Here is a 112,509-nt window from a genome sequence, read left to right as displayed (position 1 = left end):
CATCCACTCAGACGAACCTACGTACTGGCGATGATATTCGCGTTGCAAAGCAGCAATGGATCGCCGCTTTTGCTGAGTCAGGCATCACCTCCCGTGAGCAGCTTTCAGCCGGAATGCAGAAAGCCCGATCCAGTCAGTCACCGTTCTGGCCGTCGCCGGGTCAGTTTATTTCGTGGTGCCGTGAGGGGAGTGGCGCGCTGGGGGTCAGTGTGGACGACATCATGAGCGAATACTGGCGCTGGCGAAAGCTGGTTTTTCGCTACCCGACCAGTGAGCAATACCCGTGGAGCCAGCCCGTGCTCTATCACATTTGCCTTGAACTGCGCAGACGCGGTACTGACGGCCAGCTCAGCGAGAAAGAGCTTGTTCGCGTTGCTGGCGATTTACTCCACGACTGGGAAATGCGTGTTCTCGATGGGAAACCAGTTCCACCAGTACGTCGGGCACTTACCGCACCAGATCAGGATCGAGGCCCGACTCCGGCGCAGATGCTGATGGCGAAATACAAACAGCGAAAAGACGCTGGACTGATTTGAGAGGAAATCACATGGAAACCGTAATTCAGGTACTGGAAAAAATGGGGCGGGCGACATACCGCGAAGTTGCTGACCGTCTTGAAATCGACCCGGTTGATGCGCTCACCATGTTACGTGAGCAGCGTGATCAGGGGTTATGCGATTTTGGAGACGGCGGCTGGTTCCTCGGTACCGTGAAAGGTCAGTCTCAGCAGTCAACGCCTAATGCACCTGTTCATCCGGCGCCGCGCCTGAAAGGTGAGGAGCCGGAACCCGTAGATCCTGATGTCGTCCGACAGCAGCTGCGTGAGCAGGGGGCAATGACGACCGTTTCGCTGGCCGCGGCCGTCAATCGCAATGCCCGCGGAATGGTCTCTGTTCTTCGCGCGCTGGAGCGCCAGGGCGTTGTGGTGAAGAACGGGAAGGGCAAAGGCGTTACCTGGTCCCTTGCTGTTGTGACAGAACCCGTTAAGCAAGAACCGGTACCGGAGGCACCTGCCGCGCCGGAAGAAGCAAAACCGGTCGAACAGATCGTGAGTGAAATCCCCTCGTTCACTGAAGGGCGCGCCGCAGTCGAAGCGGTACCAGCGGTGCGGGACATTTCTCGCGAAATCCGCCGCACCAGAAACAAGCTGGAGCAACTGACCAAACTGCGTGACGCGGTTCGTGTTATTGGTCGCCACAGAAATCTCGTTCAGCAGCTGACAGGGAGGGAATAACCGATGGCCAGAAAGAAAACCGACAAAGAACGCACCCTGATCATCAACCGGATTATCGAACTTGTGAAGGAGCAGGGACGCATCACCACGAATGACGTCGTTGCGATGTTCGGCCTGCACCGGACCACAGCGGAGAAATATCTCCGCGTAGCGGTAGAGCAGGGTGGCCTGGTTCGTCACGGGCGCTGCGGAATCTTCCGTGACCTGCGGGCAACTATCGACTTTGACCTGAAACGTTTTTCACACAACAAGGCGGCTGCATGATCACCGAGAAAGACAACGTTTTTTATTGTGACTGCGGATTCTCCTTTGAGAGGGGGCGCAGCGGCGCGCATACCTGTGAAACTGGTTTGCGTAAGAAACTTGCCGAATCGGAAGCCAAGCTCGCGGCGCTGGCTGCCGAGAATGCGGGGCTTAAGGCTGCCAAAAAGATCATTCGCCACCTGAACGCGAACCGTGAAGAGGCGAATTTTTGCGGTATTGATGATTGTCATATCGATGACGCGGTGGCAGCTATGATCACCCCGGCAACCGACGCGTACCTGGCAGAAGTTCGGGCTCAGGGTGTGGAGATGTTTGCTGACAGTTTGAAAGTCCTTGATTGTCATGAACATCCATATTCAACGGTGGCTAAAGAGTTTACCGCCCAACTACGTCATGGAGTGAAGCTATGAGCAACGCAGCAATGATTATTGCACCGACCGACATCAGCGAAAAAATTCGCGAAATTGGATTGGCCTATAATCGCTACCTCACTGAATTCCGCATCCCTGATGATCACAAAATCGTCGTCAATTATTCAGCAGGAAAGGACAGCACGGCCACTCTGGCAGTTGCCCATGCATTGTTTGGCGGTAGAGTTCAGGCTGTTATGGCTGATACAGATAATGAACACGAGCTTACCGTACAGTTCGCAAAAACTATCCATGAACAGATTGGATGCGCGCCAGTTCAGGTTGTTAAGCGGATATATACCGAGGTTGATTTTGAACGCCGCCGAGGATACATCCAGAAGAACTGGGTTAAGCGTCAGGCCATTCGTATGGGGGCATATAGGGGTGTTGTTATGCCTTCACTCGGCCGCTCCGATACAGCGTTTGGGCAGGCCTGGCTGCGTACTGCTGAGCGTTGGGGAATTGAATTCGAAACTGCGCTGGATGCTGCTCTGTCTGTTATGCATCCAAGCGGAAATAGCTTTCTAGACTGCGCACTGTTGCATGGTAAATTTCCGATGCTTCGCGACCGATTCTGTACCGATGAGCTCAAAATTCAGATCGCCTTTGATAAAGCTCTGCAACCAATGCTGGATGATGGCGACGTGGTCGTCCAGTGGTCTGGTGTACGGGCAGATGAGTCATCAAAGAGAGCCAGCTATGAGCGCTTCTCCACTGACAAGCGTGACCCGGATTTTTTGTATAACTTCCTTCCCATTCACCAGTGGACGGCCACAGATGTATTCGCGCTCCACAAATACTTCGGGATATCGCCAAACCCGCTTTACACGCAGGGAGCCTCACGTGTCGGTTGTATGAATTGCGTGCTGTGTAACAAAGAAGAAATTGCTGAGACATTTTCGCGCTGGCCGGAGCATATTGAGAAGCACAAAGAGTGGGAGCTGAAGGTTCGTCTAACGTCTCGCTGGGTTCACTGGATGAGTGTTGGCGAGATAAACCAGCGCTGGATGAAGTCGTTTGACCTGCCCCTTGGTAGAAATGTGCAGCTCTATGGGTTAGAACCTGAGGTGCAGCATATTGATTGGTCTGGGTTCTATGGACCTCGCGCAAACCTGAACTCGCCAAGTGTTGATGAAGTTGTGGAGTGGGCCAAAACAGGTCGCGGGGGGAAAGTCTACGACTTGGTCAAATCAAGCCTGAATACCGAGGTCTGTTCATCACGTTATGGGCTTTGTGAGTAATGGCATCTATGAAGTGGTTTTTTTAGATAAAACCACTTTTTGCCAAGTAACGGATGGTCTATTAAAACTATCCGTATTGACAGGGCTAATATATTCAACCGTTAGCCCTAATTTTTTTGAAAGAGCAATTAAATCTTCTGTGTAAATCACACTGATTTGTCTATCGGGTTCGGCTGGCCCTAATCGCAATGTAATGATCATAACTCCATTGGCGGATAGAAGATTGAATAGAGTAAATAACGACCTCTCCTGCTGGTTTTCATTTAGGTGCATCCAGACTGCACTAACAATTATAAGGTCAAAGGTCTTTAGTGATTGAGTGATCTTTCTTAGTTCAGGCAATGAATCATTGACCCAAGTAATATCACAGTGCTTATGATTTTCGGCCGCAAGATTTCGCATGTTATCGCTTGGCTCTACAGCTGTTACATTGTAGCCCATTTTAAATAAAGCAGCAGAATCCCTTCCAGAACCAGCACCTACGTCCAGAGCATCTCCGCGGGAAGCAAGGAAGTAGGATTCAACGTCAGAAAATATATCTTTAAAATTTAGGGATTGATAGTCATTAAATAAACGTAAGGCATTGTCATCATAAAATTTCCATGTGGTCATTTTATTTCTCCATTTGTGGGTGCTGTCTTAGAAACACAGATGAGGTGAGTTGTGTTTTGTTCGGACTTATTGTTTTCGCTAGGTTTTGAAAATATCGACGGATTAAATGAGCCATGAAAATTAATAATAGCGCAGAGCAATAAGCATATGGTCCAGCATCCAACTACAATGAACTTGCTCTCTTTTTTAGGAGCTGGGGTAGGTGAGATTATTATGCCGGATTTATTACTAAGGTCTTGAAGTATGCTATTTTTCGATAGTTCTTCAATATCATTTTGTTTGGTTATTTTTTTTCCTATCAGAACCCTAAGTCGAAAAAGCGTGCAAATAGTGAGCAGGTCGAAAACTGTTAAAAAAGCAAAAATCATCCAAAGTGAGGCTTCATTAACTAGTGTAGCAGCATACCAGAGCCCACCATTAATGGCGATTACCAGACTTGGAATCTGCCACATCAGTTGGTTCAAAGCACGCATGTGTTGACCAGCTTCGATGTAGGTGATTTCCTGGAGTTTTTGATGCCAGCGGATGACCTCGATCTTGATTTCTTGATCTGGCGTTGGCTGTGAGTTAGCGTTCATTTTACTTCTCGGTTACGTTAAAATGTCGACAAACTTCTTGTTAAAAGGTTATTCTAACATACTAGGTTTGGCTTTAAAGTCTATCTTTAAATTTATATCCAGTAAGATTAGATATTCTGATTTCAGGAGCTTTTAGGCTAATTATTTTAGGGGTAAGAAAAGTGAATGAACCTGTCATTGCTGTAATTATAGCATTTTTAGCCGCAATTGGCGCGATGATTAGTCTTGTTATTACTAAGGAACTAAAAACATCTGAGTTCCGTCAGGCATGGATCTCTGAATTAAGGCAAGCTCTTTCAAACCTGCTTGGATTTTATGATGTATTGAGAAGAGACTCGGAAGTTTCAGATGAAGAACGAAAATCTGCATACAAAGGGATCACAGTAGTTCAATCAGAAATTTATCTCAGGCTCAATCATAGTAAACCTTCAAGAGAAGAAACTGTTCTAAGAGATGCCATTAAATTACTTAATGTTAAAGTATCTTCTGGAACACCTTCTTCAGATTTAAAAGAAGATATCGATGATTTCACCATGGCAAGCCATAATGTATTAAAAAAAGAGTGGAAGCGAGTGAAAAGAGGTGAGTTATTATACCTTTCAATGAAGTGGTTATGCATTATTATCTTTGTAATATGTCTCATCTCTTTGGTTGTATTCATTTTTAGTCATTGGCCCGCAATTGTAAGTGTGTTATTGGGGCGTGATATTATTATCTTGAGCATATAGTTACTGTAATGAACCTTTGTAATTAAATTGGTTTTAAGTTTTTAGATTAAGGCGGTGAATTTTGTTTGCAACTTAATAAAGTTTACTACGGGTTTCGTTTCTAGACAAAACAAACACCTAGGGTTGTATTGGGACGTATACTGAACGATTGCGAGGTAGCCAATGAGTGATTTTAACAGTGCGGCAAAGTCACAGAATGAGCGAGGCAAGGTTAACACTGGCCTTGCCGTCCAAGTATCACGTAAAACGGTTGCAAGAGCATGTTTGTCATCACTAAGAAGCAAGAGCATTTTCGAAATTACCCAGTGGAGGGTAAAGATTTCCTCCGAGCAACCGATAACCTTACTTCAAGGTAGCGATTCGGTATACTTAAAACAGGAGGAGGAGAAGTGAGCACTCATTTTTTAGCTTGCGATAAAGTCCGTAAATATAAGATTGCAACACTTGAGAACTATAACGGAGAGTCCATAATTCAGTTGCCAACTGAGCCTCTTGCTTCAGACCAGACACAAACGCCGATTATGAAAGATTATTTTGTTGTTAGACATTTTTTTGGTGGGGCAACATACTTAATCGCAACTCGAGATGGTGTTTTCCCTGAAAATCCTCAAGACGCGATCGCAAGGTACCAAATTCCTCCATATCAGTGTTGATCGATTTTTAATAATCAACCAGCAATAATTAAATCGCAGTCGGACTGAACACCCGATTGCGGCTTCTGCGCATTTAAGGGGACTTAAATGCGAGCACAATATGAACTCCTCACCTGCCACAGATGCAAATGCTCTTAATGATTAAACCCGCTTCGGCGGGTTTTTTTACGCCTGAAATTTGTGTCTATGGGTTAACAATTCGTGCTCTTAAAACGTTGATCATTTCGTTTTATAGGTATACTGTATAAAAATACAGTATACGCAATGGAGGCCACTATGAAAGTTGAGTTAACTATTGATCGAACAAAGAAACTTCCTGATGGCGCAGTGCCAGCATTAGAAGCCGAACTGTTACGCAGGCTCAGCCAGAACTATGAAGGGGTCAAACTTACAATTCGCCGCGCCGGGGCTGATGGCCTGAGTATTCTGGGGGGTGAAAAAGGGGACAAGCAGCGCATTGAGGAGATTCTTCAGGAGACCTGGGAAAGCGCCGACGACTGGTTTTACTAACATTGCGCTTGGGGCTGGCGCGCATTTTTTCAGAATACCGCAATTTGCGTATCCCTTTGATGCTGCTGCCGACAATTTTTAACCGCGTCTGTATGTCGCTCGAAGGGAGAACAGAATGTGAGTAATTCAGCTTTGCAAACGTCAGAAGATAACTGGTATGACATTGTAAGACGGTCTGACGGCTGCGTGGTGTTTAGCTTTCCTTCGTCGGGCAGGCATCTTATCTATCGCGTCAATGGCATGGTTTCTATGCGGCCTTTGCTGGATGATGAAGAAGTCTTTACTCCCAATGGCTTTATGCAATTTATTCGCCGTCTCGGCTACCGGGTAACGCCACCTTCTGATAATATGAAATCAACGGTCTGAACAGCCGTTAACCTGCTGCGCCACGGAGTGAACAACCATGGCGCAATTACAACTCATTAAGCAGTCAACAGGAATCCTGATCCCCGCGACGCCGGAGACCAGTGATTTTCTGCAATCAAAATGCAAGCTCGGCTCCGTTCTGGTTGCCGACTTTAAACTTGTACGCAATCCTGCGTTTCATCGCCGTTTCTTTGCGCTCCTGAATCTCGGGTTCGAATACTGGGAACCAACCGGCGGCGCTATTTCTTCGAATGAACGCAAACTCGTTAACGGTTATGCCAGATTCCTTGCCTCATACGGCGGCAATGAAAGCGCTCTGCTGGACGCTGCCGAGCAGTATCTGGAGCAGATCGCCAGTCGCCGTATCACGAACGGCATAAGCCTGTGCAAATCCTTTGACGCTTACCGCGCCTGGGTAACTGTCGAGGCCGGTCACTTTGACGCCATACAGTTACCAGATGGCACGCTCCGCAAACACCCTCGCAGCATCGCGTTCGCCAGTATGGACGAAACCGAATTCCAGCACCTGTATAAGGCCGCACTCGATGTCCTGTGGCGCTGGATCTTGTCCCGTACCTTCAACAGCAGGGAAGAGGCCGAGAACGCCGCCGCCCAGCTTATGAGCTTTGCGGGGTGATGGCGATGAAGTATTCATATTTTCACCACACGGAATGCACCACCGAGCAGGCAGAGCGCCTGATTGCCGATTATCAGTCTCGCGGCGTCAGAGCCAAAAAGAGCCTCAATCCTGATTTCCTGACCTGGACAGTCAGCGCGAAATTACAAGAGTGCGAACGTCCGGCGCGGACGCCGAGAACCTTCCGACAAAAAGGCTGGGGGTGAGCATGGCTATTTATCGAAATAGGAAATGGCTCGCTGCCGTTGGTCAGATTGAGCGCTGTGTCCTGTGTGGGGAGTGGGGGACGCAAGTTGCTCACCGAAACGAAGGCAAGGGCATGGGGTTGAAAGCAGATGACTGTGCAACTGCTGCAATTTGTGTGCACTGCCATACAGAAATAGACAACGGAAAAAACCTCTCTCGCGATGAGCGTCGGCAGTTAATGGACCGCGCTATCGTGCTTACTGTCATTGAGATAGTCCGCCGTGGGCTGGTGGTGCCTGTATGAAAATTTACGACATCACGCCGATCGGCAAGCCCAGAATGACCCGGGCCGACAAATGGAAAACTCGACCAGCGGTCATGCGTTACCGGGCATTCTGCGATGAAGCACGCCTGCGCAAAATTCATCTGCCGGAGTCCGGCGCCCACGTCACGTTCGTTATGCCGATGCCAGCGAGTTGGAGCAAAAAGAAGCGAGAGCAGTTCAACGGCAAGCCGCACCAGTCAAAACCAGACTGCGACAACATGCTTAAAGCACTGATGGATGCCCTGTTTGATGATGATTCCAGCGTCTGGGATTGTCGCATCACGAAGCTATGGGGCGAGAAAGGTCAGATCATCATCGAGGAGGGCGTATGACAACCGAAACGGAAAAAGAACTGAGCAATGTCGTTGCGTTCCCCGAGAGGAAAGAGGATCTGCGCGACGAACTGGCGATGCGACGGGAAGAAGGCGGCAAAATTTATTGTCATCACGATTCCGTCTGGGTGGATGAAAAGGAGCGAACATTGCGCTGTCGTCGCTGCGATGCGCTGGTGGACCCTTTCAACTACATCCTGCACCTATGTGATACCGAAAACAGATATGTCGAGAATGTGAAATATCTGCGTCGGGAAGAAAAGCAGCGCCGACAGAACATCGAAAAGCTGATCCAGATTGAGCGTAATGCTAAATCAAGGATCAGGCGAGCAGGACATAAAGGGATGTTGCCGCTATGGCAAAACGAGAGGGTGGACAAGTGAAGCCTGAAGTTATTGAGTCTCTTCGCTGGCGCTGGCTGCGTCTCCGTATTTATCGCTACCGGGGATCTTTTCCTGTGGCATACCGCATCCTTCGCAATTACATCCGTATTCAGCAGAAAGCAGGGGAAAATCAGTGAAAAATTTATCCTATATTCGTCAGCAACTGATTGCGGCCACGGTAGATCTGAGCGGAGCGACAAAGGGACAGTTAATGGCCTGGCTGGAGAACGCGCAGTTCGATACGAATACTTATCCCCGCAAGAGGTTGCGTGTACGCGATGAAGTTACGGGAAAACTGATAACGCTGAACAACCCTCCGATCCCCGGAAAACAATCACACGCCAAAGGATCGCATATCCCGCTGGTGCAGCCGGTCGAATACTCCACTGCTTCATGGCGTCGGGCGCTAATGTCACTCGACGAGCATCAAAAAGCCTGGTTGCTCTGGAATTACAGCGAAAGCACATGCTGGGATCACCAGGTAATCATTACTCGCTGGGCGTGGGAGCAGTTCAGTAAGCAAATGGGGGGGAAGCGCGTGGCGAAAAAGACAATAGAGCGTCTGCGGCAGCTTATCTGGCTGGCGGCGCAGGATATGAAATCAGCGCTGGCAGGGCGTGAGCAGTATCAATATGCCGATCTCGCGGCGCTGGTGGGGGTAGAGGATAAAAACTGGTCCAAGACCTTTACAGCGCACTGGTTGGGTATGCTCCGACTGTTTGCTGAACTGGACAGGGAATCATTACTATCATTAACCAAAACACGTTCGCAGCAAAAAGCGACAAATTGTGAGCAAAGTATTGCAAAAGTAGATTAAAACGGCTATATTTCATGTAAATCTGATATTGTCGCCATAGCTTTGATTGTCGACGAACTTAAAGCCTCGCCATCGTGCGGGGCTTTGTCGTTTCTGGAGCCAGTATGTCGCAACCAATTACCGAACAGCTTCATTTCAGACCCGCAAGTGAAAAACCAACCAAAGAATTTAATGGGCGTTGGGTTATCCTTCTTAACCCCTGTGATGGTTGGCATATTGCTCAGGTGCTGGCACTCGAAGAAGACGGCGAGGTTTACCATGTTGGTGCATACGAATTTGCTGGTGGAGAGTTTGAGCCACATGATTTCTATGTCGCCTGGGCATTGCTGCCAGATTCGATAAATTTGGCAAACCATTTTGAAGATCAGCGACTGAGCCCTGAGATTAGAGAGGCCCGCTGGCGAGAATGGGTAGCAAAAAACTGAATCCCTCTACCTTGGGACAATTATCCCGCGCATTGTGGGCGATTAAAGCCGTGCGCTTATCTTCTATTCCCGCTTCTGGCGGGTTTTTTATTTGTGCCGTTCGGAACGATTCCTCTGTGTTTTGTCGTTAATCCACCGGGCGGCCTTTCCCTTACACACAGCCTCCGAAAAACGCGAGGTAAGAGACCATGAGAATGAACGATCACTCAGGGAACATTTTCACGCAGTTTTTCGCGTGGGTTGGAACCCTCGCGGCAGCATTAGGTTTTACCACACAGGACATGGTCTACATGTTCTTTGGTGCTGTCGGCCTGCTTATTTCTCTGATCTCTTACGTAAATGGCCGAATTGATGCCCGTCGTAAACGTAAAGAAGACGAGAAGCGCACAGCCATGATCCGCGATTACCTGGATGGAATCAGTGATAAACCCATTGCTGAGCGTCCGGCGGCTGTAAGTGTTGTTGCCGACGCGCTTACTAAGGCTGGTGAATGATGGGGTGGAGAGCAAAACTTAGTGCCGCCGTTCTGGCACTGGTTCTCGCCGGTGCGCCAGCGTCGGTTATTCTCGATCAGTTCCTGAATGAGAAAGAGGGTAACAGTCTGACAGCGTACAAAGATGGTGGCGGGATCTGGACGATTTGCCGTGGCGCCACAATGGTTGATGGTAAACCGGTGGTGCAGGGCATGAAGCTGACGCAGGCGAAATGTGACCAGGTAAACGCCATTGAGCGCGATAAAGCGCTGGCCTGGGTAGAGCGAAATATCAAAGTACCACTGACAGAACCACAGAAAGCGGGGATCGCGTCGTTCTGCCCGTACAACATCGGCTCTGGTAAATGCCTGCCATCTGGATTTTTTCGTAAGCTGAACGCAGGAGACCGCAAAGGGGCCTGTGCTGAAATCAGGCGTTGGATATTCGACGGCGGAAAAGATTGCCGCATTCGCTCCAATAACTGCTTTGGGCAGGTTTCCCGTCGCGACCAGGAAAGCGCGCTTACGTGCTGGGGGATAGACCAGTGAACCCGGCGCTGTTAATTGCTGGCATAAAAGCCTGGTGGAAACCCGTTGTCGTTTTACTTCTGGTGGCTGGCGCGTTTATCACCGGAAATGTCTGGAGCGACAGGGACTGGCAAAAAAAATGGGCAGAGCGCGACAGTGCGGAGTCGTCACAGACAGTGAACGCACAGGCCGCCGCCCGCTGGATTGAACAAGGGCGCATAATTGCCCGTGATGAGGCTGTAAAAGATGCACAAGCACAAGCCGCTAAATCTGCTGCCACTGCTGCTGGCCTGTCTGCCACTGTTAACCAGCTGCGCACCGAAGCAAAAAAACTCGCTACCCGCCTGGACGCCGCAAAGCACACCGCAAATCTTGCCGCTTCCGTCAGAAGCAAAACAGCCGGAGTCGACGCCGGAATGCTCGCCGACATGCTCGGACGCCTTGCAGAAGAGGCTCGATATTATGCTGAGCGATCTGACGAAAGCTACCGAGCTGGAATGACATGCGAGAAGATTTATGAGTCAGTTAGAAGCTCAAACAACAGGAGTTCCGCAAATAGTGCAGATTAAGTCTTCTGGCGAGAGAAGCATCAAGTCGAATGTAGTATGTCTGATCTTAGTTAATAAAATTTTTTTTAGACTTGCCGATACTATTTCTTCGCTTCAATGGAGAAATAGTGAATGTCAAAAAAAGCCACAATTTCATATTATGTAATGGTTACCTTCGATATTACGGTCGGTGATAAGTCGAACATCTATAGTGAGGTTTCCGAGCTACTTGAAAAAAATGGACTTAAGAAGGATTTCGATGGTAACGAGCTTCCCGAAAATGTTTACTTAGGGAAAAGAAAAGCTGAAATTACTTACGAAGGTGAGGGGCTTACTCAAGGAGATATTAAAAACAGAGGGGCAGAGATAACTAAACGTTACTATAAGCTCTTAAAAGATTTCTTTAATGCAGAAAAAATTAAATATAAAATATTCATCACAGCCAGCCGTATGACGACTACGGCCATACGATATACAGTTACTAAAAAATAAAATAGCCGCCTCCGGGCGGTTTTTTGTTGGCATCACCAAATCACTTTCCAAGGTGCTTTGCTGATGCTTACCCGACAAGAAGCATAGATTGGCATCAACCAATGAGGTGATCCATATCTTGGCAGCCGGAACAGACGGAAGTGGCATAGCAACATCGTGAGATGGTGGCGACCGCTGCGACAAGAATGCCCATAGCGCCGATTCGTCGCAGTCTCCACGCCCGAACTAAGACCGCAGCCTCCTTGAGGAGGATTCTCCCTGCGCGAGTGAGCGTGGTTATTCAAAAACGGGTCACGCCGGGTTTTCCTCGCGATGGTAACGCGAGCTTTTACCTTCATAGCGGCCAGCCGGAGCCGTGGCGGGCGAATCTGGTTACTTACCTTTTCTTCAAACAGGATTAACTCATGGCTAACGATGACGAGCGCAGGCCACTCCCGCCGGTTAACTTTATCAATGCTGAAAACTGGCAGCCATACACCAGGCTGATCCCCGCCAATGAAGTGCATGAGTGGATAAACAGGCAAATCCTGAGCGATACAGGAAGCATCCATAACCCTGACCACGCGCACCTGATTGATGCCGATCTCTGCTTCATGTGGGCGTCCGATTCGTTCGCGAAGAAAGGGCGCTACGTTCTCGGCCAGGCCGAACAGGTAATACTCCGCGCCGGCGGCTGGCAGAAGGCCAGAATGGAACAGCAGATGTATGAATGGTTCGGGCGCATTCCGAAGTTCATCATCACGCTGGCAGCCGATTACTGCTCACAATGCAGTGACCTTGAGTTCTGCGCACTGGTAGAGCATGAGCTTTACCATATTGCCCAGTCTACCGACGACTATGGCGCGCCGAAGTTCAATAAAGAGACCGGTCAGCCGGTACTGACATTGCGCGGACATGATGTCGAAGAATTTGTCGGTGTCGTACGCCGATACGGTGCCAGTAATGAAGTGCAGGAAATGGTTGATGCGGCGAATAAGCCTGCGGAGGTTGCACATCTTAACATTGCCAGAGCGTGCGGGACGTGCATGCTGAAACTGGCTTGATTTTATGACTGATTATGACGGGCAGGTAAGCTATGGCGGCATTAAAAGGTGAGGTCAAAGCCTTCATCGTTCAATCGCTTGCGTGCTTCGACACCCCTTCTCAGGTTGTGGAGGCTGTCAAAAAAGAATTCGGCATCACGATCCCCCGTCAGCAGGTTGAATCCCACGACCCGACAAAAGCTAACGGCAAAGGCCTGGCGAAAAAATGGGTGGAGATGTTCAACGAAACCCGCGAGCGCTTCCAGACGGAAATTGCAGAAATCCCGATTGCTAATAAGGCTTATCGGCTTCGCGTACTGCAACGAATGTCTGTGACCGCCGAGAACATGAAAAACCTCGGCATGACGGCCCAGCTTCTCGAACAGGCTGCGAAAGAGGTCGGTGACGTTTATACCAACAAGCAAAAGGTTGAACAGAACGTTATATCGACTCACAACGTTATGCCCGTCCCATCCTGTGACAACGTTGACGACTGGGAAGCTGCTGCGCAGAAACAACAAAATGAGGTTCTTGGTGGATGAATTACAAGGCTGTATGGAAGCCTCTGCCCGGATCACAGTCTCTTTCGCTGAGTTGCCCATGTAATGAGATCCTCTACGAGGGAACGCGCGGACCAGGCAAAACCGCTGCGCAGTTGGCGCGTTTTCGCCGTAATGTCGGTGTCGGTTATGGTTCATTCTGGCGCGGTGTCATTTTTGACACTGAGTATAAGAACCTGGCAGACATCATCACGCAGTCTAAGCGTATGTATAACCTGTTCGGCGACGGGGCAAATTTTCTTCGGTCCGCGAGTGAATTGCGATGGGTGTGGCCTACTGGTGAAGAACTGCTGTTCCGGTTCGGAAGCGAAGCTGATGATTACTGGAACTTCCACGGGCAGGAATTTCCGTTTATCGGCTTTAACGAGCTGACCAAACAACCTAACTCAGATTTCTACGAAGCAATGTTTTCGTGTCGCCGCTCATCGTTCCGGCCTGAAGACTATCCGCGAAAAGATGGATCGTTGCTAAAACCGATCCCACTCGAAGTATTCAGCACGACAAACCCATTTGGCATCGGTCACACCTGGGTAAAAAAACGATTTATCGAACCGGCACCGCGCGGAACTGTACAGCGTCACAAACAATTAGTGTTCAACCCTCAAACCGAGCGGGAAGAAGAGATCACGTTAACCCGCGTCGCGATACACGGTTCTTTCAAAGAGAACCCGTATCTGGATCCGCAGTACATAGCAACGCTGATGTCCATCAAAGACCCGAACCGCCGCAAGGCATGGGTAGAGGGTTCGTGGGATGTTACCAGTGGCGGACGCTTTGACCATCTATGGAGTGAGGCGCTTCACGTCATTAAGCCGTTCCGCATACCGGATAGCTGGACCGTTGACCGTTCCCATGACTGGGGTGAGTCGAAGCCGTTCTCTAATCTCTGGTGGGCTCGCACGGATGGCACTGTCGCGACGCTGCCGGATGGGCGTCAATTCTGCCCGCCCGCCGGGTCTCTGATTCTGATTGGCGAGTGGTACGGTTGCCCGCCTGACGAACTGAATAAAGGGCTGAACATGTCATCTACCAACGTCGCAAAAGGCGTTGCGTGGATTGATAAGCGGCTAACAGGCCAGGAAGTTGACGAACCTGATGAGATAAAACTCGATGGCGTCACTCAGGGACAACTCAACATTATGCCGGGTATCTGCAAAAAGGTTGTTCCCGGCCCGGCCGACAGCGCGATCTACAACACTGGCGATGATGAACTTTCAATCGCTCAGAAAATGGAAGTGCAGGGCGTTAAATGGGTTGAGGCCAACAAAAAGCCCGGCTCTCGCGTTAATGGCGCCGCATTGTTTGCCGACATGCTGGAGGCGGTTGTCGAAGGTAAAAAACTGGAATCCGGGATACCAGAAAAACCTGCGTTTTATGTTTTTGATTACTGCCGTGGCTGGATAAGCCGTATTCCTGTACTCGTCCGCGACAGCAAAAACCCTGATGACGTTGACACGCAACAGGAAGATCACGACTGGGACGGAACTCGTTATGAAGTTCTGCATTCACCGCCGAAGAAAGTCGGCAAAGTCACCAAACTTCGGATGTAAACCATGCCAGATATTTCGACACCCAACCTCGACTATAACGACATGGTTGAGGCGTGGGACATTAACGATGCACTGATGGGCGGCACGCTGGAAATGCGCCGGCAGGGCGAAGCCTACCTACCTCGCTGGCCGCGCGAGGACAAAGAGGACTATAAGAAACGCCTGTCTGTTGCGACGCTGCTCCCGGCCTACGAAGAAAGCATTAAGCAAAATACCGGGCGCGTATTTGCTGAGCCAACAGTGTTAAGCGAAAAAACGCCGGAAAAAATCAAAGATTATGCCGAAAACATCGATATGGAAGGCAGTCGCCTTGATGTCTGGGCGCAGCAATTCTTTAGCCTGGCGTTTCAGTATGGTCTCGCACATGCACTGGTGGATTACCCGCGCACAAACGCCGAAGAAATCCGCACAAAAGCTGACGAGCAGGCTGCTGGTGGTCGACCGTATGTAACGATGCTTAATCCTCGGCAGGTGATCGGCTGGAAATCAAAGGTTGTCAGCGGAAAAGTTGTGCTCACTGAGTTACGCGTAAAAGAAGTCATTGTCGTGGATGGTGACGACTTCGGGCAAACCAAAGTTGAGCAGATCCGCCACATCATGCCGCGTAAAGTGGAAATCTGGCGCCGTAACAAAGGTGATGGTGGGGAATCCACCTGGACTCTTTATGAAGAGTGGGAAACCAGTCGCGACGATATTACCCTTGTAACGCTCTACACCAAGAAAACCGGGTTTATGCGCGGTTCTCCGCCGCTGTTGAATCTGGCATTGCTGAATATCAAGCACTGGCAAAGCCAGAGTGAGCAGGACAACATTCTTCATGTTGTGCGTGTGCCGCTTCTGTCAGTTTTTGGTCTGGAAGACGATCAGGAACTGGTCATTGGCTCATCCAGCGCTACTAAATTCAGCGACCGCGCAAAGCAGGGTATGGAATACACCGAGCACACCGGCGCTGCCATTGAATCCGGCAAAACATCGCTGGATGATCTGGAAAATCAGATGCGCCAGGCGGGTGCGAAACTGCTGCGCGCAGAAAACACATCAACAAAATCTGACGACCAGACGCATGAAGAGCATATGCAGGAAAACTCGCCACTGTACACCATGGCGAGTTCTCTGGAGGATGCACTTGATAACATTCTGCAAATCATGGCTCAGTGGATTGGTGAAAGTGATGGCGGCAATGTTGATGTGCGCACCGAACTGGATGTTACTGCTCAGACGTTCGATTCATCTGCTGCTATGGCCGTTCAGTCCCTGCGACAGGGGGGCGACATCCGCCAGGTTGATGCCGTTCGCGTGCTTCAGGCGCTAAAATTCATCGACCCTGACGCGAAACCGGAAGAGGTTATCGACGAGCTGAAAAACCAGCAGGTAACGTTGATGGGCGGTAACAATGGCGACGGTTAACGAACAACTGCGTGATGAGTCCATAGCGCACGCTATCTGGATTAGTCGTTACAGTACCGGCGTTGCCAACAGGATGGTGAAGCTGCTCAACGAAAGTGATGCTGAGTTGACAGCGCGCCTGCTGGTGGCGATGGATGGCATAGAGCCGAACAGCTTTACGGTCACGCGTCTTGAAGCGCTGCTGGCGAGCGTGCGGGAAATTAACCGCACTGCGATAAACGGCATGTTTTCCAGCCTGTCTACTGAACTGAATGACCTGGCGCAACATGAGGCGGGGTATCAGTTGAGTCTCTTTGACGCGCTGTTGCCGGAGTTCGTGACCGACGTTCATCCGCTGGTGGGTATCTCTCCAGACGCTGTTTATGCTGCGGCAATGGCGCAGCCATTTCAGGGGCGACTGCTCAGTGAGTGGGCCTCAAATCTCGAAGCGGATCGCCTCAACCGCATCAGTAACGCAGTTCGACAGGGTTTTTTGCTGGGAGATACGAACGAGCAGATAGCGCGCAAGGTTCGCGGTCACGCTAATCGCGGCTATCAGGATGGCGCGTTACAGATGAGTCGCGCCAATGCCGCCAGCACCGCGAAAACGGCAGTGGGGCACCTTGCGGCGACGGCGCGTAACAGCTTTGCTGACGCCAATAACGACCTGATGAAGGGTAAGCAGTGGCTTTCCACCCTGGACAACCGAACGACGCAGATGTGCAGGATTCGCGACCGCCTTAAGTACACGCTGGAAAATAAGCCAATCGGTCATAAGATTCCTTATTTGCAGGGGCCAGGGAAAATTCATTTCTGCTGCCGTTCCACTGAAACCTTCATCCTCAAATCAGCGAAAGAGTTGGGTATCGATGTTCGCGATATCCCGCCAGCGGAACGCGCCAGTATGGATGGTGTTGTGCCTGGCGATACCAACTATCAGGAATGGTTCTCGCGTCAGTCGTTCGATCGCCAGAAGCAAATCGTTGGCGAGAAGCGCGCCCGGTTGATTCGTGATGGTGGTATGTCTCCTGATGAGTTCTACACCGATAAAGGCGAATGGCTGACGCTGGCGCAGTTGCGGGAACGTGACGCACAGGCGTTTAAAGAGGCGGGGTTGTGATATCTTATTTAGACCAACAGGAGGTGATAATGATTATCCAGTTAATCACAATAGCCTTAGGTCTGGTTGCAATAGTTATATCCAGTCGTTCAATTTATGAAATGTGGAAATTCGAACGGGAATACAAAAAGAAAGGTCGCTAAGGCGGCCTTTTTTATTATCTGAAATTCACAACAGGCTGCCTCCGGGCGGCCTTTTTTATGGCCGCAATCCGGATGGTGAGCGGTGCAACGGTCGGATGACCAAATCAAAGGTAACAACATGAAACTGAAGACAGTTGAAGTAAATGGTAAGCACTACGCAGAAGTCGATGCTAATGGTCTGCCGGTTTACGTGCATGACGACGGGAAAGAAATTGGCTTCGATGCCGCTCAGGCTGTCAGCAAAATCTCGGCGCTGAATGGCGAGGCTAAATCCCATCGCGAAGCCAAAGAAGCCGTTGAAACAAAACTTGCTGCTTTCTCAGGGATTGAAGACCCTAAAAAGGCGCTCGAAGCAATCGAAATGATGACCAAAATCGACCAGAAAAAACTGATCGATGCTGGCGCAGTTGACCAGGTGAAAGCCGAAATCACCAAATCATTCCAGGCGCAACTGGATGAGGCCAACAACAAAAGTAAAACGCTGGAAGGTCAACTGTACGATTCGATGATCGGCGGTAGTTTTACCGGCTCCAAATTTATCACCGATAAAATCGCCATCCCTGCCGATCTGCTTCAGGCCCGCTTCGGGCAGTCGTTTAAAGTCGAAGAGGGTAAAGTTGTCGCCTATGACGGCACCGGCAACAAAATTTATTCCCGCTCTAAACCGGGCGAACTGGCCTCATTCGATGAAGCGCTGGAGTTCCTGGTAGAGCAGTACCCGCAAAAAGACCACATCCTGAAAGCCAGTGGCAATAACGGCGGTGGTTCACGAACGACTCAACACGATGCCGGGCAGAAAACAATGAAACGCTCAGCATTCGATTCTCTGGATCAGACCGGGAAACAGACAGCCCTCAAAGACGGTATCACCATCGTCGACTAACTGCATTTGCCAGCTTCCGGATGGTGGCTGGCGCCAGAGCTGGATAGCTCAACCAACCCAAATCTATCTCTAAGGAAAAATGAATCATGTCGAATACACTGACCGGGTTGATCCCGACTATCTATACCGCTCTGGATATCGTTTCTCGTGAGCAGGTGGGGTTTATTCCTGCCGTCGCGCGCAATACCAAAGCAGACGCAGCGGCGAAGGGGCAGACAGTAACTGCGCCGGTCGCACCGGAAGCAGTTACCGAGGATATCGTACCGGGGCCGTCTGCGCCGAATACTGGTGATCAGAACATTGGCACTGTCGATGTAAAAATTACCAAATCCAAAATGGCACCGGTCAAATGGAACGGTGAAGAACAACTGGCTCTCGGCCCGGCAGGTACTTACAACACTATCCTAGCCGACCAGTTCACCCAGGCATTCCGCGCGTTGTCTAACGAAGTTGACTCCGATCTGGGGGCACTTTATTACGGTACATCACGCGCTGTTGGTACTGCTGGCACTACCCCGTTTGGCATCAAAGATGATCTTTCCGACGCGGCAAACACCCGAAAAGTTCTGGAACAAAATGGCTCTCCGACGACTAACCTGCAGATGGTTCTTGATTCTGACGCCATTGCCAACATGCGTGGTAAGCAATCGGTTCTGTTCAAAGTCAATGAAGCCGGGACTGAACAATTGCTGCGTGAGGGTGTTCTGGGGCGTCTGCAGGGCTTCAATATCCACAGTTCTGCTGGAGTTAAGCGCGCTGCTGCCGCTACAGCTGCTGGTTACCTGGTGAATGGCGCCAAGTCCGAAGGCGATATCCTTATTGCCATTGATACCGGCACGGGTGCTATTGCTGCGGGCCAGCTTGTGACTTTCGCTGGTGACGATAACCAGTATGTCGTTGCTGCTGCGACCGCTACCACTATCACCCTGGCAGCACCGGGGCTGCGTCAGGACCTGGCAGACGGCGTTGCTATCACTGTAGTCGGTGGTTTCACTGCAAATATGGCGTTTGACCGCAACGCATTTCTGCTGGCTTCTCGTACCCCGGCGATGCCGGAAGGTGGTGACACCGCTGATGACGTGATGAATGTCACCGACCCAGTTTCCGGTATCACCTTCCAGATCGCGCTGTATCGTCAGTACCGTCAGGTGCGTTATGAAGTTGGCCTGGCGTGGGGCGTGGCTTCCATCAAACCAGCCCACGCAGTAATGCTTCTGGGCTAACACCATCACACACAAGGGGCTTCGGCCCCTTTTCCTTTGGAGGGCTTATGGCTGGATTGACGAAAGAGCAGCGCGCTCAGCGAGCGGCGGAAAAACTTGCTGCTGAACTGGCGGCGAAAAACAATTCTCAGGAGCAGGAGCAGGAGCAGGAGCAGGAGCAGGAGCAGGAGCAGGAGCAGGAGCAGGAGCAGGAGCAGGAGCAGGAGCAGGAGCAGGATGGTGCTCAGTTGGTTGCTATGTTCACTGACTTCCCGGCATTCCCCGGCGCGCCCACCACCGCAGACGTGCATCCTGACGAAGTGGACAACTGGAAGGCGGCAGGCTGGCGCATAGAGGAGTGATTCATGATCACCTACATCACGGTGGCGGACGTTGATCAGATACTCGGTGCTGACTGGACTGATGCCAGTAAAAAATCAAAATCGGTACTGATGGCTAACGCCTGGATGAATGGTCTTGGCCTGAAATTACCATGTGACAAAAATACCCACGAAATCATTATCCCTGATGACGTGAAGCAGGCTGGCGCATATGCGGCGCAGGCGGCAGCAAATGGCGGGCTGTATCAGCAGAAAACAAACTCTGGTTCTTTGCTGAGCAATTCCGTTGATGCTGACGGCGTGAGCGTATCAAAGACATTCGCTGAACTTGCGGTTAATAGCACTGCGCTTCTTGATTCCGATCTGCAACTGGCGATGGCGATGCTCAAGCCATATGGCGTCAATCAGTCACAAATCAGGCTGGTGAGGGGGTAACGTGATAAGCATCATCGAACCAATCAATCCACACATTCATTACGTCGGCGATGGCCGTGGGCGTCGCGATGTATTCGTGAACGGGCACCAAATAAACCATGTCGTTTATGCGAATGAGAGAAAGGGGATTGTCGAATTCGCTCCGCATCCACTCCGGGCAAAACGAAATGGCGACGTGTATACGCGAAAATTACGTGGTGTAGTCACTGTTGAGTTCCGGCAATGCAATGGTGTCCATCATGGGCATTCGTGACGAGCTTCAGACCGAAATCGCCGCAGCGTTCGATGACGATCTTGCCGACGCTGTTAACGACTTTACCGGCTCTTACGTCATCCAAACCGGATGGGACCCGGTAACGGAAACAGGCGGTGAAACCACAGTGACCTACACCGGGCGTGGCGTTCTGTCGAAATACAGCCTCAACCGCATTGATGGCGTCAATATCCTGCACGGCGACCTGAAATTAACAGCGCTGACGAATGAAGTTACCGACGAACCGAAAGTCGATCACATCATCACTGCACCAGACCTGATTACCGGCGAACAGCAACGCTACAAAGTCATTACGGCAGGAACCGATCCGGCGAAAGCAACATATTCCATTCAGTTGCGGAGGGTGTAATGCAATTTCTTCTGCTTTATCTAATCTGCGGACTGCCTCTCGGTCTTTTCGAGTTTGTATCCGTATTGCTCGTCAGGGATGGTGGCTCGGTATGGCTTAAGGCTACTTATGGTGTAATCGCCGTGCTTTTATGGCCGCTAATTTTTGCTGTACTGTTCGTGCCTGAACGGATTCTTTGCAAGTGGCGGAGAGTATGGGATGACTAAGGCCTGGAGTCTTGACCCTGCATTGTTCGCTGACAAAGTGGAAGAGGATGTCGGAAAACTGCAACGCGTTATAGCCATTCAGTTGCTCAATGAGATCGTTATTCGGTCACCGGTCGGTAACCCTGAAATATGGGCTGTAAACCAGACAGCAGTTCAATACAACAAAGCGGTAAGCGAGTGGAATGAGTCGCAGCTCTCTAACCCCGAAAATCTGACAAAAACAGGACGGCTTAAAAGGAAAGCCCGCGTCAATGACAGCATGGATATAAAACGTCCCGCAGAATATCGAGCAGGAACTTTTCGGGCATCGCATTTTGTTAGCATTGGCTCTCCAAGCAATTACGTGCCAAGCGAGCCAGACCCGAACGGTGCAAACACCATAAATAACGGGACGTCGACAATTCTTGCGGCGCCAAGTTATTCGGTCATCTACATCCAGTCAAACCTTCCTTATTCCGTACCGCTTGAAAACGGGCACTCAAAGCAGGCACCGGCAGGCGTTTATGCGGTTTCATTTAATGGTGTAACACAGGCCTACAAATGACCCTCACAGAAATTCGTAACGCTGTCATTGCTCGCATGACGGCGCAGACGGCTATTGCCTCTGATGCCGTGGATTATCCAAACGGACCCGTATTTGATCCAAGTGGTCGTGATATCTGGGCTCGTTTCACCAACATTTCAGGCATGGCCGGAGCAAATGAAATCGGCGGTGGTCCGGTTGTTCACCGTACCGGCGTCCTCATCATTCAGATCTTCGTCCCTGTTGGTTCTGGCTCTCTGCTTATCACTCAAACAGCAGACAAACTCCGTGAATTATTCGAATTCCAGGATGACGGAAAACTCAGTTATTTCGCCGTATCCGCTGTTCCCGCTGGCGAAACGGATGGCTGGTCTCAGTTCAATCTACAAATCCCTTACCGCGCTCTGTAGCGCTTAACTTCGATGGAGGTGACCGCATGTCGAGCGGCGCTAAGGTACTCTCGGCCTTTATCCGGGAGACGACTCCAGGAATTACGCCTGCAGGCGTCTGGAATCTTTTCAAGCGTACAAGCTGGGGCGTTGGTCCATCCCAGAATACCAATGACAACGACGAAATCGGCGGTACCCGAATGGCACAGGGCGCTACGCTGGGAACGGTCGATGTAGGTGGCGATGTCGGGGCAAAGTTCCGCTACGGCCAGCATGATGACTTCCTGGCTTCGTGCTTTGGCGCGGAGTGGGCGGGCAACGTGCTGACGATGGGGAATGACCGTATCTCTTTCTCACTCGCAACATACGCTTCGGACGTTGGCATTGCCTCTATTATTCGTGGCGCGCAGGTAAGCGTGTTCCAGTTAGAGGTCCCGAATGATGGCGACGTTACCGCGACAGTCACATTCGCCGGGCTGGGCTGGGGCTCAAAAGCAGATGATACGAGTTACATCACCGGTACTCCCGCAGATAATGCTGGAGAACTGCGTTACTCGTTCAAAGAGGTCACTGCGATAAACCTGAACGGAATCGACGGTGGTGATGGCTTCTGTATTGATACCTTCAACATCCAGTTCGACAACAACGTCCAGACCCAGCGTTGCATCGGCACCGGTTCACCCTATGCCGGGGCTAATATCCCAACCACCTTTACGCCGTCAGGTTCGATCACATTGTCATGGTCTAAAGCTGCGTGGGAGGTCTGGAGCAAAACACTTACCGGTGCAACCGTGCCATTCAGTTTCACGCTGGCGAATGACGAAGGGCAATACACATTTAACTTCCCGAAAGTGCAGGTCGCAGGCGACTGGCCGGATGGGGGCAATACCGACATTATCCAGGTTCAACTGGATATCACTGCGGCCGACGAGTCACCGACCATTACCCGCGCCGTTACCATTCCAGCAACCGGCATCACGGTAACCCCGGAAACAGCTTCCGTTGATGTGGGCGATACAACCAGCCTCACTGCAACGCTGGCTCCCGCAGGCGCAACGGATACTGTTACGTGGGAGTCATCCGATCCTGAAGTGGCAACAGTTAGTGCGTCAGGCGTCGTTACTGGTGTTGCGGCCGGAACGGCAACTATCACCGCTAAGGCGCGCACTTTTACCGATACGGCAACCATTACCGTAACTGAACCATAAAATTTCCCTTGCCCGTTCCGCTCTGCATGGCGGCGCGGGCTTTTTTCATGCAGGAGTTTCGAATGATTATCCTAAACCCACGAATTGATGTTGGCGGCGAGCGCTGGTTTACACCGCTGAAAGACCTTAAACCCATTGAAGGGCTGAAATTGCTCGTCAGCAGCATTGATAACGACCAGTACCGCTCACGTAATGCCCTTATCCGCCGCCATATTGAAAAGATGGATGCCAGTTACCAGGTTGGAACCAGTGAATTTAGCTTGTCAGCGGTTGGGGAAATTGACTCTGCTGATGACCTGCTGATCGATAACTGCGCGCGTTACCTGCTGAAAGACTGGAAGGGTGTTGGTGAGCTTGTTGATGGCGAAGAGGTGCCGATCGAATACACGCCGGAACGCGGTGCTGCACTTATGAAACAGGAACCAGCGATTTACTGGCAAATTCTGGCTGAAGCCGCCAGCATCGCCCAGGGAAAAGAGCAGCAAAAGCAGGAAACCGTAAAAAAGCCATCGAAGCGCAGAAGTGGCTGAGCGAGTTCGGCGGGGAGCAGGGCGAAAAGGCAAAGTGGCGAAGGGAGAAATTAAAACTCCCGCCAATCCCAGAGCCTGAAATTGATGGTGTGACAGGGGAAATTCTCAACGCTTACTCCGTTATTTCCCGCTCCCGGCTATATGCCGGGATGGCTGGCGCGCCGCTGCCGATATCGCTTCATGATATTGAGCGCTTTCTTTCTGCACGTCCCGTCCTCATTGATCGTGATGAATTTGACGCGGCGATATTTGCCCTCGATGACGCATGGCGTGAGCAGTGGGCGCAGGAACAGAAAAAACACGGCAAACAGAAACAATAAGCCCGGTATGTCCGGGTATTTTTATGCCCGGAGACCGCAATGGCAGAACAGACATCCCGCCTCGCCGTCATTATTGACAGCACCGGCGCAGAAAAAAATGCTGAAAGCCTGACCAGCGCCCTTCACGGGCTTACCGAGTGGGGGCAGAAAGCAGCGGCCAGTGCCGGGAAGGTGACTAAAGCCACCGAGGAAGAATCTTCCGCATTATCGGAACTGCTTGACCGCATTGATCCAGTTAACGCGGCTCTGAATAAACTGGATAAACAACAGCAACAACTCGCGAAATTCAAGTCGAAAGGCATGCTGGACGATGAGACCTTTGATGTCTATTCGAAAAAAATCGAAGAGGCTCGTAATCGTCTCACCGGGTTTTCAGAGCAACTGAAAAATACTGGCATGTCAGCAAAGCAAACCGCTTTTGCGATGCGCATACTGCCCGCTCAGATGACCGATATCGTCGTGGGTCTGTCTACCGGGCAAAGTCCGTTTATGGTGCTGATGCAGCAGGGAGGCCAGTTAAAGGACATGTTCGGCGGTATCGGCCCGGCGATTAAAGGGGTTGGCTCCTATGTGATGGGCCTGATCAATCCTTTCACGCTGGCGGCTGCCGCGGTCGGCGTGCTGGGCGTGGCGTACTACAAAGGCACGCAGGAGCAGGACGCTTTCAATAAATCACTTATCCTGACGGGTAATCAGGTAGGGAAAACATCGGGGCAACTGGCGGATATTGCTGCGCGCGCTGGTATGGCGGCGAACTCTACCACTGGCAAAGCGGCATCGACGTTAAATTTACTGGTGGAGTCTGGAAAGGTGGTCGGTGATTCGCTGGAGCGCGTGACAACTGCCGTTGTTAAAACGAGCGAAGCCACAGGTATTGCGACAGATAAACTGGTGGACGATTTCAACAAAATCGCCGCGGACCCTCTGGATGCCATCACCAAACTGAACGACCAGTATCACTTCCTTACGTTGGCAACATACAACCAGATTAAAGCTCTTCAGGATGAAGGGAATCAGCAGGAAGCCGCGCGCGTTGCCAGCGAAGCATATTCTTCGTCGATGATTCAGCGCTCCAATCAGATTAAGGAAAATCTGGGGTATCTGGAAACCGCATGGAACTCACTGGCTAAAGCTGCTGGATGGGCGTGGGATGCCATGCTTGATGTTGGTCGTGAAGCATCCGTAGAGCAAAAAATTCAGGATGCCAGCAGCGAGCTTGAACGCGCACAGAAATCGCTTGCTGATTTGGAGCGTGGACAGGCCGCTAATGCAGGTCCCTATGGTGCATGGAAATCTGATGATTTAGATCGGCAGCGAAAAGCGGTAACTTTGCTTAAACAGCGGTTATCTACACTGCAAAGTGAAAAAACGGCGCAGGACGTAATTAACAATACAATTGATGGATACAACCAACGCCAGCAAAAAAGTATTGAGGCCCAGAAAGTTATTAATTCACTTACTGAGCAGACGTTGTCTAATGAGCAGAAAAGAAAAAAGGAACAGGACAAGCTAACCAAAGCAATTAAAGATGGTGCAGTAATCAGCAAGGAAGAAGAGGCTCGTTTACGGAAAAATATCAACGATAGATACAAGGATCCCAAAACCCCAAAAACACCTAAAGGTAAAGCATATACCGAGAATGCTGGCGTGAGGATGCTGGATCAGTTAAACCAGCAGTACGTTACTTTAACCTCACAGTTCGACACAACAGAGAAAATAGGTTCTGCGCAACAAGCTCTTATTAAATGGGAGCAACAACTTTCTGATATTAAATCGAAGAAAACTTTGACTGCTGATCAGAAATCCCTACTGGCTAATCAGGAGGCTATTACTGCTCAATTGCAGAAAAACGCAGCTATCGAAAAGGAGATAGCGCTCCGTAAAGATGTTGATAAGTTGACAGCGTATAAAAATACGCTTTCTTCTGGTCTGCAAAATGATGCTACAGGGCTACAAAATAGCCTTAATAGCAACACGGTGCTTTCTCAGGAGCAGAAACGTCAGCAGGAACTGACAAAAATCGTCAGTGAGTACCAAAAAAAGCAGGTCGAATTAACCAATCAGAGAACGACCGGGCAGATCTCGCAAAACTTATACGACCAGGAAACCGCCGCTCTACAGCAGGCTCTCAATCAGCGCCTTGCCATGCAGCAATCCTATTACACTCAGTTGGATCAACTGAATGGTAACTGGCAGTTAGGTGTTCAAAATGGGTTGCAGTCATATCTGAACAGTGTCCCAACACTTTATGAATCAGTTACTACAGCAGCAACATCAATTCTAAACTCCACTGAAACCGCCATTTCATCCAATCTTTCAGCGATGGTGCATGGAACGGAAAGTTTGAGTGATGGATTTAAAAACATGGCAACAGGAATGGGTGAAGCTGTTATTGATGCGCTGACGAAGATGGCGGCGCAGTGGCTGGTGTATCAGGCTGTTCAATTGCTTGTAGGAAAAACGGCAGCGGCTGGCGCGTCTGCATCAATGATCGGACAAGCAACCGCAATGTCACAGATTGCAGCAATTAACGCATATGCTTCTGCGGCTGCGATCCCTATTACGGGATGGGCAATAGCTCCAGCTGCGATGGCCGCAGCAGAGGCCGCAACCACTCCTTTAATTGCGGCAGTTGCCGCTGCTTCATCAGCCATGACTGCTGGCGCAGGCTTCGCTAATGGTGGTTACACTGGCCCAGGAGGGAAATACCAGCCCGCCGGGATAGTGCATAAAGGCGAGTATGTTTTTGACCAGGCTGCAACCAACCGGATAGGCGTCTCGAACCTTGAGGCGCTGCGCAATGGTGGTTCTCTGGATGCAACGCTGAGCAAGCCCGGTTTCGGTACGGGGGCGCAGAACGTCAATAACAACAGTAATTCAACTGTATTCAGCCCCCAGATTCAGCAGGACTTCCATATTCAGCAGGGTGTAACGCCTGAGCAGATGGATATGTCTCTCGCCAACACCGCCAAAAAGGCGACGACGGACGCAGTTGATCAGGTGGCGAACCAGATTGTCCGGGGTAACGGGAAAGTGGGTAACGCAATGCGAGGAACGTACACCGGAAGGAGAACGACCTGATGGCTGAAAAATACTACCCTCACGATTATCTCCCTATGCCGCTTCAGGACGGTTATGCATTTCAGCCAGTCAGTCCGTTAAAGCGCACCGAAATGACCACCGGCCGCGCCCGTCAGCGCCGCGCGTTTATTTCGACACCGACACAGGCAAATGTGCAGTGGTTTTTCGAAAACGATGCTCAGGCTCAGCTTTTTGAGGGCTGGTATCACGAAACCATCACTGACGGCGCCGACTGGTTTTTTATGCGGTTGCAAACGCCGCTGGGCGTTGAACTCTACAAATGTCGGTTTACGGACATCTATCAGGGGCCGACGCTGGTCGCCCCGATTTACTGGCAGTTCTCCGCGACGCTTGAGCTGTGGACTCGACCCGTCCTCGGCGATGGCTGGGCTGAGTTCCCGGATTACATCATCAACAGCAGCATCATCGATATTGCACTTAACAGGGAGTGGCCGGAAGCATGACCAGTCCGACTTTAAAACGACTGTACGCCTCTTCCGGTGAAGAGGTCATTATCAAAACTTTGCAGATCAACATCGGTGATGATGTCATGTATCTCTGCGATGGCTACGACAATATAACAGCGACGACGGAAACTGGTGAAGAGGTCACATTCATCGCCAGCGCCATCGATGTTGCGCTACCGGCGCGGAACAGTGACGGCACGCAGGACTTGCAGTTTGCTGTCTCAAACATCAAAGGAGAAGCATCCACATCCGTGCGTAGCGCGCTGGAAAATCTACGTGGCGCCACGGTGACCTACCGACAATATACATCTGACGATTTAGCCGCGCCCGCAGACCGTCCTTATACCCTGACGGTTAAAAACGGGTACTGGACTGCAACACAGGCGCAGATTATCGCGGGATACATGAATGTGCTGGATACTGCCTGGCCACGCTATCGCTACACACTCCCGTTCTATCCTGGCCTTCGTTACATGAGCTAAGGAGTTTCAATGTTCAATCAAGATAAATACCTTTCGGTCAGATGGCTGAAGGGCGGTCGCGCTTACCCTGAACTTGACTGTTTCGGCATTGTGAATGAGGTGCGTCGCGATCTGGGGCTTCATGAGTGGCCGGATTTCGCCGGAGTGACGAAAGATAGTGGAGGGCTTAATCGAGAAGCGAGGAAACTGATGCTTTCCCTACAACGCTGCGAGCCATGTGAAGGTGCGGGTGTTGCCTGCTATTCAGGCTCAACTGTTACGCATGTCGGCGTTGTCGTGGTGCTTAATGGCCGTCTGCATGTGGCCGAATGCAACCCTAAATCCAACGTTTCTTTCACGCCGGTGGCACAGTTTGTTCGCCGCTTCGTTAAAGTGGAGTTCTGGAAGTGACCATTAGAATTTATCCTTCCCGATTACCTGGCGAACCGCTGGAAACGCATGAACATAGTGCTATCACGATCCATCAGTGGATGACGCGGAACGTTGATAATTATCGCGCTGATATGAAACATCCGATCGCCATTGAAGTGGACGGCGTGAATATCCCGGCTGCGGCATGGTTCGATTATGCGATCAGCCCGACAAGTGATGTGCGCATTTATCCGGTTCCTCATGGCGCCGTTGCGCTGGCGTGGATTGCCGTTGCTGTTTCGGTCGCATCTGTGGCTTATGCGCTGTTCTTTGCGCCTGGCGCATCAGATCCCGGTGGTTTTTCTTCGTCGACAGGCGATTCACTGGACGTTAACCCGGCAAAAGCGAATCGTGCAAAACTGGGCGATCCAATCCGCGAGCTGTTCGGACGCCGCCGAATTTACCCCGATTATGTAGTGCAGCCGGTAACCCGGTTCCGCCCGGACGATCCGACAGTGATGACCGTTGAAATGTTCGTTGCTCTGGGATTCGGACAATTTTCATTCGGCGAAGGGGATATGCGTGTTGGTGCCACACCAGTTTCATCGCTTGGTGATGGTTTCACGTACACCGTTTTTCAGCCAGGTCAGAATGTGGCTGGTGATCGCCGTAGCGAAAACTGGTTTAACTCTACCGAGGTTGGCGGGACGTCATCGGGTGCCGGGCTGGATATGGCCCAGACCGCGCCGGATACGGATGATGTTGTGGCGCAGTCGCTGACGGTGTCGGGAAGTACAATCACATTTAACGGATTAAGCGCTGACGACGATACTGCAACAAACGAGCTGCCTGATTCCTGGGTTGCTGGTGCGACGGTTGAGCTAATCGTACCCGATCAGTTTGTTGTTACCAACGATGGCGCATACAGCCGTATTACCAGTGACAATCTGGCGGAAATCGCCCCTTACGTCGGAATGCCGGTAACGCTCTGGTACAACAGCGTCGACTATAGCCTGTTTATCGCTTCGTATACGCCGCATGCAGACGCGACAGAGGAAGAAGAGGAAGTCACCGCGTCTATAACGCTGGCTTATGAGAATGAAACCGGCGCGCCTTTTACGGGTATTCCTGAGGGGTATATCAGGCTTTCTGTTTCTCACGCTGGATATCAGTTCAAAATTTTCGACGTGGACGGCACCAGTGTGACTCTTCAACGCTTGATTGACGGTGTTGTCGATAACACATGGCCGGGTTTCGTGGCGCGTACCGTACTTGATTTTGAGGCATCTGGCGTTAACCAGAATGACTCCTGGATGGGGCCATTTCTGGCATGCCCGGATAATGAAACCATCGACATGTTTGAAGTGAATTTCTTCTTCCCGAATGGCATTTGCGGGTACGACAAAAAAGGGAGAAAACAAAACAGAACGGTTCGCTGGGAAGTTCAGTACCGCGTTTATGGTTCTGGTTCGGGATGGATGAGCAAAACCGGTTCGTATAACACAAAAAATATTAATGGCCTTGGTTTCACTGAGCGCATCACGCTGAATTCTCCCGGTCTTGTTGAAGTGCGGTGTCGGCGCACTAACGAGCAGGGGCAGGATAACAGCCGAGATAATATGTACTGGCAATCATTGCGTGGCCGCCTGCTGACCAGGCCGTCATCGTACGCTGGCGTAACGACGATGGGCGTCACGGTGGAAACCGGCGGTAAGCTGGCGGCGCAGTCCGATCGCCGGGTGAACGTGGTAGCTACAAGGATTTACGACACTGGCGCGGCGCGCAGCATCTCCGGCGCGCTGTACTATGTTGGTAACTCGCTGGGGCTGGATATGGACACCGACGCCATTGATGCGCTGGAAAGTGCGTACTGGACGCCTGACAATGAGTTTTTCGACTTCGAGGCGACTGACAGCACATCTGCGCTGGAGGTTTTGCAGAAGATCGCCAACGCCGGGAAAAGCTATTTTCTGCTGGCAGACGGGCTTGCCTCGGTTGCGCGCGAAGGCGTTAAGCCCTGGTCGGGGGTTATCAGTCCACATGAGATGACAGAAGACTTGCAAACCGCGTTCGTGGCTCCGTCTTACGACGACTATGACGGCGTGGACGTTACGTATATCAACGGCACCACCTGGGCGGAGGAAACGGTACAGTGCCGGATACCGGGAAATCCAACGCCCGTAAAAATCGAAGACTATACGCTTGACGGTGTGCTCGACCGGGACCGGGCATATCAGATCGGCATGCGGCGGCTGATTAAGTACCTACAGCAACGGCTGACGCATACGACATTAACCGAACTGGACGCCCTTTGCTATAACGTCGGCGACCGCATAGTGCTGACAGACGATATTCCTGGCAATAAAACTATTTCCTGTCTGGTTGATGAAATGACAACCGAAAATGCGCTGACAACATTCACGGTAACCGAGCCACTGGATTGGAGTTATGAAAACCCGCGAGTGATCATCCGATTTCAGGACGGGACCGCATCATCTCTTCTTACGGCAATCAGGGCTGATGATTATCAGGTGACAGTGCGATACCTGAATGAATTTGCTGAAATCGTCCTCAATGATCCGGCTATTGAGCCACCACGCCTTATTTTTTGCGACTCTTCGCGCGTTGGCTATAACGCCATTATCTCTGAGATCGCGCCTCAATCTGATGGCACATGCCAGGTAACGGCGAAGCAGTATAAACCCAGCTTCTACGATTACGACAATGCCACTTATCCCGGCAATGTAGGATGATCGTGATGTAGTGTAATATCGACTGTGGATGCGGGAGGGGATATGGCGGTTCAGTTAAAGGATGTTGTGTTACACGAGGTTGGGCATTGGCTCTCATGGAAATTACAAGGTGGTATTGTCGGCCCTATAGAGATAATTAATGATTCTCTTTCAGGGCCGAAAGGGTCGACCACTATAATACCTGACTGGAACATTTATGATGTCAATGACGTAATAACATTCACCAAATCCAGAATAATTACTTTATGGTCTGGTGTGTATGCACAGGCATTTAATGGTATTGCATATAATGCAGCCACCGTGAGAAGAGAGTTTAATGCAGGTGGAGGAGGGCGTCTTGACTGGTTAAAAGCGCATGAATACTTGCTGCTATTGAAAAATCTTTACGGCAATAGTATCAGTTTTGAATCGCTGCACCATCAAGTAGATCAGGAAACCGCAACACTGATAGCTGATAATTATTCAGTAGTAAGGAAATTATCAGATGCACTTTGTCTCTCTGTTGAGGAAGAGGATAAAAAATACACTTTCCAAGAAAATGAGATCTTGTCTTTCATCAAATAATCACTCCACTAGATAACATTCAGAACCCGCGAATAATCGCGGGTTTTCTATTTTATGAGGCCAGCATGACCACCTATAACACCAATGAACCTCTTGGTTCTGCATCCGCCAAGGTTCTTTACGATAACGCACAGAACTTTGATCACCTTTCGAATGACCGGGTTAATGAAACATGGGATGACCGTTTTGGCGTGCCGCGCCTTACGTGGCATGGAATGGAAGAGCGTTATAAAACAGCGCTCGCGAACCTCGGCTTAAATCCAGTCGGGACATTTCAGGGCGGGGCGGTTATTAATTCCGCCGGTGACATCATTCAGGATGAGACAACAGGCGCATGGTATCGCTGGGATGATCTAACGACCCTACCGAAAACCGTTCCGCCAGGCTCTACTCCAGATTCATCCGGCGGTACAGGTGTCGGAAAATGGCTGGCCGTAGATGTCAGCGATGTCCTGCGCCGCGAACTGGCGCTGCCAACCGGTGCAGATCAGATCGGCTATGGTGATGTGACGGTTGCAGAACGGCTGTCTTATGACGTGTATTTCACGGGGGGAAGCGGCGCAACAAAAGAAGAAATCCAGGCGTTTTTAGATGAGAATGCTGGTAGGAACTGCCACTTCCCCCCAGGTGATTTTGATATTGAATGGGGAATGATCCCACGAAACACGACCATTACCGGTGCGCAGGCCGTCACGGTGCGTTCACATAGTATGCGTCATGAGGCGACGACACTCGCGACGCTTATCAGTGATCCGGGATTTACCCGATTTAACCTCAAAGGCACCCCCGCAACGTACGTCCTGACAGACGTTGTAGAGGGCGCTGATGACCCGGCGATCAGTGCAGGCTTATGTATTTGCGACCACGGAATCTCAATCAACAACGTTGTGCTGATGGGGTGGCGCAAACGGACAGACGGGACTCTTGAAGCGCCATCGCTGACCGGGGTGGATGACGTCGGGGCAACGGCGTGCTTCTCATATGGCCTGTTTGTTCCGGCAGTGTCAGGGTTAACCTTGTCTGGTACTGCGGTTATCGGCTACTTTGCGAATGATGCAGTTCTCCTCGACTGCTCCCGATCTGACCAGAATAACGGTTCTGGCAATACGTTCAATATCAATGGGCGCATCAACAGTCAAAGCATGTGCGATTTGTCATTCGATAATTTCTTTGCATGGCCTCTCGACCCAAAACAGCCCACTCAGTTGGTAAGCGCGATTAGCTCGTATGGGTTGAAACTAAAGGGTACTGACCGGGATATCCGGGACGGGACTAAATACCCGCAAGGGGCTAACGGCTACGCGCTTAACTGGATTTGGGGCGGCACAGGAACGTCCGACCTGTTTTTCTCAAATAGCGTCATTCGCGGGGTTTACCTCGATGCCGCGATAAACACCGCAGAGAAACCCGCGAACCGAATGAACGATTACGCTACAGACGGATCTGGGAGTGGTACAACGTCAGTCAACGGTTATCCGAAAGAATGGCAGGATGGGCGCGGCAGCAAGCTATTCTTTGTTAACACGACCATTCGTGTAGGGAATCTCTACATGAACCGGGTAGCGAACGTTAACTTGGTAAACACCTATAGTGAAGCTGGAACCCACTATATGACTAACCTTACGGGTCGAGTGAGTATTATTGGTGGGCACAACGGCTTGGGTGTCAGTGACCTGACAGTCAATAATGTTGATGGGTCTGCCCCTACAGCATATAACCGGCTATTCTCTGCCAACTGGATCTGTATCGGCACCGCCAACCCAATGCGCCTCGGCCCGGTATACGAGTCAGGTAGCCATGCGTACCTGCGGCCACACAGAGACGGCACTATTTCATTAGGCACTGATGAAGGGACTGGCGTAGGTGCGTTACGTTATCGCTACGCAGTCATCCACGTAGTATCTGGTTCTTTTGGTAACATTACTTCTCCGAACAACGTCATACAGGCTAACAAACCTGTGCGGATACCGAGCTTTACGACCGCACTACGCCCTTCATTAAACGCAGCAGATGCAGGAGCGCAGATACTGGATACAACTCTTGGTTATGCTATCACATGGACAGGAAGTGCGTGGAAAGATGGTGTGGGTAATATAGTTTAATAAGAAGGGGCCGTTTTATGCGGCCCCTTCTATCATGATTTTCTTCTTGTAAAATATAACAACAATATTATTGTGATTAACGTAATTCCGTATGATATGTAGATAATAATTGGATTATATTTTAAATTTATTTGCCCACTCCCTTTTGATACGTTAACCTGCATCAACCCCATGTTGTTTTCAGAAAAAGATTTAACTCCTTCTACCTCATATCCTCTATAAGGAATTACAGGAAGTTGAATTGTACAATCATCCATGCAAATATATTTATATGTTGGATAGCCGCCAGTTAATCTAGCGCTTACAATACTTCCATTTCCACTTAACACTATAGGTTCTTTTTTGGTTTTTTTAATTTCATTTATTTTTCTCGCCATGTTGTTAGGCATGTAATCAAGATATACTTGATACCATGGCAGTCTCGCCTTGTTATCGAATGGACTTGTTGACGCATACATAGAAAGAATAATTGATGAAAATATGACAATATAAATTAAACCTTTCTTCCCTTGGGATTCTTGGGCGATTTTGACAAGAGTTAGAGCAGCGAAAATGCACAGGATTGGCGATGATATAAGCATCATTCGCCAGGGGAACTGAATGAAATTAAGTACCGGAAGCTGTTTTGGTATGTGATTCCATGGGAACATTTGTGAGCACATTATTATGAATAATAAAGATATTGAAATAGCCACCTTATGGTGCCCATCAAGCATGGAAGATAATTTATCACCATTTTTTTTCATGGTGAACAAGGCTATTATTAGCCCCATTATAACCCATCCCGGTGTAATAAGTCTGAAAGGGTACTCCGTTGTTCTTGTCGGTATGATTAAGTTAATAACTGGTATGGTTAGCTTCCACATTGATTCATAACTTGATTTCATAGATGTAAAGGCGTAAATGTCACCTTTAGATGTGTAATAAAGCGGAAGTATAAAAAATGACGTTATACCAATAACTATAAATGAATGTAAAATTACATCTCGATATTGTTCTATGAATTTCTTATGAAAGATTACTACAAATAAAGTTATAAATATAAGAGTGACAATGGTTGCGGGTATATTTGTTAACAGTATTAACGAAAACGACAATGGTAAATAAATTTTATTTTTATTGTTGTTGATGTACCCAAATAGCCCCAAAAGTAACAAGGGTACAAAGCTCATAGCAAGAGCTTCAGGAAATGCAGAGCGAGTGTATTGATTGTATAGAAAATAGTATGATGTAACGGATAGTATCGCTGAGATAAAAGCAATTTGTGAAGAGTTGAAAATTCTCTTTACAGAAAAATACATAATAAAAAAATTTATTGCTGAGATTATTGCTATGCTTATTTTTAACTGTATAACAGCATCAATGCTATTAAAGCTTAATAGCTCTATAATTGTATACAGAAAAGCTGTCAGTGGAGGGTAAAATAAATTCCATGAATATCCATACCCTTGCATGTTATCAGTTACGAAATCGAAATACATCGGAAACTGATGTGTTTCCAACTGATGTTTTATAGATATGAGCCTATAATAATGGGCGGACAGGTCTCCTGACGTCCAGAAGTGACCAAATAAAGGCAGACTTATAACAATGAATGTCAAAGTGACAATAAAAATCTTCGTTATTCTCATTTTTTGCGTTTCCCCAAAATATATTTTGGTCTTTTCTTTGTTTCTATATAAATTCTTCCTATATACTCACCAAGAACACCGATCCCAATAAGTTGAATACCCCCCAAGAAAAGTATTGATACAAGCAGCGACGGATAGCCAGGGACGCTGTTGCCGAAAAATAACTTATCAACAATCATCCATGCCCCATACAGGAATGACAGACCTGCGACAAAAAGGCCAATGTATGTCCACATGCGTAGCGGAAACGTTGAGAAGGAGGTGATCCCTTCAAGAGCCAGATTCCATAATTTCCAGCCATTGAATTTAGAGTCACCAGCTACGCGCTCGCCGCGGGCATATTCCACAACGTCAGTCTTTCCGCCAACCCAGCTAAGAACGCCTTTCATGAACAAGTTACGTTCTGGCATTAGCTTAATGTTTTCCACAACCTCACGGGACATGAGACGGAAATCACCCACATTCTCTTCGATCTGTGGGTTGCTGATTTTGTTGTGTAACTTGTAGAACCATTCTGCGGTCTTTCGTTTTAGCCTTCCATCCGTTGAACGATCGGTGCGTTTAGCCAGAACCATATCAGCGCCAGCCTGCCATTTCTCTATCAGATGCGGGATAACTTCAATGGGGTCTTGTAAATCGACATCGATAGGGATAACAGCATCACCTGTTGCGTGATCAAGCCCGGCAAACAAAGCTGGCTCCTTGCCAAAATTACGGGTAAATGATAATGGCATGACGAGCGGATCGGATACAGCAAGCGCATTGATAATTGATTCCGTTGTGTCTTTGCTGCCATCGTTGATGAATACTATCTCAACTTCATGTTGTTTTAATTCGTCGAATTCCCGAACCGTTTTGTAGAAAATCGGTATCGTGGCCTCTTCATTGAAGACCGGAACGATCAGAGAGATTTTCATTTAGCATCCCTAAATACTATGAATTTTGAGTAGATAAATCCCGCGATCAGGCTGAAAGCCGAGAACGCCACAAGCGTTAAAATCGGTGGTGCCTTGAGTTGATCTGCGATAAACCCAGTGAGCATAGCCATAACCCCCATGAATACGACGAACGCAATGTAACGCCCGGTCGTAGCCTGAGAGTTGAAAGTAAACTTTGCATTAGCGAAGAAGCTAAAAGTTACAGCCACGCAAAATGCCGTAACATTGGAAATGGCCTGGCTGGCGCCAAAGAAGTGAAGCAAACCAGCAAAGCATAACCAATGAATCGCGGTGTTCACAACACCAACCGAAACATATCGACTAAATAGCTTTAACATGTGAAAAATCAGTGAATTCTGAAAGAGTGCAAGTGTAGCACTAACGCGGTACTTGATCGACATACATGATAGAGGGGCGTTAAAGGCGAAGGGTCGTCAAGTTTACTCACCAGAGCGTATGCAAGACACTGATGCGGCCAGTTGGCGATCGTTCGATAGTGCAGGTCGCCGATGATGTCCCACAAAACTAAATTTCACCTCACGCCAGTTACTTACCGTGTTGTACTTCTAAGAGACTTGATCGCTGCCATTGATACAATAATACTGTATATATAATCAGTATCAATTAAGGTGATTATCATGCAGTTTTTCACGCCTACAGATCTACGCCATGTGGCGCTCCCAATGTTTAGTGACCTTGTGCAATGCGGGTTTCCTTCCCCTGCTCAGGACTATGTTGAGTCGCGTATAGACCTTAACGAATTGCTGGTGAGGCACCCAAGCGCGACGTATTTCGTGAAGGCCACAGGAGATTCTATGCGTGATGCCGGAATCGGCGAAGGCGATTTGTTGGTAGTCGACAGTTCACGAAAAGCAGGGCATGGGGACATTGTCATTGCAGCGGTCGACGGTGAGTTCACAGTTAAGCGCCTGTTGCTGCATCCTGCTGTCATGCTCAAGCCTGAAAACTCTGTGTATAAACCAATCATGATTGGAAGTGAAGACAATCTGGAGGTTTTCGGCGTCGTAACTTACATCGTGAAGTCTGCTGGCTGAGTATGTTTGCACTCGTAGACGTGAACAGCTTCTATGCGAGTTGTGAAACGGTGTTCAGGCCAGACCTAAAAGGAAGGCCGGTTGTCGTTCTCTCTAACAATGATGGCTGTGTTATTGCCCGTTCAGCAGCAGCGAAGTCCTTTGTTAAAATGGGGGAGCCCTATTTCAAACAAAAAGAGACTTTTCGCCGTCACGGCATCGTCGCGTTCTCCAGTAACTATGAGCTTTACGCTGATATGTCGAATCGCGTAATGACAACGCTGGAAGAAATTAGTCCCCGCGTCGAAATTTACAGCATAGACGAGGCATTTTGTGACATGACTGGCGTGCGAAACTGCCGTGATCTTACTGAATTTGGCCGGGAGATCCGCACTACAGTATTACAGCGTACACATCTCACCGTCGGTGTCGGTATTGCGCAGACAAAAACCCTCGCGAAACTGGCTAACTATGCGGCAAAGAAGTGGCAACGACAGACTGGTGGTGTTGTTGATTTATCGAACGTGGGCCGGCAGCGTAAACTGTTAGCTGCGCTGCCAGTTGGCGAGGTGTGGGGTATAGGGCGACGCATCTCTAAAAAGCTGGAGGGGATGGGCATCGAAACTGCTCTTGACCTGGCTGACACAGATATCCGGTTTATCAAGAAGCATTTCAATGTTGTGCTCGAAAGAACGGTACGCGAGCTGCGTGGTGAGCCGTGTCTGGAACTGGAAGAGTTTGCACCAGTAAAGCAGGAAATCGTCTGCTCACGCTCCTTCAGTGGTCGTATCACTGATTACGAAGAGATGCGTCAGGCGATTTTCAGTTACGCCAGCCGGGCGGCGGAGAAGCTGCGCGGCGAGCATCAATATTGCCGGTTTATCTCCGCGTTCGTGAAGACAAGCCCGTTTGCACTGAACGAACCGTATTACGGCAACAGCGCCTCTGTGAAGCTTCTGACCCCGACGCAGGACAGCCGGGACATTATCGGCGCGGCCACGCGATGCCTGGATGCTGTCTGGAAAGATGGACGCCGTTACCAGAAGGCAGGCGTTATGCTCGGCGACTTCTTCAGCCAGGGGGTGGCACAACTCAACCTTTTTGATGATAACGCGCCGCGGCGCAATAGCGACAAACTGATGAAGGTGCTGGATCATCTCAACACCAAAGACGGCGTAGGTACGCTCTACTTCGCCGGACAGGGCATACAACAGCAGTGGCAGATGAAGCGGGAGATGCTCTCACCGCGATACACCACTCGATATGAAGACCTTTTGCGTGTGAAGTGAAAAAAGTGTCTGTCGTGAATTGTATCTGCCCGGCATAGCCCATCAATGTGTCTAATCTTTATTGGTTTTCGGTATGGATTTTGGGGGCGGATTTGGGGGCAAATAGTTGGTTAGGGGTAATTTTAGGGGCGATAAAATACCTGATATTGTCTGCTATTGTCCGATAACTACATTCCCCAACTTCTTGATATTGTTATAAATGCATGTTTCTCAAACTGTTTATTTTTTTCATTCGCAGTCTAACGCTGATTGTGTTGCGGCGGGGATAAACATTTCGTAAACCGGGGGGAGAGTTATGCCGGATAAGGCTCCGGCATTGGGGCGCTGAATATCGGCCGGATAAGATGCGTTAGCATCGCTATCCGGCAGGGGGGATTACTTCAGCTCGTCAACCATAGTGATGGCGCGACCAATATAGTTGGCCGGGGTCATCGCCTTCAGGCGCGTTTTCTCTTCTTCCGGCAGGGCCAGACTGTCGATAAACTGCTTCATGCCTTCGGCGTCAACACGTTTGCCGCGCGTTAACTCTTTCAGCTTCTCGTACGGTTTCTCAATGCCGTAGCGGCGCATTACGGTCTGGATCGGCTCTGCCAGCACTTCCCAGTTGTGATCCAGTTCATCCAGCAGACGATCGCGGTTCACTTCCAGTTTGCTTACGCCTTTCAGGGTGGACTGATACGCGATCAACGCATAGCCAATACCGACGCCCAGGTTACGCAGCACGGTGGAGTCCGTCAGGTCGCGCTGCCAGCGGGAAACCGGCAGTTTGCTTGCCAGGTGTTGCAGTACGGCGTTAGCCAGGCCCAGGTTGCCTTCGGAGTTTTCGAAGTCAATCGGGTTAACCTTGTGCGGCATGGTGGAAGAACCAATTTCACCCGCGATGGTTCTCTGTTTGAAGTGGTTGAGCGCGATATAACCCCAGACGTCGCGATCGAAGTCAATCAGGATGGTGTTAAAGCGCGCGACGCAGTCAAACAGCTCTGCGATGTAGTCATGCGGTTCAATCTGTGTGGTGTACGGGTTCCACTGAATACCCAGCGACGTCACAAACTCTTCGCTGAAATGGTGCCAGTCCACTTCCGGGTAAGCGGCAATGTGGGCGTTATAGTTACCGACCGCGCCGTTGATTTTACCAAGGATTTCCACCTGGTTTAACTGGCGGAACTGGCGTTCCATACGGTAAGCCACGTTAGCCATCTCTTTCCCCATCGTGGACGGCGTAGCCGGTTGACCGTGGGTACGGGAGAGCAGGGGAATGTCGCGATACTGAACGGACAGATCTTTTACCGCGTCGATCAGCTGACGCCAGTACGGCAGGATCACTTCGTCGCGCGCGGTTTTCAGCATCAGCGCATGAGACAGGTTGTTGATGTCTTCAGAAGTACAGGCGAAGTGGATGAACTCAGAAACCGCATGCAGTTCCGGGATATCCGCCACTTTTTCTTTCAGGAAATACTCAACTGCCTTCACGTCGTGGTTCGTCGTGCGCTCAATGGTTTTGATACGTGCGGCATCTTCTTCATTGAAGTTCGCGACGATCGTATCCAGGAAACCGTTTGCGTCGGCAGCAAAAGCAGGAACTTCCTTGATCGCTGCGTGCGCGGCCAGTTTTTGCAGCCAGCGTACTTCAACCTGTACACGGAATTTCAGCAAACCGTATTCGCTGAAAATCCCGCGCAGCGCGCTGACTTTATCGCCGTAGCGTCCATCGACAGGGGAAACGGCGGTCAGTGAGGATAATTCCATAGATCACAACTCCGGGGTTAAATGAGCAAGAATTTGTTTTGCCTGAGTGGTCAGGCGATTACGAGAAAACATTAATTGCAGGCGGCCACCGCCGACCTGGTGCCAGAGCACTGCGGCACGGATACCGGCCAGAAGCGAGGCGCGAACTTTTGCCTGCACCTGCGGGCTTTGCAGCACGGCGGGTGAGCCCGTCACCTGAATGCGTGGCCCCAGCGGGCTGATGACATCGACATAAATACCGGCCATCGCGCTCATCAGCGTTTCTGATTGCAGGTCAAAATGGTCAAGCTGACGCTGTAAGCCGTTAATGCGCTCGCCCAGCATGTCCAGCGCGCCTTTGGCGGCTGACAGTTTGCGCTCCAGCACCATCAGGCTCAGCGTATAGCGCGTCAGCTCTGCGTTCAGCCCCTGGCGGCTACTGGCATTCAGGACGCCTAGCAGGGTTTCCAGACCGAGGCGAAGGTTCGCTTCGCTGCCGCCGAATACGCCCAGCGTAGAGCTGGGGTTCATATCGATAACGCTGTTCAGTGAAACGTGTAGCGCATCGGCATCACAGTGCCCCTGGTGCGCCAGCTGTTGCACCAGGCGTGCTGACTGGCAAATACCTGCCAGTGCGAGGGTGATGTCATAATAATTCTTTGCCACGATCACTGCTTCCTTGTATCAGTTATAGAGAATAATTATACCGGCAGGGGCAGGCGCTGCTCGATAATACCGCCGCCGAGGCACACTTCTCCGTTATAAAAGACAGCCGACTGACCCGGCGTTACTGCGGCTACCGGCTCATCAAAAATCACTTCAATGCGTTCGTCATCCAGCGCTTTCACGGTGCACGGAATGTCGGTCTGGCGGTAGCGGGTTTTCACCGTGCAGCGCAGGGTGCCGCTAAACGGTTCGCGATCGACCCAGTGAAGCTGTTGGGCAATCAGGCCGACGGACATCAGACGTGGATGCTCATGACCCTGAGCGACAACCAGAATGTTATTCTCGACATCTTTATCGACCACGTACCACGGATCTTCGGTGCCTTCTTTGGTGCCGCCGATACCCAGACCTTTACGTTGGCCCAGCGTGTGGTACATCAACCCCTGGTGCTGACCGATTTCGTCGCCGTCTACGGTGATAATTTTTCCTGGCTGCGCCGGGAGATAGCGACCGAGGAACTCGCGGAATTTACGTTCGCCGATAAAGCAGATGCCGGTAGAGTCTTTTTTCTTCGCGGTGATCAGACCGAGGTCTTCGGCAATTTTGCGTACCTGCGGTTTTTCCAGTTCACCGACCGGGAACAGGCTTTGGGCGATCTGCTCATGGCCGAGTGTGTAAAGGAAGTAGCTCTGATCTTTGTTACCGTCGAGCCCGCGCAGCAGGCGGCTTTTGCCGTCCACATCCGCGCGACGGACGTAGTGACCGGTGGCGATATAATCAGCGCCCAGATCTTCAGCGGCAAATTCGAGGAAGGCTTTAAATTTGATCTCTTTATTACACAGAATATCCGGGTTCGGCGTGCGGCCCGCTTTGTACTCTTCCAGGAAGAGTTCAAAAACGTTGTCCCAGTATTCTGCGGCAAAGTTTACGGTATGCAGTTCAATGCCAAGTTTGTCGCAAACGGCCTGCGCATCAGCCAGGTCGGCTGCCGCTGTGCAATATTCCTCACCGTCGTCCTCTTCCCAGTTCTTCATGAACAGGCCTTCTACCTGGTAGCCCTGTTGTTGCAACAGCCAGGCGGAAACGGAGGAGTCGACACCGCCGGACATGCCGACGATCACTTTTTTTGGGCTTTCTGACATTGGAATACTCACGACATTGAACTTCAAGGCGGCGTATTCTATCACGCAGCCCTTTTACTTGACACCCTCTGTAAACGGCCAGTTAAATTCGCCGATGATCGCCAGCGGATAACGTTGCCCGTTCTGCCAGCAACGAATGCTCTCGGCAACCAGCGGCGAACGCAGGTTGGGGGCGTTGAGGATCGCGTCGGCGCTGACCCAGCGACAGCAGTCAATGTCGTTGTCGTGAGGTTCAGTGGCGCACATCCTGGTAAGTTCAATGGAAAACAGGAAACGCAGGAACGGCGTGTTGTCCGGCGCGATCCATTGATGCAGACGAATAAAGTGCTGGGGTTGCGCGGTAATCCCTGTCTCTTCCCAGAGTTCGCGCGCGGCGGCTTCCACCAGCGTTTCGTCGGCTTCCAGGTGTCCGGCTGGCTGATTCCAGAGCGCTTTGCCGTTAATGGTCTCTTCCACCACGAGGAATTGACCTTCTGCATGGACGATGCAGGCGACGGTGACGTGCGGTTTGAACATGGTTTTTCCTTAATCGGTAGCGTCTCGCCATTCGCCGTTGGCAAGATTATCCAGCGTGTAGTTGCCCATTGCGTAGCGGATCAGTCGCAGCGTAGGGTGGCCGACGTGCGCCGTCATACGCCGTACCTGACGGTTACGGCCTTCATATAAGGTCACTTTGAGCCAGCGGGTGGGGATACTTTTTCGTTCGCGAATCGGCGGCGTTCTCGGCCACAGCCATTCGGGTTCGTCCACTACCTCAATGCCCGCAGGCAGAGTGGGGCCATCATTGAGCGTCACGCCATTGCGCAGGGCTTCCAGCGCTTCTGCGGTTGGTTCGCCTTCAACCTGAACGTAATAAATTTTACCGGTACGTTTGCCGGGCTGCGTCAGACGAGCCTGCAATGCGCCATCGTTGGTGAGCACCAGAAGACCTTCGCTGTCCCTGTCCAGACGACCTGCTGCGTAGACGCCCTGGACAGGAATATAGTCTTTTAATGTGCTGCGCCCGGCCTCATCCGTAAATTGCGGCAAAACATCGTAAGGTTTATTGAACAAAACCACGCGTTTTGGCTGGTTTTCTTTCCGCCGCTTAGTGACTTGTCGTGAGCTGAATCGCTCAACCCGGTGATTTCTAAAAGAAGTTTTTTGCATGGTATTTTCAGGGCTTATCAATTGCCGCATTATAGCCTAATAACGAGTGTCTTTCATGGCAGCAAACAATAGGGTAGTATTGACACGCTCATTACAAATCATTAACAAAAAAGTTGCTCTAATGCATCCGTGTCGCAGGACGCAAACGCACATGCAGCGTGATGACAGACGAGCAAACCAGAAGCGCTCGAAGGAGAGGTGAATGGAAAGCAAAGTAGTTGTTCCGGCGGAAGGTAAGAAGATCACCCTGCAAAACGGCAAACTCAACGTTCCTGAAAATCCGATTATCCCGTTCATTGAAGGCGACGGTATCGGTGTTGATGTAACCCCAGCCATGCTCAAAGTGGTCGATGCCGCTGTCGAGAAAGCCTATAAAGGCGAGCGTAAAATCTCCTGGATGGAAATTTACACCGGTGAAAAATCCACTCAGGTTTATGGCCAGGATGTCTGGCTGCCTGCTGAAACCCTGGATCTGATTCGTGATTACCGCGTGGCCATCAAAGGCCCTCTGACTACCCCGGTCGGCGGCGGTATTCGTTCCCTGAACGTGGCGCTGCGTCAGGAACTCGACCTGTACGTGTGTCTGCGTCCGGTTCGTTACTATCAGGGCACCCCAAGCCCGGTTAAACACCCTGAACTGACCGACATGGTCATCTTCCGCGAAAACGCTGAAGATATTTATGCAGGTATCGAATGGAAAGCCGACTCTGCGGATGCCGAGAAAGTGATCAAATTCCTGCGCGAAGAGATGGGCGTGAAGAAAATTCGCTTCCCTGAACACTGTGGTATCGGTATTAAGCCGTGTTCCGAAGAAGGAACCAAACGTCTGGTGCGTGCGGCGATTGAATATGCCATCGCTAATGACCGTGATTCTGTGACCCTGGTTCACAAAGGCAACATCATGAAGTTCACCGAAGGCGCGTTTAAAGACTGGGGCTACCAGTTAGCGCGTGATGAATTCGGCGGCGAGCTGATCGACGGCGGCCCGTGGGTCAAAATCAAGAACCCGAACACCGGCAAAGAGATCGTGATTAAAGACGTGATCGCCGATGCGTTCCTGCAACAGATCCTGCTGCGTCCGGCTGAGTACGACGTGATTGCCTGTATGAACCTGAACGGCGACTACATCTCTGACGCCCTGGCGGCGCAGGTTGGCGGTATCGGTATCGCGCCGGGCGCGAACATCGGTGACGAGTGCGCGCTGTTCGAAGCGACTCACGGCACTGCGCCGAAGTACGCGGGCCAGGATAAAGTTAACCCGGGCTCCATCATTCTGTCTGCTGAGATGATGCTGCGCCACATGCAGTGGTTCGAAGCCGCAGATCTGATCGTCAAAGGGATGGAAGGCGCGATTGCCGCGAAGACCGTCACTTACGATTTCGAACGCCTGATGGAAGGCGCTAACCTGCTGAAATGTTCAGAGTTTGGCGACGCGATCATCGCAAACATGTAATCCAGTTTCTGGGTTAAACAAGAACGGGAGCCAAAGGGTTCCCGTTTTTTTATTATTAGCATTCGAACTTGTTTTTTGAATGTCGAACTCGCAGAGGACTAAGACGATACTTCGCAAGTCTCCAGACGGGGAAGATGTGCATCTGCCAGTGGCTCAGACGCTTAGCCCATCAGCGGATATGGCTACGGAGCATTGTGCAAAACGGGCATGAACAACCTGGAACGGGTGAAGCGTCACAGGTTCCCAAAAATGTTGTCTGCGGCTCAGTACCATGCTGACTGTAAAAACTTCCCAGAATCTTACTTTCGAGTGTGCGAACGTTATCAGGAGCCGTACCGGGTACTACGTTGGGCGGCGATTTGAATGCCAGGCAACTGAACGACGAGGCAGCCAGTGATATGGCGAATATGTTTCTGACTTTCATCTGATGATTACCCTTCTCACTAAAAGTTATGTAATAACATAACCTCAATTGTGCTTAATGAATAGACCTGAAATTGTCCGATCGGTCATGTGGCGGCGAAAAGGTAAATGACGTTTTTACGACCTCGCGGTGAGCAGGGGATAAGTCGCAAAAAATGACAAAACGACTTTTTCGTCTTTTTATAGACTTTTTGTGCTAACCGGGGCTTTAGTTTTCCCCTCTTTGTAATAGTCAGATAGCTAACACCGCAGTTATCAGTAAACCGGAACGTATTTTACTCAATGACGAGACTCCCAACATTTTCATTCGCTTTTTTTCATCCTCGCTACTGGCTGCTATGGCTGGGTATTTTCTTCTTACGATGTGCTGTTTTGCTGCCTTATCCCATTCTGCTCAGGCTTGGCGCTTGTCTGGGGAGAGTGGCCATGCGCGCATTGCCTCGCAGGGTAACAATAGCTCGTCGCAACCTGGAACTTTGCTTTAAGGCGTTACCTGCGAAGGAGCGTGAAAAATTACTGATTAAAAATTTTGAGTCGGTAGGCATGGGGGTACTTGAAACCGGTATCGCCTGGTTCTGGTCAGACAGGCGTTTACGCAAATGGTTTACGGTTACGGGTTATGAACATATGGAAAGTGCGCGAGCTGAAAATAAAGGCGTGCTTCTCATCGGTATGCACTTTCTTACTCTTGAACTTGGGGCGCGCATATTTGGGATGCTCAATCCGGGCATTGGCGTATACAGGCCGAACAATAACGCGCTGTATGACTGGTTGCAGACGCGGGGACGTCTTCGCTCAAATAAAACCATGCTCGATCGCTATGATTTAAAAGGCATGATACGAGTGCTCAAACAAGGTGAGATTGTCTGGTATGCACCTGATCATGACTATGGCGCTCGTAACAGCGTGTTTGTTCCTTTTTTTGATGTTCCCGATGCGGCGACTACCGCAGGCAGTTACATGCTCGTCAGAAGCGCACGCCCGGCGGTTGTTCCTTTTGTTCCCCGACGCCGAGCGGATGGAAGAGGGTACGAGCTGATCATCCTCCCGGATATCGGCCATGAACTGTATGATGAGGGCAAGGAAACCGTTGCGACCAGAATGAACCGGGCGATTGAACGCGCAATCAGCCTGGCTCCTGAACAATATATGTGGCTACACCGTCGCTTTAAGACCCGACCAGCAGGCAAGCCGGCCTTGTATGGGAAGAAGGAAAACGCGATTGAGAGTAACGGCGAATAGCTCGTTTCCTGGTTTCAAACCGCCTCCGGGCGGTTACTGGTCAATAATGCCGTCATAAACCTGTCATGTGTTCGTGCTATTGGGAATTTAGTCATTCATTTTCTGCGGTCAGGGGAGGTGAAAATGGGTACGGAACATGAACGCATTCGGTCAGTATTAACGGGGCTGCTTATCGCGCTGCTGATGCTGCTTGTCATGGCCGGGTGGCCTTATCTTGTGCGTATGATCTCCGGTTATATCGCCGGGTATCTGTAAATATGCACCTGAGGATAAACAAGAACGGGAACCTGTCAGTTCCCGTTTTTTTATGCCAGTAGAATGGCGTGTTGTGAGAGTGACGACTCTGCACCTGCAATTACCAGCCAGGCAGCGTACCTCCGACACTCCACTCTTCGGAGCCAAAATCGGGTTTCTCGCCCCGGATCACACGGTTTCTTTCTTCTTTTGTCGGTTTATGGGTGGCGGCGCGGCTGGGAAGTTTCCCGGGAGTTTTTACACAGCCGAATCCCTGACAAATTGAGCTGGCGGAAGAGGGCGCGGGTTGTACTTCTGAGTCGACACAAGCCGTCAACAATACGATTGAAATCGTGCCGGCAACTCTCTTTATGTTCATAAATATCCTTTTAATGTTTAACGACTCACATGCCCTTTTCCCTGAGAGCATGAATACTCTGGCAAAAAAAGCCCGCAACAGAGTGCGGGCAAAATCATACTGGAAGCAATGTGAGCAATGTCGTGCTTTCAATACCTGTATTAGGCGCTAAGGTATTTACAGCAAGAGAATGATAACCATTATCATTTAATGATTCAACCATTCGTTTTATAAGGCTGTTTTTATCGGGAGTCATTCATCAGAAAACAGGTGTGATACAAGAACGGGAGCCTGTTGGCTCCCGTTTTCGCCAGGGTTAGCGAGCGGTATTAGCGTACAACCAGAACAGGGCAGTTTGCATGGCGAACAACGGCCGCAGCAGTTGAACCCAGCAGATAGGTGCTGAAACCCGGTTGATGCGACGCAATGATAATCAGGTCGGCTTCTACCGCATCCGCCAGTTTGAGGATCTGATCTTTGGGTGGGCCGTAGACAACATGGGACTGGCTCCTGCCCTCGGGGATATTGAATTGTTTAACAATTTCCTCCAGTTTGACGGCGGCCTTTGACTGAAGACCGCTTCTATCCGGGAACTCGCTGGAGTAGGCCAGACCCAGTGAGGCATAGAACGGGACAGAAGGTATTACGGCCAAAAAATGCACCTTTGCGGTTTTAGCATGCGCCTCAACCTGCGGGATGATCTGACGGGTCAAGCTGGCTTCTGAGATATCAATCGGCACCAGAATAGAACGATACATATTCACCACCTCCTGTTTGTTTTATCTCCACCTTAAGTGTACTGGACTTATCGGTTGTATAAGAAGTAATCAGATCAAAGTTATGTGAACGAGTCCGCAAGTCGTAAGAATGTAGACACAAAACGTCCACCAGAAGGTGTTACTGACATGATGGCTGTCAGGAGAATGATTTTTACCGTGAATATCGTTATGAAGCAGTAATGGGTTCCGTTTTACTTTATTTCATTGTATATTTATTTATATAGCGACGGGATATTTTCTCTCTCTTGAATCGCCATTTTAATTATTTGAAACTTTCTCCTGACATTTAATTTAATACTGGTTTAAATATCTATATAATACAGTGTAACTCACTGTGTTTTAACGATTTTATACTCATATATTCCGTTGCTGTGTAATCTGCGATCCCCTTCAAATTTACTTGCATGCTAATTCTTATTCACATCCACGCTTGATGGATATCAATAATTAACCTGCTCAGTCTAATTATTGTCTACCTCTAAAAGGGTAGTTGTCTGATGAGAATGAAGAATGAGAAAAATAAATAAAACCATTTTATGGACGATGCTGCTTTGCATCGTTCTTGGCGCAGTAATTGTTTTAGCGGGGCAATGGACGTTACATAAAACATCGAGCACTGAATTTTGTCTGTCTTGCCATACGATGCAGGCGCCTTATGAGGAGTATACGGGCTCGGTTCACTTCCAGAATCAGAAGGGGATTCGTGCGGAATGCGCGGATTGCCATATCCCGGAGGGCGGGGTGGATTACCTGGTAGCCAAGCTCCTTGCCTCGAAAGATGTCTATCATCAGTTCATCACCAAAAAAATCGACACGCCAGAGAAGTTTGAAGAACATCGTCTGGAGATGGCGCAAACCGTTTGGGCGCAGTTGAAAGCCAGCGACTCCGCAACCTGTCGTAGCTGTCATAGCATGGATGCGATGGATATTGACGCGCAAAGCGCTGATGCCCGCAAAATGCACCAAATGGGCATTCAGGAAAAACAAACCTGTATTGATTGCCACAAAGGCGTCGCCCACTTCCCACCCGAAATAACAATGGACGACAGCGCCCTCAAAGCGCTTGAGGCCCAGTCTGCATCCACCCCCGCATCTGCAAAAACGCTCTATGCCGTAAGCAATACCGCACTTGGCGATCTGGCAACCGTCTATCCGGCCACGCAAATGCATGTCCTGAAATCGATGGAAACCTCACGGCTGGTGGAGATCCGCGGGAGCCAGATGCAGGGGAGCGAGCAGGTTATTTACTACGCGGCAGGCCAGCGGTTGATCCTTGCCAGTCTGAGTGAGAAAGGGCAGCAATCACTCCACATTCTCTCTGACTGGAAAAAAGATGATTACGGTAACGCGTGGCGGGATGTGGCGCTACAGGGCGAGTGGAGCGGCTCTGCGCTCGCCAGCCGCGAACCGATGTGGGACTACGCGCGCAAACTCGACAATGTGTACTGCGCAGGCTGCCATGCGCCGATTCCTGCGAAGCATTTTACCCTCAATGCCTGGCCCTCTGTGGCGAAAGGGATGGGGGCTCGTACCAACATCAGTGAAAACGAACTGGATATCCTGAGCCGTTACTTCCAGTACAACGCGAAAGACATGCATGAATAGTGATAATACCAGGAGAAATCATGAAACTCACAAGACGTGACTTTATCAAGACGGCTGGAGCGGCAACCGGGACTATGGCGATTTCTTCGGTGATCCCAATGCCTGCCTGGGCCGAAAACCAAAATGGCGGCGCCATCCTGACTGCCGCACGTTGGGGGGCCGTATATGTGGAGGTCAAAGACGGCAAAGTTGTCTCTTCAAAAGGCGCATTACCTAAAACCATACCGAACTCATTGCAGCAAACCGCGCCGGACCAGGTACATACCAACGTCCGTGTAAAATACCCAATGGTGCGTAAAAGCTATCTGGAAAATCCAGGTAAAGCGGACGGTAAACGGGGAAGCGATCCCTTTGTGCGGGTGAGTTGGGAACAGGCGCTGAAACTCATTCATGAGCAGCATAGCCGTATTCGTAGCAGCTATGGTCCGTCCTCCATTTTTGCGGGTTCCTATGGCTGGCGCTCCAGCGGCGTCCTGCATAAGGCGCAAACGTTGCTGCAACGCTATATGAGTATGGCCGGGGGATATGCAGGCCATACCGGGGATTATTCCACCGGGGCGGCGCAGGTTATCATGCCATATGTTGTGGGATCGGTTGAGGTATACGAACAACAGACGACATGGCCGATGGTGCTTGAGCACAGCCAGGTGGTGGTGCTGTGGGGGATGAACCCGCTCAACACGTTAAAAATTGCCTGGAGCAGTACGGATGAACAAGGGCTTGAGTATTTTAATCTGCTGAAGAAATCGGGAAAAACCGTTATCGCGATCGACCCAATGCGCTCAGAAACCATTGAGTTTTTTGGCGACAATGCAACGTGGATCGCCCCGCATATGGGAACTGACGTGGCGATGATGCTGGGGATTGCGCATACGCTGGTGAAAAAAGAGCGTCACGATAAAGCGTTCCTGGAAAAATACACCACCGGTTATCCGCAGTTTGAAGAGTACTTGCTCGGCAAGAGCGACAACGTTGAGAAAACCGCTGAATGGGCATCCGGCGTCTGTGGCGTACCCGCAGAACAGATTGAGAAACTGGCGGAAATTTTTGCCAGCAACCAAACCATGCTGATGGCGGGCTGGGGGATTCAACGTCAGCAATACGGTGAGCAAAAACACTGGATGCTGGTGACGCTGGCCGCGATGCTGGGGCAAATTGGGACGGAAGGCGGCGGTTTCGGCTTCTCCTATCACTATTCCAACGGCGGGAACCCGACGCGTACCGGTGGTGTACTGCCTGCGATATCGGCACAAATTGAGGGGGGATCGTCGGCAGGGAACGACTGGGCGGTATCGGATGCGGTGGTGAACCTGCCTGTGGCGCGAATTGTGGAGGCGCTGGAAAACCCGGGAGGAAAATATCAGCATAACGGTAAAGAGCAGACCTTCCCGGATATCAAAATGATCTGGTGGGCAGGCGGCGCGAACTTTACCCATCATCAGGATACCAACCGCTTAATCAAAGCGTGGCAGAAGCCTGAGCTGGTGGTGATTTCCGAGTGTTACTGGACGGCGGCGGCGAAACATGCCGATATTGTTCTCCCGATCACCACATCGTTTGAACGTAACGATCTCACGATGACCGGAGACTACAGCAACCAGCATCTGGTGCCTATGAAGCAGGTGATTGCGCCGCAGTTTGAGGCCCGTAATGACTTTGACGTCTTTGCTGATTTAGCTGAGATGCTCAAACCCGGCGGCAAAGCGGTCTATACCGAAGGTAAAGATGAGATGGCGTGGCTGAAGCAATTCTACGACGCCGCGCAAAAGGCGGCTCGCGCTCAACGTGTGGCAATGCCTCAGTTCAATGCGTTCTGGCAGCAGAATAAGCTGATTGAAATGCGCGAGAACGAAAAGAACAACAAGTATGTGCGTTATGCCGATTTCCGCCATGATCCGGTCATGAATGCGCTCGGTACGCCAAGCGGTAAGATCGAGATCTATTCAAAAACCATTGAAGGTTATCACTACAAAGACTGTCCGCCTCATGCTTCATGGATTGAACCAGATGAGTGGAAAGGGTCTGCGGATAAGGATCAGTTACAGTTGCTGACCGCCCATCCGGCGCACCGTCTGCACAGTCAGTTGAACTATGCGTCGTTGCGAAAAGAGTATGCCATTGCCGATCGCGAGCCGGTGACGATTCATCCAGATGATGCGAAGGCAAGGGGGATTGCCGAGGGCGACCTGGTACGCGTATGGAATGGTCGTGGTCAGGTTCTGGTCGGGGCGCACGTCAGCGATGGGATCAAACCGGGGATCATCTGTATCCATGAAGGCGCCTGGCCTGATATCGAGAATGGCATCTGTAAAAACGGCGGCGCCAACGTGCTGACGGCGGACATCCAGACGTCAAGGCTGGCGAACGGTTGCGCGGGGAATACGACCCTGGTATATGCAGAGAAATTTACCGGCGAAGCCCCAACGCTCACGGTATTTGATGAGCCAGAGATTGTCACTCTGTAACGCCGGGGACTGTTAGTTTGTTGGAATAAGCGGGAGCCTGTGTGCTCCCGTTTTTTATGCTTCTCATTCAGAGTTGAATTAATGGTGATGTTATATTATAACATTCCATCTTTACGCACTGATTGAGGGTGATATTTTGGCGATTCATTTTGAAAAATTAGCAGTAGCTCTGGGAATGCTTCTGGTTAGCGGACACGCGCTTGCGCATGGGCACCATTCACATGGCGCACCGCTAACGGAGATGGAGCAAAAGGCGGCAGAAGGCGTTTTTGACGATAAAAACGTGAAGGACAGGGCGCTAACGGACTGGGACGGTATGTGGCAGTCTGTTTATCCGTATCTGGTAAGCGGGGAGCTTGATCCGGTATTTAAAAAGAAAGCGGAGAAAGATAACAGCAAAACAGCCGAGGAGATTAAGGCCTATTACCGTAAAGGCTACGCCACCAATGTGGATACTATCGGCATTGAGAATGGCGTCATGGAATTTCACACCGGTAATCAGGTTGAGTCCTGCCAATACGATTATGCCGGACACAAAATCCTGACCTACGCATCCGGTAAAAAAGGCGTTCGCTATCTGTTTGAGTGTAAAGATGCGAAGAGCAACGCGCCTAAATATGTGCAGTTCAGCGATCATATTATCGCGCCGCGTAAGTCGAGCCATTTCCATATCTTTATGGGGAACACCTCCCAGCAGGCATTGCTTGAAGAAATGGATAACTGGCCAACCTATTATCCGTACCAGCTGAAGGCCGAAGAGGTCGTCGACGAGATGTTGCACCACTAAGATGTTGTTATTATGGCGGGCCCGGCAGGACCCGCCATCGTGTTGTGACGGCGTCCCAAAAGAGCGATATCTGTCATAAGTAGGGCGCCTTTGCCGGTAAATATCATGATATAACGCAACGCTATGATTTCCCTTCCCATCATTCAGTTCATTCGTTAGCATATTGTTTCGCAGTAAAGCGTATCTGTTTTTTTCAGGAAGAGGTTAACGTGTTCGCAGAGTATGGAGTTCTGAACTACTGGACGTATCTGGTTGGGGCCATTTTTATCGTGCTGGTGCCGGGGCCTAATACGATATTTGTGCTGAAAAACAGCGTCGGGCGAGGGATGAAAGGCGGGTATCTCGCCGCCAGCGGCGTGTTCATTGGCGATGCGGTGCTGATGTTTCTGGCGTACGCGGGCGTCGCAACATTAATAAAAACAACGCCGGTGCTGTTTAATATCGTTCGTTATCTCGGCGCTTTTTATCTTCTGTATCTTGGTGCGAAGATCCTTTACGCCACGCTCAAATCGAAAGGGAGCGAAGTGGCGCATGATGAGGTTCCGTTTGGCGCAATCTTTAAACGTGCCTTAATACTGAGCCTGACCAATCCCAAAGCCATCCTTTTTTACGTTTCGTTTTTCGTCCAGTTTATTGACGTCAATGCGCCGCACGCGGGGCTGTCATTTTTTATCCTGGCGACAACGCTTGAAGTGGTGAGCTTTTTCTATCTGAGCTTCCTGATTATTTCGGGCGCTTTTGTAACGCAGTACATTCGCACGAAAAAGAAACTGGCGAAGGTGGGGAATTCCCTTATCGGTTTGATTTTCGTTGGTTTTGCCGCACGTCTGGCGACGCTTCAGTCATAACGCCATCAGGCCCGCGCACTCTGTGGGCCTTCCGTAAAGATGATGCTCACCGCCACGCGCGACGGAAAAAAATAACCAATAAATGGTATTTAAAACACATCTTATGAGGCGTACCCTTTTTACAGCAGCGATTCAGTAAGATCGCTGGTTGTTACTGGAAGAGGGAATAAAATGCTTCAAATTCCACAAAATCATATCCATACACGCTCCACTCCGTTCTGGAATAAAGACACCGCGCCAGCCGGAATTTTCGAACGCCACCTTGATAAAGGAACCCGACCAGGGGTTTATCCTCGCCTGTCGGTTATGCAGGGGGCGGTCAAATATCTCGGATATGCAGATGAACACAGCCCGGAACCGGAAAAAGTGATGATCATTGAAGCCGGTCAGTTCGGCGTTTTTCCCCCGGAAAAATGGCACAACATCGAAGTGATGAGCGACGATACCTACTTTAACATCGACTTTTTTGTTGCACCGGAAGTGCTGATGGAAAGCGCCAGCCAACGAAAAGTCATTCATACCGGGAAGGAGTAAATCATGGGCAAAGCGACCTATACCGTTACCGTAACCAATAACAGCAACGGTGTTTCAGTTGATTATGAAACTGAAGCGCCGATGACACTGCTGGTCCCGGACGTTGCGGCAGAAGTGGTGAAAGATCTGGTGAACACCGTGCGCTCATACGACACCGAAAACGAGCACGACGTTTGCGGCTGGTGATCCCGTTCGGGAAGCCTGCGACCGCGATTTTTTAACCGTTACGCTAAACCGCACAGCGCTATCACGACGCTGGGCGGTTTTTTTTTCGCCTGATATCAGCATGTACCTGACAACTGAAATTAATTGAAAAGAAATATTAAGGAAACCTTAAGAACATCGCATTGTTTGTTAATGCTCTGGCATTCATAAAATATATGATTGAGCATTAAACACTGAACAGAAAATGACCACCATGAAATTTGATACTCGATTAACCTCGTCGGCTCTCGTCCTTGCGCTTGTTGCGTTGGTTATTCCTTTCACTGCGAACTGGCACGTACCTCTGCTAAATGGCGTCGTGGTGTTATGGATTGAAAATGGGCAGGCGCTATGGCTACTGTTTGGTGCGCTATTTACCGCCTGGTATATCAGGCCGTTGTCTCGCCCTGACGGCGCAAAGCAGTTTTGGCTTTGGGCGGTGGTGTGGTGGCTGGTGTTGTTAGGGCGAAGCACCAGCTGGGGGCGCGACTACTTTCCTGAACATCCCAAAATGATCTTCCGGGGGATTTCCGTCGTCCTGATCGCCGCGCTTGTGCTTCCGGTATTGATCTCAAAGACTTTGCGCCAGGAAATTGCGCGTCGGCTGCGTGAAGAATCCCTGCCGCTGTGGTTGCTAACTGTTACTGCCTGCGCGTTTTTAATTTCCGATACGGTGGAGCATCATCGGTTACTGGCGCCGCTGTTCCTGCACAGTAAACAATACACCGATTTGATTGAAGAACTGTACGAATTGCCGTTCATGATCGGGCTTTTTTTGGTTACGCTGACGTTTATGAAACGCGATAAACAAGATGAATATATTGCGTTGCAGACGGCGGAACCACAGCATGCGGAATATTGAGGTTCGCTGATGAAAACGCCCGGGTTCTTTTTCCCGAACCCGGGCTAACAGGCACAGCGCGGCTTATGCAATTGCCTCGCATAAACGCGACTTCATGTCGCTGTACGATTGGGCAGCATGGTTTTCCGCCCAGCGCTGATCGGTAATGGCTTCAACCTTCACGGCGCAGTATTTGGTTTCAGGCGTTTTCGAAATCGGATCAAGATTATCCTGAGTCAGTTCGTTACAGGCGCCTATCCACCATTGATAGGTCATATAGACCGTTCCCTGGTTAATGCGATCTGAAACATCGGCCCGGCTGATGACTTTACCGCGACGTGAACTCACCCACACCAGTTCGCGATGACGAATCCCCAGTTTTTCCGCGTCGTTTGTGTTGATTTGCACGTTGCCAGGTTCATCTGCCAGCGCCTGTAGCGCAGCACAGTTGCCGGTCATTGAGCGGCAGGAATAGTGTCCCACTTCGCGAACGGTACAGAGCACCATCGGGAACGCATCATCAGGAACTTCCGCCGGAGCCCGCCACGGCGCGGCGAATAACTTGCCTTTGCCGCTGGGCGTATCAAACTGACTATGTGCGTAAAGATACGGTGTGCCGGGGTGATCAAGGTCCGGGCACGGCCACTGCACATGCCCCATATCGCCCATTTTCTCCCAGGTGACGCCGTAGAAAAGCGGACACAGTTCGCGCATCTCATCCCAGATGTGCTGGTTACTTTCATAATGCATCGGGTAGCCCATTTCGGTCGCCAGCAGACTGATAATCTCCCAGTCGCGCTTCACATCTCCGGTGGGATCGATGGCTTTTTCAAACCGCTGGAAGCCACGGTCGGCACAGGTGAAGACGCCGCCGTGTTCGCCCCATGAGGTCGCGGGCAGGAGAACATCCGCCATTTCTGCCGTTTTGGTCATGAAAATATCCTGCACCACGATAAAGTCCAGCGCCTCGAAACCGGCCCGCACCAGCCCCAGGTCGGCCTCGGTTTGCAGCGGATCTTCCCCCATGATGTAGTAGGCTTTAATTTTGCCTTCCATCGCCAGGTGCGGCACCTCGGTAATACGCGTGCCGACTTTGTCATCCATCAGGCTGGCATCGATTCCCCAGGCTTGCGCGAATTTCTCTCTGGCGGCTGCATCCGTCACGTCCTGGTAGCCGGGGAACTGGTTAGGCAGAACGCCCATATCGCACGCTCCCTGGACGTTGTTCTGACCGCGTACCGGGCCGACGCCGACGTCAGGACGCCCCAGATTGCCCGTCAGCAGCGCCAGGCTCGACAAACCGCGCACGACGTCGACAGCCTGACCAAACTGGGTCACGCCCATTCCCCACATGACCGTGGCGGAAGGGGCGGCGGCGAACGTTCGCATCGCCTGACGCACCTGCTGGGCAGGGACGCCGGTTAAATGTTCGACGGATTCCGGGGCGTAATCTTTTACGGTCTCCCGGTAGGCCTCCAGTCCTTCCGTGTGCTTTTGTACGTACTCCGTGTCGTAAAGGTGTTCATCAAGCAGAACGTAGCCAAAGGCGTTAACCAGCGCCATATTGCAGCCGTTGTTCAGTTGCAGGTGCTGATCGGCAATACGGGCGGTTTCAATGCGCCGGGGATCGCACACAATAATTTTGGCGCCGTTCTGCCTGGCCTTAATGACTCTGCGCGCGACAATAGGGTGAGAGTCTGCGCAGTTATAGCCGAAAATCAGCAGGCATTTGGAGTTCTCTATATCGCTGATGGAGTTACTCATCGCCCCATTACCCAGCGTCTCCTGCAACCCGGCGACGGAAGGGCCGTGGCATACACGGGCGCAGCAATCGACATTGTTGGTATTGAGTACGGCGCGGGCGAATTTCTGCATGACGTAGTTGGTTTCATTCCCTGTCCCACGGGAAGAGCCCGTCGTCATAATGGCGCGGGGCCCAAAGGTTTCTTTAATGGCGGATAAGCGTTGTGCGGTATAGCGGATCGCTTCATCCCAACTGACGGGGGTAAATTTTCCGCCTTTTTGATAGCGGATCATCGGGCGGGTCAGACGTGGCGTCAGAAGCCGCGTGTCGTTAAGGAAGTCCCAGCCATAGTAGCCTTTCAGGCATAACTGGTTCTGGTTGGTTACACCCTCTGCGCCTTCGGCACGGATAATTTTGTTATTTTCAACAACAAGCTTGAGCTTGCACCCGGCCCCACAGTACGGGCACACACTGGTGATTTTTTTCATCAATAACAGACCTGTTAAAAGCTGAAATAGCGCGAATTGTAGACGAAGCCGACGCGCGACATGGCGCTGGCTTCGGTTTGTCGTAGCGACGGGCTGTTAAAGCACAAACCGTGCCAGAAACAGAAACTCAGGCGCGGCGGGGCTTGTCTGCGGAAAGATGAAGAAAATGACAGCGGATTCGTCATAAATGACGAGTAAACGTCAAAAAAAAGCCCGCACTCAGTGAGGCGGGCAAAAATACTGGAAGCAATGTGAGCAATGTCGTACTGAATACCTGAGTGATTTGCTCAACTATTCAGTAATGAGAAAGATAATCTTTATCATCTAAACTTGCAACCCCAACTTTTATGGGAGTAAATAAAAAATAATAAAAGTGACATTTATCACAAATTTCAATTCTCTGATGATGTGCTATTCTTTTTAACGGCGAGTAAACCGCTAACGTACAAACATAAGTGAGGAAAAAATGGGCATTATTTCATGGATTATCTTTGGGCTTATTGCAGGTATTCTGGCGAAGTGGATTATGCCTGGTAAGGATGGCGGCGGGTTCTTCATGACGATCATCCTGGGGATCGTCGGTGCCGTGGTAGGGGGATGGATCAGCACGTTCTTCGGGTTTGGCAAAGTTGACGGCTTCAACTTTGGCAGCTTTGCCGTAGCGGTTATCGGCGCGATTGTCGTTCTGTTTATCTACAGAAAAATCAAAAGTTAAGCGAAGTAGTTCGTAAGACGAAAAGGCTACCGTTGGTGGCCTTTATTATTTTGATAAGCCTGTTACCACCAGCCCAGGTTGGTTCCTGCCACCGCGATAATCGCAATGCCAATCATGATTAGCGTCGTTTTCTTCATCGTTACGCCCCCGGCGTGGCGTAGCCGCCGATGAAAAACCATGCCAAAAAAGTCACCGCCGTGATGAAAATTACGACAGGAAAAATAATGCCTAATTTCATGCTATCACCCGTTCTCGTTATAGGAAGACGAGCAAGGATAGCAGGGCGTCGTGCGTGACAAAAGATGTTTTAACGTCACGCTTTTCATTCTGATACGCATCGCAAGAAAACATGGAGATACAACGGCAGGCGGGTTAACCTGTCGGGGTGTAATGTTAACGGGAGTTCATATGAGATTCATGTTTGTCGCGCTGCCGTGCGCGTTGGCGCTCTCCGCCTGTTCGTCGTCATCCCAGCCCGAGGCGCCGAAACCTCCGCAGATAGGTATGGCAAACCCGGCTGCCGTCTATTGCGAACAGAAGGGCGGTACGCGAGTGCCCGTTCAAAGCCCGCAAGGGGTACGCACGGAATGTAAACTACCCGGCGGTGAAGTGATTGAAGAGTGGGATCTCTGGCGCAGAGATCATCCTGCCAGCGGTAAGTGATACCTGGCGCATCGCTTTGCGCGTGCGCCGTGTTTTGGCGGATTTTGTGTGCGAATCACAATCCGCGTAGCCAGTCGGCCAGGACAAGTGCGTGATTCTGCTCTGTGTTCTTTGCCGCATATAGCAGGGTCAGCGTCTGCTGGCGGGCAATATCCGCCAGCCGTTTACCTTCCTGCTTCTGTTGGTCGAGTTCACTCCGGTATTGCTCAGTAAAATTTTTGAAATCAATCACTTCAGAGTGAAAGGCCTTGCGTAATTCAGATGAAGGCGTCAGCGTTTTATCCCACTCGTCAAAGGCCAGATCGGTTTTTTTGACCCCTCGCGGCCACAGCCTGTCAACCAGTACACGGTAGCCGTCGCTTTTTTCTGCCGGGTCGTAGACGCGTTTACACTGAATTTTCATCCTTTTCTCTCCTCAATCCAGGCCATGACTTCATTAATCTGATTGCCGGAAAATCGTGCCGCGTCATGCTGACGTAGCAGGCTGTTTCTGAAACGTAGAACGTCATCACTATAGCACTTCGATCCTCCTCAATTTAAGGGATTGTGATAACAGTAAAAGATCGGTAGTCTGAGGTTCCTTATGTTGTCCCTCATTGCATTGACATAAGGAACGCCTCATGGAACTTTCCCCTGTTAAAGACACGCTACGTATTGCGCTGGTGGGTGATTACAACCCCGATATCGTGGCGCACCAGGCCATCCCCCTTGCTATTGATGATGCGGCCGCCGTGCTGGAGTTAATGGCGGACTATGACTGGCTGACGACGCCCGACATCAATAGTGACGAAGATTTGGTGGGCTATGATGCCATCTGGGTTGTTCCCGGCAGTCCCTATAAAAATACCGAAGGGGCATTGATTGCTATTCGCTATGCCCGTGAAAACAGCATTCCTTTTCTGGGAACCTGCGGCGGATTCCAGCACGCGATCCTCGAGTATGCCCGTAATGTGCTGGGCTGGCGCGATGCGGCGCACGCCGAAACTGATGCTTCCGGTCGGATGGTTATCGCCCCGTTGAGCTGCTCGCTGGTGGAAAAAACGGATGATATCGAACTGAGGGCGAATACGCTGGTCGCCAAAGCCTACGGGCAGGACGTTATCTCCGAAGGATATCACTGCAACTACGGGGTATCAGAGGATTTTGCCGCTGAACTTGAGAATGGCGATTTGCGGGTTACCGGGTGGGATGAGGCGGGAGACATCCGTGCCGTGGAACTGGTAACGCATCCCTTTTTCGTTGGTACGCTTTTTCAGCATGAACGTGGCGCGCTGGCGGGAAAACCCGTTCCCCTGGTGCAGGCGATGTTGCGAGCCGCACGGGGATAAAAACAGGGGCAGGTCAATGCCTGCCCGTTCGGTTATTTTGCTGCGATCTCCCGATCGCGTCCGGCATAAAGGCCGAATATCGCCATCGCGACCGCCAGAACCGCCACACCAATTAGCGGAATGTGCCAGTCGCCGTTGGCATCATGAATCTTACCCATCAACGGCGGCCCACATGCCGCCAGCAGATAGCCGACAGATTGCGCCATGCCCGAAAGCGCCGCCGCTTGGTGTGCGGAACTGGCGCGCAGCCCGATAAACGTCAGACCCAAAATCATCGTCGCGCCAGAGCCAAACCCAAACAGAATCGTCCACAGCACCGCCTGCTCCGGCACAAACCAGAACCCGGCCGCGCCGAGAGCGCACATGAGCGATACCAGCGCGGCAATACTGCGCTGATCCTTGAACCGGTGCAGGATGAGCGGAATCAACAGTCCCGGCGCAGCCGTCGCCAGTTGCAGCAGGCCGTGTAGCGATCCGGCCTGCGCTTCACTGTAGCCGTGGCTGATTAAAATCGCGGGCAGCCAGCCGATGATAACGTAATAGATAAGCGAGTTAATGCCGAGGAATAAGGTGACTTGCCAGGCGAGGGAGGATCGCCAGATGCCGCGCGAGTGTAGCGCGCGGGAGTTGCTCAGGTTGGCGGTAGCCGTGTTGCGCCACTGCGGCAGCCAGATAAGAAAGGCCAGCAGGGGAAACAGCATCAGCATTAACAGCGCGCCGCGCCAACCAAAGCCATGCAACGCCAGCGGTACGACCATTGCCGAACCCACCGCCGCTGCGGCGCCCATTGTCAATGAATAGGCGCCGGTCAGTTTTGCCACATGCTGCGAATAATCGCGTTTAATCAGCCCGGGGAGCAGCACGTTTCCCAGCGCGATACCGCAACCAATAATGGCTGTGCCGGTAAACAGGAAGCTGGCAGAAGGCAGCGAGCGCACGGCAATACCAAAGCAAATCAACAGCATGGCGGCAAACAGGCTACGTTCCATGCCGAACCGACGCGCAATGTTTGCCGCCAGCGGAGAGACCAGCGCGAAAGCCAGCAAGGGAAGCGTGGTCAGGAGGCCCGTTTGTGCGGTAGTTAGCCCGTAATCCGCACGAATCGTCTCCAGTAACGGCGCAGCGCCAGTGAAGGTAACGCGCAGCGTCGTCGCAATCATCAGAATACCGGCAATCAGTAATGCACCGTTTTTGCCGCGTAATGAAGGGGAAATAGTCATTGTTTTCTCATATCAACAGGCGAGGCGATACCTTACCGTTTTTACTCTCTGGATCAATCAAGCTAAAATGACAGTTTATCGCTAAAATCGGACAATATGATGATTGGCCTGAGACTGGATGGCTACGAGCCTGACCTTCACCATGATGCGGCTGTGGCCTTTTGCATTCGCGCTCGCGAAGATGAGCTTTTCAGTCCGCTGCATCACCATCGAAAAGGGCAACTGATCCTGGCGCTGCATGGCGCTATTACCTGCGAGGTAGAAAGCGCCATGTGGATGGTGCCGCCACAGTATGCGGTATGGGTTCCCGGCGAAATTCCCCACAGTAACCACGTCACGGCGGGGGCGGAATTATGTTTTCTGTTTATTGAGCCGGATGCGGTTGTGATGCCGGATCGCTGCTGTACGCTAAAAATAACGCCATTGTGTCGGGAGCTGATTCTGGCGCTTGCCGCGAGAACGGATATTCAGCGTACCGAGCCAATGACGCAGCGCCTGACACAGGTCTTGTTTGATGAGCTTCCACAGCAACCACAGGAGCAGATGCAGCTTCCGGTCTCCGGGCATCCCAAAATACGTCAAATGGTGGAGACGATGGCGCGTGAACCAGCCCGCTGGCAAACGCTGGGGCAGTGGGCGAGCCTGTTCGCCATGAGCGAACGCAATCTTGCCCGACTGGTGGTAAAGGAAACCGGCCTGAGCTTTCGTCGCTGGCGTCACCAGTTGCAGCTTATTCTGGCGTTGCAGGCGTTGATTGACGGACACAGCGTGCAGCACGTCGCCCAAACGCTGGGTTATGATTCAACGACCGCGTTTATCACCATGTTTAAAAAGGGGCTGGGGCAAACGCCAGGCCGTTATCTGGCCGGGCTTACTGCTTCCCAATAATCAGCGACACCAGGCCTGCGGCAATGAGCGGGCCGACCGGCACGCCCCGGAACAGTGCAACGCCCAGTACCGTTCCCACCAGTAAACCCGCGACCAGCTGCGGCTGGCTTCCCATCAGCGTAACGCCGCGCCCGCCCAGCCAGGAGACGAAGACGCCAATGGCGATGGCAACCAGTGATTTCCAGTTGACGAAGGAGTGAATGAGCGTAGAGGGAGGCAGCGAACCGCTGGCGATCGGCGCCATGACGCCGATAGTCAGGATAATGATCCCGACGGTCAGCCCCTGTTTCTCAATCCACGGGAAAAACGTATTGAGTGGGGTAACGCGGACAATGATCAACACCAGAATTGAAACGGCGACAGTGGTGTTATGGCTGATAAAGCCCAGCGCTGCCAGTCCAAGCAGGATCAGCAGAGTGACATCAAACATCGTGGTTTCCTTGCCAGAGAAAGATAAGCCTGCTTACTGTACGCGCAAATACGTGAGTGAACAGGCTTTTTTATCAATAACGGCACATTTTCAGGCGAATGCCTGAGGAGAATTTTCCGGGCAGGCCAGGCTTGCTGTCATTAAATTGCCATTAATTCGATTTATCAATAACAGGTGAGCCGTTTTCTCTGTCGCAACGGGGTGAAACCATGAACGATCATATGCTGATTGAAACGCTGATCATTACCTCATCATTTTTCGCTATTGCCGCGGTGATTGTGATTTCCGTACTGGTGCTGGAAAGACGTTTCTGAGCCGTTATTGCGCTCGGCGAAAGTTGACCAGTTCCGGCTGCGCAATGCGCAGGTAATCGTCGGTATTCATAATGACCGATTTTTCCAGCACGCCGGCGTTAAACGCGATTTCGTTGAAGCGCTCGAACAACAGCGGATCGGCCACCAGCTTCAGGTTAGGGTGGAAGCTAAAAGGGGGGATCGCGCCAAAGACGCAGCCGGTCAGCGCATCCACCTCGGCAGGGCTGGCAAGCGAAGCTCTTAGTCCGCCGAGATGGTTTGCGAGTTGGGCGAGATCGGCCTGCTGGTCAGCGGAAAGGATCGCCAGGACATGTTGATTGACGCCATTGCCTTTCACTTTACACACCAGCGCTTTTGCCCCCTGGCCTAGTGCGGTGCCGCGAATTTCCGAAACCGCTTCGCACTTACCGACCGCCTCGTGGCTGAGTACACGATAAGTGGCGCCTTCCTGCGATAAAAGGGTAATCAAACGCTGGTGAGCCGTGATCCCCTTAGCGACTTCATTCATTATTCACTCCCAATATTGCGATGAAGTTTTAACGGCAAAAGGGTATCACAAACGTGCATGATTTTGTTGTTTGTTGAGATAGAGTTGCTCATCAGAGGCCTTGTATGCGTCCTGGATCGTATCCTCAGGCTGCATATGATAAAGTCCAGCGGAAAAACTAATCACCTTATCTGGCGCGATGATTCGCAACTTATTGGCAATACGCTCAGGTAAAGTTGTTGCCGGTACAACTGAATCGATAAGAATTACACAAAATTCATCACCTCCCAATCTTATTGCGTAATCAGTTTTACGCACCGATGCTTCAATGGCTTTTGCCAGCAATGTAATTGTGCGATCGCCTTCCTGATGCCCCTGCGTGTCGTTAATGACTTTCAACCTATCCAGATCGATGGCGATAAACGTCACGGAGGTGCCTGTGTTGACCAGTCGCTGCAAACGCTGTTCAAGCTGCGGTGTCAGGATTTTACGGTTATAGAGGCCGGTCATCGCATCGCTGATATTTTCACGATTGACATTATGGTAAAGGCGAAAATGCATTCTGACCATGTTCAGTAACGTAGCGGTAACGAGCAGGTAAAAGGCGAACAGTTTCCATGATGAGACAATAAAATACAGGATGTCGAGAGATAATGTGACACGGATTCCGCCTGGCAGGTCGTGGACATAATTAACATAATTAAAGAGGTTATTTTCGCTCTGATGGACAATGATTTTTTTCTCTGAATTCAGGTCGAACAGAGTCGCGTCCAGATAGCGCCAGACCAGTGGACGATCCTGAGTGTAAAAAATATTCTTCAGGTTATCCTGGTTAATATCCACCATTACTATGCCTTTTAACTTTCCATGTAGATAAACGGGAGTTAAAAAACTCATCACATTTTTTTCAGTAAGATCGTCCTGATAAATGCTTGAGAGCACTGTTCGCCCTGTGAATTGACCATCAATATCGTTACGGTTGATTCCCAGTGTTCCTTTTCGCAGAAAAGACCAGTGGTGCATAAAAAATTGTCTGGAGTCAATCAGGTTATAGAAATAGACGTAGCGTTTTTTAATATCCAGATAGTAGTGGAATTTATCTTCTACAGTGCCCAGCCCTTTACCATAATCCTTCTGGTTACGATTCGCGGCCACCGCCTGATCAAAAGCGAACAACAGAGGAGCGTCGTCAGCTACGATCGCGCAGTTTGCCTCGGCGGTTTGCAGTGTTCCATGTAGCGATGGGTTATTATGAGTGGTGAGATTGATGCCGTGGGTATTGCGACCTGTTTCAAATCCGCGGCATAACGCATATTGTTGTTCATCGGATGGCGGTGTTTTGGGCTCCGTGAACGTGCGCATTAAATGAGCTGCAATGCTCTGATTCTGGTACTTGTCATACAAAAATGAAGAGTCTGCCTTTTCGATGATATAGCCCATATAGGCATTCATCGCCCTGTCACTGGCGATCAGTTCATAAGCCAGAAAAGAGGACGTCAGTACAATGACGCTTGCGGAGATAAAGAGCCTGAGCGCTTTATGATGCAATTTCATGATGAATAACAGTTTTCAAAGGGCGACGCTTCAGTTTATCACAGTGGCGATGTTCTCTCTAACAGCGCCTTCGTCCTCTTTTGTGTTATGAAATAAAAATCATTCTCATACTTCCCCTTTTTCTCTTAATGTTGTATTTATAATGCAACTTATCAGGAAGGAGGGTGCGCGATGAGTGCGAATGAAAAAGCGGGCCATACGTTTTTAGCTAGCCTGGGCAAAACCCGTCTGCGTCCGGGCGGCATTGAGGCGACGGAGTGGCTGTTCAGCCAGTCTCAGCTGACGCCGGGCAGCCAGGTGCTGGAAGTGGCATGCAATATGGCGACGACCGCCATTGAGTTGGTGCAACGTTTTGGTTGTTCGGTCTACGCCATCGATATGGATAAAAACGCGCTGGCAAACGCGCGGAACAATGTTGCGGCGCACGGGCTGGAAAATCACATCCATGTCATGGCCGCCAATGCCAACAGCTTACCCTTTGCCGATAACAGTTTCGATGTCGTGATTAACGAGGCCATGCTCACCATGTATGCCGACAAAGCGAAAGCAAAGCTGATCGGTGAATATTATCGGGTTCTGAAGCCGGGTGGCCGTCTCTTAACGCACGATATTATGCTGACCAGCCAGAAGCTGGCGGAAGGTGAGCAGAACCAGCTTCAGCATGTGGTGAAATCGAATGTAAGCCCGATGACCAAACAAGGCTGGCGCGATCTGTTGCTGGATTCCGGGTTTGAGCAGGTTTTACAGCAAAACGGTGAAATGTCGCTGATGTCTCCGCGAGGGTTGATTCGCGATGAAGGGCTGAAAGGGGCGCTTAAAATTGTTTATAACGGGCTGTGCATCCGTGACAATCGCAGCCGTTTTATCAAGATGTTTCGCTTCTTTAAATCACAGCGCCATCAGTTGAATTACATTGTCTGCTGTTCGGTTAAGGGGAAATAAAGAAAAGCCAGAACAGGGTTCTGGCTTTTTACTGACCTGACGGACTGATTTCTAGTCTTTACTTGTCGTACTTTGTTTCTGGAACAGTTCACGGAAGACCGGATAGATATCATCCTGGTCGCGGATATGCTGCATCGCAAAGTTATCAAAGGTCGATTGCAGATGCTCATATTCGCGCCATAAGGTCTGGTGGGCGCGGCGGGTGATTTCGATATAGCTGTAATAGCGCACCACCGGCAGCAGTTTTTTCGCCAGAATCTCATGACACAGCGGAGAGTCATCTGCCCAGTTATCGCCATCCGAAGCCTGCGCCGCGTAGATATTCCACTGCGCCGGGTCGTAGCGATCTTTCACTACCTCATCCATCAATTTCAGGGCGCTGGAGACGATAGTGCCCCCGGTTTCCTGGGAGTAGAAGAACTCATGCTCATCCACCTCTTTTGCCTGCGTATGGTGGCGGATATAGACCACTTCAACGTTCTTATAGGTTCGACTGAGGAACAGGTAGAGCAGGATATAAAAACGTTTGGCCATATCTTTGGTGGCCTGATCCATCGAACCGGATACGTCCATCAGGCAGAACATCACGGCCTGGCTGGAAGGGTCAGGGCGCTTTTCATAATTTTTGTAGCGTAAATCAAAGGTGTCGATAAAGGGGACACGGTCGATTTTTGCCCGCAGTTCAGCAATCTCTTTACGTAGCCGCTCCTCTTCCAGCAACTGCGCGGGTTCGCTTTTGGTGATGATGTCCAGGTCGTCCTCAAGCGCGCGCAGCTCCCGACGTTTACCCGCAGTCATCGCCGTGCGGCGCGCCAGAGAGTTTTGCAGGGAACGCACCACGCTGATGTTGGCCGGAACGCCGTTGGAGGTAAAACCCGCGCGGTGGGTTTTATACTCAGTAAGCTGCCGTTGCTGATTTTTTTTCAGGTTAGGCAGCGCTAAATCTTCAAAGAGCAGATCCAGATACTCATCTTTGGAAATCTGAAAGACGAATTCATCCTGACCCTCACCATCCTGACTGGCCTGGTCTTGCCCACTCCCGGAACCACCGCCGCCACCTTGTGGACGCTCAATGCGATCGTTCTGTACGAAATGATCGTTGCCGGGGTGTACGCGATGGCGCAAGCCGCCCCGTCCCTGATGAAACATCGGTTCGCTGATGTCATCCGTCGGGATTGAAACGGACTCGCCGCTCTCTACATCGGTCACCGAACGTTTATTAATGGCCTCGGAGATCGACTGTTTAATTTGCGCTTTATAACGGCGTAAGAAGCGCTGGCGGTTCACCATGCTCTTGTTTTTACCGTTAAGACGCCGGTCAATAAACCAGGTCATAAGCCCCCCGTACTGCATTTGCCAACTTACGCTTCATCCTTCAAGTTGTCTCTGCGTTGGCTGTATTCGCTCACCCCAGTCACGTACTTATGTACGCTCCTGGGGATTCACTCATTTGCCGCCTTGATACCTCTTGAATGATTTCGCGTACAAAAGAATTGTTGGCCCGGTAAACGGATAAAATTTTCCGGGCCATTTATGCTGTTAAGACGATTTACGTACGCGCAGATACCATTCGCACAGCAGGCGAACCTGCTTACGGGTATAACCTTTCTCCATCATGCGGTCGACAAAATCGTCGTGTTTTTTCTGCTCGTCGGTTGAGGTTTTCGCGTTAAACGAAATCACCGGCAGCAGCTCCTCGGTATTTGAGAACATTTTCTTCTCAATAACCGTGCGCAGTTTTTCGTAACTGGTCCAGTTTGGATTGCGACCGCTGTTATTCGCTCTGGCACGCAGAACGAAGTTGACTATCTCGTTACGGAAATCTTTCGGGTTGCTGATGCCCGCCGGTTTTTCGATTTTCTCCAGTTCAGCGTTCAGTGACTCGCGGTCAAAGAGCTGGCCGGTATCCGGGTCGCGGTATTCCTGATCCTGAATCCAGAAATCCGCATAGGTGACATAACGATCAAAAATGTTCTGTCCGTACTCGGAATAGGATTCCAGATAGGCGGTCTGGATCTCTTTGCCAATAAACTCGGCGTATTTCGGGATCAGATAACCCTTCAGGAACTCCAGATAGCGCTCAGCCAGCTCCTGCGGGAACTGTTCGCGCTCGATCTGCTGCTCCAGTACGTAGAACAAATGCACCGGGTTGGCGGCCACTTCGGCATGGTCAAAGTTAAACACGCGGGAGAGGATCTTAAACGCGAAACGCGTGGACAGACCGTTCATCCCTTCATCGACGCCGGCGTAGTCCCGGTATTCCTGATAGGACTTCGCTTTCGGGTCGGTATCTTTCAGGCTTTCGCCATCATAGACGCGCATTTTCGAGTAGATGCTCGAGTTTTCCGGCTCTTTCAGACGAGAAAGAATCGAGAAGCGCGACAGGGTTTCCAGCGTACCCGGCGCGCATGGCGCATGAGTCAGCTCACTGTGATTCAGCAGCTTCTCGTAGATTTTGATCTCTTCGGAAATGCGTAAGCAATACGGCACCTTCACGATGTAAACACGGTCGAGGAAGGCTTCGTTATTTTTGTTGTTGCGGAAAGTCACCCATTCGGATTCGTTCGAGTGGGCAAGAATAATACCGTTAAACGGCAGGGCGGAGATACCTTCCGTCCCGTTATAGTTACCTTCCTGAGTGGCGGTCAGCAGAGGATGCAGCACTTTAATCGGTGCTTTAAACATCTCGACGAACTCCATGATCCCCTGGTTAGCGCGGCACAGCGCGCCGGAATAACCATAGGCATCCGGGTCGTTTTGCGCGTGGTGTTCGAGTTTACGAATATCCACCTTGCCGACCAGCGCGGAAATATCCTGGTTGTTTTCATCGCCGGGTTCTGTTTTGGCGATAGCAATCTGTTCCAGAATGGACGGCCAGACTTTGATGACGCGGAATTTGGTAATATCCCCGCCGAACTCATGCAGACGTTTCGCGGCCCACGGCGACATAATGGTGCCGAGATAGCGGCGCGGAATGCCGTACTCTTTTTCCAGAATCTGCGCGTCCTCCTGCGGATTAAACAGGCATAACGGGTGATCGTTTACCGGACTACGCTCACCGTTGGCGCTCAGAACATAAATAGGCACATGCTGCATCAAAGATTTCAGTCGCTCGGCCAGCGACGATTTACCGCCCCCTACAGGCCCCAACAGATACAGGATCTGTTTCTTCTCTTCCAGCCCCTGAGCCGCGTGTTTCAGATAAGAGACAATCTGTTCAATCGCGTCTTCCATGCCGTAAAACTCTTCGAATGCGGGATAGCGAGCGATGACCCGGTTCGAAAAGAGTCGAGAAAGTCGAGGTTCCTGGGCAGTATCGACCATGACAGGCTCACCAATAGCCATCAGTAGCCGCTCTGCCGCGTTGGCATAAGCACTGCGATCTTGCCGACAAGTGGTAAGAAACTCCTGCAGTGTGAACTCTTCGTCCTTGGCAGCTTCATAGCGCTGGCGATAGTGATCGAATATATTCATGGTATGCCGTCCTTTCGTTTTTTAGCACATGGTAAGAGCCGTTCATATGAATAGTAGAGGCTCCCGGAAGAGGTAACTGAACGACGTCTCTACTGATAAACAGCAACTCTCATGCCACAACGCAGAGCAAGAGATCAACGTGCCCGGTGATACACCTTCTTAAAATTAAGCGTAGATGGCATTTGCAAAACTTGCCTGTGCGCATAAATGAATTTCAATGGCATATCAATAACTCATCCGCTAAAAGTGCATGGTTATGTAAAGAAAAGAGATGAAAGTCATCCCGCGTTCATCCGACTGCAAGCAAACTGTCATCCACTATTGAGAAATTAACCGGTTACAGAGAGTGAAACGAATAAGTAAAATAGTTGGGTTGAAACGTATTGGCAGTTACACTTTTGGCGCTAAACATTTGAATAAGGAATATGGATTGTGACCAAACTCAAACTTCTGGCATTTGGCGTGCTTATCGCCACATCAGCTGGCGTAGCGCAAGCTGAAAACGACTTGACGCTGGGCGCTGGCGTTGGTGTGGTTGAACATCCTTACAAAGATTACGATGCTGATGTGTATCCGGTGCCGGTTATCAACTATGAAAGTGATAACTTCTGGTTCCGGGGCCTGGGCGGCGGATACTACCTGTGGAACGACAAAGCGGATAAATTGTCGATTACCGCGTACTGGTCTCCGCTGTACTTTAAGCCAGGCGACAGCGACGATCGCCGACTGCGCGAACTCGACAAGCGTAAGAGCACCATGATGGCGGGCCTGTCTTACATCCACAATACCGAATACGGTTTCCTGCGCACCACGCTGGCGGGCGATACGCTGGATAACAGCAACGGCATCGTGTGGGATCTGGCCTGGTTGTACCGTTATACCAATGGCGCGCTGACGCTGACGCCGGGCATTGGCGTGCAGTGGAACAGCGAAAACCAGAACGAATACTACTATGGCGTTTCGCGCAAAGAGTCCTCGCGCAGCGGCCTGCGTAGCTACGATCCAGAAAGCGGCTGGAACCCGTACCTGGAAATCAGCGCTAACTACAACTTCCTCGGGGACTGGAGCGTTTACGGTACAGCGCGTTATACCCGTTTGTCGGATGAAGTGACCGACAGCCCGATGGTTGATAAATCCTGGACCGGCCTGATCTCAACCGGGATCACCTATAAGTTCTGATTGTGCATTTTTACAGTGCAATTCGTGCATCAAAACAGGGCGCTTGCGCCCTGTTTTGCTTTGCGGTGGTGCATTGATGGGGAGGATGCGATGACAGGACGTGGTACATGGGTGAGAATGCCAGCGCAGAGATGTACGCAGACGGCGGTGCCGACAGGTTGCAGGCCGGATAAGATGCGTCAGCATCGTCATCCGGCATCAGTCAAGCCTTAACGTTTTGCGACGCGAATTGTTTGCACCAGGCGAGACGGTTTTTCTTCGCTGGCTTTTTGCGGCGCGGTGGCATAAGCCGTTTCCACACAGACAAAGGTTTTGTAGCCATCATCCGGCATGTCGCCCATGCTGGCGGCGAGTGCCGGGCCAGGGTTCCATCCCACAACGTTAATGTTGTGATGGTGGATGACGTCAATGTTGCGGTTCAGCGCATCATCATGGATGACGCTACAGGCTTCCGGGTTCAGGTAAACGCGGTCAGTACGATCCGGGAACGTCTGGACGCCGTCTGCCAGCACATCTTCTTTGGCGTCGTTCACTTTATCAATGAAACGGTCGCCAAGGCCGCTGACCTTAACTGCGGAGATATCGCCGACGTTAAAGTAGGTGTGCAGGGCAGACGTGGTTTCGAATTCGCCGTGGGCTTCCAGTTCGATCTCACAGGTTTTACCCACTTTGAAGCGCGCAAGCAGGGTGAAATCGTGCGGCCAGTACTGGCGAGTCGCCTCACTGCTCTGTAGCTCAAATGTCAGTACCGCGCCGTTGTCGTCTTCGTTGTGGGCTTTCAGCGCCCACGGCAGGTTACGGGCAAAGCCGTGAGACGGCAGACCCTGCTGCGCAGAGGGGCCAAACCACGGCCAGCAGATCGGTACGCCGCCACGCAGCGCAACGCCTGTTTTAAACGGTGTGTTGTTGCTCAGCCACAGCACTTCTTCGGCGCCTGCTGGTTTCCAGGAGAGCAAATGTGCGCCCTGGAGTGCAAAAGACGCCTTAACTTGCGGGTGATCGACGACGATCACGTCAAGCTCGTCGAGCTGGCGGCGGGAGAGGACAGGGGTAATTTGTTTGATGACCGGGAGAGCGAAAATTGTGTTAATCATGATGCAATCCTTGGAGTTGAAAACTCTTAGCCATAAAAAAAGGCGACCGGAGGTCGCCTTTTGGGATCAATTTCTCATCTCAACTTATTTGGAGATGTGAGCAATCAGATCCAGAACTTTGTTGGAGTAGCCGGTTTCGTTGTCGTACCAGGAGACCAGTTTCACGAAGTTGTCGTTCAGCGCGATACCTGCTTTAGCATCGAACACGGAAGTGCACACTTCGCCGTTGAAATCGGTAGATACTACGTCGTCTTCGGTGTAACCCAGAACGCCTTTCATCGGGCCTTCGGAAGCAGCTTTGATCGCTTTCTTAATGTCTTCGTAAGAAGCCGCTTTTTCCAGACGAACGGTCAGGTCAACAACGGATACGTTCGGAGTCGGAACGCGGAACGCCATACCAGTCAGTTTGCCGTTCAGTTCCGGCAGCACTTTACCTACCGCTTTAGCAGCACCGGTAGAGGACGGGATGATGTTCTGAGCCGCGCCACGGCCGCCGCGCCAGTCTTTGTGAGACGGGCCGTCAACGGTTTTCTGAGTAGCGGTGGTCGCGTGAACGGTGGTCATCAGACCTTCGATGATGCCGAAGTTGTCGTTGATAACTTTAGCCAGCGGCGCCAGGCAGTTAGTGGTGCAGGATGCGTTGGAAACGATGTCCTGGCCTTCGTATTTGTCAAAGTTAGCGCCTTTAACAAACATCGGAGTGTTGTCTTTGGACGGACCTGTCAGAACCACTTTTTTCGCGCCAGCAGTGATGTGCTTACGTGCGGTTTCGTCAGTCAGGAAGATACCGGTAGCTTCAGCAACTACGTCAACACCAACTTCGTCCCATTTCAGGTTAGCCGGATCACGTTCAGCGGTAACACGGATTTTTTTACCGTTAACGATCAGATGACCGTCTTTCACTTCAACGGTGCCATCGAAACGACCGTGAGTGGAGTCATATTTCAGCATGTAAGCCATGTATTCAGCGTCTAACAGATCGTTGATTGCAACAATCTCAATGTCAGAACGTTTCTGAGCAGCACGGAAAACAATGCGACCGATACGGCCAAAACCGTTGATACCTACTTTGATAGTCATATATTCCACCAGCTATTTGTTAGTGAATAAAAGGTTGCCTGTAAAATTACAAAAACCTTACGCAGCGTCAAGCGGAATCGTGTCAATCATTGCGACAAATCAATCCTCTGTACAAGCTTTGCACGGCTGACTCGCCTCACTCTTCCTTTCGGCTTGAAACCACATGGGGGCGGCGCCCCGAATTTTAAAGGGCAACTGAGATAAAAACGTGATTCCGATCACGATTCATAAGCTGCCATTTCGCAAGGATCAAGTTTAGAACAAAAGTTCACACTGGGGTGTTAATGTTTTGTTAGAATCGGTCACGCAATGTGAGTATGGCTAAAGCGAGATGTGAGCAAATGGCTAATCAACCCTCTGCGGAAGATCTGAAAAAAAAGTTGTCCGAAATGCAATTCTACGTGACGCAGAATCACGGTACAGAACCGCCATTTACCGGGCGTTTGCTGCATAATAAGCGTGATGGCGTCTACCACTGTCTGGTCTGCGACGCGCCGCTGTTTCATTCCCAAACCAAGTATGATTCCGGCTGCGGCTGGCCGAGCTTTTACGAGCCGGTCAGTGAAGAATCTATCCGTTACATTAAGGACTTTTCCCACGGGATACAGCGTATAGAAATTCGCTGCGGCAACTGTGATGCGCACCTGGGACATGTCTTTTCGGATGGCCCACAGCCGACGGGTGAGCGTTATTGCGTCAATTCGGCCTCATTAAGCTTCACCGATGATGAAAACGGCGAACAAACTAAGGGCTGAAAAAACGATTCAGCAAATTATTCCACAGGAGCGGACTTATCATGAATCTTGATGAGATGATCGACAGCATGACGCCGGAAGTTTATCAGCGCTTATCTACCGCCGTTGAGCTGGGAAAATGGCCGGACGGCGTTGCGCTGACGCCGGAGCAAAAAGAGAACAGCATGCAACTGGTGATGCTCTGGCAGGCGCGGCACAATACCGACGCGCAGCATATGACCATTGATACCAACGGTCAGATGGTGATGAAAAGTAAGCAGCAGTTGAAAGAGGATTTTGGCATTGCGCCAAAATCGATTGCGACGCTGAAACTGTAATGTAGCGCTTTTTTGTTGGTAGCCTGATGGCGCTTCGCTTATCAGGCCTACTGGTCATCGCTTTGTAGGCCTGATAAGCGAAGCGCCATCAGGCAGTAAGAACACCTAACCCTGCGTTTCTTCCCAGTCAGCCAGCGTATACAGCGTGGCGCCAGCGGCCGCCATCTCCATAAAGGCGTGCGTGCTGTCTTGCGGTTGAATATTCACACCACGGCAGCCGTCGGTAATCACATTCACCGTATAACCCAGTTGCAGCGCATCCAGCACGGTAAACTTCACGCAGTAATCGGTCGCCAGCCCCATCACGATCAGCGTCTGTACGCCGTTCTCACGAAGCCAGGCGTCCAGGGCGGTTTTCTGGCGGCGTCCGTTATCAAAAAAGGCGCTGTAGCTGTCCACCTGCGGATTCTCGCCTTTATGGAAAACCGCGTCGATGGCGTTCTGCCTGAGCAGGGGATGCAGGGCCGCGCCGTCGCTATTTTGTACGCAGTGATCGGGCCAGAAGGTTTGCGCTAAACCGTCCAGTTGTCCCTGGCTGTAGGGCTGCGCCTGATGCTGGCTGGCGAAACTGCCGTGTCCGGCAGGATGCCAGTCCTGGCTGGCGATCACTGTGTCGCCGCGCGCTTTACACCAGGCGATAAGACGGTTTGCTACGTCCACGGTGCTGTCGCCTTCAGGGACGGCCAGTGCGCCGCCGGCGCAAAAATCATTCTGCAAATCAACCAGCAGTAAGGCTCGGGTCGTCATGAAAAACTCCTTATTCGTCTGGCGTCAGTTCACCGCGCAGATTTTGCGTCATCGCGGTACGAATGGTCTGTGTATCCAGATTCTGGCTTAACAAGTAGTGCAGCTTAGTCAGCGTTGCTTCAACGGTCATATCCGCGCCGCCGATCACGCCTGCATGCGCCAGCGCGTTGCCGGTGGCATACCCACCCATATTCACCTTGCCGGACATGCATTGCGTCAGGTTAACCACCACGATACCGCGTGAACTCGCATCTTCCAGTTCTTTGAGGAACTCTTTGTTCTGCGGCGCGTTGCCGACGCCGTAAGAACGCAGGATCAGCGCTTTTACCGGCTGGCGCAGGAAGTTACGCACCACTTCGGCAGAAATTCCCGGATAAATGGTGACGACGCCAATAGGCTGCGGCGTGATTGGGTGAACAATCAGCTCGCCTTCGCCGTGCGGCGCGGGCGGCGTACCTAAGCGACGGATATGAATTCCGGCTTCCAGCAGCGGCTGAAGGTTGGGGGAGGCGAACGCGTCAAAGCCATCGGCATGCGCTTTTGTCGTGCGGTTGCCACGAAACAGCCGATTATTGAAAAAGAGGGTGACCTCATTGATGGGGTAATTCGCGGCGACATACAGGGCATTCAGCAGATTAATCTGCCCATCGGAGCGCAGTTCCGCCAACGGAATTTGTGACCCTGTCACAATTACCGGCTTACCCAGATTCTCCAGCATGAAGGAGAGCGCCGAGGCGGTGAACGCCATCGTGTCCGTGCCGTGGAGGATGACAAAGCCGTCATAGTCGTTGTAACGCACTTTAATGTCTTCTGCGATATGCTGCCAGTCTTCCGGCGTCATATCGGATGAGTCCATCAGCGGGGCATATTCATGAATGGTGAAGTCCGGCATTTCCGGGCGGTGAAATTCGGGCATCAGCGCCAGCTGGCGCTGGAGATGGCCTGATACCGGAATGTAACCCTGTTCCGAGCGCTGCATACCAATCGTACCGCCGGTATAGGCAACGTAAATCGATTTCTTCTGCATGGCAATGTTCTTACGAAGTGAAGTCTCTTATATTGCCGGAGGCGGTTGCGCCTTATCCGGCCTACAAATTACGCGAAACTCGTAGGCCGGATAAGACGCGATAGCATCGCCATCCGGCAATGGCAATTTAGCGCACGTTCGCGCAGGTCAGGCAGAACGCATAACGGTTTTGTGGATCGTTAAAGGCAGCCAGTTTATCACTCTCTGCTTTTACCGCGCTGGCGGCTGTCGCCAGCGGCGCCGGGAGCATCGCCTGAATGGCTTCCGGCAGCATTGCGCGCACGGAGCCGGACATGCTGTCCATGATTCTGTCGAAGAATGTCGGTTCATCCTGATAATACTCAAGATGCCATTGCTTCAGTTTAGCCAGCTCTGCGGCTTTGGCGATGGCGTCGTCAAAGTCACCCAGACTGTCTACCAGACCATTCGCTTTTGCATCCTGACCGGTCCAGACATGCCCCTGCGCGATTTTATCAATCTGCGCCGGGGTGCTCTTACGCGCATCGGCAACCAGCGTGATAAAGCGTTTGTAGCCATTCTCAATGCTGAGCTGCATCATCTGCTGCACTTCAGGCGGCAGCGATTTGGTGACAGAAACGTCCGCCAGCGGCGAGGTGGCAACGCCATCGGTATGCACGCCGATCGAATCCAGGCTGTTCTCAACGGTGTTGATAACGCCAAAAATGCCGATTGAGCCTGTCAGGGTGCTCGGGTTCGCCACAATGTAGCTTGCCGGGGTGGAGATCCAGTAACCGCCGGATGCCGCCATTCCGCCCATCGACACCACAACCGGCTTGCCTGCGGCTTTCGCAGCGGCCAGTTCGGCGCGAATGACTTCAGAGGCGCTGACGCTGCCGCCGGGGCTGTTTACGCGCAGCACAATCGCTTTCACTTTTGGGTCCAGGCGCGCATCGCGGATTTGCGACGCTGTCGTGTCGCCGCCGACGTTGCCCGGTGTTTCTTCACCGTCCATAATCGCGCCATTGGCGAACACGACGCCGATACCGTCGCCGGTATCGGCAGGCGTTTTCAGCGAATAATCGTAATAGCTGATGGCCCGATAGTTGTTTTCTGCTTTGCTCCAGCCAAACTGTTTGGTCAGCGCTTTTTCCACTTCGGCGTTAGACGCCAGCGCATCCACCAGTTTGTTGTCGAGCGCGTATTTCGCGGTATCGCCATCCACTTTGCTCAGCCCGTCGAGCATAGCCTGCGCGCCAGGGAAGACCTGCTGCGCGGGGATCTGACGGTTCGCCGCAACGGTGTTCAGGTAGTTTTGCCACAGCTCGCCAATCCAGCGGCTGTCCGCTTCGCGCGCGGCAGGCGACATATCATCGCGGATAAACGGTTCCACTGCGGATTTATAAGTGCCGACGCGGAAGACGTGCGTGGAGACTTTCAGCTTATCCAGCAAGGATTTGTAATACAGGCCGTTGGTTGCGAAGCCGTGCAGATCGACCGTACCCTGCGGAGAAAGCCAGATTTTATTGGCGAAGCTCGCCAGGTAATATTGCCCCTGACTGTAGCTGTCGCCTACGGCAAAGACCGGCTTGCCGCTATCGCGAAATTCGCGCAGCGCTTTCCCGATGTACTGCATGGAAGGCTGATCGGCGCCCGCGAAGTTTTTCAGATCCATCACGATGCCGGTGATATTGCGATCGTCTTTCGCCTGACGAATGGTGTTGACGATATCAAACAGTGAGTTTTCTTGCAGGCGGTCAGAGCTGGCGCCAAACAGCTGTCGGCCAATGACGCCCAGGCGGTTGGTGCTGGACGGTTTATCGACGATCACGCCGGAAATATCCAACAGCAGCGCGCCGCGTGCAGTTTGTTGGCTGGTGTTGCCATCGCTAAGCTGCATCCAGATACCGACGCCCACCAGAACCAGAAAGATGAAGAACAGGTTGAGCACCAGTTCCCGGACGAAATTCAGCAGTCGCCATGTCCACTTAAAAAATCCGGCAATAAATCGCCACAGGGTTCGCATGTATTCTCCCTACCAGATTAACATTCCGCTATCTCCGTCATACTCAGAGAGAAAGCGTATAAGATGTGGGTATCGTAATGACCAGGCAGGCACTTGTCAGCAGGAATCACTGCCTGTGCTGTAACTAAATCCCCTCTCGTGTTAATTTTGTGAATAAATATCATTGCTGGAGTTAACCAAATGGACGCACTCGAATTACTTGTAAACCGTCGTAGCGCCTCTCGTCTGGCCGAGCCCGCGCCTGCGGGTGAACAGTTACAAAATATTCTGCGCGCGGGCATGCGCGTACCCGATCACAAATCCCTGCAACCCTGGCGTTTTTTTGTGATTGAAGGTGAGGGGCGTGAGCGCTTCAGCGCTGTTCTGGAGCAGGGCGCCATTGCGGCGGAAGGCGATGAGAAAGCGATAGAGAAAGCGCGCACCGCGCCATTTCGCGCGCCGCTGATCATCACGGTGGTGGCGAAATGCGAGGAGAACCACAAAGTGCCGCTGTGGGAGCAGGAGATGTCAGCAGGATGTGCGGTTATGGCGATGCAGATGGCGGCGATTGCGCAAGGCTTCAACGGCATCTGGCGCAGCGGCGCGTTAACCGAAAGCCCGGTGGTTCGCGAGGCGTTCGGCTGTCGCGCACAGGATAAAATTGTAGGCTTCCTCTATCTGGGCACGCCGCAGCTGAAAGCGTCAACGACCATCAGCGTACCGGACCCGACGCCTTTCGTGACGTATTTCTAAGCGTCATGGCCCCGGCAGGCGGCTTTTTCGATGAGCGCCTGCCGATTATTCGGCAAAACTGTCTGGATTATGAGCAAAGACGCCGGAATTCAGACACTCTCTCTTACCACGTCATGGAATGAGCGCTACCATAGCCCGATTGCAATGACAGGAGATGTCCATGAGCGAGCACGCTATTCGTTTAACGCAATACAGCCACGGAGCCGGTTGCGGTTGTAAAATTTCCCCTAAAGTGTTGGAAACCATCCTGCACAGCGAGCAGGCGAAGTTTGTCGACCCGAACCTGCTTGTGGGCAATGAAACCCGCGATGACGCGGCGGTATACGACCTGGGTAATGGCACCAGCATCATCAGCACCACCGACTTCTTCATGCCGATTGTCGATAATCCGTTTGATTTTGGCCGTATTGCGGCGACCAACGCCATCAGCGATATCTTCGCGATGGGCGGCAAACCGATTATGGCGATCGCCATTCTGGGCTGGCCCATCAACAAACTGTCGCCGGAAATTGCCCGGGAAGTCACCGAAGGCGGGCGTTTTGCCTGTCGTCAGGCGGGTATTGCGCTGGCGGGCGGGCACTCTATCGACGCGCCTGAGCCCATCTTCGGTCTGGCTGTCACCGGCGTGGTGCCGACCGAACGCGTGAAGAAAAACAGCACCGCGCAGGCCGGATGCAAACTGTTCCTCACCAAGCCGCTGGGCATTGGCGTGCTGACCACCGCCGAGAAAAAATCACTGCTCAAGCCGGAACATCAGGGGCTGGCGACAGAAGTGATGTGCCGGATGAACATTGCGGGGGCGTCGTTTGCCCATATCGACGGCGTGAAAGCAATGACCGACGTGACCGGTTTTGGTCTGCTGGGGCACCTCAGCGAAATGTGCCAGGGCGCAGGCGTGCAGGCGCGGATCTGCTATCAGGACATTCCAAAACTGCCGGGCGTCGAAGAGTACATTAAACTTGGTGCAGTGCCGGGGGGGACGGAACGTAATTTCGCCAGCTACGGCCATCTGATGGGCGACATGCCGCGCGAGGTGCGTGATCTGCTGTGCGATCCGCAAACGTCTGGCGGCCTGCTGCTGGCGGTCACGCCGGAAGCGGTAGAGGAAGTGAAAGTCACCGCGGCGGAGTTTGGTATTGAACTGACGGCGATTGGTGAACTGGTTGACGCCCGTGGCGGTCGCGCCATGGTAGAGATCCGTTAATTCGATGCGGTTGTTTATTGCCGAAAAGCCGAGTCTGGGCCGCGCCATTGCGGATGTGCTGCCAAAGCCGCACCGCAAAGGCGACGGCTTTATCGAATGCGGGAATGGACAGGTGGTGACCTGGTGCATCGGCCATCTGCTTGAACAGGCGCAGCCGGACGCGTATGACGGTCGTTATGCGCGCTGGAATCTGGCCGATCTGCCGATTGTGCCGGAAAAGTGGCAGCTCCAGCCACGTCCTTCCGTGACGAAGCAGCTCAATGTCATTAAGCGCTTTTTACATGACGCAAGCGAAGTGATTCACGCGGGAGACCCGGATCGCGAAGGGCAACTGCTGGTGGACGAGGTGCTGGATTATCTGCAACTGTCCCCGGAAAAACGCCAGCAGGTGCAGCGTTGCCTGATCAACGATCTTAACCCGCAGGCGGTGGAGCGTGCGATTTCCCGGCTGCGCGCCAACAGCGAATTTGTGCCGCTGTGCGTTTCCGCGCTGGCGCGTGCGCGCGCCGACTGGCTGTACGGCATTAACATGACCCGCGCGTATACCCTTCTCGGGCGCAACGCGGGCTACCAGGGCGTGCTCTCGGTAGGGCGTGTTCAGACACCGGTTCTCGGGCTGGTGGTTCGCCGCGATGAAGAGATCGAGAACTTCGTCGCCAAAGATTTCTTTGAAGTGAAAGCGCATATCGTCACGCCAGCTGAGGAGCGGTTTACCGCCATCTGGCAACCCAGTGAAGCGTGCGAACCGTATCAGGATGAAGAGGGGCGTTTGCTGCATCGTCCGCTGGCGGAGCATGTGGTGAATCGTATTAACGGTCAGCCCGCGATCGTCACCAGCTATAACGATAAACGGGAATCAGAATCTGCCCCGCTGCCGTTTTCGCTGTCGGCGTTGCAGATTGAAGCGGCGAAACGCTTTGGTCTGAGCGCGCAGAACGTGCTTGATATCTGCCAGAAGTTGTACGAAACTCACAAATTAATTACCTATCCGCGTTCCGACTGCCGCTATCTGCCGGAAGAACATTTTGCCGGACGCCATGCGGTGATGAACGCCATTGGCGTGCATGCCGCGGATTTGTTGCCGCAGCCGGTGGTTGACCCGGACACGCGAAACCGCTGCTGGGATGATAAAAAAGTTGACGCTCACCACGCGATCATCCCGACTGCGCGCAGTTCATCAATTTCCCTCAGCGACAATGAAGCGAAGGTGTACAACCTGATCGCTCGCCAGTACCTGATGCAATTCTGCCCGGACGCGGTATTTCGCAAATGCGTCATTGAACTGGAGATTGCGAAGGGGAAATTCGTCGCCAAAGCGCGTTTTCTGGCGGAGGCCGGATGGCGAACGCTGTTGGGCAATAAAGAGCGTGACGAAGAGAACGACGGTACGCCGTTACCGGTGGTGGCGAAAGACGACGAACTGCTGTGCGAAAAGGGCGAGGTCGTTGAGCGTCAGACCCAGCCGCCACGCCATTTTACCGATGCTACGCTGCTGTCCGCCATGACCGGGATTGCCCGTTTCGTGCAGGATAAAGATCTGAAAAAGATCCTGCGAGCGACCGACGGACTGGGAACCGAAGCGACGCGCGCGGGCATTATCGAACTGCTGTTCAGGCGCGGATTCCTGACCAAGAAAGGGCGTTACATTCATTCAACGGATGCCGGGAAGGCCCTGATTCACTCGTTACCGGAGATGGCTGCCCGACCGGATATGACGGCGCACTGGGAGTCTGTCCTGACACAAATCAGTGAAAAGCAGTGCCGCTATCAGGATTTTATGCAGCCGCTGGTCGGCACGCTGTTTCAGTTGATCGATCAGGCTAAACGCACGCCGGTACGTCAGTTCCGGGGCATTGTCGCGCCAGGCGGTGGCGGCGAGAAGAAAAAGAGCGCGCCCCGTAAGCGAGCGGCGAAAAAAAGCCCGCCGTCAGAAGAGGCGAGCGTATAACGCACAGGCCTGATAAGGCACTTGCGCCGTCATCCGGCAATGCCTGATGGCGCTGCGCTTATCAGGCCTACAACGCTTATCAGGCCTACATGCCACGGAAAATTAAATCACACCCTGCGCCAGCATCGCGTCGGCCACTTTGACGAAGCCTGCGATATTCGCCCCGCGAACATAGTTGGTATGTTTGTTTTCGCCGCCGTATTCCACGCAGGCATGATGAATATCCAGCATGATGTGGTGCAGACGCGCATCCACTTTCTCGGCTTTCCAGCTCATTCGCGCGGCGTTCTGCGCCATCTCCAGACCGGAGGTCGCCACGCCGCCTGCGTTGGCCGCTTTACCTGGCGCGAACAGCACGCCGGCTTCAAGGAACAGATCGGTGGCTTCAATGGTGGTTGGCATATTGGCGCCTTCCGCCACTGCTTTCACGCCGTTGGCGATCAGCACGCGCGCGGCGTCCACGTCGAGTTCGTTCTGCGTTGCGCACGGCAGGGCGATATCAACCGGCACTGACCACGGCTGTTTGCCTTCCATATAGGGCAGGCCGAACTCGCGGGCGTAATCCGCCACGCGCCCGTCACGGCTGGCTTTGATTTCGCACAGGCGCGCCAGTTTTTCTTCGGTGAAGCCGCTCTCATCCACGACGGTGCCGCTGGAGTCCGAAGCCGTCACCACACGAGCGCCGAACGCCATTGCTTTCTCGATAGCGTACTGCGCCACGTTGCCGGAACCGGACACCGCCACACGCATACCCTCAAAACCCAGACCGTGGCGTTTGAGCATCGCTTCGGTAAAGTACACCAGGCCATAACCGGTGGCTTCCGGGCGAATCAGGCTACCGCCAAACGAGAGGCCTTTCCCGGTGAACACGCAGGCGCTGTTGTTGGAGAGCTTACGCATCATACCGGCCATAAAGCCCACTTCACGTCCGCCCACTCCGATATCGCCAGCAGGTACGTCAGTGTCTGGCCCTAAATGGCGATAGAGCTCTGTCATCAGCGCCTGACAGAAACGCATCACTTCGCCTTCGCTCTTGCCTTTAGGATCGAAATCGCTGCCGCCTTTACCGCCGCCCATCGGCAGCGTGGTCAGCGCATTTTTAAACGTCTGCTCGAAGCCGAGGAATTTCAGGATCGAGAGGTTAACGGAAGGATGAAAACGCATCCCGCCCTTATACGGGCCGATGGCGGAATTAAACTGTACGCGCCAGGCACGGTTAACCTGCACCTGGTTACGATCGTCCACCCACACCACGCGGAACTGGATCACGCGTTCTGGCTCAACCAAACGTTCCAGCAATGACATCTGACGATAACGAGGATTTTGCTCAAGGAAAGGCCACAGCGTGGTCATTACTTCACGAACGGCCTGCGCGAACTCGGTCTGATTGGGGTCACGCTGTTGAACATGGTTTAGAAACGACTCCAGAGAACATGTCTGATCCATAGATATAAGAACCTCTTATGTATTGATATGGTTATATTTATAATGTTGTGTTTCGTGTTTATGCAGTTTTTGACTATACCACCAGCAGTGTGACGGTAAGCAAGAAAAAAAAATGGCGTGCCAGGGAAATTAATAACGGCGCGCGCGTCATAATAAAAAGCGATGGATGGAGTGGCTAAAGTTTCAGTCGCTTACGACCGTTATACTGAAGGTAGGCTTCATAACAAGGAAACGCTATGCATCGTTTATTTATCGCGGCAGCAGCGGCGATGGTCTCTTTTGCCGCGCTGGCGAATCAGCATTATCGCCCGGATGTGGAGGTTAACGTCCCGCCCGAAGTGTTCAGCTCCAGCGGGCAGCGTGCGCAGCCCTGCAATCAGTGCTGCGTCTACCAGGATCAAAACTATTCGGAAGGGGCGGTGATTAAAGCCGAAGGCGTGCTGCTGCAATGCCAGCGCGACGAAAAAACGCTCAGTACGAATCCGTTGGTCTGGCGTCGCGTAAAGCCATAAACGCCTCTAACAGCGGAATGTCCGCAGGCGCAAGCGGGTAACGCAGCGCCTCTTTTGGCGAACACCAGATCATGTTCTGGTGATAATGCGCGGTGACGGCGCCGGTAAACGCCGGGACGTGCCAGGCATGCAGATGGATCAGCCGGCCAGAGACTTCGCGCTGATGGCTGGCGATATAGCGCCCGACAACCGCCTCAATACCCAACTCTTCACGCAGTTCGCGAATCAACGCCTGAGGCTGCGTCTCACTGGACTCCACTTTGCCTCCGGCAAACTCCCACATACCCGGCTGATCGGCGTGTTCCGGGCGTTGAGCCAGCAATATTTTGTCGTCACGCTCAATGATTGCGGCGACGACATCAATGGTTTTCATCATATTCATCAAGGTTCAACAACGGAAAGTGACATACTATCCTTATCTTTGCGTGACCTAAAGTCTTCAGGAGCAAGCGTTGAACGATCCACAACCCTGGGTTAGCCCATTGACCCATATCCCTTCCAGTCTGAAACCTCTCGTCGCTACGCAGAAAAAACATTACGGCGACGTTCTGCACCCCACGCGCTGGTGGGGGCGAATGCCGTTTCTGTTCTGGCTGGTGGCGCTGTTTGTCGGGTTTCTGGAACGTAAGCGCGCGCGGTTAACGCCGGTGATGCGCGCGTTGTTGATGACGCGCGTTTCGCAGGTGTGCCATTGCGCCTTCTGTGTGGATGCCAACAGTTTACGTCTGGCCGAGCGGTGTGGGGCGCTGGATAAAGTACAGGCCGTTGCCGGGTGGCAATCGTCCACGCTGTTCAGCGAGGAGGAGCGTGTCGCACTGGCTTATGCCGAGGCCGTGACCGCCACGCCGCCGCAGGTTGATGAGGCGCTCAAGGCGATGATGAAACGCTATTTTACTGACGACGCGATTACCGAAATGACGGCGCTGATCGCCTTTCAGAACCTGTCGGCGCGTTTTAATGCCGCGCTGGATATTCCTTCGCAAGGGCTGTGTGACGCATTGAAAGGGGCGCCACATGTTTGACCGGCATCTGCACCCACGGGTTAAACCGCTCCTGCACCGCTGTGCCGCGTATCTCGATAAACCGGCGATCACCCCGGACGGCCTGACGCTGTTCGGATTTGCCATTGGCGTGCTGGCGCTGCCGTTTCTGGCGCTGGGCTGGTATCTGGCCGCGCTGGCGGCCATTGTGCTGAATCGCCTGTTCGACGGGCTGGATGGCGCGCTGGCACGGCGCAGAGGGTTAACCGATGCGGGGGGATTTCTTGATATCACCCTCGACTTTCTGTTTTACGCACTGGTTCCGTTTGGCTTTATTCTGGCCGCACCGGAACAAAACGCGCTGGCAGGGGGATGGCTGCTGTTTGCGTTTATCGGTACGGGCAGTAGTTTTCTGGCGTTTGCGGCGCTGGCGGCGAAGCATCAGATTGATAATCCGGGCTATGCGCACAAATCGTTTTACTATCTGGGCGGGTTGACCGAGGGCACCGAGACAATATTGCTTTTTGTTCTGGGCTGCCTGTTTCCGCGTTATTTTCCCGTTCTGGCGTGGGTATTTGGCGCGTTGTGCTGGATGACCACCCTGACAAGGGTCTGGAGTGGATACCTGACGCTGAAGGTTATCCGGCCTGGAAAAAGATCCTCCCTGTAGGCCTGATAAGCGTAGCGCCATCAGGCATCAGTATGGCACGACGCTTTCCCGTAGGCCTGATAAGCGTAGCGCCATCAGGCGCATTATGTCTACTTACTGCTGTCCGGGTCGCGCTCGCCGGTGGACACCGGATTTTTCGGATCGCTGCTCCATTCGTACCAACCGCCGTCATACACGGCGACGTTTTTCCAGCCCATCGCCCGCGCGTACATAAACGTTTCGGAGGCGCGCCAGCCGGTGCCGCAATAGAAGGCAACGTGCTGATCCGGCAGAATATCCCACTGCTTCCACATGGCGGCGATATCCTCTGCGCTGCGCATGGTGCCGTCCGGGTTATGGAAATCCTCCATATGCGTGGAGTCGCTGCCCGCATGTCCCCAACGCGCGCCGGCAATTTCGCCTTTTGGCTTGATATAGCTGTATCCGCTGGTGGTGCCGATAAATTCCGGCCAGGAACGGATGCTGACCAGCGATGCGTCCTGACGGTGCAGCAGGGCGCGGGCCTGTTCCATATCCAGCATTAACTGCGGCTGCGCCGGGATCGCCACGCCAAAGTCGGGTTCCGGCTTCACGTCAGCGGGCATGCCGCGTTCAACTGGCAGACCCGCATCGGACCAGGTTTGCCAGCCGCCGTCGAGCAGACGAACGTCCTTCACGCCCGCATAGAGCATAATCTGCGCAACGCGCGCCGCAGCGTATACGTCGCGGCCATACAGAATAACCGTCGTGTCATGGCGAATACCGTGTTTCGCCAGCATCGCTTTCAACTGCGCGTCAGAGACTTTATTCCACAGCGGTTCGCTTTCCACCTCATTGGTGTCGATGTATCCGGCGCCGGGAATGTGGCTGAGCAGATAATATTTCGGCGCGCCCCAGCCTGCTTCAATCACCTTCCAGTCTCCCGCCGGTTTAGCCGTAACCGGCTGGTTTTGTTGAAGGGCGTGCAACCACTGTGGGTATGCTAATTGCTCGAAGTGAGGGAGCTTTTGCAGTCGGGAAGGATCGGTCAGCGCATCGCTCAGCGTAGCAATCTGGCTGAAGCCTGCCTTCTGTAAACGTGATTTCACCGCCTGTACGCCATTGTCATTGCCATACAGCGCCAGCGGGGCGTCTTTCCTGAGCTGATGCCGTTGCAGCCAGGCGGCGAGCTGCTCGTCGCTCATTTTATCGAGCCAGGAGGCTGACAGATTCAGTGCGGAAGGTTCGTGACCGGAAGGGCCATTAAGGGTTTGCGGCCAGCCGTTGTAAAAAGCGCTCTGGCGTGTATCAATCGCGGCGCCCTGTTTTTGCTGTAGCTGGCTGAAGGTAAGCGACTGCGCCATATCAGCAGCCCAGGAGGAAGCGCAGGCGAGTCCTGAAGCCAGTGCCAGCGCGGTCATTTGAGAAACACGTTTCATCGAATAGCCCGACGTTAAAATAAGAGGGCGCCATTCTCTGCTGGCTGGCAGGGAAAAACTTTGCGTTAACGCAGTTTGTCGGCATATTCACGCCCACGCCTCCATCTGGAGTACCGTGCCGCCGGGAGGAACATCCTGGATATCGTGCGTCACCTGTACCACCGGAATATTTTGTTGCCGTACTTCGGCAAAGACCCACCGGCGGAAGGCGTCGCGGCGCCCGGCGTCCAGTCGACTGAACGGCTCATCCAGCAGTAATGCCTGCGGTTGTGCCAGCAGCGCGCGAAGCAGGGCCACCCTGGCGCGCTGGCCGCCGGACAATGACGCCGGATCGCGGCGGCTGAACCCGTCCAGCCCGGCGCGCTCAAGAGCATGCCGTACTTCCGTTTGTCTGGCCGCCCCTTTTATTGCGGCAGGCAGCGCCAGCAGTAGGTTCTGCCCGACGCTGAAATGGTCAAACAGCAGGGCATCCTGAAACAAAATACCGATTTGACGTTGCGCGGTGGGGAGCGTATCGATGCGTCGTTCGTTGAGCCAAAGCTCGCCGGAGGCCTGAAACTGAGACGGCAGTGCGCCGACCATCCACGAAAACAGCGAAGACTTTCCGCTACCGGAGGGTCCCATTAACGTGACAATGTCACCTTTTTTGACCTGAAAGGCGACCTGATTCAATAAGCGGTGATTGTCCTGGCGCAGCGTGAGATGTTGAACGATGAGCATTAGCGGAGTCCTTGACGATAGTGGCCAATGACGCGTGAACATAGCGCCGTCAGCGCGAAAACCAGCAGGGGTAACAGCAGTTGCCATAGCGCCTGCGACGCAAGAATTGTGGTACTGCCGCCGCTGCTGAGCGCCACGGCTTCTGTGGTGAGCGTAGGATAGCGTCCGGCGCCCAGCCAGAGTGTCGGCATGTATTGGGCGATGCTGACGGAAAAGCCGACCGCGAAGGCAAACAGTGCGGGGCGCAGTAAAAGTGGGCACTTGATGCGCCAGAAGATACGAGCCCGCGTCCAGCCCAGCGTTTGCGCGATCAGCACCAGCCGTGGGTCAATGTGCTGCCAGGCGGGTTTGAGGACGAATAACATCCACGGGATAACCCACAGCAGGTGCCCCCAGATAACGGTAGCGTACTGGCCGTCTTGCCCGGCGAGCAGCGCCAGAGTGTATTGCCCGGCGACCAACGGCAGCGCAGGAAGCAATATTGGCAGCCAGACCCAGCGGTGCCCGGTTTGCGGCCCCCATTCCAGCCATAAGAACAGCGTCATCAACCCCAGCACGGCGGACGCCAGCCCTATTTGCAGGCTGTTCACCAGCGCTTCGCGGTTCACCGACGCAGGTTCAGCCATACAAGCCAGCAGCGCCACGCACAGCATGCCGCTTAACGGCAGCGTCAGCGCCAGCGTTTTTCCGCTTCTGCCTGATAAGCGCTGGCGGCGAAGACCGTTGATGGCAGGAAGGGTACGTTGCCATCCCCGCCAGATGAGATAGCCGAACAGAGCAAACAGCATAAGCAACGCCACGAGCAGTAAACTGGCGAGAGCGCCTTTGGCCTGTTGGTCGGCGTCGCCCTGGCTCAGCCATTGCCAGCTTAACACTGCCAGCGTAGGTGGATTGCCCGGCCCCAGAATCATCGCGACATCCACTGCCGATAATGACCAGGCGACAATCGCCAGCATCACCGTGCCTAATCCTGGCGCAACGGCGGGTAACAGCAGCCAGCTCAGGCATTGCAGACGGCTGTAGCCCAGGGTATCCAGCACGATGACCTGCTGCGAAAGCTGTTTTTCACTTAATAATGCCGACAGGACCCAGAGCAGAAAGGCGCTCTCTTTGACGGCCAGCGTGAGCCCAAGCCCGATGCCATAGCGATCCATCTGCGGCGTGAGCGAGGGGAAAAGGCGATAAAGCATCCCGCCTTCGGCAAAAAGCAGCAGGGCGCTGGCGGCAAAGGCCACATGAGGAATGGCCAGTAGCCAGGGGAGGCGGGCGCAAAGACGCGCCCATTTTGCGCCAGGCCACAACGCGACGACGATCGTCAGCGCAATAGCCAGTGCGCCGGTTGCCGCCAGGGTGACGGAGACCAGCGTTGCCCGCAGCGCCTGCGGAAGCTGCGGATCGCTAAACAGCGCCAGCCAGTGCGTAGCGGAGAGCGCGGGCGTGATAAGCGTGAATGCGGCAGGAACCAGCGGCAGCCAGATGACCGCCATCACGCCCCAGACCAGCAGGGTTACTGCGTACCGTAGCGGCGTAGCCATGCCTGTTCCAGCGCGTTCACCCATGCGGAATGCGGTTCCGCCAGCGTAGGCGGCAACCCGTCAGGAATGCGCGACCGTAACGCTTCCCGCTGCCCGGCGGGCAGCTTATGCGGGTCAAGCACGGAAGGATCGCCCCAGAACGCCGGATCGGCTTTGCGCAACTGCGCGTCGGGGGAGAGCAGGAAATTGGCAACCACCTTTGCGCCTGCGCTGGCGCGGGCGTTTGCCGGGATTGTGACAAAATGCACGTTGCCAATCATGCCTTGTGAAAAACCGAAACTGTAGCTGGTTTTGGGCAGTTCGCCGCTGGCGATCTTTTGCTGCGCATGAGCGGGATTAAACGTCAGAGACAGGCGCAGCGAACCGGCTTGCAGCAGCGCGTCCATCCGGGCGGGAGAGGGAGGGAAGTCTTTTCCCTTCCGCCACAGGCTGGGATGCAGCGCATCGAGGTATGCCCATAGCGGCGCGGTGACGGAATCGAACGTCGCGTCATCTGGCACGACCTTGAGCGCATCCGGTTGAGGGGTTAACGCCAGTAACAGCTGTTCCAGAAACGCCGTCCCGGTAAAATCCGGCGGCCGTGGGTAGGTGACAGTACCGGGATGGGCTTTCGCAAAAGCGAGTAGCGCCTGCGGGCTTTGCGGCGGCTGCGGCGTAATATCCCGGTTAGCAATGAAGGTTAACTGCGCGCCGCCCCAGGGTGACTCCGCCCCTTGCGTCGGCATGGAAAAATCCTCGCGTACCGGTTTGCGCGTATCGACATAGCGCCAGTTTGGCAGCGTTTCCGCCCAGTGGGTTTGCAGCAGTCCGGCTTCTTTCAGCGTGCGGAAGTTCTCGCCATTTACCCACAGCAGATCGACGGAACCATCGGTTTTACGCCCGGCGGCGGACTCAGTCTGAATGCGTTTCACGGCATCGGCGGCATCCGCAAGCCGGACAATCCTGAGGTTAATGGCGTAATGCGTTTTCATCTCGCCGCTGACCCAGTCGAGATACTGATTAACGGCATTGTCGCCGCCCCAGGCGTTAAACCAGACGGTCTGGCCTTTGGCTTCATCTTTCACCGCCTGCCAGTTTTCGACGGCTTGCACATGGCCCGTCAACAGCAGACCCGCCAGTAATAGAGTACGACGCATGATCGCTCCTGAAATTAGGATCGTAAAAAACGCTTAACCAGCCAACGGGAGGCCAGTGGTAACAGCCCCAGCAGGGCAAAGGCCGCCAGCATACCGGGGGAAATGATGTCGCGTATTGATGTCAACTGGCTGAGCTGGCGTCCGGCGTTGAGATAAATCACCGTTGCCGGAAACATGCCCGCCTGACTGATCCACCAGTATTGACGTACGCGGATTGACGTCAACCCGGCGAGTAAATTAACGAGAACAAAGGGGAACAGCGGCATTACGCGTAGCGCAAACAGATAAAAGGCGCCGTCGCGCGCCATACCATGATTTACGGTTTGCATCTGGCGTGCGAACCGGCGGGAGATCCACTCCCGCAGCAGGTAGCGGCTGGCCAGCATGGCGAGCGTAGCGCCGAGGGTTGACGCGAAGGAGACCAGCAGCGTTCCTTGCCAGAGTCCGAATAGCGCGCCGCCGAGCAGCGTCAGCAGCGCAGCGCCGGGAATCGATAAGGCCGCCACCAGCGTATAGACCAGAAAATAGAGACCAGCGCTCAGGAATGGCGACTGTTGCTGCCAGGCCGCCAGCATCGTGTGATAGCGTTTCAGGGTATCAAGGGAGAGAAAACCGGGAGGCAAAGCCCACACCACCCCGGCGATACAGATGATTAAAAAACCTGAGAGCAGTCGTTTTTTCGCGTTCACCTGCGTTTATCAGACCCGGAATTTTGCCCAGACGGGCGCATGGTCGGACGGTTTTTCCATGCTGCGGATTTCATAGTCAATGCCGGTTTCAACGCAGTGTTCGGCCAGCGGATTGCTCGCCAGCAGCAGGTCGATGCGCAGCCCCCGGTTGTCGTCGAAACCTTTTGAGCGGTAATCAAACCATGAAAATTTATCGACCGTTTCCGGGTGCGCGTGACGGAAGGTATCCACCAGCCCCCAGTTAATCAGGCGATCCATCCACTCGCGCTCTTCCGGCAGGAAGGAGCACTTACCGGTACGCAGCCAGCGTTTGCGGTTCTCTTCGCCAATGCCGATATCCAGATCGGTTGGGCTGATATTCATATCCCCCATGATCAGCACCGGATTGTCGCGTTTCAGTTCGTTGTCCAGGTAGTTTTGCAGGTTCTGATAAAACTGCGCTTTTGCCGGAAATTTCAGCGGGTGGTCACGGCTTTCGCCCTGCGGGAAATAGCCGTTAATGACGGTGATACTGCCCAGCGGTGACGGGATCTCCGCCATGATGATACGGCGCTGCGCCTCTTCGCCGTCGTCGGGAAAACCACGGCGCACAGAAACAGGCGTCTCTTTGGTCAGTAGCGCGACGCCGTAATGGCCTTTCTGTCCGTGATAGAAGACGTTATAGCCGAGCTTTGCTACCTCTTCGAGAGGAAACATATCGTCGTGAACTTTTGTCTCCTGCAAGCCGATCACGTCAGGCTGGTGCTTGTCGACAATGGCTGACAGTTGATGAGGACGGGCGCGCAGGCCGTTGATATTAAAAGAGACAAATTTCATAGTCGCTGCCACTTTGCAAGGTGAATAGTGCAAGGATGGTAGCAGAAATTAGACGGGCTGACTGCCACTTGTCGCGGGAATCAAACGATAACTGCCAATGGTCTTAACGATGGAGCAAAAACTGCACTGTTTCAGGGCGGAGTGCGTCATAACGATGCAATAATTTCCGATAAATTTCGTCTACGATCACAATTCCAGAATTATATTTGGCGACTGAATAATATTTCGATTTTTCCTCTTATTTGTTCTTTTCTTCGCAAATATATTCACTTTTCATGCAGCAATAGTGAATACCGGCGGGTTGTAACCCGTTGATTTTTCGTTTCCAAAACCGGTTTATGCATTTTTTCCTCTGGCTGGCACGAACAGTGCAATCTACATTTACAGCGCAAACACTCATTTTATTAACATATAAATAACTTTTTATTTACCGGAAGAGGTCGCTATGTCTCTGTCAATTACGCGTGAAAATTTTGATGAATGGATGATGCCGGTCTATGCCCCGGCACCTTTTATTCCTGTTCGTGGAGAAGGCTCACGCCTGTGGGATCAGCAGGGGAAAGAGTATATCGACTTCGCCGGGGGAATTGCGGTGAATGCGCTTGGCCATGCGCACCCGGCTTTACGCGAGGCGTTGAATGAGCAGGCGAGCAAATTCTGGCATACCGGAAATGGCTACACCAACGAGCCGGTGCTGCGACTGGCGAAGATGCTGATTGACGCCACCTTTGCTGAACGCGTCTTCTTCTGTAACTCCGGCGCGGAGGCCAACGAAGCGGCGCTGAAACTGGCGCGTAAGTATGCGCACGATCGTTTTGGCACGCATAAAAGCGGGATTGTGGCATTCAAAAATGCCTTTCATGGCCGCACGCTGTTTACCGTCAGCGCAGGCGGGCAGCCCGCGTATTCACAGGATTTCGCTCCGCTGCCGCCGGATATCCGCCATGCCGTGTATAACGATCTCAACGCGGCCAGCGAACTGATTGATGACACGACATGCGCGGTGATCGTGGAGCCCATGCAGGGCGAAGGGGGCGTGCTCCCGGCCACGAAAGCATTCTTACAGGGGCTGCGCGAATTGTGCGACCGACACAATGCCTTGCTGATTTTTGATGAAGTACAGACGGGGGTTGGGCGTACCGGCGAGCTGTATGCCTACATGCATTATGGCGTCACCCCCGATCTGCTTACCACTGCGAAAGCGCTGGGCGGCGGTTTCCCCATCGGGGCTCTGTTGGCCACTGAAAAATGCGCCAGCGTGATGACGGTAGGCACTCACGGAACCACCTACGGCGGCAACCCGCTGGCTTCTGCGGTGGCGGGAAAGCTGCTGGAGATCGTCAATACGCCGGAAATGCTGAACGGCGTTAAGCAACGCCATGACGGGTTTGTCGAACGCTTGAACGCCATAAATGAACGCTTCGGATTGTTCAGTGAAATTCGTGGACTGGGGCTGCTTATTGGCTGCGTTCTGGAGGCTGAGTTTGCCGGAAAAGCTAAACTTATTTCACAGGAAGCCGCAAAAGCCGGAGTGATGGTGCTGATTGCGGGCGCTAACGTGGTGCGTTTCGCACCTGCGTTAAACGTCAGCAAAGAGGAAGTGGCAACCGGGCTGGATCGCTTTGCGCTGGCCTGTGAACGCATCAAAGCAGGAGGTTCGTCATGATGGTGATCCGCCCCGTCGAACGACGTGATGTCAGTGCGTTGATGCAGCTTGCCAGTAAAACCGGCGGCGGCCTGACCTCTCTGCCAGCAGATGAAGCAACGCTGACGTCGCGTATTGAGCGCGCGCTAAAAACGTGGCGTGGCGAACTGCCGAAAAGCGAACAGGGTTACGTGTTTGTGCTGGAGGACAGCGATACGGGAAGCGTTGCGGGAATTTGTGCGATTGAGGTGGCCGTGGGGTTGAACGATCCCTGGTACAACTATCGCGTTGGCACGCTGGTGCATGCTTCTAAAGAACTGAATGTCTATAACGCGCTGCCGACGCTGTTTCTCAGTAACGATCATACCGGGAGCAGCGAACTGTGCACGCTGTTCCTCGATCCCGACTGGCGTAAAGAGGGCAACGGCTATTTGCTCTCTAAATCACGCTTTATGTTTATGGCGGCGTTTCGCGACAAATTTAATGAAAAGGTTGTGGCGGAAATGCGTGGCGTGATCGACGAACACGGCTACTCGCCGTTCTGGGAAAGCCTGGGAGAACGCTTTTTTTCCATGGAATTCAGCCGGGCAGACTATTTATGCGGCACCGGGCAGAAGGCGTTTATTGCTGAACTGATGCCGAAGCACCCTATTTACACCCATTTCTTATCGGAAGAAGCGCAGGCGGTGATTGGCGAAGTACATCCGCAAACGGCGCCGGCCAGAACGGTACTGGAGAAAGAAGGTTTCCGCTACCGCAACTATATCGACATTTTCGACGGCGGCCCGACGCTGGAGTGCGACATTGATCGGGTTCGGGCAATCCGTAAAAGCCGCCTGCTGGACGTGGTGGAAGGCCAGCCCGCGCCGGGCGAGTTTCCGGCGTGTCTGGTCGCCAATGAAAATTATCATCACTTTCGCGCCATGCTGATTCGTACCGACCCGGATACGCAACGTCTGGTGCTGACTGCGGCGCAACTTGATGCGCTCAAATGCCACGCGGGAGATCGCGTTCGTCTGGTACGTCTTTGCGCTGAGGAGAAAACCGCATGACTTTATGGATAAATGGCGACTGGGTAACTGGTCAGGGGGAGCGCCGGGTCAAAACGAATCCGGTGAATGGCGAAGTGCTCTGGCAGGGCAGCGACGCGGATGCGACACAGGTCGCTGAGGCTGGGCGTGCGGCGCGTGCGGCGTTTCCGACCTGGGCCAGGCTGCCTTTCGCCGCGCGGCAGGCCATCGTGGAAAAATTTGCCGCCTTGCTGGAGGTTCATAAAGCGGAGTTGACGGCAATTATTGCGCGAGAAACCGGGAAGCCTTGCTGGGAAGCGGCGACGGAAGTGACGGCGATGATCAATAAAATCGCTATCTCGGTGAAGGCATACCATGCCCGGACGGGAGAACAACAAAGCGAATTGCCGGACGGGGCGGCGACATTGCGCCATCGACCGCATGGCGTGCTGGCGGTGTTTGGCCCATACAATTTTCCCGGCCATTTACCCAACGGCCATATCGTTCCGGCGCTGCTGGCCGGAAATACCCTGATTTTTAAACCGAGCGAGCTAACGCCGTGGACTGGCGAAGCGGTGATGAAACTGTGGCAACAGGCGGGGTTGCCGCCTGGCGTACTCAACCTGGTGCAAGGAGGGCGCGAAACGGGACAGGCGCTCAGCGCGCTGGACGCGCTTGACGGCCTGCTTTTTACCGGCAGCGCGAATACGGGGTATCAGTTGCACCGTCAGTTATCCGGGCAACCGGAAAAAATCCTGGCGCTGGAAATGGGAGGGAATAACCCGCTCATCATTGAGAATCCAGAGGACATTGATGCGGCGGTACACCTCACGATTCAGTCGGCGTTTGTCACCGCCGGACAGCGCTGCACCTGTGCCCGCCGTTTGCTGGTGAAACGCGGGGAACAGGGCGACGCGTTTCTGGCGCGCCTGCTGGAGGTGAGTCAGCGTTTAACGCCGGGTGAGTGGGATGATGAACCGCAGCCGTTTATCGGCGGGCTGATTTCCGAACCGGCTGCGCGTCATGTGTATGAGGCCTGGCAGCGTCTTGAGGCGATGGGCGGACGAACGCTGCTGGCCCCACGTATGCTGAAAGCGGGAACGTCCTTGTTAACGCCGGGCATTATCGAAATGACCGGCGTGAAGCAGGTCCCGGATGACGAGGTGTTTGGCCCGTTATTGAGCGTCTGGCGCTATGAGCGCTTTGATGAAGCCATTCGTATGGCGAATAACACCCGCTTCGGTTTGTCGTGCGGGCTGGTGTCTCCCGATCGTAAGCAGTTCGACCAGCTACTGCTGGAGGCGCGTGCGGGTATTGTTAACTGGAACAAACCGCTGACCGGAGCGGCCAGCACGGCGCCGTTTGGCGGCGTTGGCGCGTCGGGGAACCATCGCCCCAGCGCGTGGTATGCGGCAGATTATTGCGCCTGGCCGATGGCGAGCCTGGAATCGCCGACGCTTGTACTGCCCGATTCGCTCAGTCCGGGGCTGGACTTCTCTCGCGAGGAACCAGTATGAAAGCGCATGAAGTGAATTTTGACGGCCTGGTGGGGTTAACCCACCACTATGCCGGGCTGTCCTTTGGTAACGAGGCGTCGATACAGCATCGCTTTCAGGTGTCGAATCCCCGCCTGGCGGCGAAGCAGGGCTTACTCAAGATGAAAGCGCTGGCGGATGCGGGGTTCCCTCAGGCGGTCATCCCCCCGCACGAGCGGCCGTTTATTCCCGTGCTTCGTCAGCTAGGTTTTAGCGGGCAGGACGAGCAGGTGCTGGAGAAAGTGGCGCGCCAGGCACCTCACTGGCTCTCCAGCGTCAGCTCCGCTTCGCCGATGTGGGTGGCGAATGCGGCGACGGTATGTCCTTCAGCGGACGCGCTTGACGGCAAAGTGCATCTGACGGTGGCGAACCTGAACAACAAATTTCACCGCGCGCTGGAGGCGCCGACCACGGCGTCTTTGTTGCGGGCCATCTTCCGCGACGCGCAGTTTTTCGCAGTGCACGACGCGCTGCCGCAGGTGGCGCTGCTGGGGGATGAAGGCGCTGCCAACCATAACCGGCTCGGCGGTGATTATGGCGCGCCGGGCATTCAGCTGTTTGTCTATGGGCGTGAAGAGGGCGTCGACACGCGTCCGGTGCGCTATCCGGCGCGGCAAACCCGCGAGGCCAGTGAAGCGGTGGCGCGTCTTAACCAGGTGAATCCGCATCAGGTTATCTTTGCCCGGCAGAATCCAGACGTTATCGATCTCGGCGTGTTCCACAATGATGTGATTGCGGTGTCGAACCGCCAGGTGCTGTTCTGCCATGAACAGGCGTTCGCAAAGCAGGGCGAGCTGATGCGCCAGCTCCGGTCGCGCGTGGCGGGATTTATGCCGCTTGAGGTGCCTGCCCGGGAGGTTTCTGTGCAGGATGCCGTCGCCACGTACCTGTTTAATAGTCAGCTTTTAAGCCGCGATGACGGCTCGATGGTGCTGGTTCTGCCGCAGGAGTGCCGGGAACATGCCGGTGTGTGGCGGTATCTGAACGCGTTGCTGGCGGCTGATAACCCCATCAGCGATCTGCGCGTGTTCGACCTGCGCGAAAGTATGGCGAACGGCGGCGGCCCGGCCTGTTTACGCTTGCGCGTGGTATTGACCGAGGATGAGCTGCGGGCGGTGAATCCGGCGGTGATGATGAACGATACCCTGTTCAGCACGCTCAATGACTGGGTGGATCGTTATTATCGCGACCGCCTCACCGCCGCCGATCTGGCCGATCCGCAATTGCTGCGTGAAGGGCGGGAGGCGCTTGATACGCTGACGCAACTGCTTAACCTGGGGTCGGTGTATCCCTTCCAGCAGGAGGGTGCAGGGAATGGATAACTTTCTGGCGCAGACGCTGGCAGGAATATCCCCCGATATTACGCAAGGGGAAACGGAGAGCTTTCACTGGCGCTGGCAGATGCCTGGTGTGCTTGAACTTACGCCTGCCGTTGAGGTTGACCGCGCTCTGGTGCTCTCTGCGGGCATCCACGGCAATGAAACGGCACCTGTGGAAATGCTGGCCGCACTCCTTTCGGCGCTGTTTGAAGGGAAAATCCCCCTGCGCTGGCGATTGCTGGTGATTCTGGGGAATCCTCCGGCGCTGGCCGAGGGGGTACGCTATTGCCATAGCGATATGAACCGTATGTTCGGCGGGCGCTGGCAGATGTTCGAGGAGAGCGGGGAAACGCTGCGCGCCCGCGAGCTGGAACAACTGCTGGAGGATTTTTATTCCCGCCGCAAAACGCGGATACGCTGGCATCTCGATCTGCATACTGCGATTCGCGGCTCCCGCCACGTTCGGTTTGGCGTTTTGCCGCAACGGTCGATCCCCTGGGATGAACACTTTTTGTCATGGCTGGGGGCGGCAGGGCTGGAGGCGCTGGTTTTTCATCAAACGCCGGGCGGCACCTTTACGCATTTTAGCTGTGAGCATTTTGGCGCGTTGTCCTGCACGCTGGAACTGGGCAAAGCGCTGCCGTTTGGGCACAACGATCTGACGCAATTTACCCCTACCGCGCAGGCGCTGGCGACGTTGCTGGCGGGAGAAAAGCCGATGGAAGGGGGAACGAGGCCGATTCGCTATCGCGTGGTGGCGCAAATTACACGCCGCAGCGATGCGTTTGTTCTCTGTATGGATAACCAGACGCTGAATTTCACGCCGTTCAAAAAAGGAACGCTACTGGCGCAGGATGGCGATGAGCAGGTGATCGTTACCCATGATGTTGAATATGTTCTCTTTCCTAACCCTAATGTGGCCTGTGGCTTACGCGCTGGCCTGATGCTGGAAAAGCTCGCATAATTATTTTCTCCCTCAGGCGAACGTCTGAGGGGCTTATTTTTGTGTGCTATCGCGATTTATTACGGATTAATCCTGGTAAACTGCTTTATTAATAGTCATTGGTCAGGTATAGTTCTTCATATTTCCTGCAAAATCATCCACTTGTAATAAAATATTGCAACTTTCCTCGATTTATTCTTTTTTTCTTCATAATTGACGAAAAATTGTTTTTTACACTTTCATTGTTTTACCGTTGCTCTGACTAATTGACGATTAAGGCGGTAAAGTTTATCTCGTCAACACGGCGCTACGCCGAAAGAATAACTGAAAGGAAGGACATAGATTATGCGTAAATTAACTGCACTGTTTGTTGCCTCTACCCTGGCGCTGGGCGCTGCGAACCTGGCTCACGCGGCTGATACCACTACCGCCGCTCCGGCAGATGCTAAGCCGATGATGCACCACAAAGGCAAATTCGGTCCGCATCATGACATGATGTTCAAAGATTTGAACCTGACCGACGCGCAGAAACAGCAAATCCGCGACATCATGAAAGGTCAGCGTGACCAGATGAAACGTCCGCCGCTGGAAGAGCGCCGCGCAATGCACGATATCATCACCAGCGACAGCTTCGATAAGGCGAAAGCCGAAGCGCAGATTGCGAAGATGGAAGAACAGCGCAAAGCCAATATGCTGGCGCACATGGAAACGCAGAATAAGATCTACAACATTCTGACGCCGGAACAGAAAAAACAGTTTAATGCCAATTTTGAGAAGCGTCTGACAGAACGTCCGGCGCCGGAAGGTAAAATGCCAACACCACCTGCTGAGTAATCCCTCAGCGTTACGCTAACGCATTCAAGACCGCCGGTCCTGTTCACAACATCTCTTCTCGATGTGGACAGGATCGGCGGTTTTTCTTTTCTTCTCGTTAAGGTAAATCTTCACTGCTGCCGATAACAACAATGTGCCATATTATGGCGCTGCGTCCTTCTCGGGAGTGATAATGGAATACTTTGATATCCGTAAAATGCCGGTAAACCTCTGGCGCAATGGTGCGGGCGAAACGCGCGAGATTTGTTGTTTTCCTCCGGCGACGCGGGATTTTCACTGGCGCGCCAGTATTGCGTCTATCGCCGGGAACGGGGAGTTTTCCCTTTTTCCTGGGGTTGAGCGCGTTATTACGTTACTGGAAGGCGGAGAGGTGATGCTGGAAGGCGTGAATGCGTTTACCCATACCCTCAAGCGACATCAGCCGTTCACGTTTGCAGGCGATAGCGTCGTGAAAGCCACGCTGTCGGAAGGGCAAATGTCGATGGATCTCAATATCATGACCCGACGCGATCGTTGTAAGGCGAAGGTCAGGGTTGCCGATCGCACGTTTACGACCTTTGGTTCGCGCGGTGGCGTTGTGTTTGTTATTAGCGGCGCCTGGCAACTGGGAGACAAGCTCCTGACTGCCGATCAGGGCGCCTGCTGGCATGACGGGAAACACACGTTACGGTTGTTGAAGCCAGAAGGACAGCTGTTGTTTAGCGAGATTACGTGGTTGCCGGGTTATACGCCGGACACCGTCCAGTAAGTGTAACAGGACGGCGCCCGATGGCGCTTCGCTTATCGGGCCTACGGGAGTTATACAGTGATGTAGGTTGGATAAGACGGTACGTTCGCGCCCGATGGCGCTTCGCTTATCGGGCCTACGGGAGTTATGCAGTGATATAGGCCGGATAAGACGATACGTTCGCGCCCGATGGCGCTTCGCTTATCGGGCCTACGGGCGTTATACAGTGATGTAGGCCGGATAAGACGGTACGTCGCCATCCGGCGATTATGATCTCTTCCAGAAATCGTCAAACACCGTAATGGGTGTGCGACGCTTGTGTTCCGTTCGGATATACCAACCTTCGATGATTTTCGCGATGCTGGCATCCAGCGTTTTCCCTTCCAGATAATCATCAATGTTGTCATAGGTGACGCCCAGCGCCGCTTCGTCCGGCAGAGAAGGGCGATCGTCTTCGAGATCCGCCGTTGGCGCTTTCTTATATAAATGTTCCGGGCAACCCAACGCGGCGAGCAGTTGTTTTCCCTGGCGCTTGTTCAGACGGAAAAGCGGGTTAATATCGGTACCGCCGTCGCCATATTTAGTGAAGAAGCCCGTCACCGCTTCGGCGGCATGATCGGTGCCGACCACCACACCATTGGTCATTCCGGCGATACTGTACTGTGCCTTCATGCGTTCGCGGGCTTTTTCGTTGCCGCGAACAAAATCGCTTAATTCAATGCCTGCTTCACGCAACGCCTGCTCGCTGGCCAGAACGGCACCTTTAATATTGACGGTCAGGACTCTGTCCGGCTGAATAAACGCGATTGCATCCTGACAATCCTGCTCGTCGGCCTGCACGCCGAATGGCAGACGCACGGCAATAAATTGCAGGGCGTCGTTCCCTGTCTCTTCACGCAGTTCAGTAATTGCGGTCTGGCACAATTTGCCCGTCAGCGTCGAATCCTGCCCTCCGCTGATACCCAGTACCAGGGATTTCAGGAAGGGATATGTTTTCAGGTACGCTTTCAGGAAATCTACGCTGCGGCGAATTTCCTCTTCTGCATTAATGTGCGGTTTTGCGCCAAGCGCCCGGATTATCTCTTGCTGTAGCGTCATTTAACCCCTCCGAAGATTTTCAGAATAAATATACTGCGTTAAAGCTAACGCTTTGCTCTCTAAACGACAAGACTCCACGGCCTGAGTGGCGCAATTTACGGCATTAAAACGACATCGTTTTGTTTAATTGGAATTTTCTGAAAGATTTGTTGCATCGATTGTGGGCTTGAAAAAAGCCCTGATGTATTCCAGGCTTATATAACACGCTGATAAACAAGAGGACGGAAAATGAACAAGAATATAGCAGGAATTCTGAGTGCAGCGGCGGTAATGACTATGCTGGCAGGGTGTACGGCGTACGATCGTACAAAAGACCAATTTGTCCAGCCTGTAGTAAAAGATGTGAAAAAAGGGATGAGCCGGTCGCAGGTTGAGCAGATTGCCGGTAAGCCTTCATCTGAAGTGAGCATGATTCATGCGCGCGGTACTTGCCAGACCTACATCCTGGGTCAACGTGATGGTAAAGCTGAAACCTATTTTGTCGCGCTGGATGACACTGGTCATGTGATTAACTCCGGCTACCAGAGCTGTGCAGAGTATGACACCGATCCGCAGGCTCCGAAGCAGTAACAACTGTATATTGCCTGAGCATATGTATGAACCGGCCTGTGTGCCGGTTTTTTTGTTCCTGGGATAATCTTATTTATTGTCGCGAAATATTTGCCTGAAATGTGAGAGGGGTCATAACACCAGGTCAATGAGAGACAATTTTGTTAGTCAAAGAAATACCATCCGCCAGTTCTATCCCGTATACTCATTTCAGCCACCTAAAAAAGTAAATTCGGTTACGCAAGTTGTCCAGTGCATGGATGCAGGTTAAGGCTTGCGGAATGACTGGCTAACAGATAATCGCATATGAGGATCGTTTTTATGGAAAAGAAACACATTTATCTGTTTTGTTCTGCGGGCATGTCGACTTCTTTACTGGTATCGAAGATGCGCGCTCAGGCTGAGAAATATGAAGTGCCGGTTATTATTGAAGCATTTCCTGAGACGCTGGCAGGAGAAAAAGGTCTTTCAGCGGATGTCGTGTTATTAGGCCCACAAATTGCTTATATGTTACCCGAAATTCAGCGTTTGTTACCCAATAAACCTGTGGAAGTGATTGACTCGCTGCTGTACGGCAAAGTCGATGGTTTAGGCGTGCTTAAGGCTGCTGTCGCAGCAATTAAAAAAGCCGCTGCAAATTAATTTTTTGTTTTAATTTTTCCCGTCAAAGAGTTATTTCATAAACATTCACCGCAATATTTTATTGCGGTATTTAAGGGTATTTTTCTATGAGTAACGTCATTGCTTCACTTGAAAAGGTACTCCTTCCTTTTGCTGTTAAAATAGGAAAGCAGCCGCACGTTAATGCAATCAAAAACGGCTTTATTCGCTTAATGCCGTTAACCCTTGCGGGGGCCATGTTTGTATTAATCAACAACGTTTTCCTGAGCTTTGGGGAGGGGTCGTTTTTTTATTCTTTAGGCATTCGGCTTGATGCTTCCACCATTGAAACATTGAATGGCTTAAAAGGCATTGGCGGAAACGTCTATAACGGTACGCTCGGTATTATGTCGTTAATGGCGCCGTTCTTTATCGGAATGGCGCTGGCGGAAGAGCGTAAAGTTGATGCGCTGGCGGCGGGGCTGTTATCCGTGGCGGCCTTTATGACCGTTACGCCATATAGCGTAGGCGAAGCTTATGCGGTTGGCGCGAACTGGCTGGGCGGTGCGAATATTATCTCCGGTATTATTATTGGTCTGGTCGTGGCGGAAATGTTTACCTTTATTGTGCGCCGCAACTGGGTCATTAGATTACCGGACAGCGTCCCGGCGTCGGTTTCCCGTTCATTCTCGGCGTTAATTCCTGGCTTTATTATTCTCTCCATTATGGGGATCATTGCGTGGGCGCTGGCGAACTACGGTTCTAACTTCCACCAGATCATTATGGATACCATTTCTACGCCGCTGGCATCGCTGGGCAGCGTGGTTGGCTGGGCCTATGTGCTGTTTGTTCCGCTGCTGTGGTTCTTTGGTATTCACGGCTCGTTGGCATTGACCGCGCTGGACAGCGGTATTATGACCCCGTGGGCGCTGGAAAACATCGCCATCTATCAGCAGTTTGGTTCCGTGGATGCGGCGCTGGAAGCCGGGAAGACGTTCCACGTCTGGGCGAAACCGATGCTCGATTCCTATATTTTCCTCGGGGGGAGTGGCGCGACGCTGGGTCTGATTATCGCCATCTTCCTGGCCTCGCGTCGTGCGGATTACCGCCAGGTAGCAAAACTGGCGCTGCCGTCCGGTATCTTCCAGATTAACGAACCGATTCTGTTCGGCCTGCCGATTATTATGAACCCGGTGATGTTTATCCCGTTCATTCTGGTTCAGCCGATTCTGGCCGCCATTACGCTGATTGCGTATTACCTGGGGATTATCCCGCCGATTACCAACATCGCGCCGTGGACGATGCCAACCGGTCTGGGAGCGTTCTTTAACACCAACGGCAGCGTTGCCGCTCTGCTGGTCGCACTGTTCAACCTGGGCGTCGCGACGCTGATTTATCTGCCTTTCGTGGTTGTCGCCAACAAAGCGCAGAATGCAATTGAGCAAGAAGAAAGCGAAGAAGAAATCGCTAACGCACTGAAATTTTAAATTTAATCCGGCATGGTCTCCCCATGCCGGGCTGAACCAGAGGAAAACGTATGTTGGATCTCGAAAACGTAGCGGGTACGCCGTCAGAGGCTGAAGAACTCGAAGAAGTGGTGATGGGGCTTATCATCAACTCCGGTCAGGCGCGCAGCCTGGCTTATGCGGCGCTGAAACAGGCCAAGCAGGGTGATTTTGCTGCGGCAAAAACGATGATGGAGCAGTCGCGGATGGCGCTCAATGAAGCGCATCTCGTGCAGACGAAACTGATTGAAGGCGATCAGGGCGAAGGTAAAATGAAAGTCAGCCTGGTGCTGGTTCATGCTCAGGATCACCTGATGACGTCGATGTTAGCGCGGGAACTGGTTACAGAGTTAATCGAGCTTCACGAGAAGCTGGAACAGTGAGGAATAAATGATGCAGCTACAGGTTAACGCACCGGAGATCGCCACCGCTCGTGAGCAACAGCTTTTTAACGGCAAGAATTTCCATGTGTTTATCTATAACAAAACTGAGAGCATCAGTGGGCTGCATCAGCATGATTATTATGAATTTACCCTGGTGTTAACGGGGCGCTACTATCAGGAAATCAACGGTAAACGTGTGCTGCTGGAGCGTGGTGATTTCGTGTTTATCCCGTTGGGATCGCACCACCAGAGTTTCTATGAGTTCGGCGCCACGCGTATTCTTAACGTTGGTATCAGTAAGCGTTTTTTTGAACAACACTATCATCCTTTATTACCGTTTTGTTTTGTTGCGTCTCAGGTATACCGGGTCAACAGCGCTTTTCTGACTTATATTGAAACGGTTATCGCGTCGCTGAACTTCCGGGGAAACGGGTTAGATGAGTTTGTAGAAGTGGTCACCTTCTACATCATTAACCGGCTGCGCCATCACCGTGAAGAGCAGGTGATTGACGATATTCCGCAATGGCTGAAAGCGACCGTGGAGACAATGCACGACAAAACGCAGTTTGGTGAAAACGCGCTGGAAAATATGGTGCACCTGTCCGCAAAATCTCAGGAGTATCTGACCCGCGCAACGCAGCGTTATTACAGCAAAACGCCAATGCAGATTATTAATGAGATCCGTATTAATTTTGCGAAAAAACAGCTGGAAATGACCAACTACTCCGTAACGGATATAGCGTATGAGGCGGGTTACAGTAGCCCAAGTCTGTTTATTAAAACGTTTAAAAAGCTGACCTCATTTACACCGAACAGTTATCGTAAAAAATTAACTGAATTTAATCAGTAAACAATATTGACCTGACAACACGATTTTATCGCTTGCCCTGAATAGCGCGGGACGTCCGCGCCATACCTGACGAACGGGCAGAGCGTAATACACGCCAGTGTTTTTACACTGAAGGGAGAAAGTATGAGCCAGAAATTAAAAGTCGTCACAATTGGTGGCGGGAGCAGCTACACCCCTGAATTACTGGAAGGTTTTATTAAGCGTTATCATGAATTGCCGGTTTCTGAATTATGGCTGGTGGATGTTGAAGACGGAAAAGAGAAGCTGGATATTATTTTTGACCTCTGCCAGCGCATGATCGACAAAGCCGGTGTCCCGCTGAAATTATACAAAACGCTGGATCGTCGCGAAGCTTTGCAAGGGGCAGATTTCGTCACTACGCAACTGCGCGTGGGCCAGCTGAAAGCCCGTGAACAGGATGAACGCATTCCGCTAAGTCACGGGTATCTGGGGCAAGAGACCAACGGCGCAGGCGGCCTGTTCAAAGGGTTGCGCACCATCCCGGTTATCTTTGATATCGTGAAAGATGTCGAAGAACTGTGCCCGAACGCGTGGGTCATTAACTTCACTAACCCGGCAGGCATGGTGACAGAAGCGGTTTATCGCCACACCCACTTTAAGAAATTCATCGGCGTATGCAATATCCCCGTGGGGATGAAAATGTTCATCCATGACGTGCTGGCATTGCAAGACAGCGACGATCTGTCGATCGACCTGTTTGGCCTCAACCACATGGTGTTCATTAAAGACGTACTGGTGAATGGCGAATCGCGCTTTGCTGAACTGCTGGATGGCGTGGCGTCCGGGCAGTTAAAAGCGTCAACGGTGAAAAATATTTTTGACCTGCCGTTTAGCGAAGGGCTTATTCGCTCGCTGAATATGCTGCCGTGCTCCTACCTGCTTTACTACTTCAAGCAAAAAGAGATGCTGGCGATTGAAATGGGCGAATACTATAAAGGCGGCGCGCGCGCTCAGGTGGTGCAGAAGGTTGAGAAACAGCTCTTCGATCTTTATAAAAATCCAGAGCTGAACATCAAACCGAAAGAGCTGGAGCAGCGCGGTGGGGCTTACTATTCCGACGCCGCATGTGAAGTGATTAACGCTATCTATAACGATAAGCAGACGGAACACTACGTTAATATCCCGCATCATGGTCATGTGGATAATATCCCTGCTGACTGGGCGGTGGAGATGACCTGCACATTAGGGCGGAATGGGGCGACGCCGCACCCGCGCATCACGCATTTCGATGAAAAAGTGCTGGGCCTCATCTATACCATCAAAGGGTTTGAAGTCGCAGCCAGTAAGGCGGCGCTGAGCGGTGAGTTCAATGATGTGCTGTTAGCGCTTAACCTGAGCCCGCTGGTGCACTCCGATCGCGATGCGGAAACCCTGGCGCGGGAGTTGATTCTGGCCCACGAGAAGTGGCTGCCGAATTTTGCGGAATGCATCGAGAAACTCAAAGGCGCACAACACTAACAGAGGTTGGGTATGGAACGCTTATTGATTGTGAATGCGGATGATTTTGGCCTGAGCAAGGGACAAAACTACGGCATTGTCGAGGCTTGTCGGAATGGCGTTGTGACGTCCACAACGGCGCTGGTCAATGGTGACGCCATCGACCATGCGGCGCAATTGTGCCGTGACGTGCCGAAACTGGCGGTGGGGATGCATTTTGTACTCACCTTAGGGAAGCCGCTGACGGCGATGCCGGGTTTGACGCGTGAAGGGCTGCTGGGAAAATGGATCTGGCAAATGGCCGAGGAAGAGACCTTGCCGCTGGATGAAATTTCGCATGAGCTGGAGTGTCAGTATCAGCGTTTTATCGACCTTTTTGGCCGTGAGCCAACGCATCTGGACAGTCATCACCATGTGCATATGTTCCCGCAAATTTTTCCCATTGTGGCAATGTTTGCGGCAGAACGCGGCGTTGCTCTGCGTATCGATCGCCAGTCGGTGCTTAATGCTGACGATCTGCCGGTAGCGTTACGCAGCTCGCAGGGATTCAGCAGCGAGTTTTACGGCGACGCTATTTCAGAAGCGCTGTTTCTTCAGGTGCTGGATGCCTCTGCTGACAGAGGCGAAAAGTCACTGGAAGTGATGTGTCATCCGGCGTTTATCGACAATATCATCCGTCAGAGCGCCTATTGTTACCCCCGCTTGACTGAGCTTGACGTGCTGACGTCTGCGTCGCTGAAGTATGCGATTGCGGAACGCGGGTATCGTCTCGGCAGTTTTCTTGATGTCTGACTCCTGAGTTTGCGGCGCATTGCTGCGCCGCATTTTTTATGCCGTCAGCCTGACGGCGCTTGTTTTACCCGCCCGTGACCAGACGCGGTGCGATGCCATCAGCGTAAACCGCACATGCAAGGCGGGACGAACGGGGGCAAAATCAGCTAAGATAGTGTTTTTCTGATTTTTAGCATTTGCCTTTAGTGAAGCAACTGATGATGAAACCTCTTCGCCAACAAAATCGCCCGGTTATCAGCTATGTTCCACGCGTGGAGCCCGCGCCGCCAGAACATGCGATAAAAATGGACGCGTTTCGTGACGTATGGATACTGCGCGGAAAGTATGTCGCCTTTATCTTAATGGGGGAGGCATTTCAGCGATCGCCTGCATTTACCGTTCCTGAGTCGGCGCAGCGATGGGCGAATCAGGTTCGCCAGGAAAATGAGATAGCCGAATAATTCGCATAAAAAAACCGCCTGATTAAGGCGGTTTGTTCATCACGCGGGATCAATGATGTGCCAGTTCGGCATCGTCTTCACTGTCCAGAAGGGTTTTGTCCGTCTGCTTCAGCCACTGGCTGGTCAGCGTACCGGCAGTCATTGAGCCGCTCACGTTCAGCGCGGTACGACCCATATCGATCAGCGGTTCAACGGAAATCAGCAGCGCGACCAGCGTGACCGGCAGGCCCATCGCAGGCAGAACGATCAGCGCGGCGAAGGTGGCGCCGCCGCCGACGCCCGCGACACCGGCAGAGCTGACGGTCACAATACCGACCAGGGTGGCAATCCAGACCGGATCAAGCGGGTTAATACCGACAGTCGGCGCAACCATCACCGCCAGCATAGCCGGGTACAGGCCTGCACAACCATTCTGACCAATCGTCGCGCCAAAAGAGGCGGAGAAGCTGGCGATGGATTCCGGTACGCCCAGACGACGCGTTTGCGCTTCCACGTTCAGCGGAATGGACGCGGCGCTGGAGCGGCTGGTAAAGGCGAACGTCAGAACCGGCCATACTTTACGGAAATATTTCAGCGGGCTGACGCCGTTGACGCCCAGCAGGATACCGTGCACCACAAACATGATGATCAGGCCAAGATAAGACGCGACCACGAAGCTACCCAGTTTGATGATGTCCTGTAGGTTAGACCCTGCGACGACTTTGGTCATCAGCGCCAGTACGCCATATGGCGTCAGTTGCATTACCAGGCGCACCAGCTTCATCACCCAGCTTTGCAGGGTATCGATAGCGATTAGCACGCGTTCGCCTTTCGGCGCGTCGTCTTTCAGCAGTTTCAGCGCCGCGACGCCGAGGAATGCCGCGAAGATCACCACGCTGATGATGGAGGTCGGGTTTGCGCCGGTCAGGTCAGCAAACGGGTTTTTCGGCACAAACGACAGCACCAGTTGCGGCACGCTGAGGTCGGCGACTTTTCCAACATAGTTAGTTTCGATGGCGTTCAGACGCGCGGTTTCCGCGCCGCCCTGCACCAGACCTTCCGCCGTCAGACCGAACAGGTTGGTGACCAGAACACCCACCAGTGCGGCAATCAGGGTAGTGAAAAGCAGCGTGCCAATGGTCAGAAAGCTGATCTTACCCAACTGAGACGCGTTATGCAGACGCGCAACGGCGCTGAGAATAGACGCGAAGACCAGCGGCATGACGATCATTTGCAGCAGTTGTACATAGCCGTTGCCGACTATGTTGAACCACTGAACGGAGTCTTTTAGTACCTGGCTGTCAGACCCGTAAACGGTGTGCAGGGCGAGACCGAAGATCACCCCCATCACCAGACCGACTAGCACTTTTTTTGCCAGACTCCACTGTTTGTGGCGAGTTTGCGCCAGCACGAACAGCAGTGCAACGAACACCACGATGTTCGCGATTAATGGAAAATTCATCCCCGTTCTCCTGATTTTTTTATACGTATCGCCGTGTGACAGCGATCCTGTTGGCGCAAGGTTAGCAGAACTGTGACCGACCTCTTATATTCAAATGGAATTGTTTATGCCAAAAATGACATTTATGCTGGTTTACTCAGCAATCTGGTGATTTATAAAGCGATCGAACTGCATTTGCAGCATATTAATCATCTGCGACGACCAACGCACTGTACTGTTTTCGGGCATTGTCTGCGGCATCCAGATAGCCCACACGAATAACGCCATGCATAAAAAACGCTCCAGTTGATTGCCTTTTTGCGGAACGAGGATCGGCAGACGGAAGCGCCAGCGGCAGGGCCAGAGCAGGGGAACGCCCGCCGGGGTCAGCATATCGGCCAGAATATGGCTTAAATAACCGAGCACCATTCCTTGCAGGGCATCGGCCGGAATAATCCAGCTCTCCGGCACTTTCAGGTAGAAAAGGGCAAGCATAGCGAACACGGCGAACAGGCTGTGCGTAAACCCGCGATGGCCGAACGCGCGCGCGACAGGTTTTGATATCCATTTCAGACGCTGGCCAAGAAATGATTTTGGATGATCAATATCGGGCAGCAGGCAGGTCAGGATGGCCGAAGGGACAATATGCCACCAGTCGCCCTGAGCGAGAACCGGCGTCAATTCCGCATTTTTGGCAAACACTGCGCAGGCAATGGAAAAAAGAAGGTGGCCTTCCGCCGTCATGATAAAACCCAATAAACTGTCAATTCATACAGTATAGGGTTTTTATACAGTAGGCGGAAGAGGTGACGTTGTAACTCTATGTCACAAATGACATGAATTAGCGCGCCAGCCAGCCGCCATCGACGGCGAGGGTATAGCCGTGAACGTAATCAGACGCCGAAGAAGCGAGAAAGACAACCGGGCCTTGCAGATCGGCAGGTGTGCCCCAGCGTCCGGCCGGAATGCGGTCAACAATTTCTTTGCTGCGTGCGGCGTCATCCCGCAGCTGCTGCGTATTGTTCGTCGCCATATAACCGGGAGCGATGGCGTTCACGTTGATGTGGTGCTCCGCCCATTCGTTCGCAAGCAACCGCGTGATGCCCAATACGCCGCTTTTCGACGCAGTATAAGAAGGAACGCGAATGCCGCCCTGGAATGAAAGCATTGAGGCGATATTAATAATCTTCCCGCCATCACCTTGCTTCAGGAATTGCCGTGCGACGGCCTGAGAGAGAAAGAACACGGATTTGAGATTCAGATTCATCACATCGTCCCAGTCTTTCTCGCTAAACGACAGCGCGTCTTCGCGGCGGATCGTCCCGGCGTTGTTCACCAGAATGTCGATTCGGCCAAACTGTTCGACCGTTTGCGCGACAATAGCCGGGATAGCGCGTTGCTGGCTCAGGTCGGCCTGGATCGCCATAAAACGGCGTCCGAGCGCCTCCACTTTTGCTGCCGTATCGTGGGGGACTTTGCGATTAACGCCGACGATGTCGCAGCCTGCTTCCGCCAGCGCCAGCGTCATACCCTGCCCAAGCCCGGTATCGCATCCGGTCACTATCGCGACTTTACCTGCAAGACTAAACGCATCCAGAATCATGTTCACCTCGGCTATCGGTTTTTATCAGTTTTTTGCCCTGAGAAAAGGATAGAAGAGGCGGTGAAGGAATACAATAAAAAATGAAACAGTGTTTTATAAAGCAGATGTGCGTAGCAAAACGGGCAATGTCGCCACCGCCCGTCGCTATTTAACCGCGCAGATGCGCTGCGGTCAGTTCAGCCAACGAAGTCAGTTTGACGTTGGCAAGGGCAAAGCGCGGGTCGTGCTGGCCTTCTTCCGCCGGAACAACAATTGAGCGCATTCGCGCCGCTTTTGAGGCGACCATGCCGTTGACGGAGTCTTCCAGCGCAACGCAGGTTAACGGGTCAACGCCCAGTTTGGCCGCGCAATCGAGGTATACCTGCGGATGCGGCTTGCTGTAAGGCAGTTTTTCCGCAGAGGCCAGGGCATCGAAACTTTCACGCAGATCAAACATGGTCAGCACCTTTTCCAGCATATGCAGGGGGGAAGCGGAGGCCAGACCGACCATTAACCCCTGAGATTTGCACAGCGCGACCGCTTCGCGCACGCCGGGGAGCAGCGGGCGAGTTTCTTCAACCAGTGAAATGGCGCGGGTAATGATTCGGTCGGTAACCGCCTGACGGTCTGGCCCATTCCACGGTTGTTGGGCGTACCAGAGGTCAACAACCATATCGATGCGTAAACCCAGCGTATCCGGGAGTTCATGGCGGCGGGTAATATCTACGCCTAAACTTGCCATGACCTCCAGTTCAGCTTGATCCCAAAGCGGTTCGGAATCGATCAGTAGTCCATCCATATCGAAAATTGCAGCAAGAATCTGACGCGGGGTTGACATTACAACCTCTCCTTTTGAGGTGAAAACACAATGGATTAAGCGCTTATTATGGCTAATGACGTATCATAGCGCCTTTAAAGAACAGGCGAAATTGGTTATCAGCAGGTAGACTTAGGCCAAAACGACGCGTCTTTATCAAGGGGAACTCATGACGTATCAACAAGCTGGACGCATTGCTGTCTTAAAAAGGATTCTGGGATGGGTGATTTTTATCCCCGCGCTTATTTCCACACTGGTTTCATTGCTGAAGTTTATGTATGAGCACAGCGAAAAGCAGGAAGGGATTAACGCGGTGATGCTTGATTTTACTCACGTTATGATTGATATGATGCGGGCGAATACCGCGTTCCTGAACCTGTTCTGGTATAACTCGCCAACGCCGGATTTTCAACACAGTCTGAACATTGTTTTCTGGGTGATTTTTGTGTTGATTTTCGTTGGCCTGGCATTGCAGGACTCAGGCGCCAGGATGAGCCGCCAGGCGCGTTTTCTACGCGAAGGGGTTGAAGATCAGCTTATTCTGGAAAAAGCGAAAGGCAGCGAGGGGTTGTCACGCGAGCAAATTGAGTCGCGCATCGTGGTTCCGCATCACACGATCTTCTTACAGTTTTTCCCGCTTTATATCCTGCCGGTGATTATCATCGTGTTGGGCTACGTTTTCTTTTCGCTTCTTGGATTTGTGTAGCAATGAAGAATGCCCGATAGCGCTTCGCTTATCGGGCCTGTGGTTCAGTGCATTTGTAAGCTGTCATCCGGCAAAATGGCTATGCCGCCAGCAACCTTTCCATCGCTTTTTGCGCCACCACCAGGTGTTGCCCGCCAAACAGTCTCGCCCGATTGAGCAGGGTATAGAGCTGATAGATCGGCTGGCGATCCAGAAAATCCAGCGGTAGCGGAGAAACAGACTGGTAGCCATCATAGATCTGCGGAGGTTGGTCGGTATGCAGCGGCAGCATGGCCAGATCGCACTCCCTGTCGCCCCAGTAACAAGCGGGATCGAAAATGTAGGGGCCATCAGGCCCAAGCGCGCAGTTTCCTGACCATAAATCGCCGTGCAGCAGCGAAGGCTGCGGCTGATGCGAGGCCAGACGCTGCTGAACATGCTCAACGATCGCATCGATATTGCCAAATGCGATGCCTTTTTCTGCCGCCAGTTCAAGCTGCCAGCCAATGCGTTGTTCGGCAAAAAATGTTGACCAGCGTCGTTGCCAGGCATTGGGTTGAGGCGTGGTGGACAGGGCGTTATCAAAATCAAGGCCAAACTGGGGCTGGTCGCTCCATTCATGTAAATGGGCAAGTTGCTGACCGAGGATAAAGGCGTTGTGGGCATCCAGAGGACGGGGAGGGAGATAATCCATCACCAGAAAACTGTAGTCTCTGTCTGAGCCCTGCGCCCAGACTTTCGGGACGGTGACGGTTTTACTGCGGGAAAGCAGC

124 protein-coding genes and 2 pseudogenes (2 of these 126 running past the window's edge) are annotated in these 112,509 nt (G+C 52.3%); 87 read left to right on the top strand and 39 right to left on the bottom strand.

From position 1 onward, the window contains the following. The 5 genes in view from CKO_RS08075 to CKO_RS08055 are tightly spaced (at most 11 nt apart) and all read left to right on the top strand, a layout consistent with a single transcriptional unit that may run on beyond the window. Positions 1-536, top strand: partial view of a replication protein P gene (locus CKO_RS08075; protein ID WP_012132765.1) — the 3' portion only. 154 nt of this gene lie to the left of the window's left edge; the window shows 536 of its 690 coding nt (coding positions 155-690); its start codon lies off the left edge, out of view; its stop codon occupies positions 534-536. Positions 537-547: 11 nt separating this feature from the next. Next, entirely contained in the window at positions 548-1,234 is a 687-nt protein-coding gene (locus CKO_RS08070) for a DUF1627 domain-containing protein (RefSeq protein WP_012132764.1), read from the top strand. Positions 1,235-1,237: 3 nt separating this feature from the next. After that, positions 1,238-1,498 carry a DUF977 family protein gene (locus tag CKO_RS08065; RefSeq protein ID WP_012132763.1) on the top strand — a complete coding sequence of 87 codons (261 nt, stop codon included), beginning with the start codon at positions 1,238-1,240 and terminating at the stop codon, positions 1,496-1,498. Next, a complete protein-coding gene (locus tag CKO_RS23520) occupies positions 1,495-1,908 on the top strand; it encodes a hypothetical protein (RefSeq protein ID WP_012132761.1) in 414 nt (137 codons plus the stop codon). Before CKO_RS08065 ends, CKO_RS23520 begins: the two co-directional genes overlap by 4 nt. Next, the gene (locus CKO_RS08055) at positions 1,905-3,149 is read left to right on the top strand and encodes a phosphoadenosine phosphosulfate reductase family protein (protein WP_012132760.1); all 1,245 of its coding nucleotides are present in this window, start codon (positions 1,905-1,907) and stop codon (positions 3,147-3,149) included. Before CKO_RS23520 ends, CKO_RS08055 begins: the two co-directional genes overlap by 4 nt. A gap of 6 nt (positions 3,150-3,155) precedes the next feature. On the opposite strand, the gene CKO_RS08050 is transcribed toward CKO_RS08055, so the two are convergent. Together CKO_RS08050 and CKO_RS08045 are read right to left on the bottom strand one after the other, a co-directional pair. After that, complete coding sequence (locus tag CKO_RS08050; RefSeq protein WP_012132759.1) at positions 3,156-3,761, bottom strand: class I SAM-dependent methyltransferase; 606 nt, start codon at positions 3,759-3,761, stop codon at positions 3,156-3,158. After that, on the bottom strand, positions 3,758-4,339 hold the full coding sequence (locus CKO_RS08045; RefSeq protein ID WP_012132758.1) for a hypothetical protein: 582 nt from the start codon (positions 4,337-4,339) through the stop codon (positions 3,758-3,760). The genes CKO_RS08050 and CKO_RS08045 overlap by 4 nt, the downstream gene beginning before the upstream one ends. 161 nt (positions 4,340-4,500) lie before the next feature. On the opposite strand from CKO_RS08045, the gene CKO_RS08040 reads away from it, so the two are divergent. The 39 genes and pseudogenes from CKO_RS08040 to CKO_RS23515 all read left to right on the top strand — a co-directional run bounded on the left by CKO_RS08040 (position 4,501) and on the right by CKO_RS23515 (position 33,982). Then, positions 4,501-5,067, top strand: a complete 567-nt coding sequence (locus CKO_RS08040) for a hypothetical protein (RefSeq protein WP_012132757.1) — start codon at positions 4,501-4,503, stop codon at positions 5,065-5,067. A 389-nt stretch (positions 5,068-5,456) separates the two neighbouring features. Beyond that, positions 5,457-5,720, top strand: coding sequence for a hypothetical protein (locus CKO_RS08030; protein ID WP_024130420.1), 264 nt, complete (start codon positions 5,457-5,459; stop codon positions 5,718-5,720). A gap of 276 nt (positions 5,721-5,996) precedes the next feature. Next, positions 5,997-6,230 carry a DinI family protein gene (locus tag CKO_RS08025; protein ID WP_024130419.1) on the top strand — a complete coding sequence of 78 codons (234 nt, stop codon included), beginning with the start codon at positions 5,997-5,999 and terminating at the stop codon, positions 6,228-6,230. A gap of 117 nt (positions 6,231-6,347) precedes the next feature. Next, positions 6,348-6,596, top strand: a complete 249-nt coding sequence (locus CKO_RS22380; RefSeq protein WP_012132752.1) for a hypothetical protein — start codon at positions 6,348-6,350, stop codon at positions 6,594-6,596. 37 nt (positions 6,597-6,633) lie between these two features. Continuing rightward, positions 6,634-7,233, top strand: coding sequence for a DUF1367 family protein (locus tag CKO_RS08020; protein WP_012132751.1), 600 nt, complete (start codon positions 6,634-6,636; stop codon positions 7,231-7,233). Next, on the top strand, positions 7,233-7,439 hold the full coding sequence (locus CKO_RS08015; protein ID WP_012132750.1) for a hypothetical protein: 207 nt from the start codon (positions 7,233-7,235) through the stop codon (positions 7,437-7,439). Before CKO_RS08020 ends, CKO_RS08015 begins: the two co-directional genes overlap by 1 nt. Positions 7,440-7,441: 2 nt before the next feature. Next, complete coding sequence (locus CKO_RS08010; protein ID WP_012132749.1) at positions 7,442-7,723, top strand: hypothetical protein; 282 nt, start codon at positions 7,442-7,444, stop codon at positions 7,721-7,723. After that, positions 7,720-8,076 (top strand): RusA family crossover junction endodeoxyribonuclease, encoded by a 357-nt coding sequence (locus CKO_RS08005; RefSeq protein ID WP_012132747.1) that lies wholly within the window; start codon positions 7,720-7,722, stop codon positions 8,074-8,076. The genes CKO_RS08010 and CKO_RS08005 overlap by 4 nt, the downstream gene beginning before the upstream one ends. Further along, positions 8,073-8,459 carry a hypothetical protein gene (locus tag CKO_RS08000; protein WP_012132746.1) on the top strand — a complete coding sequence of 129 codons (387 nt, stop codon included), beginning with the start codon at positions 8,073-8,075 and terminating at the stop codon, positions 8,457-8,459. The genes CKO_RS08005 and CKO_RS08000 overlap by 4 nt, the downstream gene beginning before the upstream one ends. Beyond that, complete coding sequence (locus CKO_RS23005) at positions 8,456-8,596, top strand: YlcG family protein (RefSeq protein ID WP_024130418.1); 141 nt, start codon at positions 8,456-8,458, stop codon at positions 8,594-8,596. Before CKO_RS08000 ends, CKO_RS23005 begins: the two co-directional genes overlap by 4 nt. After that, positions 8,593-9,276 (top strand): bacteriophage antitermination protein Q, encoded by a 684-nt coding sequence (locus tag CKO_RS07990; RefSeq protein ID WP_012132744.1) that lies wholly within the window; start codon positions 8,593-8,595, stop codon positions 9,274-9,276. The genes CKO_RS23005 and CKO_RS07990 overlap by 4 nt, the downstream gene beginning before the upstream one ends. A 104-nt stretch (positions 9,277-9,380) precedes the next feature. After that, complete coding sequence (locus tag CKO_RS07985) at positions 9,381-9,701, top strand: hypothetical protein (protein WP_024130416.1); 321 nt, start codon at positions 9,381-9,383, stop codon at positions 9,699-9,701. A 188-nt stretch (positions 9,702-9,889) separates the two neighbouring features. Next, positions 9,890-10,195, top strand: coding sequence for a hypothetical protein (locus CKO_RS07980; RefSeq protein WP_012132741.1), 306 nt, complete (start codon positions 9,890-9,892; stop codon positions 10,193-10,195). Continuing rightward, positions 10,192-10,722, top strand: a complete 531-nt coding sequence (locus CKO_RS07975) for a lysozyme (protein ID WP_012132740.1) — start codon at positions 10,192-10,194, stop codon at positions 10,720-10,722. The genes CKO_RS07980 and CKO_RS07975 overlap by 4 nt, the downstream gene beginning before the upstream one ends. A gap of 8 nt (positions 10,723-10,730) precedes the next feature. Continuing rightward, positions 10,731-11,270, top strand: a complete 540-nt coding sequence (locus tag CKO_RS07970) for a DUF2514 domain-containing protein (RefSeq protein WP_080516670.1) — start codon at positions 10,731-10,733, stop codon at positions 11,268-11,270. Between the two features lie 111 nt (positions 11,271-11,381). Next, positions 11,382-11,741 (top strand): hypothetical protein, encoded by a 360-nt coding sequence (locus tag CKO_RS07965; RefSeq protein WP_024130414.1) that lies wholly within the window; start codon positions 11,382-11,384, stop codon positions 11,739-11,741. Positions 11,742-12,145: 404 nt separating this feature from the next. After that, positions 12,146-12,784: a putative metallopeptidase gene (locus CKO_RS07955; protein WP_012132735.1), complete on the top strand. Its 639-nt coding sequence runs from the start codon at positions 12,146-12,148 to the stop codon at positions 12,782-12,784. A gap of 32 nt (positions 12,785-12,816) precedes the next feature. Further along, complete coding sequence (locus CKO_RS07950; RefSeq protein WP_012132734.1) at positions 12,817-13,305, top strand: DUF2280 domain-containing protein; 489 nt, start codon at positions 12,817-12,819, stop codon at positions 13,303-13,305. Further along, on the top strand, positions 13,302-14,873 hold the full coding sequence (locus CKO_RS07945; protein ID WP_012132733.1) for a terminase: 1,572 nt from the start codon (positions 13,302-13,304) through the stop codon (positions 14,871-14,873). Before CKO_RS07950 ends, CKO_RS07945 begins: the two co-directional genes overlap by 4 nt. A gap of 3 nt (positions 14,874-14,876) precedes the next feature. After that, complete coding sequence (locus CKO_RS07940) at positions 14,877-16,280, top strand: DUF4055 domain-containing protein (protein WP_012132732.1); 1,404 nt, start codon at positions 14,877-14,879, stop codon at positions 16,278-16,280. Next, a complete protein-coding gene (locus tag CKO_RS07935; RefSeq protein ID WP_012132731.1) occupies positions 16,267-17,379 on the top strand; it encodes a phage minor head protein in 1,113 nt (370 codons plus the stop codon). The genes CKO_RS07940 and CKO_RS07935 overlap by 14 nt, the downstream gene beginning before the upstream one ends. Before the next feature lie 261 nt (positions 17,380-17,640). Further along, positions 17,641-18,405 carry a DUF6651 domain-containing protein gene (locus CKO_RS07930; RefSeq protein ID WP_024130413.1) on the top strand — a complete coding sequence of 255 codons (765 nt, stop codon included), beginning with the start codon at positions 17,641-17,643 and terminating at the stop codon, positions 18,403-18,405. Positions 18,406-18,488: 83 nt separating this feature from the next. Further along, on the top strand, positions 18,489-19,628 hold the full coding sequence (locus CKO_RS07925) for a major capsid protein (RefSeq protein WP_198478783.1): 1,140 nt from the start codon (positions 18,489-18,491) through the stop codon (positions 19,626-19,628). Between the two features lie 47 nt (positions 19,629-19,675). Then, positions 19,676-19,969, top strand: a complete 294-nt coding sequence (locus tag CKO_RS23460; protein WP_012132727.1) for a hypothetical protein — start codon at positions 19,676-19,678, stop codon at positions 19,967-19,969. Positions 19,970-19,972: 3 nt separating this feature from the next. Further along, a complete protein-coding gene (locus CKO_RS07915; protein WP_012132726.1) occupies positions 19,973-20,383 on the top strand; it encodes a hypothetical protein in 411 nt (136 codons plus the stop codon). 239 nt (positions 20,384-20,622) lie between these two features. Further along, positions 20,623-21,006: a hypothetical protein gene (locus tag CKO_RS07910; RefSeq protein WP_024130412.1), complete on the top strand. Its 384-nt coding sequence runs from the start codon at positions 20,623-20,625 to the stop codon at positions 21,004-21,006. A gap of 198 nt (positions 21,007-21,204) precedes the next feature. After that, positions 21,205-21,756, top strand: coding sequence for a hypothetical protein (locus CKO_RS07900; RefSeq protein WP_012132722.1), 552 nt, complete (start codon positions 21,205-21,207; stop codon positions 21,754-21,756). Further along, complete coding sequence (locus CKO_RS07895) at positions 21,753-22,145, top strand: phage tail terminator-like protein (protein WP_012132721.1); 393 nt, start codon at positions 21,753-21,755, stop codon at positions 22,143-22,145. Before CKO_RS07900 ends, CKO_RS07895 begins: the two co-directional genes overlap by 4 nt. A 26-nt stretch (positions 22,146-22,171) precedes the next feature. Beyond that, a pseudogene (locus CKO_RS07890) lies at positions 22,172-23,101 on the top strand (phage tail tube protein); the annotation flags it as partial. A gap of 30 nt (positions 23,102-23,131) precedes the next feature. After that, on the top strand, positions 23,132-23,332 hold the full coding sequence (locus CKO_RS23720; RefSeq protein ID WP_332840372.1) for an Ig-like domain-containing protein: 201 nt from the start codon (positions 23,132-23,134) through the stop codon (positions 23,330-23,332). Positions 23,333-23,394: 62 nt separating this feature from the next. After that, positions 23,395-23,862: a hypothetical protein gene (locus tag CKO_RS07885; protein WP_024130411.1), complete on the top strand. Its 468-nt coding sequence runs from the start codon at positions 23,395-23,397 to the stop codon at positions 23,860-23,862. 89 nt (positions 23,863-23,951) lie between these two features. After that, a complete protein-coding gene (locus CKO_RS23320; RefSeq protein ID WP_071258613.1) occupies positions 23,952-24,182 on the top strand; it encodes a hypothetical protein in 231 nt (76 codons plus the stop codon). Positions 24,183-24,221: 39 nt separating this feature from the next. Then, a complete protein-coding gene (locus CKO_RS07880) occupies positions 24,222-27,263 on the top strand; it encodes a phage tail length tape measure family protein (RefSeq protein ID WP_012132716.1) in 3,042 nt (1,013 codons plus the stop codon). After that, the gene (locus CKO_RS07875) at positions 27,263-27,727 is read left to right on the top strand and encodes a hypothetical protein (RefSeq protein WP_012132715.1); all 465 of its coding nucleotides are present in this window, start codon (positions 27,263-27,265) and stop codon (positions 27,725-27,727) included. The genes CKO_RS07880 and CKO_RS07875 overlap by 1 nt, the downstream gene beginning before the upstream one ends. Continuing rightward, a complete protein-coding gene (locus CKO_RS07870) occupies positions 27,724-28,212 on the top strand; it encodes a DUF1833 family protein (protein ID WP_012132714.1) in 489 nt (162 codons plus the stop codon). Before CKO_RS07875 ends, CKO_RS07870 begins: the two co-directional genes overlap by 4 nt. Positions 28,213-28,221: 9 nt before the next feature. Then, the gene (locus CKO_RS07865; protein ID WP_012132713.1) at positions 28,222-28,602 is read left to right on the top strand and encodes a hypothetical protein; all 381 of its coding nucleotides are present in this window, start codon (positions 28,222-28,224) and stop codon (positions 28,600-28,602) included. Beyond that, positions 28,599-31,316 (top strand): host specificity factor TipJ family phage tail protein, encoded by a 2,718-nt coding sequence (locus CKO_RS07860; RefSeq protein WP_024130410.1) that lies wholly within the window; start codon positions 28,599-28,601, stop codon positions 31,314-31,316. Before CKO_RS07865 ends, CKO_RS07860 begins: the two co-directional genes overlap by 4 nt. Positions 31,317-31,358: 42 nt before the next feature. Next, entirely contained in the window at positions 31,359-31,880 is a 522-nt protein-coding gene (locus CKO_RS07855; protein WP_012132711.1) for a hypothetical protein, read from the top strand. A 65-nt stretch (positions 31,881-31,945) separates the two neighbouring features. After that, positions 31,946-33,982 carry a tail fiber/spike domain-containing protein gene (locus CKO_RS23515; RefSeq protein ID WP_012132710.1) on the top strand — a complete coding sequence of 679 codons (2,037 nt, stop codon included), beginning with the start codon at positions 31,946-31,948 and terminating at the stop codon, positions 33,980-33,982. A 32-nt stretch (positions 33,983-34,014) separates the two neighbouring features. On the opposite strand, the gene CKO_RS07845 is transcribed toward CKO_RS23515, so the two are convergent. From CKO_RS07845 to CKO_RS07835, 3 genes are all read right to left on the bottom strand, one after another. Next, entirely contained in the window at positions 34,015-35,436 is a 1,422-nt protein-coding gene (locus tag CKO_RS07845) for a 6-pyruvoyl-tetrahydropterin synthase-related protein (RefSeq protein ID WP_232626242.1), read from the bottom strand. 173 nt (positions 35,437-35,609) lie between these two features. After that, the gene (locus CKO_RS07840) at positions 35,610-36,530 is read right to left on the bottom strand and encodes a glycosyltransferase family 2 protein (RefSeq protein WP_012132708.1); all 921 of its coding nucleotides are present in this window, start codon (positions 36,528-36,530) and stop codon (positions 35,610-35,612) included. Beyond that, positions 36,527-36,889, bottom strand: a complete 363-nt coding sequence (locus tag CKO_RS07835; protein WP_024130409.1) for a GtrA family protein — start codon at positions 36,887-36,889, stop codon at positions 36,527-36,529. Before CKO_RS07835 ends, CKO_RS07840 begins: the two co-directional genes overlap by 4 nt. A gap of 300 nt (positions 36,890-37,189) precedes the next feature. Between CKO_RS07835 and CKO_RS07830 the strand changes: the two genes are divergently transcribed. Both CKO_RS07830 and CKO_RS07825 read left to right on the top strand, forming a co-directional pair. Continuing rightward, positions 37,190-37,606: a translesion error-prone DNA polymerase V autoproteolytic subunit gene (locus CKO_RS07830; RefSeq protein WP_012132706.1), complete on the top strand. Its 417-nt coding sequence runs from the start codon at positions 37,190-37,192 to the stop codon at positions 37,604-37,606. A gap of 2 nt (positions 37,607-37,608) precedes the next feature. Next, on the top strand, positions 37,609-38,874 hold the full coding sequence (locus CKO_RS07825; RefSeq protein WP_012132705.1) for a Y-family DNA polymerase: 1,266 nt from the start codon (positions 37,609-37,611) through the stop codon (positions 38,872-38,874). 375 nt (positions 38,875-39,249) lie between these two features. Here the strand turns inward: CKO_RS07825 and purB are convergent, their stop codons facing one another. From purB to rluE, 5 genes are read right to left on the bottom strand one after another with little or no spacing between them, the layout of a single operon-like run. Further along, positions 39,250-40,620: an adenylosuccinate lyase gene (purB, locus tag CKO_RS07820; protein WP_012132704.1), complete on the bottom strand. Its 1,371-nt coding sequence runs from the start codon at positions 40,618-40,620 to the stop codon at positions 39,250-39,252. A gap of 3 nt (positions 40,621-40,623) precedes the next feature. Continuing rightward, positions 40,624-41,265: a high frequency lysogenization protein HflD gene (gene hflD / locus CKO_RS07815; protein WP_024130407.1), complete on the bottom strand. Its 642-nt coding sequence runs from the start codon at positions 41,263-41,265 to the stop codon at positions 40,624-40,626. A 35-nt stretch (positions 41,266-41,300) separates the two neighbouring features. Beyond that, complete coding sequence (gene mnmA, locus CKO_RS07810; protein WP_024130406.1) at positions 41,301-42,407, bottom strand: tRNA 2-thiouridine(34) synthase MnmA; 1,107 nt, start codon at positions 42,405-42,407, stop codon at positions 41,301-41,303. Between the two features lie 54 nt (positions 42,408-42,461). Beyond that, entirely contained in the window at positions 42,462-42,923 is a 462-nt protein-coding gene (locus CKO_RS07805; RefSeq protein WP_012132701.1) for an NUDIX hydrolase, read from the bottom strand. Between the two features lie 9 nt (positions 42,924-42,932). Further along, the gene (gene rluE / locus CKO_RS07800) at positions 42,933-43,586 is read right to left on the bottom strand and encodes a 23S rRNA pseudouridine(2457) synthase RluE (RefSeq protein ID WP_012132700.1); all 654 of its coding nucleotides are present in this window, start codon (positions 43,584-43,586) and stop codon (positions 42,933-42,935) included. A 172-nt stretch (positions 43,587-43,758) separates the two neighbouring features. On the opposite strand from rluE, the gene icd reads away from it, so the two are divergent. The 3 genes from icd (at position 43,759) to CKO_RS23690 (ending at position 46,929) form a co-directional block, all read left to right on the top strand. Further along, positions 43,759-45,009, top strand: a complete 1,251-nt coding sequence (icd, locus tag CKO_RS07795; RefSeq protein WP_012132698.1) for an NADP-dependent isocitrate dehydrogenase — start codon at positions 43,759-43,761, stop codon at positions 45,007-45,009. 705 nt (positions 45,010-45,714) lie between these two features. Then, complete coding sequence (locus tag CKO_RS07790) at positions 45,715-46,674, top strand: Kdo(2)-lipid IV(A) acyltransferase (RefSeq protein WP_024130404.1); 960 nt, start codon at positions 45,715-45,717, stop codon at positions 46,672-46,674. Between the two features lie 123 nt (positions 46,675-46,797). Continuing rightward, positions 46,798-46,929 (top strand): hypothetical protein, encoded by a 132-nt coding sequence (locus CKO_RS23690; protein ID WP_012132696.1) that lies wholly within the window; start codon positions 46,798-46,800, stop codon positions 46,927-46,929. A gap of 666 nt (positions 46,930-47,595) precedes the next feature. Here CKO_RS23690 and uspF read toward each other — a convergent pair. Continuing rightward, a complete protein-coding gene (gene uspF, locus CKO_RS07785; RefSeq protein WP_012132695.1) occupies positions 47,596-48,024 on the bottom strand; it encodes a universal stress protein UspF in 429 nt (142 codons plus the stop codon). A gap of 531 nt (positions 48,025-48,555) precedes the next feature. On the opposite strand from uspF, the gene CKO_RS07780 reads away from it, so the two are divergent. The 7 genes from CKO_RS07780 (at position 48,556) to CKO_RS07750 (ending at position 55,350) form a co-directional block, all read left to right on the top strand. Beyond that, the gene (locus CKO_RS07780; RefSeq protein WP_024130403.1) at positions 48,556-49,650 is read left to right on the top strand and encodes a NapC/NirT family cytochrome c; all 1,095 of its coding nucleotides are present in this window, start codon (positions 48,556-48,558) and stop codon (positions 49,648-49,650) included. Between the two features lie 20 nt (positions 49,651-49,670). Next, on the top strand, positions 49,671-52,115 hold the full coding sequence (locus CKO_RS07775; protein ID WP_024130402.1) for a trimethylamine-N-oxide reductase 2: 2,445 nt from the start codon (positions 49,671-49,673) through the stop codon (positions 52,113-52,115). Between the two features lie 175 nt (positions 52,116-52,290). Continuing rightward, the gene (gene zinT, locus CKO_RS07770; protein WP_012132692.1) at positions 52,291-52,902 is read left to right on the top strand and encodes a metal-binding protein ZinT; all 612 of its coding nucleotides are present in this window, start codon (positions 52,291-52,293) and stop codon (positions 52,900-52,902) included. Positions 52,903-53,111: 209 nt separating this feature from the next. Beyond that, positions 53,112-53,750, top strand: coding sequence for a leucine efflux protein LeuE (gene leuE / locus CKO_RS07765; RefSeq protein ID WP_012132690.1), 639 nt, complete (start codon positions 53,112-53,114; stop codon positions 53,748-53,750). Between the two features lie 171 nt (positions 53,751-53,921). After that, positions 53,922-54,284: a DUF1971 domain-containing protein YeaR gene (gene yeaR, locus CKO_RS07760; protein WP_024130400.1), complete on the top strand. Its 363-nt coding sequence runs from the start codon at positions 53,922-53,924 to the stop codon at positions 54,282-54,284. A gap of 3 nt (positions 54,285-54,287) precedes the next feature. Beyond that, the gene (locus CKO_RS07755) at positions 54,288-54,470 is read left to right on the top strand and encodes a DUF1869 domain-containing protein (protein ID WP_012132688.1); all 183 of its coding nucleotides are present in this window, start codon (positions 54,288-54,290) and stop codon (positions 54,468-54,470) included. A gap of 232 nt (positions 54,471-54,702) precedes the next feature. Further along, positions 54,703-55,350 (top strand): hypothetical protein, encoded by a 648-nt coding sequence (locus CKO_RS07750; protein WP_024130399.1) that lies wholly within the window; start codon positions 54,703-54,705, stop codon positions 55,348-55,350. A 63-nt stretch (positions 55,351-55,413) separates the two neighbouring features. Here the strand turns inward: CKO_RS07750 and fdhF are convergent, their stop codons facing one another. Further along, positions 55,414-57,561 carry a formate dehydrogenase subunit alpha gene (gene fdhF, locus CKO_RS07745; RefSeq protein WP_012132686.1) on the bottom strand — a complete coding sequence of 716 codons (2,148 nt, stop codon included), beginning with the start codon at positions 57,559-57,561 and terminating at the stop codon, positions 55,414-55,416. Between the two features lie 466 nt (positions 57,562-58,027). Between fdhF and CKO_RS07740 the strand changes: the two genes are divergently transcribed. Beyond that, a complete protein-coding gene (locus CKO_RS07740) occupies positions 58,028-58,276 on the top strand; it encodes a GlsB/YeaQ/YmgE family stress response membrane protein (protein WP_012132684.1) in 249 nt (82 codons plus the stop codon). Positions 58,277-58,415: 139 nt separating this feature from the next. On the opposite strand, the gene CKO_RS23310 is transcribed toward CKO_RS07740, so the two are convergent. Next, the gene (locus CKO_RS23310) at positions 58,416-58,514 is read right to left on the bottom strand and encodes a YoaK family small membrane protein (RefSeq protein ID WP_024130398.1); all 99 of its coding nucleotides are present in this window, start codon (positions 58,512-58,514) and stop codon (positions 58,416-58,418) included. Between the two features lie 170 nt (positions 58,515-58,684). Between CKO_RS23310 and CKO_RS07730 the strand changes: the two genes are divergently transcribed. Then, on the top strand, positions 58,685-58,939 hold the full coding sequence (locus tag CKO_RS07730; RefSeq protein ID WP_024130397.1) for a putative hemolysin: 255 nt from the start codon (positions 58,685-58,687) through the stop codon (positions 58,937-58,939). A 55-nt stretch (positions 58,940-58,994) separates the two neighbouring features. On the opposite strand, the gene CKO_RS07725 is transcribed toward CKO_RS07730, so the two are convergent. Then, a complete protein-coding gene (locus tag CKO_RS07725; RefSeq protein ID WP_012132682.1) occupies positions 58,995-59,342 on the bottom strand; it encodes a DUF488 domain-containing protein in 348 nt (115 codons plus the stop codon). 217 nt (positions 59,343-59,559) lie between these two features. Between CKO_RS07725 and CKO_RS07720 the strand changes: the two genes are divergently transcribed. Next, positions 59,560-60,267: a CTP synthase C-terminal region-related (seleno)protein gene (locus tag CKO_RS07720; protein WP_012132680.1), complete on the top strand. Its 708-nt coding sequence runs from the start codon at positions 59,560-59,562 to the stop codon at positions 60,265-60,267. 32 nt (positions 60,268-60,299) lie between these two features. On the opposite strand, the gene CKO_RS07715 is transcribed toward CKO_RS07720, so the two are convergent. Next, entirely contained in the window at positions 60,300-61,487 is a 1,188-nt protein-coding gene (locus CKO_RS07715; RefSeq protein WP_012132679.1) for a CynX/NimT family MFS transporter, read from the bottom strand. Between the two features lie 99 nt (positions 61,488-61,586). Between CKO_RS07715 and CKO_RS07710 the strand changes: the two are divergent. Then, a pseudogene (locus CKO_RS07710) lies at positions 61,587-62,376 on the top strand (AraC family transcriptional regulator); the annotation flags it as partial. Here the strand turns inward: CKO_RS07710 and CKO_RS07705 are convergent. After that, complete coding sequence (locus CKO_RS07705) at positions 62,359-62,805, bottom strand: DUF441 domain-containing protein (protein WP_012132677.1); 447 nt, start codon at positions 62,803-62,805, stop codon at positions 62,359-62,361. The pseudogene CKO_RS07710 and the gene CKO_RS07705 overlap by 18 nt on opposite strands. Positions 62,806-63,014: 209 nt before the next feature. Between CKO_RS07705 and yoaI the strand changes: the two genes are divergently transcribed. Then, positions 63,015-63,119, top strand: coding sequence for a small membrane protein YoaI (yoaI, locus tag CKO_RS23305; RefSeq protein WP_096753847.1), 105 nt, complete (start codon positions 63,015-63,017; stop codon positions 63,117-63,119). 4 nt (positions 63,120-63,123) lie between these two features. Here yoaI and CKO_RS07700 read toward each other — a convergent pair whose 3' ends face one another. Further along, entirely contained in the window at positions 63,124-63,627 is a 504-nt protein-coding gene (locus CKO_RS07700; protein ID WP_012132676.1) for a YbaK/prolyl-tRNA synthetase associated domain-containing protein, read from the bottom strand. Between the two features lie 45 nt (positions 63,628-63,672). Continuing rightward, a complete protein-coding gene (dgcJ, locus tag CKO_RS07695) occupies positions 63,673-65,160 on the bottom strand; it encodes a diguanylate cyclase DgcJ (protein WP_012132675.1) in 1,488 nt (495 codons plus the stop codon). A 171-nt stretch (positions 65,161-65,331) separates the two neighbouring features. Here dgcJ and CKO_RS07690 point away from each other — a divergent pair, with 171 nt between their 5' ends. Next, on the top strand, positions 65,332-66,102 hold the full coding sequence (locus tag CKO_RS07690; protein ID WP_012132674.1) for a class I SAM-dependent methyltransferase: 771 nt from the start codon (positions 65,332-65,334) through the stop codon (positions 66,100-66,102). A 51-nt stretch (positions 66,103-66,153) separates the two neighbouring features. Here CKO_RS07690 and CKO_RS07685 read toward each other — a convergent pair whose 3' ends face one another. Further along, positions 66,154-67,437 carry a YeaH/YhbH family protein gene (locus tag CKO_RS07685; protein ID WP_024130395.1) on the bottom strand — a complete coding sequence of 428 codons (1,284 nt, stop codon included), beginning with the start codon at positions 67,435-67,437 and terminating at the stop codon, positions 66,154-66,156. A gap of 204 nt (positions 67,438-67,641) precedes the next feature. Further along, complete coding sequence (yeaG, locus tag CKO_RS07680; protein WP_012132672.1) at positions 67,642-69,576, bottom strand: protein kinase YeaG; 1,935 nt, start codon at positions 69,574-69,576, stop codon at positions 67,642-67,644. 432 nt (positions 69,577-70,008) lie between these two features. Between yeaG and CKO_RS07675 the strand changes: the two genes are divergently transcribed. After that, positions 70,009-70,755: a MipA/OmpV family protein gene (locus CKO_RS07675; RefSeq protein WP_012132670.1), complete on the top strand. Its 747-nt coding sequence runs from the start codon at positions 70,009-70,011 to the stop codon at positions 70,753-70,755. 209 nt (positions 70,756-70,964) lie between these two features. Here the strand turns inward: CKO_RS07675 and CKO_RS07670 are convergent, their stop codons facing one another. Both CKO_RS07670 and gapA read right to left on the bottom strand, forming a co-directional pair. Beyond that, positions 70,965-71,849: a D-hexose-6-phosphate mutarotase gene (locus CKO_RS07670; protein ID WP_012132667.1), complete on the bottom strand. Its 885-nt coding sequence runs from the start codon at positions 71,847-71,849 to the stop codon at positions 70,965-70,967. Between the two features lie 84 nt (positions 71,850-71,933). Further along, on the bottom strand, positions 71,934-72,929 hold the full coding sequence (gene gapA, locus CKO_RS07665) for a glyceraldehyde-3-phosphate dehydrogenase (RefSeq protein ID WP_012132666.1): 996 nt from the start codon (positions 72,927-72,929) through the stop codon (positions 71,934-71,936). 341 nt (positions 72,930-73,270) lie between these two features. On the opposite strand from gapA, the gene msrB reads away from it, so the two are divergent. Both msrB and CKO_RS07655 read left to right on the top strand, forming a co-directional pair. Continuing rightward, a complete protein-coding gene (msrB, locus tag CKO_RS07660; protein WP_024130394.1) occupies positions 73,271-73,684 on the top strand; it encodes a peptide-methionine (R)-S-oxide reductase MsrB in 414 nt (137 codons plus the stop codon). Between the two features lie 41 nt (positions 73,685-73,725). Then, positions 73,726-74,001: a YeaC family protein gene (locus tag CKO_RS07655; protein WP_012132664.1), complete on the top strand. Its 276-nt coding sequence runs from the start codon at positions 73,726-73,728 to the stop codon at positions 73,999-74,001. Positions 74,002-74,106: 105 nt separating this feature from the next. Here CKO_RS07655 and pncA read toward each other — a convergent pair whose 3' ends face one another. The 3 genes from pncA to sppA form a co-directional block, all read right to left on the bottom strand. Next, entirely contained in the window at positions 74,107-74,748 is a 642-nt protein-coding gene (pncA, locus tag CKO_RS07650; protein ID WP_012132663.1) for a bifunctional nicotinamidase/pyrazinamidase, read from the bottom strand. 10 nt (positions 74,749-74,758) lie between these two features. Then, positions 74,759-75,775 carry an asparaginase gene (gene ansA, locus CKO_RS07645; protein WP_012132662.1) on the bottom strand — a complete coding sequence of 339 codons (1,017 nt, stop codon included), beginning with the start codon at positions 75,773-75,775 and terminating at the stop codon, positions 74,759-74,761. Positions 75,776-75,902: 127 nt separating this feature from the next. After that, positions 75,903-77,759 (bottom strand): signal peptide peptidase SppA, encoded by a 1,857-nt coding sequence (gene sppA / locus CKO_RS07640; RefSeq protein ID WP_012132659.1) that lies wholly within the window; start codon positions 77,757-77,759, stop codon positions 75,903-75,905. 180 nt (positions 77,760-77,939) lie between these two features. Between sppA and CKO_RS07635 the strand changes: the two genes are divergently transcribed. The 3 genes from CKO_RS07635 (at position 77,940) to topB (ending at position 81,643) form a co-directional block, all read left to right on the top strand. After that, entirely contained in the window at positions 77,940-78,491 is a 552-nt protein-coding gene (locus tag CKO_RS07635; protein ID WP_012132658.1) for an NAD(P)H nitroreductase, read from the top strand. Positions 78,492-78,651: 160 nt separating this feature from the next. Beyond that, positions 78,652-79,695 (top strand): selenide, water dikinase SelD, encoded by a 1,044-nt coding sequence (gene selD / locus CKO_RS07630; RefSeq protein WP_024130393.1) that lies wholly within the window; start codon positions 78,652-78,654, stop codon positions 79,693-79,695. 4 nt (positions 79,696-79,699) lie between these two features. Then, a complete protein-coding gene (gene topB, locus CKO_RS07625; RefSeq protein ID WP_012132656.1) occupies positions 79,700-81,643 on the top strand; it encodes a DNA topoisomerase III in 1,944 nt (647 codons plus the stop codon). Positions 81,644-81,745: 102 nt separating this feature from the next. Here topB and gdhA read toward each other — a convergent pair whose 3' ends face one another. Continuing rightward, positions 81,746-83,089 (bottom strand): NADP-specific glutamate dehydrogenase, encoded by a 1,344-nt coding sequence (gene gdhA / locus CKO_RS07620; RefSeq protein ID WP_012132655.1) that lies wholly within the window; start codon positions 83,087-83,089, stop codon positions 81,746-81,748. A 269-nt stretch (positions 83,090-83,358) separates the two neighbouring features. Between gdhA and CKO_RS07615 the strand changes: the two genes are divergently transcribed. Continuing rightward, entirely contained in the window at positions 83,359-83,601 is a 243-nt protein-coding gene (locus CKO_RS07615) for a YnjH family protein (RefSeq protein ID WP_172773950.1), read from the top strand. Here CKO_RS07615 and CKO_RS07610 read toward each other — a convergent pair. After that, positions 83,561-83,974 carry a pyrimidine (deoxy)nucleoside triphosphate diphosphatase gene (locus tag CKO_RS07610; RefSeq protein ID WP_111925695.1) on the bottom strand — a complete coding sequence of 138 codons (414 nt, stop codon included), beginning with the start codon at positions 83,972-83,974 and terminating at the stop codon, positions 83,561-83,563. The two genes, CKO_RS07615 and CKO_RS07610, sit on opposite strands and share 41 nt — an antisense overlap. A 79-nt stretch (positions 83,975-84,053) precedes the next feature. Between CKO_RS07610 and CKO_RS07605 the strand changes: the two genes are divergently transcribed. After that, complete coding sequence (locus CKO_RS07605) at positions 84,054-84,623, top strand: carboxymuconolactone decarboxylase family protein (protein ID WP_024130391.1); 570 nt, start codon at positions 84,054-84,056, stop codon at positions 84,621-84,623. Beyond that, a complete protein-coding gene (locus tag CKO_RS07600; RefSeq protein WP_012132650.1) occupies positions 84,616-85,251 on the top strand; it encodes a CDP-alcohol phosphatidyltransferase family protein in 636 nt (211 codons plus the stop codon). Before CKO_RS07605 ends, CKO_RS07600 begins: the two co-directional genes overlap by 8 nt. A gap of 89 nt (positions 85,252-85,340) precedes the next feature. Here CKO_RS07600 and CKO_RS07595 read toward each other — a convergent pair whose 3' ends face one another. From CKO_RS07595 to xthA, 6 genes are all read right to left on the bottom strand, one after another. Then, positions 85,341-86,648: a sulfurtransferase gene (locus CKO_RS07595; protein ID WP_024130390.1), complete on the bottom strand. Its 1,308-nt coding sequence runs from the start codon at positions 86,646-86,648 to the stop codon at positions 85,341-85,343. A gap of 87 nt (positions 86,649-86,735) precedes the next feature. Continuing rightward, positions 86,736-87,368 (bottom strand): ATP-binding cassette domain-containing protein, encoded by a 633-nt coding sequence (locus CKO_RS07590; RefSeq protein WP_012132647.1) that lies wholly within the window; start codon positions 87,366-87,368, stop codon positions 86,736-86,738. Beyond that, complete coding sequence (locus CKO_RS07585; RefSeq protein ID WP_012132646.1) at positions 87,368-88,903, bottom strand: ABC transporter permease family protein; 1,536 nt, start codon at positions 88,901-88,903, stop codon at positions 87,368-87,370. Before CKO_RS07585 ends, CKO_RS07590 begins: the two co-directional genes overlap by 1 nt. After that, positions 88,876-90,039, bottom strand: coding sequence for an ABC transporter substrate-binding protein (locus CKO_RS07580; protein WP_012132645.1), 1,164 nt, complete (start codon positions 90,037-90,039; stop codon positions 88,876-88,878). Before CKO_RS07580 ends, CKO_RS07585 begins: the two co-directional genes overlap by 28 nt. Before the next feature lie 14 nt (positions 90,040-90,053). Further along, positions 90,054-90,728 carry a TVP38/TMEM64 family protein gene (locus CKO_RS07575; protein ID WP_012132644.1) on the bottom strand — a complete coding sequence of 225 codons (675 nt, stop codon included), beginning with the start codon at positions 90,726-90,728 and terminating at the stop codon, positions 90,054-90,056. Positions 90,729-90,737: 9 nt separating this feature from the next. Next, positions 90,738-91,544 (bottom strand): exodeoxyribonuclease III, encoded by an 807-nt coding sequence (xthA, locus tag CKO_RS07570; RefSeq protein WP_012132643.1) that lies wholly within the window; start codon positions 91,542-91,544, stop codon positions 90,738-90,740. 445 nt (positions 91,545-91,989) lie between these two features. Here xthA and astC point away from each other — a divergent pair, with 445 nt between their 5' ends. The 7 genes from astC (at position 91,990) to ves (ending at position 99,578) form a co-directional block, all read left to right on the top strand. After that, positions 91,990-93,210, top strand: a complete 1,221-nt coding sequence (gene astC, locus CKO_RS07565; protein ID WP_012132640.1) for a succinylornithine/acetylornithine transaminase — start codon at positions 91,990-91,992, stop codon at positions 93,208-93,210. Beyond that, positions 93,207-94,241, top strand: coding sequence for an arginine N-succinyltransferase (gene astA, locus CKO_RS07560; protein ID WP_012132639.1), 1,035 nt, complete (start codon positions 93,207-93,209; stop codon positions 94,239-94,241). The genes astC and astA overlap by 4 nt, the downstream gene beginning before the upstream one ends. Further along, positions 94,238-95,716, top strand: coding sequence for a succinylglutamate-semialdehyde dehydrogenase (gene astD / locus CKO_RS07555; RefSeq protein WP_012132638.1), 1,479 nt, complete (start codon positions 94,238-94,240; stop codon positions 95,714-95,716). The genes astA and astD overlap by 4 nt, the downstream gene beginning before the upstream one ends. Beyond that, complete coding sequence (astB, locus tag CKO_RS07550; RefSeq protein ID WP_012132637.1) at positions 95,713-97,056, top strand: N-succinylarginine dihydrolase; 1,344 nt, start codon at positions 95,713-95,715, stop codon at positions 97,054-97,056. The genes astD and astB overlap by 4 nt, the downstream gene beginning before the upstream one ends. Continuing rightward, positions 97,049-98,017 (top strand): succinylglutamate desuccinylase, encoded by a 969-nt coding sequence (astE, locus tag CKO_RS07545; RefSeq protein ID WP_012132636.1) that lies wholly within the window; start codon positions 97,049-97,051, stop codon positions 98,015-98,017. Before astB ends, astE begins: the two co-directional genes overlap by 8 nt. Before the next feature lie 324 nt (positions 98,018-98,341). Continuing rightward, positions 98,342-98,830, top strand: coding sequence for an ATP-independent periplasmic protein-refolding chaperone Spy (spy, locus tag CKO_RS07540; protein ID WP_012132634.1), 489 nt, complete (start codon positions 98,342-98,344; stop codon positions 98,828-98,830). Between the two features lie 172 nt (positions 98,831-99,002). After that, positions 99,003-99,578 (top strand): environmental stress-induced protein Ves, encoded by a 576-nt coding sequence (ves, locus tag CKO_RS07535; RefSeq protein WP_012132633.1) that lies wholly within the window; start codon positions 99,003-99,005, stop codon positions 99,576-99,578. Positions 99,579-99,824: 246 nt separating this feature from the next. Here the strand turns inward: ves and nadE are convergent, their stop codons facing one another. Continuing rightward, positions 99,825-100,655 carry an ammonia-dependent NAD(+) synthetase gene (nadE, locus tag CKO_RS07530; RefSeq protein ID WP_012132631.1) on the bottom strand — a complete coding sequence of 277 codons (831 nt, stop codon included), beginning with the start codon at positions 100,653-100,655 and terminating at the stop codon, positions 99,825-99,827. 228 nt (positions 100,656-100,883) lie between these two features. Between nadE and osmE the strand changes: the two genes are divergently transcribed. The 8 genes from osmE (at position 100,884) to cedA (ending at position 107,232) form a co-directional block, all read left to right on the top strand. Beyond that, complete coding sequence (gene osmE / locus CKO_RS07525; protein ID WP_012132630.1) at positions 100,884-101,225, top strand: osmotically-inducible lipoprotein OsmE; 342 nt, start codon at positions 100,884-100,886, stop codon at positions 101,223-101,225. 300 nt (positions 101,226-101,525) lie between these two features. Further along, positions 101,526-101,846, top strand: a complete 321-nt coding sequence (chbB, locus tag CKO_RS07520) for a PTS N,N'-diacetylchitobiose transporter subunit IIB (RefSeq protein ID WP_024130389.1) — start codon at positions 101,526-101,528, stop codon at positions 101,844-101,846. Positions 101,847-101,932: 86 nt separating this feature from the next. Next, on the top strand, positions 101,933-103,291 hold the full coding sequence (chbC, locus tag CKO_RS07515) for a PTS N,N'-diacetylchitobiose transporter subunit IIC (RefSeq protein ID WP_012132628.1): 1,359 nt from the start codon (positions 101,933-101,935) through the stop codon (positions 103,289-103,291). Positions 103,292-103,341: 50 nt separating this feature from the next. Further along, positions 103,342-103,692 (top strand): PTS N,N'-diacetylchitobiose transporter subunit IIA, encoded by a 351-nt coding sequence (gene chbA, locus CKO_RS07510; protein WP_012132627.1) that lies wholly within the window; start codon positions 103,342-103,344, stop codon positions 103,690-103,692. 7 nt (positions 103,693-103,699) lie between these two features. Continuing rightward, complete coding sequence (gene chbR, locus CKO_RS07505) at positions 103,700-104,542, top strand: transcriptional regulator ChbR (RefSeq protein ID WP_012132626.1); 843 nt, start codon at positions 103,700-103,702, stop codon at positions 104,540-104,542. A 123-nt stretch (positions 104,543-104,665) separates the two neighbouring features. Then, positions 104,666-106,021, top strand: a complete 1,356-nt coding sequence (locus CKO_RS07500; protein ID WP_012132625.1) for a 6-phospho-beta-glucosidase — start codon at positions 104,666-104,668, stop codon at positions 106,019-106,021. Between the two features lie 12 nt (positions 106,022-106,033). Further along, positions 106,034-106,792: a chitin disaccharide deacetylase gene (gene chbG, locus CKO_RS07495; protein ID WP_012132624.1), complete on the top strand. Its 759-nt coding sequence runs from the start codon at positions 106,034-106,036 to the stop codon at positions 106,790-106,792. Between the two features lie 176 nt (positions 106,793-106,968). Then, on the top strand, positions 106,969-107,232 hold the full coding sequence (cedA, locus tag CKO_RS07490; protein WP_196050445.1) for a cell division activator CedA: 264 nt from the start codon (positions 106,969-106,971) through the stop codon (positions 107,230-107,232). A gap of 49 nt (positions 107,233-107,281) precedes the next feature. Here the strand turns inward: cedA and tcyP are convergent, their stop codons facing one another. From tcyP to hxpB, 4 genes are all read right to left on the bottom strand, one after another. Next, positions 107,282-108,673 carry a cystine/sulfocysteine:cation symporter gene (gene tcyP, locus CKO_RS07485; protein ID WP_012132621.1) on the bottom strand — a complete coding sequence of 464 codons (1,392 nt, stop codon included), beginning with the start codon at positions 108,671-108,673 and terminating at the stop codon, positions 107,282-107,284. A gap of 132 nt (positions 108,674-108,805) precedes the next feature. After that, positions 108,806-109,408, bottom strand: a complete 603-nt coding sequence (locus CKO_RS07480) for a metal-dependent hydrolase (protein ID WP_024130387.1) — start codon at positions 109,406-109,408, stop codon at positions 108,806-108,808. Between the two features lie 85 nt (positions 109,409-109,493). Further along, positions 109,494-110,255: a 2-dehydro-3-deoxy-D-gluconate 5-dehydrogenase KduD gene (gene kduD, locus CKO_RS07475; protein ID WP_012132619.1), complete on the bottom strand. Its 762-nt coding sequence runs from the start codon at positions 110,253-110,255 to the stop codon at positions 109,494-109,496. Positions 110,256-110,403: 148 nt separating this feature from the next. Then, a complete protein-coding gene (hxpB, locus tag CKO_RS07470) occupies positions 110,404-111,072 on the bottom strand; it encodes a hexitol phosphatase HxpB (RefSeq protein ID WP_012132618.1) in 669 nt (222 codons plus the stop codon). Between the two features lie 148 nt (positions 111,073-111,220). Here hxpB and CKO_RS07465 point away from each other — a divergent pair, with 148 nt between their 5' ends. After that, on the top strand, positions 111,221-111,757 hold the full coding sequence (locus CKO_RS07465) for a YniB family protein (protein WP_012132617.1): 537 nt from the start codon (positions 111,221-111,223) through the stop codon (positions 111,755-111,757). Between the two features lie 79 nt (positions 111,758-111,836). On the opposite strand, the gene CKO_RS07460 is transcribed toward CKO_RS07465, so the two are convergent. After that, positions 111,837-112,509 carry the 3' portion of a fructosamine kinase family protein gene (locus CKO_RS07460; protein WP_024130386.1) on the bottom strand. 188 nt of this gene lie beyond the right edge of the window, so 673 of the gene's 861 nt are visible here — the last part of the coding sequence; the start codon falls outside the window, past its right edge — the gene reads right to left on this strand; the stop codon is at positions 111,837-111,839.

Origin of the sequence: Citrobacter koseri ATCC BAA-895 (assembly GCF_000018045.1) — a bacterium.
In the GTDB taxonomy this organism is placed as follows: Bacteria; Pseudomonadota; Gammaproteobacteria; order Enterobacterales; family Enterobacteriaceae; genus Citrobacter_B; species Citrobacter_B koseri.
The sequence above is the reverse complement of the archived record's forward strand: the minus strand, read 5'-3'. Positions and strand labels throughout refer to the sequence as shown.

Coding starts and splice junctions, on each gene's coding strand:
- CKO_RS08070 (WP_012132764.1), top strand. CDS start 548: ATGGAAACCGTAATTCAGGTACTGGAAAAAATGGGGCGGGCGACATAC.
- CKO_RS08065 (WP_012132763.1), top strand. CDS start 1,238: ATGGCCAGAAAGAAAACCGACAAAGAACGCACCCTGATCATCAACCGG.
- CKO_RS23520 (WP_012132761.1), top strand. CDS start 1,495: ATGATCACCGAGAAAGACAACGTTTTTTATTGTGACTGCGGATTCTCC.
- CKO_RS08055 (WP_012132760.1), top strand. CDS start 1,905: ATGAGCAACGCAGCAATGATTATTGCACCGACCGACATCAGCGAAAAA.
- CKO_RS08050 (WP_012132759.1), bottom strand. CDS start 3,761: ATGACCACATGGAAATTTTATGATGACAATGCCTTACGTTTATTTAAT.
- CKO_RS08045 (WP_012132758.1), bottom strand. CDS start 4,339: ATGAACGCTAACTCACAGCCAACGCCAGATCAAGAAATCAAGATCGAG.
- CKO_RS08025 (WP_024130419.1), top strand. CDS start 5,997: ATGAAAGTTGAGTTAACTATTGATCGAACAAAGAAACTTCCTGATGGC.
- CKO_RS08020 (WP_012132751.1), top strand. CDS start 6,634: ATGGCGCAATTACAACTCATTAAGCAGTCAACAGGAATCCTGATCCCC.
- CKO_RS08015 (WP_012132750.1), top strand. CDS start 7,233: ATGGCGATGAAGTATTCATATTTTCACCACACGGAATGCACCACCGAG.
- CKO_RS08010 (WP_012132749.1), top strand. CDS start 7,442: ATGGCTATTTATCGAAATAGGAAATGGCTCGCTGCCGTTGGTCAGATT.
- CKO_RS08005 (WP_012132747.1), top strand. CDS start 7,720: ATGAAAATTTACGACATCACGCCGATCGGCAAGCCCAGAATGACCCGG.
- CKO_RS08000 (WP_012132746.1), top strand. CDS start 8,073: ATGACAACCGAAACGGAAAAAGAACTGAGCAATGTCGTTGCGTTCCCC.
- CKO_RS07985 (WP_024130416.1), top strand. CDS start 9,381: ATGTCGCAACCAATTACCGAACAGCTTCATTTCAGACCCGCAAGTGAA.
- CKO_RS07980 (WP_012132741.1), top strand. CDS start 9,890: ATGAGAATGAACGATCACTCAGGGAACATTTTCACGCAGTTTTTCGCG.
- CKO_RS07975 (WP_012132740.1), top strand. CDS start 10,192: ATGATGGGGTGGAGAGCAAAACTTAGTGCCGCCGTTCTGGCACTGGTT.
- CKO_RS07965 (WP_024130414.1), top strand. CDS start 11,382: ATGTCAAAAAAAGCCACAATTTCATATTATGTAATGGTTACCTTCGAT.
- CKO_RS07955 (WP_012132735.1), top strand. CDS start 12,146: ATGGCTAACGATGACGAGCGCAGGCCACTCCCGCCGGTTAACTTTATC.
- CKO_RS07950 (WP_012132734.1), top strand. CDS start 12,817: ATGGCGGCATTAAAAGGTGAGGTCAAAGCCTTCATCGTTCAATCGCTT.
- CKO_RS07945 (WP_012132733.1), top strand. CDS start 13,302: ATGAATTACAAGGCTGTATGGAAGCCTCTGCCCGGATCACAGTCTCTT.
- CKO_RS07940 (WP_012132732.1), top strand. CDS start 14,877: ATGCCAGATATTTCGACACCCAACCTCGACTATAACGACATGGTTGAG.
- CKO_RS07935 (WP_012132731.1), top strand. CDS start 16,267: ATGGCGACGGTTAACGAACAACTGCGTGATGAGTCCATAGCGCACGCT.
- CKO_RS07930 (WP_024130413.1), top strand. CDS start 17,641: ATGAAACTGAAGACAGTTGAAGTAAATGGTAAGCACTACGCAGAAGTC.
- CKO_RS23460 (WP_012132727.1), top strand. CDS start 19,676: ATGGCTGGATTGACGAAAGAGCAGCGCGCTCAGCGAGCGGCGGAAAAA.
- CKO_RS07915 (WP_012132726.1), top strand. CDS start 19,973: ATGATCACCTACATCACGGTGGCGGACGTTGATCAGATACTCGGTGCT.
- CKO_RS07910 (WP_024130412.1), top strand. CDS start 20,623: ATGGGCATTCGTGACGAGCTTCAGACCGAAATCGCCGCAGCGTTCGAT.
- CKO_RS07900 (WP_012132722.1), top strand. CDS start 21,205: ATGACTAAGGCCTGGAGTCTTGACCCTGCATTGTTCGCTGACAAAGTG.
- CKO_RS07895 (WP_012132721.1), top strand. CDS start 21,753: ATGACCCTCACAGAAATTCGTAACGCTGTCATTGCTCGCATGACGGCG.
- CKO_RS07885 (WP_024130411.1), top strand. CDS start 23,395: ATGATTATCCTAAACCCACGAATTGATGTTGGCGGCGAGCGCTGGTTT.
- CKO_RS07880 (WP_012132716.1), top strand. CDS start 24,222: ATGGCAGAACAGACATCCCGCCTCGCCGTCATTATTGACAGCACCGGC.
- CKO_RS07875 (WP_012132715.1), top strand. CDS start 27,263: ATGGCTGAAAAATACTACCCTCACGATTATCTCCCTATGCCGCTTCAG.
- CKO_RS07870 (WP_012132714.1), top strand. CDS start 27,724: ATGACCAGTCCGACTTTAAAACGACTGTACGCCTCTTCCGGTGAAGAG.
- CKO_RS07865 (WP_012132713.1), top strand. CDS start 28,222: ATGTTCAATCAAGATAAATACCTTTCGGTCAGATGGCTGAAGGGCGGT.
- CKO_RS07855 (WP_012132711.1), top strand. CDS start 31,359: ATGGCGGTTCAGTTAAAGGATGTTGTGTTACACGAGGTTGGGCATTGG.
- CKO_RS23515 (WP_012132710.1), top strand. CDS start 31,946: ATGACCACCTATAACACCAATGAACCTCTTGGTTCTGCATCCGCCAAG.
- CKO_RS07845 (WP_232626242.1), bottom strand. CDS start 35,436: ATGCAAGGGTATGGATATTCATGGAATTTATTTTACCCTCCACTGACA.
- CKO_RS07840 (WP_012132708.1), bottom strand. CDS start 36,530: ATGAAAATCTCTCTGATCGTTCCGGTCTTCAATGAAGAGGCCACGATA.
- CKO_RS07835 (WP_024130409.1), bottom strand. CDS start 36,889: ATGTTAAAGCTATTTAGTCGATATGTTTCGGTTGGTGTTGTGAACACC.
- CKO_RS07830 (WP_012132706.1), top strand. CDS start 37,190: ATGCAGTTTTTCACGCCTACAGATCTACGCCATGTGGCGCTCCCAATG.
- CKO_RS07825 (WP_012132705.1), top strand. CDS start 37,609: ATGTTTGCACTCGTAGACGTGAACAGCTTCTATGCGAGTTGTGAAACG.
- purB (WP_012132704.1), bottom strand. CDS start 40,620: ATGGAATTATCCTCACTGACCGCCGTTTCCCCTGTCGATGGACGCTAC.
- mnmA (WP_024130406.1), bottom strand. CDS start 42,407: ATGTCAGAAAGCCCAAAAAAAGTGATCGTCGGCATGTCCGGCGGTGTC.
- CKO_RS07805 (WP_012132701.1), bottom strand. CDS start 42,923: ATGTTCAAACCGCACGTCACCGTCGCCTGCATCGTCCATGCAGAAGGT.
- rluE (WP_012132700.1), bottom strand. CDS start 43,586: ATGCGGCAATTGATAAGCCCTGAAAATACCATGCAAAAAACTTCTTTT.
- icd (WP_012132698.1), top strand. CDS start 43,759: ATGGAAAGCAAAGTAGTTGTTCCGGCGGAAGGTAAGAAGATCACCCTG.
- CKO_RS07790 (WP_024130404.1), top strand. CDS start 45,715: ATGACGAGACTCCCAACATTTTCATTCGCTTTTTTTCATCCTCGCTAC.
- CKO_RS23690 (WP_012132696.1), top strand. CDS start 46,798: ATGGGTACGGAACATGAACGCATTCGGTCAGTATTAACGGGGCTGCTT.
- uspF (WP_012132695.1), bottom strand. CDS start 48,024: ATGTATCGTTCTATTCTGGTGCCGATTGATATCTCAGAAGCCAGCTTG.
- CKO_RS07780 (WP_024130403.1), top strand. CDS start 48,556: ATGAGAAAAATAAATAAAACCATTTTATGGACGATGCTGCTTTGCATC.
- CKO_RS07775 (WP_024130402.1), top strand. CDS start 49,671: ATGAAACTCACAAGACGTGACTTTATCAAGACGGCTGGAGCGGCAACC.
- zinT (WP_012132692.1), top strand. CDS start 52,291: ATGCTTCTGGTTAGCGGACACGCGCTTGCGCATGGGCACCATTCACAT.
- yeaR (WP_024130400.1), top strand. CDS start 53,922: ATGCTTCAAATTCCACAAAATCATATCCATACACGCTCCACTCCGTTC.
- CKO_RS07755 (WP_012132688.1), top strand. CDS start 54,288: ATGGGCAAAGCGACCTATACCGTTACCGTAACCAATAACAGCAACGGT.
- CKO_RS07750 (WP_024130399.1), top strand. CDS start 54,703: ATGAAATTTGATACTCGATTAACCTCGTCGGCTCTCGTCCTTGCGCTT.
- fdhF (WP_012132686.1), bottom strand. CDS start 57,561: ATGAAAAAAATCACCAGTGTGTGCCCGTACTGTGGGGCCGGGTGCAAG.
- CKO_RS07740 (WP_012132684.1), top strand. CDS start 58,028: ATGGGCATTATTTCATGGATTATCTTTGGGCTTATTGCAGGTATTCTG.
- CKO_RS23310 (WP_024130398.1), bottom strand. CDS start 58,514: ATGAAATTAGGCATTATTTTTCCTGTCGTAATTTTCATCACGGCGGTG.
- CKO_RS07730 (WP_024130397.1), top strand. CDS start 58,685: ATGAGATTCATGTTTGTCGCGCTGCCGTGCGCGTTGGCGCTCTCCGCC.
- CKO_RS07725 (WP_012132682.1), bottom strand. CDS start 59,342: ATGAAAATTCAGTGTAAACGCGTCTACGACCCGGCAGAAAAAAGCGAC.
- CKO_RS07720 (WP_012132680.1), top strand. CDS start 59,560: ATGGAACTTTCCCCTGTTAAAGACACGCTACGTATTGCGCTGGTGGGT.
- CKO_RS07715 (WP_012132679.1), bottom strand. CDS start 61,487: ATGACTATTTCCCCTTCATTACGCGGCAAAAACGGTGCATTACTGATT.
- CKO_RS07705 (WP_012132677.1), bottom strand. CDS start 62,805: ATGTTTGATGTCACTCTGCTGATCCTGCTTGGACTGGCAGCGCTGGGC.
- yoaI (WP_096753847.1), top strand. CDS start 63,015: ATGAACGATCATATGCTGATTGAAACGCTGATCATTACCTCATCATTT.
- CKO_RS07700 (WP_012132676.1), bottom strand. CDS start 63,627: ATGAATGAAGTCGCTAAGGGGATCACGGCTCACCAGCGTTTGATTACC.
- dgcJ (WP_012132675.1), bottom strand. CDS start 65,160: ATGAAATTGCATCATAAAGCGCTCAGGCTCTTTATCTCCGCAAGCGTC.
- CKO_RS07690 (WP_012132674.1), top strand. CDS start 65,332: ATGAGTGCGAATGAAAAAGCGGGCCATACGTTTTTAGCTAGCCTGGGC.
- CKO_RS07685 (WP_024130395.1), bottom strand. CDS start 67,437: ATGACCTGGTTTATTGACCGGCGTCTTAACGGTAAAAACAAGAGCATG.
- yeaG (WP_012132672.1), bottom strand. CDS start 69,576: ATGAATATATTCGATCACTATCGCCAGCGCTATGAAGCTGCCAAGGAC.
- CKO_RS07670 (WP_012132667.1), bottom strand. CDS start 71,849: ATGATTAACACAATTTTCGCTCTCCCGGTCATCAAACAAATTACCCCT.
- gapA (WP_012132666.1), bottom strand. CDS start 72,929: ATGACTATCAAAGTAGGTATCAACGGTTTTGGCCGTATCGGTCGCATT.
- msrB (WP_024130394.1), top strand. CDS start 73,271: ATGGCTAATCAACCCTCTGCGGAAGATCTGAAAAAAAAGTTGTCCGAA.
- CKO_RS07655 (WP_012132664.1), top strand. CDS start 73,726: ATGAATCTTGATGAGATGATCGACAGCATGACGCCGGAAGTTTATCAG.
- pncA (WP_012132663.1), bottom strand. CDS start 74,748: ATGACGACCCGAGCCTTACTGCTGGTTGATTTGCAGAATGATTTTTGC.
- ansA (WP_012132662.1), bottom strand. CDS start 75,775: ATGCAGAAGAAATCGATTTACGTTGCCTATACCGGCGGTACGATTGGT.
- sppA (WP_012132659.1), bottom strand. CDS start 77,759: ATGCGAACCCTGTGGCGATTTATTGCCGGATTTTTTAAGTGGACATGG.
- CKO_RS07635 (WP_012132658.1), top strand. CDS start 77,940: ATGGACGCACTCGAATTACTTGTAAACCGTCGTAGCGCCTCTCGTCTG.
- selD (WP_024130393.1), top strand. CDS start 78,652: ATGAGCGAGCACGCTATTCGTTTAACGCAATACAGCCACGGAGCCGGT.
- topB (WP_012132656.1), top strand. CDS start 79,700: ATGCGGTTGTTTATTGCCGAAAAGCCGAGTCTGGGCCGCGCCATTGCG.
- gdhA (WP_012132655.1), bottom strand. CDS start 83,089: ATGGATCAGACATGTTCTCTGGAGTCGTTTCTAAACCATGTTCAACAG.
- CKO_RS07615 (WP_172773950.1), top strand. CDS start 83,359: ATGGTCTCTTTTGCCGCGCTGGCGAATCAGCATTATCGCCCGGATGTG.
- CKO_RS07610 (WP_111925695.1), bottom strand. CDS start 83,974: ATGAAAACCATTGATGTCGTCGCCGCAATCATTGAGCGTGACGACAAA.
- CKO_RS07600 (WP_012132650.1), top strand. CDS start 84,616: ATGTTTGACCGGCATCTGCACCCACGGGTTAAACCGCTCCTGCACCGC.
- CKO_RS07595 (WP_024130390.1), bottom strand. CDS start 86,648: ATGAAACGTGTTTCTCAAATGACCGCGCTGGCACTGGCTTCAGGACTC.
- CKO_RS07590 (WP_012132647.1), bottom strand. CDS start 87,368: ATGCTCATCGTTCAACATCTCACGCTGCGCCAGGACAATCACCGCTTA.
- CKO_RS07585 (WP_012132646.1), bottom strand. CDS start 88,903: ATGGCTACGCCGCTACGGTACGCAGTAACCCTGCTGGTCTGGGGCGTG.
- CKO_RS07580 (WP_012132645.1), bottom strand. CDS start 90,039: ATGCGTCGTACTCTATTACTGGCGGGTCTGCTGTTGACGGGCCATGTG.
- xthA (WP_012132643.1), bottom strand. CDS start 91,544: ATGAAATTTGTCTCTTTTAATATCAACGGCCTGCGCGCCCGTCCTCAT.
- astC (WP_012132640.1), top strand. CDS start 91,990: ATGTCTCTGTCAATTACGCGTGAAAATTTTGATGAATGGATGATGCCG.
- astA (WP_012132639.1), top strand. CDS start 93,207: ATGATGGTGATCCGCCCCGTCGAACGACGTGATGTCAGTGCGTTGATG.
- astD (WP_012132638.1), top strand. CDS start 94,238: ATGACTTTATGGATAAATGGCGACTGGGTAACTGGTCAGGGGGAGCGC.
- astB (WP_012132637.1), top strand. CDS start 95,713: ATGAAAGCGCATGAAGTGAATTTTGACGGCCTGGTGGGGTTAACCCAC.
- astE (WP_012132636.1), top strand. CDS start 97,049: ATGGATAACTTTCTGGCGCAGACGCTGGCAGGAATATCCCCCGATATT.
- spy (WP_012132634.1), top strand. CDS start 98,342: ATGCGTAAATTAACTGCACTGTTTGTTGCCTCTACCCTGGCGCTGGGC.
- ves (WP_012132633.1), top strand. CDS start 99,003: ATGGAATACTTTGATATCCGTAAAATGCCGGTAAACCTCTGGCGCAAT.
- nadE (WP_012132631.1), bottom strand. CDS start 100,655: ATGACGCTACAGCAAGAGATAATCCGGGCGCTTGGCGCAAAACCGCAC.
- osmE (WP_012132630.1), top strand. CDS start 100,884: ATGAACAAGAATATAGCAGGAATTCTGAGTGCAGCGGCGGTAATGACT.
- chbB (WP_024130389.1), top strand. CDS start 101,526: ATGGAAAAGAAACACATTTATCTGTTTTGTTCTGCGGGCATGTCGACT.
- chbC (WP_012132628.1), top strand. CDS start 101,933: ATGAGTAACGTCATTGCTTCACTTGAAAAGGTACTCCTTCCTTTTGCT.
- chbA (WP_012132627.1), top strand. CDS start 103,342: ATGTTGGATCTCGAAAACGTAGCGGGTACGCCGTCAGAGGCTGAAGAA.
- chbR (WP_012132626.1), top strand. CDS start 103,700: ATGATGCAGCTACAGGTTAACGCACCGGAGATCGCCACCGCTCGTGAG.
- CKO_RS07500 (WP_012132625.1), top strand. CDS start 104,666: ATGAGCCAGAAATTAAAAGTCGTCACAATTGGTGGCGGGAGCAGCTAC.
- chbG (WP_012132624.1), top strand. CDS start 106,034: ATGGAACGCTTATTGATTGTGAATGCGGATGATTTTGGCCTGAGCAAG.
- tcyP (WP_012132621.1), bottom strand. CDS start 108,673: ATGAATTTTCCATTAATCGCGAACATCGTGGTGTTCGTTGCACTGCTG.
- kduD (WP_012132619.1), bottom strand. CDS start 110,255: ATGATTCTGGATGCGTTTAGTCTTGCAGGTAAAGTCGCGATAGTGACC.
- hxpB (WP_012132618.1), bottom strand. CDS start 111,072: ATGTCAACCCCGCGTCAGATTCTTGCTGCAATTTTCGATATGGATGGA.
- CKO_RS07465 (WP_012132617.1), top strand. CDS start 111,221: ATGACGTATCAACAAGCTGGACGCATTGCTGTCTTAAAAAGGATTCTG.